This is a genomic window from Shewanella sp. JNE2, assembly GCF_023159115.1.
Taxonomy (GTDB): Bacteria; Pseudomonadota; Gammaproteobacteria; order Enterobacterales; family Shewanellaceae; genus Shewanella; species Shewanella putrefaciens.
In genome coordinates this window covers 807399-922741 of record NZ_CP096169.1, presented here as the reverse complement: position 1 = coordinate 922741, position 115343 = coordinate 807399, and the positions used below count along the sequence as shown (strand labels likewise).

The window sequence follows — 115343 nt, the reverse complement described above, 5'->3', positions numbered from 1 at the left end:
ATTTAACACTTGCGGCGATCTGTGCCAGCAAAGGCCGATGTAAATAATTAAACACCAACACAATATCAAATGCTTCGACAGGCAAAATTGGTGCCGAATGGGCCTCTAAATCCCACTGAAGTTTATGCGCATTAGGATGCTCAACATACAAACGAGACAGATCGCTATCGACAAAAGTAACATCGGCTCCCTGTGCTAAGAACCACAGGCCATTACGGCCAGAACCGCAAGCTAAATCAAGCACATTCAAGCCCACTAAAGATGGCCAAGGGAATTGAGTTATTAATGCCGATGGCTTTAAAAGTGCACAATCTGTTTGGAGCATTAGCCTTTAATCTCTTTTTTAGTTTCAATTTGTCGACGATGCACAATCGAATAATGCCTGAGTCCAGCGGGACCATGGGAAACGATAACAGATAAAAACAAGACGAGTATAAGCAGCTCAGGTTTATAATTTGCGAGTGGTATAAACAAACAAAGCAAACCTAATTTAACCAAGGTTAACACACCCTTAAGCTGAATAAGCCAACGCCAATCCCGTACGACTTCCCAACACATCAATATGCTTCCTGTCGACATTGCAATATACCAGTAATTCAGCCACAGGAGTTTTTCTACGCCGAGTAATATTCCTCCCCCCGCACCGACAACACCAAGTATATGCAACGCCCTTAAGCTTGTTTTACTCAGTCGCTGTATCCAAAAACGTCTCTCTGACACATGATCGCTACGCATAAATTTAACCTTTAAAAATCATACAGCTAACATACTGGCAAAATAAACAATAAATTTCCACCCCAATTACTGGCGAAATATCACTTATTGCATAATACTTAACTCGGTAAATATTTACGTATTTACACTAAACTACAATCAAATAAAAATACAACTAAACATATTTCAAAACTTTCAAAACTTTCAAAACTTTCAAAACTTTCAAAACTAATTCAAATAGCCGAATACTAGCCCGTATAAATATGTTAACTAAAGCAAGTTTCACCCTATCAAATAAGTGATTTATTTCAGTTTGATTTTGTTTTTTTCATCATATTGCACAATTTAGATATGTTATTTTCGATATAACAATAATTATGTGACACAAATACACATATACCTCTTTAGATAGTGCTAACTTTGTTAGCGGAGAATGCTCTAAAGTGCGTGAGCTATGTAAAATACCAATATCACGCCACGATGAATAACCCTTATTAAGTAGATGAATGTACGGCGGAGGAACTATCATGTTCACAAGAAAGATTCAAAAAACAGCACTAGCCATGCTGATCTCAGGCGCAATGGCCGGAACGGCCTATGCAGCGCCGGAAGTGCTAGCCGATTTTCACGGTGAAATGGGTGGCTGCGATAGCTGCCACGTATCAGACAAAGGTGGCGTTACCAACGACAACCTGACCCATGAAAATGCACAATGTGTTAGCTGCCACGGTGATTTAAAAGAATTAGCCGCCGCCGCACCTAAAGATAAAGTATCCCCCCATAAATCTCACTTAATTGGTGAAATTGCTTGTACTAGCTGTCACAAAGGCCATGAAAAATCAGTAACTTACTGTGACGCTTGCCATAGCTTTGGCTTTGATATGCCATACGGTGGTAAATGGGAACGTAAGTTTGTGCCTGTTGATGCAGACAAAGCTGCTCAAGATAAAGCCATTGCCGCTGGCGCAAAAGAAACCACAGATGTGGTTATTATTGGTTCAGGTGGTGCAGGTCTAGCTGCTGCCGTATCTGCCCGTGATGCTGGCGCAAACGTCATTCTACTTGAAAAAGAACCTGTACCAGGTGGTAATACTAAACTGGCTGCGGGCGGTATGAACGCTGCAGAAACGAAGCCACAAGCTAAGTTAGGTATTGAAGATAAGAAACAAATCATGATCGACGACACCATGAAAGGTGGCCGTAATATTAACGATCCTGAATTAGTCAAAACCTTAGCGAACAACTCATCAGACTCTATCGATTGGTTAACCTCTATGGGTGCCGATATGACAGACGTTGGCCGTATGGGTGGCGCAAGTGTTAACCGTAGCCATCGTCCTACTGGCGGTGCAGGTGTAGGTGCCCATGTCGCACAAGTTCTATGGGATAATGCCGTAAAACGCGGTACTGATATTCGCTTAAACAGCCGTGTAGTACGTATTCTTGAAGATGCGAGTGGTAAAATTACTGGCGTATTAGTGAAAGGCGAATACACAGGTTATTACGTGATCAAAGCCGATGCAGTTGTTATTGCTGCAGGTGGTTTTGCTAAAAACAATGATCGCGTAGCGAAGTACGATCCTAAGTTAAAAGGCTTTAAAGCAACTAACCACCCAGGTGCCACAGGTGACGGCTTAGACGTAGCATTGCAAGCTGGTGCGGCAACTCGCGACTTAGAATTTATTCAAGCTCACCCAACCTACTCTCCTGCAGGCGGTGTGATGATCACTGAAGCGGTACGTGGTAACGGGGCTATCGTGGTTAACCGTGAAGGTAACCGCTTTATGAACGAAATCACCACCCGTGACAAAGCGTCTGCGGCGATTCTGCAACAAAAAGGCGAAAGTGCTTATTTGGTATTTGATGATTCAATCCGTAAGAGCTTAAAAGCCATCGAAGGCTATGTTCACCTGAACATTGTTAAAGAAGGCAAAACGATTGAAGATCTGGCTAAACAGTTAGATATTCCAGCCGCAGAACTGGCTAAAACAGTCACAGCTTACAACGGTTTCGTTAAATCAGGTAAAGATGCTCAATTTGAACGTCCTGATTTACCACGTGAATTAGTTGTAGCGCCTTTCTATGCTCTCGAAATCGCGCCAGCGGTTCACCACACTATGGGTGGTGTAGTGATTGATACTAAGGCCGAAGTGAAGAGCGAGAAAACGGGTAAACCTATTGATGGTTTATATGCAGCAGGTGAAGTGACCGGTGGTGTTCACGGCGCTAACCGCTTAGGTGGTAACGCTATCTCTGATATCGTAACTTACGGCCGTATCGCGGGTGCCTCTGCAGCAAAATACGCTAAAGATAAAAAGTAAAATGCAATCATCAGTGCTAAAGGACTAGCCCAAGGCTCACATAGCACGACTATTAATATGAGAGCCGTTGCTTGATCCTCAAGCAAACTCAACAAACCAATAAGCGAGCCGTCAGGGGCTCGCTTTTTTTATGTCCAATTGATGATAAAGGTCACTCTTTTAGCGGGGTAAACCTCAAGGTTAAGGACAAAAAAAGCGAACTCACTTACACTCATTAGCAGATAACAATATCAGGCAACGGGGTAGGTGATTGAAATGAGAATTGGATTTTTTAGCGCAAAACAATATGACATAGAATATTTTAACCGTACCAATGTCGCCTTTGGTGCGCAAATAGAGTATTTCGATTATCGTCTATGCATGCAAACGGTGAAACTTGCCGAAGGTTTTGACATCATCTGCGCCTTTGTTAACGATTCACTCTGCGAAGAAGTACTCGTAGAACTCGCCAAGGGTGGCACAAAAATTATTGCCATGCGCTGTGCGGGCTTTAACAACGTCGATTTAGTCGCTGCTAAACGCTTAGGTATGAAAGTCGTTAACGTGCCCGCCTATTCACCTGAATCTGTGGCCGAGCACACTGTCGCACTGATGTTGACCTTAAATCGTAAAATCCATAAAGCATATCAACGTACCCGCGATGCTAATTTTTCACTCGAAGGTTTAGTCGGTTTTAATATGTTCGGCAAAACCGTTGGCGTGATTGGTACTGGTAAAATCGGCGTGGCAACCATCAAGGTATTACTCGGTTTTGGCTGTAAAGTCATTGCGTTTGATCCTTTTATTAACCCAGCCGTGTTAGCCCTTAATGTGGAATATCAAGATCTCGATTCGCTTTATGCCAACAGCGATATCATCAGCTTACATTGCCCGTTAACGGCAGATAACCATCACTTACTCAATAAAGAAAGCTTCGCTAAGATGAAACCCGGGGTGATGGTGATTAACACTAGCCGCGGTGGCTTACTCAATGCCTTTGATGCAATGGAAGCCTTAAAGCTGGGCCAAATTGGTTCATTGGGGCTTGATGTGTACGAAAATGAAAAGGGGTTATTCTTTGAGGATAAATCGAATGAAATCATCCAAGACGATGTATTCCGCCGTTTATCTGCTTGCCACAATGTGATTTTCACTGGGCACCAAGCCTTCCTCACCGAAGAAGCCTTAAGTGCTATCGCTAAAACAACCTTGAGCAATCTAAAAGCACTCAGTGCGGGCGAATTGTCAGGTAACGAATTGTTTTAACTGACAGATAAAATCCTGACTGCTAAAGTGAGGCTTCAGCGTTTGAAGCCTCATAGCGGAATATAAATATGTTAGTAACTCAGCAAACTCAAGATATCTCAACGCCATCCGGCCCGATGCGCACCTATATCTACCACCCTGATGCACAAGGCCAGTTCCCTTGTATCATCTTCTATTCCGAAATATTTCAGCAAACCGCCCCCATCGCTCGCGCCGCCACGATTCTTGCAGGCCATGGTTTTGCCGTATTAGTGCCTGAAGTATTCCATGAACTCAACCCCATAGGCACAGTACTCGCCTATGATGAATCGGGTAAAGACAAAGGCAACGCCGATAAATTTGCCAAACCTTTAGAGCACCACGATAGCGACACCCAAGCCCTAGTCGATTTTGCCACTCAACAAGCTTACTGCAATGGCAAAGTAGGCAGCATGGGCGTGTGTATTGGCGGCCACTTAGCCTATCGCGCCGCACTCAACCCCGCTATTTTAGGTGCATTTTGCCTCTATCCAACCGACATTCACTCCAACACTCTACCCTGCGCTTACGGCAATGACTCACTGAGCCGCAGCGGTGATATTCAAGGGGAATTAGTGTTAGTGTTCGGCAAGCAAGATCCCCATGTATCACCAGAGGGGCGAGTGTTAATCCACCAGCAATTAATGGCGCTGAACCGTAACTTCACTTGGCTTGAAGTCAACGCCCAACACGCCTTTATGCGTGATGAAGGCGAACGCTATGATCCCGCACTCGCACTGCAAATGTACCTGCAAGCGGTCGCTTTTTTTCAAAGAGTGCTTCACTAGGTCATAAATTAAACATACTAGATATTAACTACTTAAGGAAAGAGTAGAAAAATGAAACCCTATAAAAATTTATCCTCAAAAAACTTAGCGTTACTGTTAATGATTACCCGAGTAACAACCGTTGTTTCGTTGCTAGCCGTCGCGCTTTCATTAATTGGCCTAGCGAGTCAGTTTTGGATGACACGTGGATTTGGTCTTAACTTTTGGTCGACTGTGGGCATAGCAACACTTATCCCCTCTCTACAAGTACTTTTTGGCTCCGGTATCATAGCGGCTATCATTGCATTTGAAGAATCCTACCGCCAAAAGTCAGAAGCCTTTATCGCCTCGTTAAAATAGCGTTTAGGGCTGCCCACAATACACCTAACGATCTAACTTTTTAAAATCAAATGAATCACCAAAACCTTAACTAATATTATGATTTTAGTGATTCATCCTTTCATATATTAAACTGCTAGTCATACATTCAGATAATCACTATTCGGAATATATTTCATCGATAACGCCATCTAAAACACCTATCTGTAAAAGGGGAAAACCTTCACCCCAAGAAATATCATATCCAATCGAAATGGCATTCGTACCAAGCTTACCAATACCAAGGCTGTATTCATTATTTGCATGAACTTCGATCAAGCATGGCAACAAAAATGCCCAAACATTGGATGAGGAGAGCTCAATATCTGCAGGAACAATGTCAGAAGAGGTAAGGAAATGAATAATCCTAGCAGTTGCATCTTTTCTAATCAGCTCTGCATTATTGATGAGTTTATCGAATGCCTCACATTGGGATACTGTTGGCCCCTCTTTTGTCCCCCAAATACGTATGAGAAAACCATCCCCTAAATAAGGTATATCTAACTTCCTTTCCCAGATTTTTGATTGACCTTTTCCTGAAATATCACCAAAAGGAAAAATGGTTATTGACTTTGCAAACATGCGAACTCCAAATAACTAAGGTTGCCAACCATGGCCAGATCTATCAAGTTTGCCCAAAATTATATACACGTATTACTCTGACTGTTCTCAATTACAAAGCAGTCATTATTTCCTTTAATTTTCGTGAATATTTTTTGCTGCCTGATACTCTTATTTTTTTAAGGTAACGTTCTAGTTCATCTTGCTTTTCAATTAAGAGGCAGAACTCAATAATGTATATCACCAAGAAATTTTTATAACAAGGCAGTGTTGCGATAACATCATTATTGCTCTCGTGCTCATCTGGTGCATCAATAAAAGTATCAATCTTTTTATCGAAGAAACGAGTAAATAGTGGCACGTTCAATGACACTATCTTCTCCATCTCTAAAATAGAAAACTCGGCGGCGTTTATTTTTTGTGCATCATAGGCTAATAACACTTTAGGTAGATCACATTCATTTACATTTACTTTGCTATTCTTTTTTGCATAGACGAGTAATGAACTATAAAGTTCAGTATCAATCAATTTGCCAACATCTTCTTCACTGACCATGTATTTTTATCCTTTGTTACTCAGGATCAAACTTCTTTTTGCCTTCGAGTAAAGCCTGACGCTCTGCAAGCGGACTTTGATCTGAGAGCTTTAACACTGCCTTTTGCAGCATGAGGTTATTGGGATACGTGATGGTATCGCCATTGTCGCGATGAATAAGCACGTGAAACAGCGCAATTTCGATAATCACCCCGCTGATATCTTCATCCTTATCAACCACCCGAATACGCTCGCCAATGCGGTAAGGAAATACGAAAAAAATCAGCACGCCTGCCGTTAAGTTACTCAATATTGACCACTGGGCGACCAAGGCGACCCCCATCACCGCAAACGCCGATGAAACAAAGAGTGATACATCCTGATAACCAAGCCCCAGCGAGACCGCCATCAAAGACAGCGTAATAAAAAACATCACATAGGAAATAAACCGAGTCACCAAACTGGTCCGTGCGACACTCACTTGCTTCATTTGCGCGAGTTTTCTCACCCAATGGGTTAACGCACGCTGTAAAAAGAGAAACACTGCAAGATAAATAAAGGCAAGCAGGATTTGATTTGTCATAATAGCCACTCAATTTTTGAAACCGTCTGAATTCTAACTTTTTTGCGTAACCAGTTATACCACCCGCAAACAAGCCAAGCAGCAAACAGAGTAACAACACACTATGGTCGATTCTACCCTCTTACATGAAACCCAAGATTCATTTGGCCCAATTCGCGTGCTCGATTACGATGACTCACGAATACTGTCTTTTGGGGATAATGATGAGCAGAGTAAAATTCTTAAGGCTGCGCCCCATATTCCTCAGCACACTTATGTGCAAGCCATGTTGTTGGTTTTACTGTTTTGTAAGCCCAAGAGCGCTATTGTTTTAGGTTTAGGCGGCGGCTCAATTATTCACTCACTGCGCAATTTCGACGCGGCAATAAAGTTAACAGCGGTGGAATTACGCCCCGCGGTGATTGAGTTAGCTAAGCGCTATTTTCAGCTGCCGATAGGTAAAAAGCTCAATCTTATCAATGATGATGCTATTGCTTTTTTAGCTGCTGGTGATCATAAAAAAGTGGATGTAATTTTTGCCGATATTTATACGGCCAAAGGCGTTGAAACAGGGCAGCTTTCGCCAATATTCCTTGAACAGTGCACTAACCTCATCAAACCCAACGGTTATTTAGTGCTGAACTGCTGGAAAGAACATAGCCAAAATCGCGAGTTGTTAGCCGACTTACAACAACACTTTGCCCATGTGAACGCTTGCCTCACAGGCGGCGGCAATTGGGTGATTTTTGCTAGCCAATCTCCTCAAATATTAGGCACCTCGGCACTCAAAAATCATGCTCAATCTTTATCGCAACAATTGGGTTTTGCCCTTGATCGATCACTGACACGATTTGGGCCTTGGATTTAATATTAATATCAGCAAAATAGCGTAAATTAGTTAACCCTAAGGCTGAGCTTTGTTATTCTTTACATTCTCCTATGATATGAGTTGTCACCATGAAAAATAAGCACAAATTTATGTTAAGCGTTATGGCTCTGGCGTGCCTTAACTCTCTCAATGCTAACGCCGAAACCTTTAGTTTTGACACTCGTAGTTCACTGAATTCAGATACATTAGTGTTATTCCAAAGTGTAGATTCTACTACCTATGGTATCGATTTTTTACCTCAATCGACCCAAGATCAGTTAAATCTCGCCACAGCAGATAACAGTTTTGCTGGCAAACAAGGAGAGATTTTAGAGATTTTAGTCCCGAGTGAAATTGATGCTAAACGGGTATTATTGGTGGGTATTGGCGATGCCACATCCTTAACGCCCGGAGAGATTAATAATATCGGTGGAAATCTAGCGGCAAAGCTAGAAACTGTTCCCCAAGCCAGTGTGCGCGTGCTCACCAAAGGCTTAAGTGCTACACCACTATTTGCCTCTGAGCTTGCCCATGGTATTGAGCTACGTAGTTACCGTTATACCCAGTTCAAGGCTAGCAACCATAGCGAAAAAAACTATCAAATCGCAGTCGATAACTTAAGTGCCAACCAAAAACACCGTAAAAATCTAGAGGCTATTGAAGCTGGTGTGTTTTTAGCGCGCGATCTGACCAATGCCCCTGCTGGAATCATGTACCCCGAAAGTTTCGCCAACGAAGCGCGTAAACTTAAATCTCTCGGCGTAAAGGTGACTGTACTCGAAGCGAAAGATATCGAGCGGTTAAACCTTGGGGCATTAGCGGCGGTAGGCAAAGGCAGTGAACGTCCACCTAGGTTAGTTGTCGCCCACTGGCCCGGTAGTAAAGAAGCCCCCATTGCGCTAGTCGGCAAAGGCATCACCTTCGATTCTGGCGGTTACAATATTAAAGCGACAGGCACTTCCATCGCACGCATGAAGTCTGATATGGCGGGCGCCGCCACTGTACTGGGCACCATTAAGGCGATGGCGGTTCAAAAAGCGCCTGTAAATGTGGTCGCGATTATGCCCATGGCAGAAAACATGATATCTGGCCATGCAATGATCCCAGGCGATGTGATTACAACGGCTCAAGGTTTAACGGTTGAAGTGCTTAATACCGATGGAGAAGGCCGCTTAGTATTAGCGGATGGCTTATGGTATGCCCGCGAAAATTATAAGCCGTCGGTGATTATTGATGTTGCAACACTGACAGGCTCAAAAGTGAGCGCATTAGGTAGCGTTTACGCTGGCCTATTTACAGATTCCGAACCATTGGTGCAGCAACTTACCTATGCAGGTCAACAGGTTGGCGAGAAAGTGTGGCGCCTACCTTTAGATCAAGCCTATGGCGATGAAATAAAATCTACCATTGCCGATTTGAAAAACACAGGTAAAGAAGGCAGCGCGGGCGCATCCTCTGCAGCTATGTTCTTAAAGCATTTCGCTGGTGAACAACCTTGGGCGCATCTCGATATCGCGGGCAACGCCTTAACCGCGACCGATACCGCCGTTGTGCCTGCGGGCGCCACAGGTTACGGCGTGCGCTTACTCAGCACTTGGTTAACGCAACCCAAAGCACTGAACGAAAACCTAGCACCTAGCACCTAGCACCTAGCACCTAGCACCTAGCACCTAGCACCTAGCACCTCAGTATCTTGTTTTAATTGTATTTATATTGAAGGGATATCATTGATATCCCTTTTTATATCCGCAATTTATGACCCACTAAAAGACGATTGGTAAAAGCCAAAAGCACAATAAAATCAAACCCAAGGTACACCAAACCCAAGCCCACCGCGGAAAAACCGATTAAGTTCGCTGCAGAATAATCAATATTCGATTAAATCGATTAGGATGATAGTTTTTATCCGTTATATTAATTCCATATGAGTTGGTACTATGCTCCACATCAACGGGACGCAAGCAAACGTCTTCGTTATGAACTTAAGTAATCATCAACTCAATGGAAGCATAAAATGACTCAATCAATTATCAACAGCACAATCAAACCATTCAAAGCCACTGCTTACCACAATGGTGAGTTCGTTCCAGTAACTGAACAAGATCTGTTAGGTAAATGGTCAGTTGTATTCTTCTATCCAGCAGACTTCACCTTCGTTTGTCCAACTGAATTAGGTGACATGGCGGATCACTACGAAAAACTGCAAGGTATGGGCGTTGAAGTTTACTCAGTATCAACTGACACACACTTCACTCACAAAGCGTGGCATGACACGTCAGACACCATCAAGAAGATCAACTTCCCAATGCTGGCTGACCCAACGGGCACTATCAGCCGTAACTTTGGCGTGATGATCGAAGAAGATGGTTTGGCACTGCGTGGGACTTTCGTGATTAACCCAGAAGGTCAAATCAAAGTGGCTGAAATTCACGATTTAGGTATCGGCCGCAGCGCGCAAGAACTGGTTCGTAAGATCCAAGCTGCTCAATATGTTGCGACTCACGATGGCGAAGTTTGCCCAGCAAAATGGCAACCAGGTGACGAAACTTTAGCACCTTCTTTAGACCTCGTTGGCAAAATCTAATTTAGTCCGCAAAGCGTTAACCTTGCCAATCTAGTCCCGCCCCCCTGCAAGGGTCTAGATTGGCACCTCTCCCGCGTATTCATCTTTTTTAGCGATTTTGGAGTTATCACATGTTAGATGCGAATTTGAAAAATCAACTGCAAACCTATCTGCAAAACCTCAAGAGACCAGTTGAACTTGTCGTGTCTGCAGATGAGAGCAAAAAGTCTCAAGAATTAAAAAGTTTAGCTAATGACATTGTCAGCCTATCTTCTCTGGTGAGCCTGAAAGAAATTCAGGGCGAACGCACCCCGGCGATGACAGTGATAAACCCAGAACTTAATACGCAAATCAGCTTTGCTGGTCTGCCTATGGGTCACGAATTTACCTCACTCGTACTGGCCTTACTGCACACGGGTGGACACCCAATCAAACTGAGCGATGATATCATCGAGCAGATCCGCAATCTGCCGGGCAAATATGCCTTTGAAACTTATGTATCACTGACCTGCCAAAACTGCCCAGACGTAGTTCAGGCACTGAATATGATGGCGGCCATTAACCCGAATATCACCAACGTGATGATTGATGGTGCCCTATTCCAAGAAGAAGTAGCGAGCCGTAATATTATGGCCGTACCTTCTGTCTACTTAAATGGCGAAGTGTTTGCCGCAGGTCGCATCAGCATAGGTGAGATTTTAAATAAACTGGACACCAATGCAGCCAGCCGCAAGGCCGATGAAATTAATGAAAAAGCCCCCTTCGAAGTCTTAGTCGTTGGCGGCGGCCCCGCTGGCGCAGCAGCAGCCATTTATGCAGCACGTAAAGGACTTCGCACTGGTATTGTTGCCGACAAGTTTGGCGGCCAAGTCGCTGAAACCGTGGCTATCGAGAACTTTATTTCGGTCAAAGCGACCGAAGGTCCAAAGCTAGTAGCGAACCTTGAAGCCCATGTGCGTGACTATGAAGTTGATATCATGGATAATCAAAAAGCCGTGTCATTGACGACTGACGGTTTGTTCGAACTTGAACTGGCAAGCGGCGCTAAATTACGTAGCCGTACCGTATTGCTGGCAACAGGCGCTCGCTGGCGCGAAATGAACGTCCCCGGTGAGAAAGAATACCGTGGTAAAGGCGTTGCATACTGCCCACACTGTGACGGCCCATTATTTAAAGGCAAGCGTGTGGCGGTGATCGGCGGCGGTAACTCGGGTATAGAAGCAGCCATCGATTTAGCAAATATAGTAGAACATGTAACAGTACTGGAATTTGATAAAACCCTGCGCGCCGACGATGTGCTGCAACGTAAAGCCGCATCTATGGGTAACATTAAAATCATTACCCAAGCGATGACCACTGAAGTGACGAGCGATGGCACTCGGGTGAATGGCCTAAACTACACCGACCGCGCAACGGGTGAAAGCCACCATATCGCGCTGGCAGGGATCTTCGTGCAGATTGGGCTAGTACCCAATGCGGAATGGTTAAAAGGCACAGTGGAATTAACCCCAAGGGGCGAAATCATCGTCGATGAACGCGGCCAAACCTCAGTCCCAGGTATTTTTGCCGCAGGTGATGTCACTAACTCACCGTTTAAGCAAATTATTATCGCCATGGGCAGCGGCGCGACCGCATCACTGGGGGCATTTGATTACTTAATTCGCCACAGCGATGAAGAGACCGCCGCGACCAAAGCAGCTTAAGGCTTCGTTAACAGACATCAAAGCTAACGCCAACAAAATAGCCAGCATTTGCTGGCTATTTTTTGATGTCAACTAAGGCATTGATAAGGATTTTCTAACCGAATTTGCATTAAGGTTTCTGGTGCATCGACCGCTTTAAATCCAAACTGGGCATAAAGCCCATGGGCATCGCGGGTGGCGAGCATTATGCGTCTTAAGCCTTGCAGCTCAGGATGTTCCATAATTGCTGCCATCATCAACTTGCTTAAACCTAAACCGCGGTGGGATCCGAGTACAAACACATCGGCAAGGTAGGCAAAAGTGGCTTTATCGGTAATTAAGCGGCCAAAGGCCACTTGCTGATTATCCTTATCAAAGACCCCAAAGCATAAACTGTTACTAAGCGCTGTACGCAACAGCGCCTTGGGTATTCCCTGCGCCCAATAGCTCTTACTGATAAAACCATGGATAACCTCAAAATCCATTTCAGATTGCTCTGTACTGACTCGGTATTCCATTTGTCACTCCAATATATCGATAAATGCCGCTTAACCTAGGTCTGTTTTGCACTGATAAATAGCATAAAAGCCATCGCAAATAACACCAATTTAGCTAGCGAATACAAAGCCCCCGCTAACGTACCACCACCATGATAACTAAAGGCTAAGTGACGATTGATTTCAAAATGAAATGATTTAGCTAAATGACGGTAAGCGAGAAAATAAAATAAGGAGGCAACAGGCCAAATCCCGATAAGCAGCACTTGCCCCTGTGCCTTAGAGGTGAGTAAGGTTGATATAAGAGGAATGCTTAGACAAGCTGCATATATCCAAGCAAAACGCTTAAGTAGTTGGCGGATTTTTTTATCAGATAATGATTTCAACTGAACTCCTTGTCATCTGAGGCTTACATAGCTTCGATTTGTTCAACCATCAGTTGCAGCGAAAAATTGCCGCGATACTCATTCACATCGAGTTTATAGACAATTCGAGCATGATTAATTGTCGCATCGGGCCAAGTGTGCAAATCCACATTAAAGGCAATGGCATCGAGCATCACAGTGCCGCATTGGGTTTCGAGCACAAGCTTAAGGTGGCGCTCACCAACAAGGCGCTGCTGCACTATTTTAAAATAACCATCAAAGAGCGGCTCTTCGAAAGCTTGTCCCCAAGGCCCCGCATTACGCAATAGCTGAGCAATTTCAAGATTCAACTCTGTAGGAGTGAGTTCCCCATCGGACCAAAGCTCGCCCGTTAATAACTCAGGTTTAAGCTGTTCACGCACCGCATCATCATAGGCTTTAGCAAATGTCGCAAAACTGCCCGCTTTGAGCGATAAACCCGCCGCCATTGCATGACCGCCAAATTTGATAATCAGTCCTGGATGGCGAGTGTTCACTAACTCGAGCAAGTCGCGCATATGCAAGCCTTTTATCGAACGCGCCGAACCTTTAATTTCACCATTGCCCGCATCGGCAAAGGCAATCACGGGTCTATGATATTTGTCTTTAATGCGCGAGGCCAAAATCCCGATAACGCCTTGATGCCAATCTTCTTGAAATAAGGCGATACCCCAAGGTAATTCAGCTTCGTTGAGCTTTAAATGCTCTAGGCTTTTTAAGGCTTCCTGCTGCATACCAACTTCCAGCTCGCGACGCTCTTGGTTTAACCCATCAAGCTCTGCGGCCATGCGCCGAGCGTACATTATATCTTCGCAGAGTAGCGTTTCGACCCCTAAGGCCATTTCATCGAGACGACCCGCAGCATTAAGCCTAGGCCCCACGGCAAAACCAAAGTCAGATGCGACAATGCGCGCCGGATTTCGCTTAGCCACCTCAAGCAGCGCGGTAATCCCTACACGGCAACGACCCGCTCGCACACGCTGTAAACCCGCTTCGACTAAAATACGATTATTGACATCGAGTGATACCACATCGGCAACAGTGCCTAGGGCGACAACATCGAGCAGTGTGCCTAAATTGGGCTCAGCGATGCCGCGGGATTGATACCAGTTTCGCGTCCGCAATTCTGCCCTTAGTGCTGTCATCAAATAAAAGGCAACGCCAACCCCCGCGATTGATTTACTGGCAAATGGACAGCCCGGTTGGTTAGGGTTCACTATCGCATCGGCAGCCGGTAATTCATGGCCGGGTAAATGATGGTCGGTAATAATCACTTGCATACCAAAGGCTTTAGCCGCTGCAACACCTTCTATTGAGGAAATACCATTATCAACTGTAATTAATAGTTCAGCCTGTTTCGAGGCGGCAACCGCGACAATTTCAGGGCTGAGTCCATAACCATAATCAAAGCGATTGGGGATCAAATAATCCACTTTCAGAGCGCCCATCATCCGTAGCGCTAACATACACACACTCGTTGATGTTGCACCGTCGGCATCAAAGTCACCCACGATTAAAATCGACTTATTCGCCTGCATCGCATCAGCAATAATGGCTGCGGCCTCAATCAAGCCTTTCATCGTTTCTGGGCGTAAAAGCCCTTGAAGCGCAAGCTCGCATTCATGGGGCATGACACCTCGGCGAGCATAAAGCTGTTTTAACAGAGGTGGAAGATGGACGGGTAAATGACTGTCATCAACGGTTGGGCGACGGACTATCTTATGGATCAAGGGACTCAAACTCTCATTAAATCGTGGCAATAAGATAACAAAAAGGTGAGTTTTAAGCTCACCTTTCGTGGGATAAATTTACCCTGATTCGAATTATTGGCGCATATCTAAGGTGCGTAATAAATCTTCAGGTGGTTGATAACCTGGGATCATACTGCCATCGGCTAGGATCATCGCTGGTGTACCATTAACACCAAAACTTGTGCCTAATGCATATTGCTCGGCAATTTTAGCATCACAGGTGGCAGCTGGCACTGTTTGACCCGCTTTGGCATTCGTCATGGCTTTTAATGGATCTTTAGCACACCAGATAGCCTGCATCTCATCTGCATTAGCCGAAGGCACACCCGCGCGCGGAAAAGCTAAATAACGTACTGTAATACCTAGCTTATTATATTCATCCATTTGGCTATGTAACTTACGGCAATAACCACAACTGACATCGGTAAATACGGTAATGACATGTTTTTCATTTTTGGCTTTGTAGACCAACATATGATCTTCAAGCGGTTTCATCATCGCGATACGTGGGCCCGCTAATGCGGCTTCTGTCAGGTTTTTCATGCCTTTATCGATATCATATACATTACCGTGGAATAGCTTTGAGCCATCACGACTAATATAAAGTACGCCACGGTTCGTCATGGCTTGATACAAACCTTCCACCGGAGCATCCTGCATCGAAATCACTTCGACATCTAACATCTCACTGAGTTTTTGCTTAATCGCAGCAGTATCAGGAGAAGTGGTGGTTGTTGCGCTGGCGAGTGGTGCAACAAGGAGTGTAAAAACCAATGATAATGCAGGGGTCAACTTCATGGGACATCCTATAAATTGTGTCACGATAACGAGATATTGGGCCGTTCTAGCTCGAGATACTCAATAGACCCTGTATGGTGGCAAAAAGTTACAGACAAGCCATACAGAATGCAAATTTATACTGTAACTAAATTCAACCTCTTGGATGATGCTGTTGGTGCAACTCCTGTAATCTTGCCCGTGCAACATGGGTATAAATCTGGGTTGTTGATAAATCACTGTGACCCAAAAGCAATTGCACGACTCGCAGATCGGCACCATGGTTGAGTAAATGTGTCGCAAAGGCATGGCGTAATGTGTGGGGTGAAAGCGCAGTTTCAATCCCCGCCCGCAGCGCATAAAGTTTAATGCGGTGCCAAAAGGTTTGCCGCGTCATCATCTGCCCACGGTTAGACGGGAACACCACATCGGATTGTTTATGACCAAGTAATTCCTGCCGCGCAAATTTTAAATAGGCTTCCACCTCTGTAACTGCCAATTCACCTAGTGGCACTAAACGCTCTTTGCCACCTTTGCCCACAATCCTCACTAAACCTTGGCGTAGGCTCATCTGCTCCATCGTCAAACCAACAAGCTCGCTCACCCTCAAGCCCGTTGCATATAACAGTTCGAGCATGGCTTTATCGCGGCATTCAACAGGATCATCGACATTGGGCTCAGACAGCAATCTATCGACCTGAGATTCGCTTAACGAATGGGGTAAATGACGCGTTAACTTGGGCGACTCTATCAAAGCCATAGGATCGGCAGCAATCTGTTTAGTCAGCAGTAAGTAGGTATAAAAACGTCGTAAACTGCTGAGCAATCTTGCACTACTGGTGCGCGCAAAATGTTGTTCTAATCTCAATGCTAAATAGGATCGAACATCTGCCGCGGTAGCCTCAAGCAATGTGGTGCCATGACGCTGTTGATGGCGATCAAAATGGCGTAAATCCGTACGATAGGCAGACAACGTATTGTCACTCAATCCCTTGCTCGACCATAGGTCATCAAGAAAAGCATCAATAAGTGGATCGCTCTGATATGTCTTAGGCACACATACTCCATAAAAAACGGCGTATTCTTATATTAAGGATACGCCGTTGATATTAACTTAATTCACCCGCTACTGGCAGCGTCTTTGTTTATGCCGTAGTGACCGTTTTTGCACCGCCACCACGAATAATTAAACACAACACAATCACCACTAAGGTTGGCAATAACCAAGCCATCCCCTCTTCATACAGAGGTAAAATCGACAATGTGGGTGACATACCACTGACCACATCGATAAAGCTCTGCGCCGCTTCCGTCACGCCTTTACCATCTTCACCCTTTAGACTTTTAGCTGCGATTTTCATCCCATCGAAGATACCAAATAGCAGCGCGACAGAGAGAGTCATACGGTGAGCAAACTGTGGCCGTGGAAAATATTCGGTTAAGAACGTCACCGCAACCAGTGCAATCGCCACAGGATAAACGGCCATCAACACCGGAATACTGATATTAATCAGTTGTGAAAGCCCGACGTTAGCAATCAAGGCACAAATAGCACTTAACACAACCACTAAGAAACGATAAGAAAGCTTTGGCATTAACTCATTGAAAAACTCAGAGCATGCACTCACAAGTCCCACCGCCGTGGTTAAGCAGGCCAGAGACACCACAGCCGACAGCAACAAAGTACCTAGGCTGCCAAACTCGTGGGTAACATAGTTTGTTAATATTTCACCACCGTTTTTAGCGCCTACGGCAATATCACCCGCCGTCGCACCTAAAAAGAACAATGACACATAAACAAAGGCAAGACCGGCGGCAGCGATAAAGGCGGCGCGAATGAGGTGCTTTGTCTGCGCACTCGGCTGTTCAATGCCCTTTTTACGCAAAATATCAATAATCAACATACCAAACATGAGTGAGGCCAAAGTATCCATGGTGTTGTAGCCTTCCAGAATACCTTTCGTCAAAGGATGTTTCTGGTAATCCCCCACGGCCAGCCCTACATCTGATGCAGGTAAAAAAAGTACAGACGCAGCAAGGCTAACGAGTAACAACAGTAGAATAGGGGTCAGAACTTTACCAACACTATCAAGCAACTTGCCAGGAAACAACGCGAGTAACATAGTGACTGTAAAGAAGCACAACGTGTAGATAAGTTGCGACAGGTTAAGCTCAACATTACCGACTAACATTGTTGTGGTCGTGTTATCGATAAAAGGTTTAGCGCCAATCTCATAAGCCACTAAACCTGTTCGTGGCGCCGCAAATGCAGGACCAATAATAATATAAATCGCAATCGCCAATGCCGTTGCTGCAAATACTGGCAACATTGCCATAACCTTACCTTGAGCCTTAGCGACTGCGATGAGTCCCACTAAAGGTAAACCTACGGCGGTAATCAAAAAGCCTAGCATAGCAAGAGGCATATTCTCACCAGCTAACATGCCAGCAAACGGTGGGAATATTAAATTTCCCGCCCCTAAAAAAAACGCAAAGGTCATAAAACCTAAACCTAATGTATCCCCGATACTCATCTGATTGTCTTGCACTGGAAGCCCCATCTTGTCTTATTGTTTTTTTACAAACTTAAGTGATTATGTGTCGATTAGCTATAGCTAAAACAAAGCCCATCCGGAGTGCAAATCTATGTTTACACAATTCCGTGGTAAATATGACTGATATCAGCCGAGTTTATAAACAAAGATGGAATAAAAAATAGCAGCAATAGCCTATTTTTACCTCAAGAAACCCGTTTACCTATCCGTTAACCATAAAAGTGATTAAAAATGGGGGCAGAACTAATACCAGACTTGAAAAACCAATGCAAGTTTACAAGAGGAATTTGCTCAAAAAAGTAAAGTAATGCTAACTAACTGCTAATTTGAGGTTACAAAGCTAATAAATTTAACAGTCAATTAAGTGAAATCGGTAAAAGTTGTCCGAGAAGCATCGCGAATATTCATACAAAATACACAATAACCGCTGTTTAAAAGCGTTAGCCAAAAACGCGAAGTCGGATTTAGAATATACGCCACTCAATCGCACTTTATATCCGAAATCCAACCTAAAACTGATCACCCATGGCATTTACTTTCAAACAGTTTCATATCGATGACCTTAACTGCGGCATGGCAGTCAGTACCGATGCAGTAGTCTTGGGTGCTTGGGCGCCGCTGACCAACGCGAAACAGATCTTAGACATAGGTGCAGGTAGTGGCATATTGGGTTTAATGGCGGCTCAACGCAGCCAAGCCAACATTACTTGTATCGAATTAGACGATACGGCTGCCATCGCTTGCCAACACAATATTGCTCAAAGTCCTTGGGCATCGCGGATACGCTTAGTGCAAGGGAGTATTCAGCAGCTTAGTCAAGCTGAGGAATATCAAGGCTATTTTGATCATATTATCTGTAATCCCCCCTATTTTGAGCATGGCCCTCAGGCACAATTATCCCAAAGAGCGATGGCTCGCCACACCGATCAATTAAGCTTTAACGAATTACTCGCAGCAATTGAGCAATGCCTCTCACCCAATGGGCTCGCTAGCTTGATCCTGCCAATACAAAGCCTACATAATTTTAATCATTTACTAAGCCAATCTAGGCTCGAGTGGGTAGAAAGAGTCGATATCAAAAGTGTTGAAGGCAAAAGGGCCAATCGGGTGTTATGCCTACTGACAGCACAAACTCACCGTACTGTTGAGCCTAAAGTGAGCGAACTCACCCTGCGCGATACCTCTGGGCAATATAGCCAAGCTATGGTGCACTTAACCCAAGATTTTTACCTTAAGCTCTGATCTCGCGATTCACCACTAAGCGCGAAGATAAACACAGGAGAGATAGATAAGTTATTTAAGTTAACCAACATAACCTTTATAATGCTCGGCTATTATCCGTCGAGACGCCGTGCATGCAATTTGAAGATTTCCACCTTGACCCAAGTTTACTCGAGTCATTAAAAGCCATGGGGCATCATTCGCCCACCACAATTCAGCAAGAAACTATCCCCTATGCGCTAGAACAGAGGGATATTCTGGCACGCGCCCCGACTGGCACAGGCAAAACCGCAAGCTTTTTACTGCCTGCACTACAACATTTAATCGATTTCCCCCGTCGATTTTCGGGCCAAGCACGCATATTAATTCTCACCCCCACCCGTGAGTTAGCGAGCCAAATTCATCGCTATGCTTGCCACTTAGCCACGGACCAAGGGCTAGATATTGCCATCATTACTGGTGGTGTTCCCTACGCACCGCAGGAAGAAGCGCTGGCAGGGAACGTAGATATTCTGGTTGCGACGCCTGGCCGCTTGATGGAATACCTAGATAAAGGCAAATTCAGCGCTGAAGAAGTTGACATACTGATCATCGATGAAGCCGATCGTATGCTCGATATGGGATTTTCATCCGTCGTCCAAGCCATCGCACTCGAAGCCCAAGGTCGTAAACAAAATATGCTGTTCTCGGCGACCTTAGAAGGCGGCGGTGTGCAGCGTTTTGCCCGCGAAGTGTTAAAAGATCCAATAGAAATCGATGTTGATGCGCCCCGTAGCGAAAAGGCAAAAATCCACCAATGGATCCATTTAGCCGACGATAAAGAGCATAAGTTTGCCCTACTCTGCCATTTGCTGCGCCAAGAAGATGTCAAACGCACTATTGTGTTTGTAAAAACCCGTGACATAGTCACTAGCTTAGAAGGCCAGTTACTCAAAGCCGGCATTCCCTGCGCCTTCATGCGTGGCGATATGGAACAAAAGAAACGTTTCCAAGCATTGAGTCGCTTTACTAAAGGTGAAGTCAACGTATTGCTCGCAACCGATGTTGCCGCCCGCGGTATCGATATCGACGACATTACTCATGTGATCAACTTTGATATGCCTCGCTCTGCCGATACCTATATTCACCGAATTGGTCGAACTGGCCGCGCTGGCGCCAAAGGTACTGCAATTTCGCTTGCCGAAGCCCACGATATGCGTATCGTCGGTAAAATCGAGCGTTATATTGAGCAACCATTAAAACGCCGAGTGATTGAAGAGTTACGTCCAAAGAATAAAGAAGCGCGCACACCGGGCAAGAAAAAAGCCAAAGTGAAAGCGAAAGAAGCTGCAAAGAAAACAAGCAAAAAAGAAGCGGCCAAGAAAGCGAGTAAAATCGCCCGCAAAAAGAAGTAATACATGACTTAAAATAGTTAAACTAAAGCCGCTGAAATGCGGCTTTTTTATTACTTACATTTAACTCTACTCATTAATTGGGTTGGCTACGCCCTTTAATATCAGAATATAGAGAATGAAATACGGCTGATTTAGCGCTATTGCCCTCAGTAGGTATTATTTATTATTTCAATAGTTTCCAATTATCTAACTGAACCTTCCGACACTTTATCGCTCTAATTTTCGCTCAAATGCTAATACATAATCAGTATATGTGTCCCCACATCAGTTTTAGACACATTTAGTTTACAAAAATAAATTTATTGGTAGGTCAGACTCTGATACTTTAAGCCCATTACGCTATTTAGCATGGATATTGCCATAACATGATGAAAACTCTACTACGGAGACTGTCTCCTTTTTTTATTCTGCTGCTATTTGTTGTTGGCGCAGCCTTGTTGATGAAAACAAAGGAGGCGCCTGAACAAAAGCCTGAAGAAATCCCCATCCCTATCGTTGATGTGATCAAAGTTGAACAGCAAACGGTATCGTTAAACCTGCCTTCCTATGGCGTTGTAACACCTAAGTATAAAACCCAGTTAGTCACTGAGGTTCAAGGCAGAATGCTCACCATTTCGCCTCACTTTGTTGCAGGTGGCATTGTCAAGAAAGGCGATCAATTGGCTCAAATCGAACCCTCTGATTATGAAGCCGATTTAATGCAAGCAGAAGCGACACTGGCACAAGCCACTGCTGCATTGAATGAAGAAATTGCCCGTGGTGAAGTCGCTAAAATTGAGTTCAAGGGCTATGACAAAGGGTTACCGCCCGAGTTAGGTTTACGTATTCCGCAACTCAAAAAAGAACAAGCTAATGTGAAATACGCCCAAGCGGCATTGGCACGTGCACAACGTAATCTTGAACGCACCGTTATCCGAGCTCCCTTTGATGGCATAATCAAAGCCAGAAACGTCGATTTAGGTCAATACGTTAGTCTAGGGACAAACCTAGGTGAACTGTACGACACACGCATTGCCGAAATCCGCTTACCGATTTCTAATGACGATCTTGCCTATTTAGAGTCCGTCGATAATCCAGATACTGAAGTGACCTTAAGTGCCTCACTCGCAGGTAAAGAAAATACTTGGTCAGGGAATATCATTCGTAGTGAAGGCGTGATCGATGCAGAAAATCGTATGGTTTACTTGGTCGCAGAGATTAAAGATCCTTACTTACGTGAGCAGAAAATCGCCGGCAGTTTACCGTTAAAATACGGCAGTTTTGTCAATGCCGTGATTAAAGGTCGCACAGTCGATGGCATAGTCAAACTGCCAAGGCATGTGGTTCGCAACGACCAAGTGGTCCTGATTGATGATAAAAATATCGTTGAAATGCGCCATGTTAATGTCGTCCGCAGCGATTTAGAAAATGTCTATATCAAAGACAGCTTAAAAACCGGTGAACGGGTTGCCACAAGCCACTCAAACACTATGGCTAATGGCCAATTGGTTAAGGTGCTAGGCGAAGCGGCATTACCCGTTAGCGTGCCTAAAGATGATACGCCAGAGTCCAGCCTTGCCGCTACTGGAGTCAAATAATGGAGACTCCAAAAGGGATTATCGCTTGGTTTGCCCGAAACAGTGTGGCAGCTAACCTTTTGATGTGGGCGCTACTGATTGGCGGCCTTTTTAGTACCGTACTGATCAATAAGGAAGTATTTCCTTCATTCAACCTGAATTTACTGAGTATTTCTGTCGCATACCCAGGCGCTGCCCCTCAGGAAATTGAAGAAGGCATCAATATCAAAATTGAAGAAGCCATCCAAGATATCAACGGCATTAAGAAGGTGACTTCGGTTGCCAGTGAAGGTGTAGGATCAATTACCATCGAAGTTGAAGATGGCTACGATGTACAAAACGTCTTAGACGAGGCCAAACTTAGGCTAGATGCTATCTCCACCTTCCCTGTGAATATCGAAAAACCCAATATTTATCAGATCAAACCCGAAAATAACGTTATTTGGGTATCTGTTTATGGCGATATGACACTGCATGATATGAAGGAATTAGCTAAATCGGTTCGTGACGATTTAACTCAATTGCCTGCCGTGACCCGCGCCAAAGTCACTGGAGTTCGAGATTATGAAATCAGTATCGAAGTCTCTGAGGATAAGTTACGTGAATATGGCCTAACCTTCTCACAGGTCGCACTAGCAGTACAAAATTCATCCATCGATTTGCCCGGCGGTTCGATTCGTGCCGAGGATGGCGATATTCTGCTGCGTACTAAAGGCCAAGCCTACACGGGGGATGACTTTGCCAATATAGTGCTGACCACCCGCGCCGATGGCAGTCGAGTGATGTTGCCCCAAGTGGCAACAATCAAAGACGATTTTGAAGAACGCTTGGAATACACCCGCTTTAATGGCAAACCCGCAGCCATTATCGAAGTCATCAGTATTGATGATCAAAACGCCTTAGATATTGCTGCCCAAGTTAAACAATATGTCGAGAACCGACGCGCTACACTGCCAGCGAATGCACAGCTCGACACTTGGGGGGATATGACCCATTACCTCCAAGGCCGTTTAAATATGATGATGTCAAACATGTTCTACGGCGCTTTGCTGGTTTTTCTTATCTTGGCCTTGTTCCTCGATCTGAAACTGGCATTCTGGGTGATGGTGGGACTACCAGTGTGCTTCCTCGGCACTATGCTCATCATGCCGCTAGAACCTTTCTCTATGACCATCAACATGTTGACCCTATTCGCCTTTATCCTTGTACTCGGGATTGTGGTGGATGATGCCATTGTTATTGGAGAGAGCGCATACAGTGAAGTGGAACGCCACGGCCACTCAATCGATCATGTGATCCGTGGTGCCCAAAAAGTCGCTATGCCAGCGACCTTTGGGGTATTAACTACAATCGCAGCCTTTATTCCTATGTTGCTAGTTTCGGGTCCTATGGGGATCATTTGGAAATCTATCGGCATGGTAGTAATCATGTGCCTTGCATTCTCCTTAGTCGAATCTAAATTTATTCTTCCTGCGCATTTAGCACATATGAAGTTTAAAAAACCGGGTGAGCCTAGGGGAGCATTTGGGCGTTTCAAGGCAAAATTTAACAACGGTGTACAACACTTTATTCACCACCATTATCGTCATTTTCTCGAGTTTTGTATCAAGCACCGCTATAACGTCGTCGCCGCCTTTATTGGAGTATTGATTTTATCCATTGCCCTCGTCGCGAGCGGTAAAGTGCGTTGGGTCTTCTTCCCCGATATTCCATCTGATTTTATTCAAGTTCAGCTTGAAATGGACGAAGGTAGCTCCGAGCAAAACACTCTGAAAGTGGTGCAGAGCATTGAAGAAGCGCTGTATCAAATGAATGCCAAGATGGAGAAAGAAAACGGCTATCAAGTTGTCAAACATAGCTTTATCAATATGAGTTCTCGCACTTCAGCATTTATCTTTGCCGAACTCACCAAGGGTGAAGATAGAGAAGTTGATGGTGTTACCATTGCGGCCGCTTGGCGTGAACAGCTCCCTGAACTGCTATCCGTTAAAAAGCTGAATTTTGATGCCAGTACTAATGCTGGTGGCGGTGGGGATATTTCTTTTAGATTAACCTCAACGGATCTCGAAGAGTTATCCGCAGCATCGCGCGATCTCAAACAAAAGCTGGCAACCTATGAAGGTGTATATGATATTGCAGACAACTTCTCATCGGGTAGCCACGAGATTCGCTTAAAAATACGCCCAGAAGCCGAAGCCCTTGGCTTAACACTTTCCGATTTAGCTCGTCAGGTACGTTATGGGTTTTATGGCTATGAGGCACAACGTATTTTACGTAATAAAGAAGAAATTAAAGTCATGGTGCGCTACCCATTAGAGCAGCGTCGAACCGTCGGCTATTTGGAGAATATGCTGATCCGTACTCCACAAGGCGCATCAGTCCCCTTTTCCACTGTGGCACAAATTGAAAAGGGAGACTCCTATGCCTCTATCACCCGTGTAGATGGTAAAAGAGCCATTACTATCACGGCAAATGCCAATAAAAACAAAGTTGAACCTTCCAAGGTGGTACAGGAAATTCAAAAAGATTACCTGCCACAATTGCAGGCCAAGTATCCCAAAATTCAAACGGCATTAGATGGCGGCAGCTTGGATGAGCAAAATGCCATGGTGGGGTTAATACAGGGCTTTTTCTTTGCCCTGTTCACCATTTATGCTTTGATGGCAGTGCCGCTCAAGTCCTACAGCCAACCACTTATCATCATGTCGGTCATCCCCTTTGGGATTATCGGAGCACTCTTTGGTCATTTAGTCCAAGGGCTCGCAATGAGCGTATTAAGCCTTTGTGGCATAGTGGCACTGGCGGGAGTGGTCGTAAACGACTCATTGATTTTGGTCGACTTTGTTAACAGAGCGCGGGAGCAAGGGCTTTCGGTCAGACAGGCGGCAATCGACTCTGGCTGCTATCGCTTTAGGGCAATTATTCTGACATCACTCACGACCTTCGTTGGACTCGTGCCCATTATTCTCGAACGCAGTTTACAGGCACAAATAGTGATCCCAATGGCAACCTCTCTCGCCTTTGGTATCTTATTTTCGACAGTCGTAACACTGATCTTAGTCCCGCTGCTCTATATCATTCTTGATGATGCTAAACGTACCGGTAGTCGATTTTTCCACTGGTGGTGGCGTCCTAAAAAAGCTGAAGATATGCATATAGACACGGCAGGCACTCACACGGTGGAGTTTAAGTCCCTAAACGAAAAGCGATAACAGGAATGTCCTAGAAAAAAGAGAGCCTTAGCTCTCTTTTTTTATGCAAATGCTGTTGAACTTATATCTAACAGTGTTTTATGAAAACTAAAGTTGCGATCTACGTGGCAGTTATCCTAAAGGGCTTTCGTTAAACTCTCCATAAGTTATCGCATCAGCAAATAGAACGTATATTATGCCGAATTCAGTCCCTTCCAAGAGTAAGAACGAGGCTCATATAAAAGCCACCGAGACCCTACCTAATGGTCATGTCACCCAAGAAGTGTGCACAAATGAAACCTGTGCGACTGAAACCTTAGTCTACGATATTCGCAAGAGCCGCTATCTCAATATAACCGGGCGCTGCACCCTACGTTGTGTTTTCTGTCCAAAACATAATGGCAGTAAGCAGATCCATGAATATCAACTCGCTTTAACCCACCAGCCAAAGCCAGAAGAAATTATCCCATTGTTAGGCAATGTCCATGATTTTGAGGAATATGTCTTCTGCGGTTACGGGGAACCCACATTAAATCTACCGACCCTTATTGCCGTAGCCAAAGAGATCAAACAAAGGGGTGGCCGAGTACGAGTCAATACTGATGGCCTAGGTAATCTCGTTCACCGCCGTAATATTTTGCCCGAATTAGCCGAATGTGTAGACAGCTTATCGATTTCGCTTAATGCGGATAATGAGGCTGCCTATAACCAACATTGCCGCCCCAAATTGGCTGATTCCTACCATGCTGTAAATGCTTTTATTGCCCTAGCCCCCCATTATATCGAAACAGTACAAGTGTCTGCGATTGAAGGATTAGAGGGGGTAGATATTGATCTCTGCCGTGAACAGGTACTCGCAAATGGTTGTGATTTCAAACACAGAATCTTAGGCGCGCTTGGATAAATGAATAGCATCAATCGCGTATTCAAGTCGACAAATGAATGGTTATAAACATTCTTATGCTTTAGACCTTGATCTTCTCAGCTATCTGTACTGCGTAACAATTCTTTCGCGTTGACTCTTTCGTGTTAACATAGCCCAATTAATGGCTCATAAACGCATAATCGGCCCATGCTGAAGACAACCTCAAGCATACACACCTTAGCACCACGACTCTCACTAGCCCAAGGGCTGCATTGGTCACATCAACGCTTGCTAGCCATTGCAAGCCAGCTATCTATGTTATTGATTTGCATGCTAATAATAACTAATTTAATCATTACATTAGGGGAGCGCCGTCTTCAAGAAGAATGGGCAACGCAGCGATACAGTGAGCTACAAACCATTGGCACCTTAATTACAGACAAAGTCGCCTTTCAACAATTTAGAACCCAATTATTCGCTAAGGATGAGTTACTTAAGCAATACTTAAAAAATCCAACGACTGCACAACAACAAAAGTTACAGGAAAGTTGGCAAGAGCTAGTTCAACATATCCCAGAATTACTCGGGATTGCGCTGTTTGATCCTCAAGGCAATTATACCTTTTCTACTCCCGCTAACTTCAGCACTGAGGCATTACCCCCTTCGCTACTTAATACTAGCCGTAGCATGGGTGGACGAGAGGTTTATACTTCACCGCTTGAGTTCGTTCCCCTCAACGGGATGTTAGAGCCATATATGTACCAAATGGTCTGGCTTGAAAAGCCAGATCAAAGTTCAATGGGCTACCTTGTTACCTACAATTCCACTGTACAAATGCTCGAGGCAATAAAACCCGCATTTTCGAGTGATAAATCCCCAATGTTAGTACTCGATACCCAAGGGTTACTTTATGCAGGGGTGAGTAATCTCGCTCCACTTGCCAATATGCCAGAAACCTTAGGTGCTAGCCTACGCCAAAGTAATCCAGCGCTGTGGCGAGAAATGTCGATGAATAATTTTGGCCAGTTCCATGGTGATGAAGCGACCTTTGTCTATCTTAAAGTGGAACTAACCGCGCAGCATGAAACTCGGCGTCAATACTTCTTACTTTCCTATATTCGTCATGCCGATATCGCAGCACGCTTTGCACAATGGCAAAACATTGTGATAGTTGCAGCCTTAATACTCACCTTATTAGCAGCATGGGTTATATTGCTAAGTCATATGTATCGTCTTCAACAACGGTCACGCCAATATAGTATCGATGTTGCTAATGGACTCTTTAATAGTGATATAGGTTTTATTCTTGCTAACGAACAAGCGCGGATCATTAGCGCAAATTCAAACGCGTCTGAATGGACCTTAGTGCCACTGGATGAAATGACAGACCGTAGCTTACAAAGAACGCTTTGTTTAGACGATGTCACCCAAGCCCAAATCATGGATCAGGTGTACAGGCAAGGACAGTGGGCAGGAGAAATCTCACTCGAAAGCATTGGTGGCCCAATGCTACGAGCCCAAATACGCCAAGCACCGCGAGTCGGCAGAGGGTTGCCCCATTTATTGGTGACGCTCACAGATATCAGTGAACTGGTTAGCAGTAAAGAACAAGCCTTCTTGAGTGATTTACTCTGTGATAATACGGTTGCCACTGCGCTGACAGATGCCAATGGCAAACTCATTAAGATCAACCCCGTATTCGATAGCCTTATGCAACTTAATGGTGAACTCAACCATGATCTTGCCACACTACTTGCCAATGATATTGGTAACCAGTGGCAACGGATAACGGCACAAATTAGTATGCAAGGCCAGTGGCAAGGGCAAATTCTTTGCTCACCTAATCTGCGTCACTCAAATTGCTTGCAAGCAACGCTTAATGGACATGTTGCTGCCGATGGTGAAATTGACTTTATTATCTGCACCTTAGAGCAAGCGGCTGTTCGTATTCACGGTATCGAGCCACGTAACTATGTTCCCCACCGTAGTACTATTTTACTCAGCCTCTCTGATTTAGAACGCTATTTCACCTCGTTATCTCCCCAAAGCCGCAACCACTCAAGTTTGTTGCTGATGGATATCAATCCGGAAGGGATGTTGAGCCATATGAGCGATATCGATCAACTCGAAACTCGCCAACAGGAAGTCGAAGTGCAACTATTGCTTGAAATACCAGCACACTATCAAATTCTACACTGGCAACTCGGCAAACTTATTGTGATTTTACCGGACACAGATGCAACCCAAGCCCATCATTTTGCGCTTAACACAATGGAAAAGTTAAATAGTAACGGATTAGGTGAAGGGATAACCATAGGTATTGCAGGTTATAAAGAGGGCCAAACATTAGAGCAATACCTCAGCAATGCTGAAGTTGCACTCAAACGTGCAAAGCAAAATAATGATCAAAATATTGGCCAAGCCTTTACTCGTCGTCAGCCTTAATGGTTCCTGAATTGATAGCGTCAGGCAGTTGACTCTGTGTAATTTCAATAATGGCAGAGCGATTCATGGTGATCTTATAACGTGTATATTGTGGCTCCTCGCGTCCCTCTCGCAACACTAAAATTAAGTTAACTTGATAGCGGCGTTCAACCGATTCATGGCTAATTTTACCTTCAACTTCCTTGTAAATTTTTGCTTTTCCCCGTTCTAAGTAACGGGCAAAAGGGACGAAACTAAAATTGACCTGTTCCTGAATGGTCGAATAGCCAGCTTGAAACTCACTGTGGTTAACTTTAGTCGCAATCTTATAATGCAAGATTTCGGCATCGACTTTATTTTGGCTATGTCTGTGCTTTAAGATCTCACTCACTTTATCAGGTAAATCCTGCTGACGCATAAACTCTAACCATACTAACTGCTTAGCTATCACAGCCTGACTTGTTGTATCCCGTAAAATACGGCTCCAGCGGGGGCGTCCACGTTGAATAAATCGCCACATGGCATTACGCACATCATCCTTAAAGATTTCCCTAAAGCCATAAATCACCGCCAACGTCAGAACTAACGCGATAGTAAAACCGCTAAAGGCTCCCTGAGCTTTAATGATGAGCGCCGATACCACTAACATCACTAAGGCAGTTGCTAAGCCAGTGGTAAACTTTTTAAGGCCAATACCCAATGGCTTTAACTCTTCTTTAAGCACGACCCCTTGCTGGATTAAACGACGTAATAACAGCATCTTATTTGAAATACGATTAGGATCCTGTTTAGTTTGCGTCGAGTTATAGTTATTCGCATCACGGTAGGCGCATTCATTGCGACAAAGTGTTAAAACACGTTCTTGGATATCAGAAAAATCGCTCGTTCGAGTGGCATGGGCAAGCACTTTTAGCAGTTGCTGCTCGCAGAACCAAGACAGGTAATTATCGGCGTTTTCAAAGTAAGATTTCCACTTAGGATCTCCAGGCTCATTACGGCGAAACTTCTTCAATAACAAACCAATCTGCTCACATAACTCATCGAGGGCAAGGTAAAAATGCGCCACATCAGTAAGCTGATGGAGTTCTTTCACATCATTTTCAACTGCAACAGCAAATTGATAAGCAAACAGATTAAGGTATAACCTGAACTCTTCCACTGTCCGTCGATTTAAACTCGCGAAACGACCTTGAACTAAAGGCAAATGTAAGCCTTCAGAATAATATGAGCGACGGCCAACGATTGAACTGTAATAGTATTCTTCTTCATCTAAGGTGCGCGAACCTATGCCCATCTCCTTCGGTAGAAAGAAATAGAGATCAAGCTGACGACTATCCCCTTTTTCCATCTGGTGGCTGAACTTAATGGATAGGGATTCTTCTTGTTTAACGCGAATCTTAGACACAAAGACCTTTAATACCCTCACACTGTGGGGCTAAGCAGTTGTAAACCAATGGGGATAAAACATAATCTAAACTGAAATCCAACCAAATACACTGATTAAATTCGGCTATTAACGATTCGACAGCCACAAACAGTATTGCTAGGTTGAAATAACACCACGGCATAATCTTGGCTAGCATCACTGTCGAGTATCTCAATGCTAAGATTATGCCTTCCAGATTCACTAAAATGTAAGCTGCTGATGTATGAAAGATATTTCATGTGTTCTGGCCAATCTTTTTTTGCCACATCCTCTGACTCTGTTTTGGTTTTAACCGACACATTATAGGTCATACTGTTGGGTTTCATACTCTTCACTTCTCCCTGCATTAACAGCATACCTGCGCTCGTGCCATCAAGATGAAAGTAACGGTAATTAATTTGTGCATTGCCCGCAGAAATAAGCACATCGACTAATAAATAAAACTTTCCATCATCTTCTGCATTATCGTGACGATCATAAAGTTCTGAACTGCAATTAAAAATGATGGCCTTATTCGAGACAGATTGCATATAAATCACGCCACAAGCCACAATCAATGCGGATAGGATCGCCAGATTAATCGTCCACTTTAACCATTTAGCCACAGATCCCAACCTCCTGCAGCCACTGAGCATCAATAAACTCTTTAGGTCTTCTGAGATCCGCGATCTTGATATTACGGATAACAGACTGTCCCAGTTTATGCCCTCGTAGGGTTATATAAAACAATTGCTTATCATGGGAAAGCGAGGTATAAACATCGGCCCAATCGCTGCGTTTACAAGCGGTAAGTCCCTGCCCTAAGCGCTCGCCTAACTCGAATAATAACGTATTGTTGGTTTTTGAATTGGCATATAAATACAAACGAATATGTTGACCTGATTCAAGGGGAAGTTCAGTTGACATTAAAGGCTCTGTCGGTATGGTCCGATCAATGTGACTGATATAAAAAAGAGAGAGCGCTAACATTAAACCAAAAAGTAATGACACTCCCCACCAAGAAATGGATTGCAATCCTTTCTGATGAAATTGCCTAGGTAATTGGCCATGGGGACTGTGCAGTAAGTAGCCTTGGCCCTTAACGGTTTCAATCAAACTTTCGTACTGAGGCCCCAAAAAGGAACGGAGCATAAACACGGCCCTTGCAACAGACGTGTCAGTTAACGGCGGGTGAGCACCATCACCCGTTTTCAGCATATGCTTAGAGACCAGTTTCCCTTGATGTTCCACAAGTAAACTTAGCACCTGCAGTTCGGCTCGAGGAAGATGCCATGACTCATCTCTGGACTGCTCGATAAGCAAACCCCGCTCGCGATCAAACCAGCAGCCCCCCAGTTGCATAATATCCTCCCAAGCTCATAAAAATATGGGGTTAAGTCTATGCAAGATATCTAATTATTACTGTGATCTTGCTAACCCAAAGAGTGCAAATAATATAATTTCGTGAAACACCCCTCAGGTCAGACCTAATTAAATAAAAATTTGCTTTGGCTCACAGGGATAAATGTAATTTTAGCGTGTAGAAATAAGCGATAAATGGATTTAAATTCACATAAATACTACAAATACCGTGACACAAACCCTATTTAAATCGATTAAACTCATTATAAAAAATTCATTAGCAGACAAAACAGATTAATATTTCATCCTTCGATTGATATTTTTTTGGTAAATATCCTTCTTTACAAATCACAATATTTATCCCTGCAAGCCCTAAACTCATCCTCACAAATGTTGCTTTACCATTTGATAAATAAAAGTAATTACATAATAAGAGGACATAGAAGATGAGTATGAATCGACGCCAAGCATTAACCCGTATTATCGGTATTAGCACCGCGGCAGCGGGCGCCACGCTGATGGGAACCTCTGTTCTTGCTGCAACCAATGCCGATGGTCAATATCAATTAGCAATAGGTGAAAAACTCAAGTATGTACCACTTGATCCTATGGCAACCGCAAAATTAGCCTACGAAACGGGTGGTGGTTGTATGCACCAAGTGTTTCACGCCGTTGTGACTATGCTAGCCCAATCCAATAGTGCTGATGCCGACAAGTTCAAGACAATACCAACGGCTTTAGCTGCTTATGGTTTTGCGGGTGTTACGGGACAAGGTACGCTCTGCGGCAACCTTAATGCGATAGGTATGCTCGTGAATATTTTAGATGACATAAATGGTCATAATAATGCGGTGATTGCCAACACCTTCCGCTATTACGAAAATACAACATTACCTTTATCCTCAGCGGAATTTGTTGCAGGTATTGGCTCTACCGCAGAAAAAACAGCCCTTGTCGGCAGTTCATCAAAAGCAAAAAGCGTTTTATGCCACTCATCAATCAGTAATTGGTCGAAAGCTTCTGGCTTATCATTCGCGAAGAAAGGTGAACGCTGCTACCGCTTATCCGCCTCGATGGCCTACTACTTAGTCGATGTATTGAACCGCGCCTATCAAGGGGAAAATATCGCCACCCTCAATGGCAGTAAGCCAACACCCGATGCACAGGAATGCCAACAATGCCATGGTAGTACAACCACTTTTGGCTCAGCAGCCAGTGTGAAAACGGATATGGAATGCACCACTTGCCATACTGGGCACTTTAATTAAGGGGGCTGTGATGAAATACCCATTACTCGCAGTGACCTTAGCGACACTGATGCTCGCAGGATGTGGCAGTGACAGCAATAAAGTGGAGGAAGAAACGCCACCAGCACCACCGCCACCACCTCCGGTTGAAAATGCGGTGAATATTGATGATGCCACCCAAATCAATCTTAAACTCGAGCAATTTAACGTTAGCACTGGAACCATTCAGTTTTCACTAACAGATGCACAGCAAGAAGCCATCACAGCGGCAAAAAACTATGATATTTACTATTTTGGTTTTCCCGACAAAACCAAGGAATCCCCTAATCCTAAAGCATGGAAACGCTGGCATGTGACTCAAAGTTATCGTTGCCAAAGCCTTGGTGAATGCAGTGGTAAATTGACTGAGGTTGCCGGCGGAAAATATCAATTTGAAATCGCAGGCTTAGATTGGAAACAGCAGGATCCAAGTCGTTCAGTGGCACACATTAAACTGGCGATCCAGATCTACGGGGCAAAAGCCAATAACGAGCTAAGTTTAATTCAAGTTCAACCACAATAATCTCTCATCAAATCTCCAAACCAAAAGAGGCATCCGATGGATGCCTCTCTTTTCGATTATATTTCAAAAAACTTAAGCGACATTTTTAGAACATCGCGGCATTCATCCACATATGTACCAAGATACTCGCCGCATAACCCAAGGCGATGACTGGCGTCCAACGTAAATGCGCACCAAAAGTATAAATCCCCCTAGCCTGCCCCATAAGGGCCACCCCAGCAGCACTGCCGATGGATAATAAACTGCCCCCAACACCAGCAGTCAAGGTCACTAGCAACCACTGCCCTAAGCTCATATCAGGATTCATCGTCAATACCGCAAACATCACCGGGATATTATCAACAACCGATGATAAAACCCCTATCGCGATATTGGCATAAGTGACATCCCAGTGCTGGTACATGGCTTCAGACACTAAGCTCAAATACCCCATAAAACCTAAGCCGCCCACACATAACACCACACCATAAAAAAACAGCAGCGTATCCCACTCTGCGCGGGCAATACGGTTAAATACATCAAAAGGCACGACACTACCCAGTTGTTGTAAACGCAATTCATCGTGTCTTAATTCTGCTTTAGCACGTTCGCGCGCTACCGAGCGATCGAAGGTCTTACGCAGGTAGAAACCAAAAAACTGCAGAAAACCTAACCCAGTCATCATGCCTAGCACGGGTGGCATACCAAAGAACGAATGAGCACACACCGCGGTAGCAATCGTAAATAGAAATAGGGCAACAATGCGTTTGGCACCGGGCTTAGTGTAAACCTTTACCGTTTCAGCCTCAGGCACATAATGCGGGATAAACACACTCATAATGGCCGCAGGTACCGCAAAATTGACTAAAGAAGGAATAAATAAATGGAAGAATTCCCCAAAGTGTACCGTCCCCTTTTGCCATACCATTAATGTAGTAATATCCCCAAATGGACTGAAAGCGCCTCCCGCATTGGCTGCGACCACAATGTTAATACACGCAAGGGTAATAAATTTACGCTGCCCTGCCCCCACCTTCATCACCACGGCGCACATCAATAATGCAGTCGTCAGGTTATCCGCCACAGGGGAGATGAAAAAAGCCATAAACCCCGTAAGCCAAAATACCGTTCTTAAGCTAAAACCCCGACCAACGAGCCAAGCGCGAATAGCATCAAATAAATTACGTTCCTCCATCGCGTTGATATAGGTCATAGCAACGAGCAAAAACAGTAATAATTCAGAGTATTCCAATAGGTTATGTTTAAATGCTGCCTCAGAAATCTCAGACATCCCATTTTGTGTATACACAAAACCGATCATGCCCCAAATAATACCGGCCGCCACAAGCACTGGTTTTGACTTGCGCAAGTGTAATTTCTCTTCCGCCATCACCAATATATAGCCAACAATAAACACAAAGACGGCAATATAACCTACCGTGGCAGTCGTTAAATTAAGACGCTCAATTCCGTCTGCCATCGCCCAAGCCGCGGGTGAGAAACTGCCCAATACGGCAATACAACATAGGCTGAGAAATGCCATTCCACTGCCCCTAAATAACCGCTGTAATTTCATTAAGTTCATCTCTACGTGGGAATGAGTTTAGAAATTACCATACCGAGTCAGTAAAAAATGTTGATAAGAAGCAAACTTCTGAATGCCAATGACTGGCTAACGGGCTAAAAAGCATTAATTTTTGTCAATCTACCAATAAAAAAGCACCCTGAGGTGCTTCTGAGTTGATGTGACTCACGATTAGAATGCGTATAACAACGTCATATTCGTTTCAGTGTCTGTGCTTTTCTTATTATCAAATGGTTCACTGTTATAGCGCACAATTACCGCAAACTTCATTGCCAACGAGCCGATAATATTGGCCGTTAACGAGGTTTCGGAGCGGGCATCTAACTTATCACCATAGTCTGCAACAAAACGTTGTTGGAACTTAGAAGTATCGGTAATTTCAGTTTCAAAGTTAATCACACCGTGGGCAACGATACTGTCGTTAGAATTCTGCCCCTCTAAAATAGCCTGTTCAGAATCAAGACGTTGATAGATATAACCAGGACCGACTTCAACGTCTAAAAACGTCTTTGTCGCATCATATAATCTATGCCCATAACCCGTTGCACCTGACAGAGTGTATTCGTACCCTGTAAAGGGATCGACTTCGTAGTTGGCATTTGTAAACAAGTAACTACGGTCTGTCATTTTGTAGTTACCTTGTGCAGCGACTAAATACCGTTTCGCAGTGACAGAACCCGTATCTTCTTTGTATAAACCTTCGAGTAGGTACTGATTCTCCCAATCACCAAGCTCATGTTTAAGATTTAAACGTCCCTTGTAGGATGAAGTATCCGTATTACCTGTGGTTAAGGTTGCACCCAGTTCAACTTCACCAGCAAATGTTTTATCGCCTTTGACAAAATCACTCCCAGCATTCGCCATAAAAGGTGCAGCCATTAATATCGCTGCGGTCAGTACTTTCTTCATGTCTACCTCTTCCTATTTCGCTGTACCCACCTTATGGCATATCTGCTCGACCAAATTGGATAAACACATATTGATAGGGTTAGTACGCCTAAAAAATGCGCGCAATACTAACATTTATGAGTAACAATTGAAAACCGACTCTATTTTGAACATAAAAAAACCCGCTTTTTAGCGGGTTTTTCATTAAGCCGAAAACTTACATATTGATCTTAGGATCTAACGCACCAGACTGATAAGCTTTGTACATTGCTTGTAAAGACAAAGGCTTAATCTTAGATGCCTGACCCGCACAACCAAAGGCTTCGTAGCGAATAGTACAAATATCCGCCATCGCTTCCATCGAGGCTTTTAAGAATTTACGAGGGTCGAACTCGCTTGGGTGTTCGGCCAAGTATTTACGTACCGCACCAGTAGACGCTAAACGCAGATCGGTATCGATGTTCACTTTACGCACACCGTGTTTGATACCTTCAACGATTTCTTCTAATGGCACACCGTAAGTTTCAGGAATTTGACCACCGTATTGGTTGATGATCTGTAACCATTCTTGTGGCACAGAAGATGAACCGTGCATCACTAAGTGAGTATTAGGAATGCGGGCATGGATTTCTTTAATACGGTCGATACGCAGTACATCGCCTGTCGGTTTACGGCTGAACTTGTATGCACCGTGGCTAGTACCAATCGCAATCGCCAGCGCGTCAACATGAGTATCAGCAACAAAGCGCGCCGCTTCTTCTGGGCTGGTCAGCAGTTGGTCGTGGCTTAACACGCCTTCTGCACCAACGCCGTCTTCTTCACCGGCAGTACCGGTTTCTAAGCTGCCTAAACAACCGATTTCACCCTCTACAGACACACCACAGGCGTGGGCGAATGCAACGGTTCTGCGAGTCACATCAACGTTGTACTCATAAGACGCTGGGGTTTTACCGTCGGCCATTAATGAGCCGTCCATCATTACTGATGACATACCTAATTGGATAGAACGCTGACAGATATCAGGGTCAGTACCGTGGTCTTGGTGGATACAGACTGGGATATCAGGATACTGCTCAAGGGCCGCTGTCATCAGATATTTTAAGAACTGAGGACGGGCATATTTACGCGCACCCGCAGAGGCTTGCACAATAACAGGGCTGTCGGTAGCTTCTGCGGCCTGCATGATGGCGCGCATCTGTTCTAAGTTGTTTACGTTAAACGCTGGCACACCGTATCCATGTTCTGCCGCGTGATCGAGTAGTTGTCGTAGGGAAATTAACGCCATTTTTTTAACTCCAATAATAGGGTGACTGTCACATTAACGCTTGGTCACCGAGGTCGCTATCGTTTGGATGGATTTTTATGCTTAATCACTTAAGTCAGATTGTGGTATGACAAAAGAGAATAAGCGGTTTTTTATAATTCTTTTACTTTTATAGCCACTTAGTTAGCGGCTTATTGCGGCGTCTTATACGCCGCATTGTTTAAAACCAATCTCTTAAGCGCCGCGTTTTTTCAGCATAGCTACAGCGGGTAATTCCTTACCTTCGAGGAACTCGAGGAAAGCGCCACCACCCGTAGAGATGTAAGACACTTTATCGGCGATACCGTATTTATCGACCGCCGCTAAGGTGTCACCACCGCCAGCGATAGAGAAGGCTTTAGAATCCGCAATCGCTTGGGCGATACGCTTAGTACCTTCGCCAAATTGGTCGAATTCGAATACGCCAACAGGGCCGTTCCATACGATAGTACCAGCAGATTCAATGATTTTGGCTAAGGCTTCGGCGCTGTCTGGGCCGATGTCGAAAATCATATCGCTATCGCTAACATCGCTCACCGATTTTAAGGTCGCCGTTGCCGTTGGGCTAAACTCACCCGCCACAACCACATCGGTTGGTACAGGAATATCGCCGCCGCGGCTTTGGGCGTTCGCCACTAAACGCTTAGCTTCGTCAATTAAATCGGCTTCGTATAAAGATTTACCGACATTGTGACCCGCCGCAGCGATAAAGGTGTTAGCAATACCACCGCCAACCACTAATTGATCCACAATGCCCGATAAGCTTTCTAATACGGTGAGCTTAGTTGACACTTTAGAGCCGCCGACGATCGCCACTAATGGACGCGCTGGATTATCTAACGCCTTACCTAAAGCATCTAACTCTTGGGCCAGTAATGGGCCAGCACAGGCGATAGGCGCGTATAAGCCAACACCGTTGGTTGACGCTTCTGCGCGGTGAGCTGTGCCGAAGGCATCCATCACATAAACGTCGCACAGGGCGGCCATTTTCTTAGATAGCGCTTCGTCGTTTTTCTTCTCGCCTTTATTAAAGCGCACGTTTTCAAACACAACCACTTCACCTACAGCGACTTCAACGCCGTCTAAATAGTCGGTCGCTAAACGGACGGTGCAAGACAGGGCTTTGGCCAAGTAATCGACCACAGGTTGCATTGAAAATTCGCTGTTGTATTCACCTTCGGTTGGACGACCTAAGTGCGACATCACCATTACCGCCGCACCTTTGGCAAGGGCTAACTCGATAGTGGGGAGAGAGGCTCTAAGGCGCGCATCACTGGTGACGACGCCATTGCTGACAGGCACATTGAGATCTTCACGGATAAGCACTCGCTTACCTTGAAGATCCAGATCTGACATATTGATAATTGCCATGGTAACGCTTCCTTTTATAATCAAAAAACAAACTGGTTTTCATCAATCGATTTGAGTAGATAGCAACTCGATATCCCGTCGAATTAACTACAAACTTCTTAACCCATTGGTATAAATTCTTATTTTTCAGCTTTGTTTAGCTGCAATCATCGCCAAACTCGTATCCAACATACGATTAGCAAAACCCCACTCGTTATCGCACCACAGCAACAGTTTAACTAACTGCCCAGCGCTTACCCGAGTTTGAGTGCCATCAACAATACTGGAGCGGGGATCATGGTTGAAATCACATGATACCAAAGGCTCATCAGTATAGCCTAGGATACCGTTAAATCGCCCATTGGCGGCCAATTCTAACACTTGGTTCACGCTGGCAATATCAACGGTTTTCGCTAAGGTGACAGACAAGTCGATCGCGGTTACGTTAATCGTTGGCACGCGCACCGAAATGGCCTCAAACTTGTCCTTCATATGTGGCAAAATCCGCTCAATACCGCGGGCAAGTTTAGTGTCAACGGGGATAATAGATTGGCCTGCAGCTCGGGTGCGACGTAAATCATCATGATAGGCATCAATCACTTGCTGATCGTTCATCGCCGAATGGATGGTGGTAATAGCACCGCTTTTCACCCCAAAGTGTTTATCGAGTACATCAATCACTGGCACGATACAGTTGGTAGTGCATGAGGCATTTGAGACAACGGTATGTTCGGCGCGCAGTAAATCGTGGTTCACACCATAAACAATAGTGCCATCAACATCGGCTGACGATGGATGACTTATCAGCACTTGCTTAGCGCCAGCATGGATATGGGCTTCACAGCTTTGACGATCTAAGATTACGCCCGTGGCCTCATAGACGATATCAATATCCATCTCGCGCCAAGGGAGTTTTGCCGCATCGGGCTCGTGGAGGATTTTTATCGCATCGTCGCCAATCAACATATGATTATCAACAAGCTTCACTTTGTGTTGAAACCGACCATGGGTGGTATCGTATTGGGTAAGATGAATAATGGCTTCAGGCTTAGCCAATTCATTAATCGCGACAATCTGTATTTGCTGACGTTTTCCCGACTCATATAAAGCGCGAAGGATAGAGCGGCCGATACGGCCATAACCATTAATAGCGACTCGGATCATTGAGGTATCAGTTTCCTCTTAATACAAAAACGGCCTGCAAACGATTGCAGGCCGCATTATACAGATTAACAGTTCAAAAGTTTAACCTTTTGTATTTAATCTAATCCTTTGGCTGATTAACCTAGTGATTTTGCTGCATTCAGCACATTTTCAACGGTGAAACCGAAATGCTTCAGCAACACGTTGCCTGGCGCAGACTCACCGAAAGTGGTCATACCCACAACAGTGCCTTCGAAACCAACATACTTGTACCAGAAGTCAGTATGGGCTGCTTCAATGGCGACACGCTTAGTCACAGCACGGGGCAATACTGACTCTTTATAAGCCGCATCTTGCTTATCAAACTCAGTGTTTGATGGCATAGAAACTACGCGAACTTGTTTGCCTTGTTCAGTCAGAGCCGCTGCCGCTTCCATCGCCAATTGCACTTCACTACCGGTTGCGATCAGGATCAGTTCTGGTGTACCTGCACAGTCTTGCAGTACGTACGCACCTTTTGCCACATTGGCTAATTGCTCAGCACTGCGTACTTGAGCCTTCAGGTTTTGACGGCTGAAGATGAGTGATGTTGGTGCCGTACGACGTTCGATAGCCGCCTTCCACGCAACAGCGGTTTCAGCCGCATCACAGGGGCGCCATACAGCCATATTTGGCGTCATACGCAGGTTAGCTAATTGCTCAACGGGTTGGTGCGTTGGGCCGTCTTCACCTTGACCGATAGAGTCATGGGTGTAAACGAAGATGTTTTGAATGCCCATCAGTGCAGACATACGCACAGCATTACGCGCGTATTCCATAAACATCATGAAAGTCGCACCGTAGTTAATAAAGCCACCATGGAGTGACACGCCGTTCATAATGCCACTCATACCGAACTCGCGCACACCGTAGTACACATAGTTACCGGCTGGATCGTCTTGAATCCCTTTAGAACCTGACCATAAGGTCAAGTTAGAACCCGCTAAGTCGGCAGAGCCACCAAGCAGTTCAGGCAACATAGCACCAAAGGCACCGATGGCATTTTGTGACGCTTTACGGCTCGCAATACCTTCGGCTTTATCTTGGCATTCTTGGATAAATGCCTGTGCTTTAGCTTCGAAATCAGCAGGTAATTCGCCTTTCAGTACACGGCGCTCGTACTCTGCAGCCAGTTCTGGGTATGCTTTAGCGTAAGCAGCAAACTTGTCGTTCCACGCGGCTTCCCTTGCAGCACCCGCCTCTTTAGCATCCCAACCGGCGTAAACATCGGCAGGGATTTCGAATGGCGCATGTGGCCAACCTAAGAATTCACGAGCCGCGGCGATTTCAGCATCACCTAATGGTGCGCCATGACAATCGTGGCTGCCAGATTTGTTTGGCGAACCGAAACCGATAATGGTTTTGCAGCAGATCATGGTGGGCTTGTCGGTCACGGCTTTCGCCGCTTCAATAGCGGCACGAATCGCATCGCTATCATGGCCATCAACATTGGCAATCACATGCCAGCCGTAAGCTTCGAAACGTTTTGGCGTGTCATCGGTAAACCAGCCTTCAACATGGCCGTCGATAGAAATACCGTTGTCATCCCAAAATGCAATTAACTTACCTAAACCTAAAGTGCCAGCTAATGAACAAGCTTCGTGGGAAATACCTTCCATCAAGCAACCATCGCCAAGGAAGCAGTAAGTATAGTGATCAACAATCTCGTGGCCGTCGCGGTTAAACTGCGCAGCTAGTGTTCTTTCGGCAATCGCCATACCGACCGCATTACTAATGCCCGCGCCTAATGGACCCGTTGTGGTTTCAACACCTGGGGTATAACCATATTCAGGATGACCTGGGGTTTTTGAATGCAATTGACGGAATTGTTTCAGCTCTTCAATCGGTAGTTCATAACCCGTCAGGTGGAGTAAAGAGTAGATCAGCATAGAGCCGTGACCGTTAGAGAGGATAAAACGATCTCTATCTACCCATTTCGGATTGTTCGGATTGTGCTTAAGGAAATCATTCCACAGCACTTCAGCAATATCTGCCATGCCCATTGGGGCGCCGGGGTGGCCTGAGTTTGCTTTTTGAACTGCATCCATACTTAACGCACGGATTGCGTTGGCGAGTACTTTACGGGAAGACATGCTCTCTCCTGCTTAATTTGTGGGGTCTAGCGGGCAATTTGGATGCATATTTTCCCCTACATAAGAGGATGACGCAAACGAAAATTCATCACAATTTCACCTTCATCGCGTCAATCGTGCTTTATCAAGATAAAAAAGAGATTGAATATGAACTTTTATAGTCCAAACTTCGTAATTAAAATCGGCATACCAAGACACTCATAAAGTTTTTACTTAAGATTGCCTACGGGCCATCTTGGGCATTTTAATTAGATATACCAATGAAAAATAATGGTCCAAAGATATATTTAATGATTTATTTTCAAAAAGTTAATTAACAAAATCGCTTTTTAGTTTGGATTTTAAAGCTGGGATTTACCTCACTAAGTACACAAATATTTGGCTTTGGGGGTGTCATAGTGATGAATTTCCACTAAAATAGCCGTCTAGATGTAGATGCTTCTACACGTTTGAATGCTAACGACGAGATTTTCCTACTATGGCAAAGCACTTGTTTACTTCTGAGTCGGTCTCAGAAGGTCATCCCGATAAAATTGCAGATCAGATTTCTGATGCTGTGCTAGATGCAATTCTGGCCCAAGATCCTAAAGCACGCGTCGCGTGTGAAACCTACGTCAAAACTGGCATGGTATTAGTGGGTGGTGAAGTCACTACTTCTGCTTGGGTAGATATTGAAGAGTTGACCCGTAAAACGGTTCGCGAAATTGGTTATACCCATTCAGACATGGGGTTTGATGCCGATTCCTGCGCCGTATTAAACGCGATTGGTAAACAGTCTCCAGACATCAACCAAGGTGTTGATCGCGCCGATCCAAAAGAACAAGGTGCCGGCGACCAAGGCTTAATGTTTGGTTATGCCAGCAATGAAACCGAGATCCTGATGCCTGCACCTATCACTTATGCCCATGCATTAGTGAAGCGTCAATCAGAAGTACGTAAAAACGGCACTTTGCCATGGCTGCGCCCAGACGCGAAAAGCCAAGTCACCTTCGCCTACGAAAACAACAAGATTGTCGGTATCGATGCGATCGTGCTTTCAACCCAGCACAGCCCTGATATCGCCCAAGCTGATTTGATCGAAGGCGTGATGGAAACCATCATCAAGCCCGTTCTGCCTGCCCAGTGGTTAAGCAAAGACACTAAATACTTTATCAACCCAACTGGCCGTTTCGTTATCGGCGGACCTATGGGTGACTGTGGTTTAACGGGTCGTAAGATCATCGTAGATACCTACGGCGGTATGGCGCGTCATGGCGGTGGTGCATTCTCTGGTAAAGACCCATCAAAAGTTGACCGTAGTGCCGCTTACGCTGCCCGTTATGTAGCAAAAAACATTGTTGCTGCAGGTCTGGCTGATCGCTGCGAATTGCAAGTGTCTTACGCTATCGGTGTGGCAGAGCCAACATCAATCAGTATCGAGACCTTCGGTACGGGTAAAGTGTCTGAAGAGGTGCTGATCAAATTAGTGCGTCAACACTTCGACCTACGCCCATATGGCCTGACTGAAATGCTAAATCTGGCTCGCCCAATTTATCAGGCAACTGCCGCTTACGGTCACTTTGGCCGCAACGAATTCCCATGGGAAGCAACAGATAAAGCCGAAGCACTGCGCGCTGACGCTGGCTTATAATCCCATATTAAGATGCATAAAAAACCGCTACCAAGCGGTTTTTTTATGCATGATGGGGTAGATTAATAATGCTAAGACAAATACAGCAAGATAAAAAGCAGCATATACACTAACCATTAGAGTGCACAGACCCATGACCGATAACGCCACCTTATTACAACAACTTCAAACTTGTGCATGGGCAGCCAATGTAGGTCAGCCAGAGGAAACAGCAAAGACATACGGTACATTAGCGGACATTGCCGCTTTTATTGAATCCGATCCTGAAGCCTTTTTTGAAACACCTTACGAAATCCAATATGAAAGCCTGTGTGTAACAGATCATAACTTGGCTACTTCATTAAAAACAAAGGCAGTAGTAAATGACATGCATGCTTGGATTTCTGACAACGAAGTAGATGAAATATCTAAGTCAGCTTACCTCTCCACTTGGAAAATGATTCCCGTTGCAGAAGTATGCGCACTGACATCCGACGACGCAGATACGCTCGCTACACTACTCCGAGCTGACGTTAAACTTTCAGCCTTTACGAGTGAACGCCTATCTTGGTATCTCAGTGGAAGAATACCTTTTGGTTATATTGGTACTTACCCAAACGGGCAATGGCTCATTCTTTAGGCTGATACGCTAGTGTAAAGCTAGAAAGCGGGTGTCCCGTTTCATTTTTTTGAGGACTCTCATTCTAAGCCATTTTAGCCAAAGCAGATTGTAGGCAAACTGAAAGTGCATTATGTTGTTTTATAATGAGTGGCTGTTTATATGTTTATTAATCCATAGAAATTTTAATGAGAAACTGACGAGTTAGATCAAAGGGTCTATCACATTTATGTCCCATAAGTGAGCTAGTGAATCTGACTTTCCTAGCCTGGTTCATAGTGTAACATCCAGTCATAGATATCAACTAATTACCCTTCAAACGGTATAAAAACCGCTACCGCAAAAAAGCAAATTCCTATAGCATCATTTATACCCATTTACATGGATGTGGCAGCGGCCATATTTGAGATTTAGTAAACAAGCGATTTATGCCTGCAAACAGCGCAGCGCATAAATACTAAGACGTTAGCTTTTTGTAGGGATAACAATGTCAACAACAGCATCATTAAAGTGTAAGTATTGTGAAAAATATAATGAAGTCGATGCGTGTTTTTTTGATGACTTTATGACCAGCAATAAAATTAATCTTTCATTTCATTGCGGAATATGTGGTAAAGATAACATTTATAGCAATCTCACACAGTCAGAACTGGAAGAAATAATTAATCCTTCAAGTGAATTAGAAAGACAGGCGGAATTCTTAGGTATCTCTGCTGCAAAACTTAGTGCATATGTTTATCCTCCGGATGTAATGAAGGAGGCAGATTTAGATAGAAGAAAAATTCGTGGTTTATCTATAAAAGAGTACCTAAAATCATGCCGTCAGAGCTACCCAAAAAAGGAAGGGCAGAATTGGTGGCTCGTTTATCAATTAAAGACATTAGATGCTGTTGTGTTCTTTCGTAGAGATTTTAAGTCATATAGGCTTCTAGATGGGAAAGGTATATCTCTTGAATTTGGAAATATCATAGAATTAGGAGATTACGTACGTGAAAGAATCTAAAAACACTGTGGGGGCGGGCTGTCTAGGAGCTGTTCACCGTGGTTCTAGACAATTGCTATGATATTACTAAGTCATCAGCATCAAGTGGTCAATAATCTGTGGGTATTGACCTGCCCACCAAGAATCTTGCCCAATATGTGTCCCGCATCAATATGCGCCTACAAAGTTGAGGGATGGATATACAAACAAAATTATGCCGAGGATGTTTAATAACCTCCTCGGCATTTATTATTTAAGAGATAGTGGTTTAAAATCAAGAAGGGAACTATCAAACTCCACAGACAACAATTTATCCTTGAAAGCTTCGGATATTATTATATTAAATGCACCACCCCACTCATACAAACGAAAGGCGTCTAAGTTTTCAGGTATTTTGTCCTTATTGACAACTGGTTCAATAAAAAATCGCCCATGCTTTGATTCCCAAACTTCTGGAATGTAGCCCAGAGGCCAGCGTTCAATTCTAGAACATTCCCAATCAACGCAGTCAATGTAATTAAATACATGCATCAACACATACTTTAAATTGTTATGCCTATTTATAAATGGTATTAACTGGACACCACTGACATTAATATAGTCCGCAAAAAAGACATCCTCATTAAACGCCAATAACCTAGATCCAACCGAGACCACCTGAGGTGATTTACCTTCTTTTAATACATTGAAATATAAAACACCTTTGAATCCAGATTGAATCGCAGATAGTTTCACATCACTTAATTCATTTCCTTCGCCATCTATAAAAAATGAACTAGGATTCATATAACCCATCCATTTTTTACTTTCCGAATTTATACCTAATTTATAGTAATTCATTATTTGTTAACCTTCGTCAATATGTCAGTGCCAGCAGTAGTATCATTAAACTAGGATCCTATCTCTAAGCACGGCGCCGTATAGAAGGGAAATATTTATTAGACTCCTTTGTACAGTTTCCCAGCGCTGTTATCAATGTCGCTTTATCCATAAAGAAAGCGAGGAAAGCGAGGACAGGACAGCGAGGACATATATGGTCACCTTGGGGTTAGCAAGGTCAATGTCCTACTTTATTCAAACTAATTTGTGCTAATCGATAAATCACCTTTCACAACGGGGTATCAGTCGTTAATGGTTCGCGGTCTTGCGACAGAGAAAGCGAGGACAGTCACATCTTTTTGTGTTTTTTAGCTTCTTTGACTAGGCTTTACATTATCTTGCTTTTGTCGTTTTGGAGTGTCTCATGACCTCAGCCAGAAGACCGTTAATTGATGCCAACGCGACGCCTTTCTATCATGTGATAAATCGCTGTGTTCGCAGGGCTTTTTTATGTGGTGAGGATAAACTCACTGGTCGAAGCTATGAGCATAGGCGTGGCTGGATTGTTGATAAAATCAAAGTATTGTCATCGATTTTTTGTATTGATATTTGCGCCTATGCGGTGATGAATAACACTATCATTTAGTGCTTAAAATTAATGTTGAGAAAGCTAAATCCTTAAGTCAAAGGGAGATTATCAGTCGTTGGTGTCAAATCACTAAAGGCCATGCGGTTGCTACTAAGTATATGAATGGTGACGTCTTAATCGACGGTGAAGTCATGTTACTTGATGCATTGCTCGCTGAGTGGCATGAACGGCTAAGTAGTGTTAGCTGGTTTATGCGCTGCCTTAATGAAGAAATCGCCCGCAAAGCCAATCGTGAGGATGAGTGTAAAGGTGCCTTTTGGGAAGGGCGGTTTAAGTCGCAAGCACTGTTAGATGAGCAAGCACTGCTCGCCTGTATGATGTACGTGGATTTAAATCCAATCAGGGCGGGGGTTGCAGACTCTTTGCAATCCTCTGATTTTACATCGATTCAAGAAAGAATTAGCTTGCTAAACCTGCAACGTGACGCTTTTACCTCACTTAAAACACAGGTTAAATCCGTAAATAAACTGCCGCAAATTATTCACCAATCCCTCGCCAAATTTGATGGTCCAACACACCAGAGTCAGCAAACGGGCATTCCGTTTTATTTTGTCGATTATCTTGAGTTAATAGATTGGACGGGTCGAGCCATCCGCCTTGATAAAAAAGGTTATATCGATAATCAACGGCCAAAACTCCTTCATGAGTTAGGGATTGCCTCCGATGCATGGCTCACTTCTGCCAAAGAGTTTCGTCGTCAATACAGTGGCATAAGTGGTCGATGGGATAGCATGTGCGAATTCAAAAAGCAGCACAACAGTGGTAAATGGTGTAAAGGCAAAGCCTCTAGCCAAGCTTTGCACCCTTAAGCGGGTAAGCTTCTCCATGATGACTGTTCACGCTCTGCATTACTTTTGTTTAGTCTGAACAAAAGTAAACATTCAAATTCCTAAATTACTATTGTCCCATACCGAGTTCGTGATAACTAAAGGCTCTAAAATCAGAGTATTAATATTAAACCACTTAGCAATGGTCGAAATGGGCATTTTGCATGCAAAGTAAGCCAATTTGATCTTGGGATAACAGTGCGCACTCTACGTTATTTTTTACCTTTACTCGCTCAAAATCATCGGCCGTAACATTTTCTATTGTTACAGAATAAGCATTGGTTCGGCCGCAATTGAGCCAAATATCCCCAATTTGAACCCAATAATAGCGCGATAGATCCGAGTCAGCGGCAAACTCGACTTCAAATCCCCTTGCCTCACACTTATTAAGAGCACACTCAGATAGGATCAATCGCAAATTATCCCAAGCCGATAAATAGACTTCGGCATAGGCGGTTAGGAGTGACTCAACAAATGGATCGTTCACGTATTGCTCTCCTGAATATTCGTCAATAAAGACACTGTTCTCAATTGCGATAATCCGCTATCTGACTTATGTCTTCACCAACATTAAATAGTAGTCCCTTGCTGATACCGTGAAAAAGTCCACAACTTGCATGTTCGCTTTTCCCGAGTGAGCGGCAAATGAACGCTCATTCTCCTCAGCAATAAAGGTCAACATATAACTAAAATGCGGTGAAACAACGGAGCGAATGGCGTTAACTAGGGCCTCAAAAACCCCTGTCCCACGATAGGTTTGATGCACCCAAATAGGTCCATATTGGCAGCTATTATTTTTTGTCAGCTTTGGGCCATCCCAACTTAGCTGAGGCAGACGATTTAATAGCGAGCGATAGATCGGCCAAGCCTCGAAAAACGTCCACCGTCCTGCGATAACATAACCGATAATGGTTGAATCAACCTCGGCAACCATAACCCAGTGATGATTCACTAATTCACTGAGTTCATTACGAGAAAAGGCTTGCCCCTCAAGGCCAATATTTGCTGACGTTAACTCATCATTGAGATACCGTTTCTCAAGCACCACTAATAAATCAATATCTTGCGCTGTCGCTAATCGTATTATCACGGCTATATTCATATATAAAATCGATTTCAAGGGCATGATTATACATTAGCTAAAGGGCAACCCAACCCTGTTGCTCCTCAAGATAAGCACAATTCCATGCGCTCCATCCGTTCATCAACGTCACTTTTCTTCCTGTTGTTTCGCCCATTGAATAAAAAGCACTACCGGATAAGGTGACATCAATACTAATCCTAAACCAATAAGACTTGAGATGAATAACATTCCGCTGATGTCGAGACTCCATTGCGTCAACATATAGACCCCAACTCCACAAACTAACATCAATACGCCTAACCAATGTAAAAACTTCAATAAATTCAGAGTACTTTTAACCGTATCTCTCATAGAAACCTCTTTCGATTTTGAGCTAAACTTGTCACACTATGGGCATAATCATGGGAAAAGGAACAGAAACGATGTTAAAACAAACATTCATAGTAAGTGCATTACTACTCGGATTGACGGCTTGCCAAGGCACCGATCTCACAAAGAATAATTCGACTCCATTAGAGGGAAGCTGGCACATTGAAGCCATTCAAGGCAAACCCGTTATCGATTACAGCCCTGCACACATCACCTTTGAAGCTGAAGGTAAACTCCATGGTAATAACAGCTGCAACAACTTTTTTGGCCAATATATCCAGCAAGGCCAAGAACTTAAATTAACACCAGCGGGGAGCACAATGAAAGCCTGCGTTGATGCTCTGATGCAGCAAGAGCATAAGGTCATGCAGGCTATGCCACTTGTAGCAAAAGCCACATTAGTCGAAGGGCGTCTGACCTTGCTCAGCAGCGATGACAAGCCTGTGCTTATTCTAAGCAAAATGAAATAACCCTAAGGCCATTGCCATAAAAAAACCGCCCTCGGCGGTTTTTTTACCTATCTCCAAGCAGTGTAAACATCCTCGTTTCAGCTTGTTTGGGGATAATGGTTACGCTTTAGCATTCTTCGCAGCGGCGTTTTCAATGGCGGCATTTTGTTCTGCTAAGACTGCACTTTGCACCATATCAGCATTGTAATGCGCTTCATCAAGCTCATCTTCTGATTTAGCGATAATAGTCGTTGCCACTAAGTCGCCCGAGACGTTTACAACGGTACGAGCCATATCCAAAATACGGTCAATCCCCGCGATTAACGCTACCCCTTCCAGTGGAAGACCCACTGTTGATAGCACTAATGTCAACATCACTAATCCAGCCCCAGGTACACCAGCAGTACCAATAGAAGCCAACGTCGCCGTTAAAATAATGGTGAGATAATCTACCCAAGTTAAATCGATACCAAAGGCCTGCGCCACAAATAATGCTGTCACACCTTGGTATAACGCTGTGCCATCCATATTTATCGTGGTGCCAAGCGGTAATACAAAGCTCGAAATCTTTTTATTAACCCCTAAATACTCACTGGCACATTTCATGCTCGCAGGTAAGGTGCCAGCAGAGCTTGATGTTGTAAAAGCCACTGCCATGGCATTGCTAATGCCCTTGAAGAAATGCAATGGATTTAATTTAGCGAACACGCGCAATACTATGCTGTAAAAGCCTAATACATGAATAATACAGCCGAGGTAAACCGCAATAATCACTTTAATAAGTGGCCACAGCATGTCGATACCATACTCACCGGCCACCCAAGCCATTAAGCCAAACACCCCATATGGCGCAAGTTTCATCACCATATCAGTGAGCTTGTACATCGCCTCGGCTAAGCTCTCAAACACTTTAATCGCCGGTTTACCATGATCACCAATCAGCACCAGTGCAATCCCTAGGGCGACAGCAAATACAATCACTTGTAAGATTTGTCCACTGGCTAATGCGGCAATAGGATTGGTCGGTACAATATCGATCAAGGTCTGCATAACCGAAGGGACTTCCTTTGCGGTATGCACAACATCATGCTGCAAAGGCGGTACACCTGCGCCGGGTTGGATAACATAACCCACCAAAAGCCCCAAACTAATGGCAATAGCGGTAGTACAGAGATAAAACGCAAAGGATTTAAAGCCGATACGTCCCATTTTGGCGGTGTCTTCCATCGACGTCACGCCGACAATTAAAGAGCAGAACACTAAAGGTACAATCAACATCTTGATTGTATTCACAAACAACGTACCGATAGGCTTTAAGAAAACCGCCTGCTCACCTAACACCACCCCAACAGTGATACCTAGCACCATACCAATAAAAATTTGCAGCCATAGTGGCACTGACATCCAACGCGACCAAGCACGGCCTAACGCTGACGACCTTTGTTTTGACATGTTTTTAACCTTGATGTTGAAATGATGATATGGCAAAGCCTTATCCATGGCAGGTGCTAACTTAACTCACTAAATTAGCGAACCGCTGAGTCTAGCATAATGAATAAAAATCTAAGGATGATCTATATCACGTTGAGGCCAACCGCTATAAAATCCAACTAATTTTCATATCCACAGTAAAATGATGTGTTACAGGTTCAATGCCGTTTTTCTGTTGCTATCTCGCTCATTTGACTCTACTGCTCCATGCTGAGATACATTTCGTGCTAAAGTAAGCCACACAAATATCCCTTATAAAACAAGAGCGGCCTTGCCAGGCAACCGCCTAGGAGTTGTTGTATGTTAATTCGTAAAGCTAAAGCGCAGGATCTCACAGCCTTAGTTCAATTTAATCAAGCGATGGCCCAAGAGACTGAAGGCTTAGTGTTAGATGAAACCACACTAACTAAAGGTGTCAGTACGCTACTCAATGCACCTGAAAAAGGTTTTTACCTTGTCGCAGAAATAAAGGGAGAGATTGCAGGCTCGCTAATGGTGACATTTGAATGGAGTGATTGGCGTGCTAAGGATTATTACTGGATCCAAAGTGTGTATATTCGTCCACAAAATCGCCGACAAGGTATTTATGGCAAACTCTATAACGAGGTAAAGAACCTCGCCCAAGCCAATGGCGGTGCCGCAAGTTTTAGGCTTTATGTCGAACAGGAAAATACGGCTGCACAACAAACCTACAAGGCACTAGGGATGAAGCAGAGCTACTATTTGATGTACGAAGAAAAGTAAGCCAAATAAAAAGGATCATGTCATTGACAGGATCCTTTTACTTTTTATATATCGGGGTTTAGATCTAAACCCAGTTCCATTCAGGATTAATCCTTAGCGGAAGAAACCAAACAAAATCGCTGTCATCGCCAGTACACCAGCAATCACCACAAAGATATTGCTGATACGGCCACGGTAAGCCTTAAGTGCGGGCACTTTATACACGGCATACATAGGCATTAAATACAAAATCGCCGCAATGATAGGCCCACCCAAGGCTTCAATCATATCTAAAATACTGGGGTTTTTGATTGCAACGCCCCAAATCGTCACAAACATAAACACCAAAATAAAGGTGTTGATCTTTTGCTCTGAAATACTTTTATTGCTCGAACGTAACTGTTTAACGATGATCCCTTTCATACCTTCTGTTGCACCCATATAGTGCCCAAAGAAGGACGATACAATCGCAATAAAGGCGATAAATGGACCAAAGTAGCTTACAAAACCACTGTTATGTACGTTTGCGAGGTAAGACAGAATCGGCAGGTTTTGCGCTTTTGCATCGGCGAGTTGCTCCGGTGATAGAGACAACACACAGGAGAACACAAATAACATCACAAAACCGACTAACATCATGGACGTATTGCGTAAAATCACATCGGCTTTACGCGCGGCATTAACACCATGGTCACGTTTAAGGGATACCGAAAACTGTGAAATAGCAGGTGAATGGTTAAAGGCAAATACCAACACAGGGATCGTTAACCAAACCGTGCCTAAAAAGGCTCCTGCTTCAGGCACAACCTGCAGTGCATCCATTTTCCATTCAGGGATTAAATAAATCGACATAAATGCCAAAATCCCCACCAATGGATAAACCAGTAACTGAGTGACCTTGAGCATAAACTTCTCACCCGCCACCATAACCGCCATCATACCGAAGATCAAAACTCCGGAAAGTAAGAAACGCGGTGGTGAAGCCATACCAAGTTGGTTCACAATAAAGCTATCAACTGTGTTAGTGATCCCCACTCCATAAATTAAAACAATGGGATAAATCGCGAAGAAATACAGCACAGTAATCGCTTTACCTGCACCCACACCAAAATGCTCCTCAACCACTTGAGTCACATCACTGCCAGGAATGCTCGATGAACATACAAAACGAGAGAGTCCACGGTGAGCTAAGTAGGTCATAGGGCCGATAATGGCAGCCATAAGCACTAATGGCCAAAAACCGCCCATACCCGCATTAATAGGTAAAAACAAAATTCCAGCACCGACTGCGGTACCAAATAAACTCAGCATCCAAGTGGTGTCTTGGCGCGTCCAAGATAAACGTCTTGTTGAATCGTGTTCCTGCGTGTTTTGGGGTGTACCAAGAACACTCGTCGCATCTTTTTGCATATAAAGGTTACCTTACGGTGTGGCTAGCATAAAAAATTCGCCGTAAGGATATCTAAAAAAACCTTCTAAAAGTTGATCTGACACCATTAAAAGTAAGGGAATTTCAGATTAACGTGATATTGGGATCTGGATCTATTAAATGATGTAATTAGTTTTCAAAATAGCCCCAAAAAAGTCACAAATTAACAGCATGAATACACAATGCATTCACCATGAGCCCGAGATTGCGACAAACCCGATCTGTAGACAAAAACAGCAAACCCATCAATATTCACAATAATAACAAAAACAAGATCATCATCAGCAAATGACAAGCATAAGCTGAGCAGGATCACACTCCTGTTTGTTAATTTTTAACAACTTATTGCATGCGTTGATGCTTCAAAATAGCGTTGCTCGCGGGATAAAAATGGCTCACCTATTATGTGAGCCATTGGGTGAGCCATTTGAGCAACGACTACATCAGTCAGTTTGGTTTTTGCAGTGTTAATTCCATGGTCGATACTACAGCAGGCGCGATATCAGCCTCTTTAAATAACAAAGGACGGAAACTTTTTGTACTTGAGTACAACACACTTTGATCAGCAAATTCAGGCGTTAAAATATTGCTAGACTCAGAGTAAGTCAGTATTCCACGCGCAACCGGACCTTCATCAGTGAAACTCACCGCCATCATCCAACTCGAACCATAACGGATTTGATATCCCTTCGCCGTTAACCCTGAACCTAAGGCTTTGCCTGTCACCACATCCATCACTGGCGCGTATTTATGCTGCGGGATCAAAGTATCATCGCCAGACAGACTGGTCGAAAACACGTTAAAGCCACCTTCGGCATTATGGCTGCCCGGCCAAGGTAAGCGCGCTCCACTAGGCCTGCCATCGGGTAGCGATTTTTCAACAAACTGAACATCACCTAGTTGTGCATCGAGCGTAAAACCTGCCGCCTCTAAGTTAAGTGATGCGCGAGCTAATGCAACTAAAGCACTGCCGTCGGTCGCTAAAGTGTTTGGCGTGGTCGCTGCATTAGCGGGATCAAATCCCTTCGTCAGCATCGTTGTTTGATTAAATAAATGGGCAAACTCACGCAGCAAAGCACCACCTTTACTGTCGTTATCTTGCTTACCGTTCCACGCCTTTAATGCCGCGCAAGCAGACGTAATATCTTTAGATAGACTTGCTGATACCACAACTGGCGTACTGCCTTGAGCATCACATTGCGCAATTAAGTCTGGCAGCACTAACTCAGCTAAATAACTGCGATTAGACAACACCGCCGCCTCAAGCTCTTCCAAGCTAAACTTACCGTCAGCCCCCGCAGCGTCCTGCATTAAACGAAGCCCCATACGAGTGCGTAACGACAACTGTCCAGCCTCTGCGCCATACATAGGTGAAAAGTAAGTCAATGGCTCATTCAGGTTAGTTGACCAAAATGAGTCATTGGAGTTTTGCACAAAGTCGCTGCGCTCGAGCTTTGGTGCACGCTCATAGGGCGTTGGACCATCAAAACTAAACAGCGAAGTATTGCCGGGTAAAATCGTAAATCCGGCCTGCGCCTTGGCCGCTTTAATATCGGGCGAGGTTTTAAGTAACACTACGGCCGATTCAGATAATCCCGGGACTGTTGAGTCATCAATATAGAAGGCATTTCCTTCTTTATCGGCGTACATAGTGTTGTTGAAAATGACCCCATCGTAATCTTTAAAGGCCTGTTGGAATTCTTGCTTATTCGTCGCACGGTTCATCGCAAGCCAATGATCAACGGGATCCATTGTGCCCATATTGGCATCTTGGATCATAAAGGCACTGCCATCATTCCAGCCAAAAGGGGCTAATGCGGGCGGCGCTTCAACCATGGGGCCTTTTGCTGTGGTATAAATATCCTTCTCAGCCACTAGCATGCCTGCAGGACCTGCATTAACGAGAATCGAGACTGTCTCTTTGTTGATGGGCATAGGTTTACCATCAAACAAATACTGCATGCGATCACCCGAGACTAGCTCTAAGTTATACATCACAAAATGTTCAGCGGTAGAGAAGGTATGGGTCCAAGCTAAATCTTTGTTAAACCCGATATTAATCGGGCCTGGCATACCGACTAACGAACCGCCCATCATATCGATATGCCCGGGGATAGTGATATGTGACTGCCAAAAACGTAGATTACCCGTATGCGGGAAATGCGGATTCCCCAATACCATTCCTTTACCATTTTCGGTTTTGTCTTTACCTAAACCCCACCCGTTTGAACCTAAATCGCGGGGATTCGTCTCTGGCGTTGTAATACGTGCAACGCGGGCAAGTAACCTAGACTGCATATCAACAACAAAGGCCATTTGATCTTGGCTTGGTGCTGGCCCAACAATACGTGGCATATATTCCTCTGCATCCCCCGGATTGGCGTAGAAAATCAAATCAAGAAAGTTAGCTGCGCCGGGTAATAAAGCAATTGAAAATAGATACGTCACCACATCTTCTGGCACTATGGGTTTCACCCAAGGTTGACCGTTACAAAAAGGTTCTGCCGTCTGCTTACCCGCGTCAACATCAACAAGATACTGGTTATAGCCCGCGGTAAAACCTTGGATCAACGCCCGCGAGTTTTCACTAAAATTAGGCCACTTAGCCTCGGCTTGCTCCCTTATTTTTAGCGCTTTATAGGCAAAGTCAGAGATTAAGTTGCCGTTATCTTCTGACGTGGGTAAGCCCGTCGAAAAATCAAGTGACGCATGTGGGCCAAAGTACATAGAACGCTGCGAGTTAGCCTTGATAAAACCATCGGCTAATACGCACAGATTATCCTGTGCCTGCGCATAACCACTACCAAAACCAAGGCTTTCTAAGTTATCAGCTTGGATATGTGGCACGCCGTAGGTCGTACGGCGAATATTGGCTTTAAGTAGACCGTTAGGGGCGAAGGTTTGAAGCTGGCTTTCTGGTACTGGTGCGGTACTATCTTCGTTGTCGTTACAACCTGCGAGCATAATGCCGCAGGCTATACCCATAGCAATGGCGAGTTTGTTGAATTTCATTATTATTATCTCTTAATGTTGATTCCTTCAAGGACATAGCATTACTGCATATTTCAGTCTACGTGCTGAAGGCGCAATAATCATATGTCGCGTCCTGATATCTAAACTCGGCTATTTCGCCCCCCATTCACCCGCATTTTTTACTGAGCTTCTCTGGCGAATATGGCAAAATAGAAAACCCGAGGCTTAAACACCTTTATCCATTTAAGCAATGATCCAAACGAGCGTCCACATCAAAAACCCAAACAAGCAACTTATATGCAACAAAATATTATCAAGATAAAAATAGGTTCGAAAAATCCTGTAAAAATCAATGCGGCTGCGAAAGCCATGGCAACGCTCTTTCCAGATGCTCAAATTGATGCGCAAGGTATGGATGCCCCTTCTGGTGTTGCAGATCAGCCCATGACGGATCTTGAAACCCGCCAAGGTGCCATTAATCGTGTACGCTATTGTCAACAACAAAGCCAGATACAACAGACTGAAGTAGATTACTATTTTGCAATGGAAGGCGGCGTGGATTGCTTTGAGTTTGGCCCAGCCACATTCGCCTATATTGTCATTGGTCATCAAGATCAGCTTGCCATTGGTCGCAGTGCCATTCTGCCTCTGCCAATGCAGGTTTATCGAGCATTAGAAGCCGGTGAAGAACTCGGCGTGGTGATGGATAGGTTGTTTAATACAGTCAATATCAAGCAAAAAGGTGGCGCCATAGGTTTACTCACCCACGGTCATGCTACCCGTGAAAGCAATTATACGCAGGCCATTATTCTTGCAATGGCACAGTTCTTAAACCCCGCCATCTATGTATAAAATTCTTATTGATATATTGCAATAAACGGTAAGCCTCACTAAATTGGTTGTGACTTACAACCAAAATGAACTGACATAGTCTGACTTTATGTCACTCCTATGACTCAAACTGTGGTTTTACTATGGCGAATCTACAACACGAATCCACGCAATTGCGACTAGTACCTTGCGGCTCATCCAGCCAGCTTAGGCATTTATCTCGTTATATGGTGCGACATTTAGGCATGCTCAATGCGGCCTGTGGTGACTTGCCCCTCTCCCCTGTCCAAGCCCATGCCTTACTTGAAATAGGCAACCAACCGCAAACGATTAAGGATCTCGCCAGCAAACTCAGCATAGATAAATCCAATGCGAGTCGAGCAATTAAACACTTAGTTGATAAAAATCTTGCCCAGAGCCAAATTCATCCACGTGATAACCGTTGCTTAGTAGTACAACTCACACCCGCGGGGAAAAAGTTACTCTTTAAACTTGATACTCAGCAAAATCAATTATTTCAAGAGATCTTAGCCCAACTAACTCCGGCACAAACCCAACAAATAGAACAAGCCCTTATGCTATATAATCAAGCGATATGTCACGCCAAACAGCAAAGTGATTGCCTTATCCGCCAAGCCACGGCACAAGATGATGCAGCGATTGCACACGTGATCCGCAATGTTTCGGCAGAATACGGCTTAACCGCAGATAAAGGGTATAGCGTGGCTGATCCCACCTTAGATTGTTTAAGTGAAATCTACTCACAAACGGGCGCCAATTATTGGGTGGTAGAGCAAAATGGCCGCGTTGTAGGTGGTGTTGGCATTGCCCCATTAGCCAATAATGCCAGCATTTGTGAACTGCAAAAAATGTACTTTATGCCCGAAATTCGCGGAAAAGGCTTAGCTAAGCGTATGGCGCTTATGGCGCTCGATTTTGCCCGCGAAACGGGTTATCAAAGCTGCTATTTAGAAACCACCGCCAGCTTAAAGGAAGCGGTAAAACTCTACGAAAAACTTGGCTTTATGCATTTATCGGCTCCGTTGGGTAACACAGGCCACGATGCCTGTGAAATGCCGATGTTATTACCATTACAGTCAGAATAATGCCATCTAGCAGGCCAAGGATGGTCTGTTCCCTGAATGCTCAATTAATTGAAAAGCGCGACCACTTTAGCTTTTTCCGCAATCAAGCGACAAAGGCCGAATTTGAGGACGCTATTTAGGAATATATCAATGAAACCGCCGAAAACATTAACGGGGATTATCGAGGATGATTACCCCGCGCTAACCGAAGTATTAGTCGATGCTGCTTGGACGATTTTGCAGTACTTTAGGGCTTATATTGAGATCGAGACTGCGCTAATAAAGCGCTTTTGGTAACTGGTAAGTCACAGATTAACGTCTCTTTGTTAGGGACGTTAATCATTAAAATAGAGTTTAAATACTCTGTTAGCTAACAAGCCTCCCCTTAACTAAAGAAAAGTGGCTCTTTAAAAGACGCCAGAGCCGATAAAATCTATTCAATGAGGAGATACAACCATATGAAACATCAAGTGCTATTTGGCATAAAATCAACAAGTAAAGATGAAAAAACAATTCATAATAAACTCAAAGAATTTTTAGCATTAATAGATAGAAAAACATCTACAGCTAAGAACCCTACTATGCTTGAGAGTTTTTTACCATTCAGGATAAAACATTACCATTGGAATCTAAATAAAGAGACAGGCACATTCATTAAATTATTTCCCAATGTAGATCTTGATGAAAATATTTTCGCACCATCAAAACCAGAATGCAGCTGGTTATTAAGTATCATTTTCCACCAAGATTTTCCTGGATACGAAAAAGTTAAATCCGAAGATTATATAATTAGTTTGTTAGACTCATTGAACTATGAATATGAAATGATATATGAAACAGATAGTCGTGATTCAATTAAATATGGCGACATTAAGTAGTAAAAGACTATATTTATTCCCTTAACTCGGGAGATAGTAGCCACTATCACCCGCAGAAACTGTATCTTAGTAATCTTTTAAGTACCGTGCTTAATATCAGCATAAGGGCACTTATGTCAGTAGTCAGTTTACTCAAATCACTGTGCAAGTGATGTTTTAACAAGCAGTAACTGGCTACGGATGATTTGACGTATCTGATTATGCAGTTCAAATACTCGAGCGCGATCATTAAGATTTAGCGATAGATTTTCCAGCATCACCAGATCCAAATTAAATTCAGGATAATGCAGTGTCATCGACATATAGCCAAATAAATAGCCCGTATGACTGTATTCGACGAGGCCATCGTCCTTATTGATCCTCACCCCATAGCCATAGCGCATATTCGGCCATAAGAATTGGATCTCGGTATGTGCCGTTGTCATACGTTGATAACTCTTTGCGCTCAGCAACTTGCCAGAATGTAATTGATACTGAAAGGCGGCATAAGCTGGCACAGAAGCAATTAATCCCCCTGCAGGCAACAAAGCTTCTTCAAGCACTAAATCAGAGGGGGTAATCACCTCGCTTTCCTGTAAACCAACGGCGAGTGAAGGCACTTTGGCGTGAATCGCCGCAATACTGCCAAGCTCAGCACTCAAGCCATTAAGCTGGTATCGCGTTGCAAACTGCGCCACTTGCTCGGCAAAGGATTGTTGATTGACCTTCTCAAGCACTTGCCCTAAAAGTGAATAACCAAAGTTGGAGTATTCAAATTGGCTACCTGGCTCAAAGCGATTGGCCTTACCCAGTTTATCGACACCCGATGTATGGGTCAGCAATTGGTGCAACGTAATCCGCTCGTCATAACGACTGGGATTAAGTGCATCCGCACTTGAATTTGTGCCCGCCACAGTGCCTTTTAATGCCTTGTTATCTCCCTTCGCATCACCAAAAAGGTAATGATTAAGCGATAGATTTAAGTCGATTTTCCCCGCATCGACCGCCTGCAATACCAAGGTTGCGGTAATCTGCTTAGAGAACGATGCCATCACAAAGCGTGAATCTTTGCTGATACCTTCGCCCTTTTGTAATTCAAGCTGCGGCTTACCCTGCTCGAGCAGGATAACACTGCCACTAAATGGCTGCGGCGAATCCTCTATCGCGGCTTGGATTAAGGTCTTAATCTCTGCCGCCTTTGAGACAGAGGACGCCGTTTGGCTTTCAACGGCAATCGACTTATTACCTTGCACGCTCTGCGCTTTTTCAGCCCCAGTCTCTAGTAATGCGGCAATACTATTGGCACTTGGGAATAATAACAAACCAGTCAACAGAGTACTGATTACACTTAAACGCATAGGTTATCCTTAACTTAATGAGTAGATACTACCTTATTAGAAAGCGGCCAGCTTATCACAGTGGAATGTTAAGTGATGCTGCTTTGAGATTGGGAATAAAAGTCAGAATTTAGTCTTTAAAGTGAGTGGATTAGATGCCGAGACTCACACACTCTTTACCAAATCAACAACGCTATTTGCCCAGCGGCAACTCCGAGGGGGATTGTGTGCCCCTTGAGCTCTGGTGATATGGGTAAATAATTAGGGCATAACAGTTATGCCTGTTGGCTCTTTCTAAAAGCAACCTAAGACGATTTAGGCATTAAGCAATGATAAATAGTTGACTAAAACAGTCAACAACCATAACATGCACAATATAAGCATGTTTGATAATTACTAGTCCTTAATAGATTAAATAGAGGTAGTTCTGATGAGTTCATTATTTACTAAGTTCACTAAAACTGACGATAAAACCAAAAATGTAGCCCAATTTGTGCCGAGCACGGATGATAGCACTGCGGCGGATATCACAACCACAGAGCAACCTGAACAGACGAATACAGCAGAAAAACCTAAATCCCCTGGTTTTTGTTGTGGTTCATGTTCATAAACCACTTACCCTGGAATTTTAATATCGACTCACATGCATAGCATAGATATAGCTAACGCATTGATAAAAAAATGCTCATTGGTGGCGTTTTTTTATTTGGACAATGGAAATAAGCTGACAATGCTTATCTCACTTCTATCCCATCTAGGCTATTTTATTGTTCTTTATGGTTGATATCGACATGTAAGAGTCAAGTTTTGCTCAGTCGATATCACTCCTCAAATACTTATGATTGGTTTACTAACACATAGGGCTAGAAAACACTCGATTTAATATGCCATGAATATTTGAAATCACGCCTAAACTATATTATTTACCAGCTAAGTTTTACAGTGCATTCAAACTTTCAAAATCAAAGTCTTAAAACAGACACTAGGAAACATAGAGGAAAATATGCGTTCACTATTTATTCGCATGAGGTTTATCCACTGGTTAGGTGCTATTGTACTTTTTATGAATGCAACTTTCTTCACTGAACTATTATTTTCACAGATAATTCAGTACATTATTACAATGTTTTTGATTGTTCATGATATTGATGAAAAAGTCTGGGGAGTTGATTCCTTAAAGAAAGTTACCGAATACATGAAAAACTTTGAAAGAAAAGATCTGTCAATTCCATGCACCATCAATAGCCTATATAACAGTGAAATGGAAAAAGTGCTTAGTGTTGTCAATACATTTAGAGAGAATGTAAAAATTGCACTCATCGATATTCAGCAACAGGCCGTAGCTTCTGATGAAATATCAGATCTTCTAAAAGTAAAAGCACAAAATATTTCGTCACGTATCAAAGAGCAAGATAATCGGGTCAGTATTCTCACCTCACAAATAGAAGCCTTAGACCAAACCTCTCTAGCACTACAAGCTAAAGCGGAAAAAACACGCGAGCAAGTAGAAAACACGCAAATAGGGCTTGTTCGATCAAATGAATCTATGGGGGCTATGGTTAAAGATTTAAGCTCATTTATTGCAAGTAATGATGAGCTTCAGGCAAAATTTCATCAACTTTCTCAACAAACAAAAGCCATTGAGGGAGTGGTATCGGTTATCAACAACCTAGCCGATCAAACCAATCTATTAGCTTTAAATGCTGCCATTGAAGCAGCTAGAGCAGGAGAGCATGGACGAGGCTTTGCCGTTGTTGCCGATGAAGTTAGAAACCTAGCCAAATCAACCCAAAGCAGTTTAGATGAAATTAATCAAATCATATCAGGAATATCTAAAGCGGTTCTTGATGCTGGTAATCAAATGAAATCACAAACATCTGCGATTGTTCTATTATCGGATTACACAACAACCAGCCAATCGGAATTAGATATTGCATGTAAAAACATCAGTGAAATTTTAACTTTGATTGGGCAAGATAGAACAAATAATAATTTAGATATACTCTATGTTAATAGGTTAGTTGGTGATGTCAGTAAGGAAATCGAGGTATTAAAACACCTCTCAAGCTCCAACTCAAATGATTGCATCGAATTAGAGCAGCAGGGCCATAGCTTAACTCAAGTTACTGAAAAAATTGTTCACCAATTAGGGATGTTTAAAACCAAATAGCAACATAATGCACTTTTTTTGCCTCCACCCTGCTCTGGCTAAATCGGTGTAATCTTTAGCATAAAAGTTACGCCGGTTCGATTTTTTCGTGTTTATCAAACTTCGTTTGATTGTTTTTAAAAGCAAAAATATCTCACAATAGGTCAATCATTATAAAACGGCAACAGCAATAATTACCGCCCCTAACATATATAAGCCTGCAGAAAGTGATATCGATTTTAGCGGACTAAACTCCTCAACTTCCAACGTCTGTATATCTTCAATTTTGATAAGCTGTCCCTCCCCCTCGATCTGCTGTTCCGTTGCGCTTTCGACTTTAAATTCCATTTGTTCGCCAGATATTGTGGTGACTTTGACCTTTTCACCTATATAGTTGGATACCGATTGAGGGGCCAAGTTAACTTCATTGAGTGAAGAGCATGCGTTGAGGGAGAAACAGATAAGTGATACTACAGCTAACTTTTTCAAACAAACCTCCTATCCTACAAACTATGACATCCATGATAAGTTATACCTGTAGACACAAGCATTTAGGTATAAGCTACTCAGCTTACGGAATTTCGCCCATAAGTTAAAGAAACCTAGGCTAAACCCACTTAAATTAAATCCTTTGAATGAGGTTAAATAGCTATCAAATGAGCACTGAACTTATCGATGCGGTTAAAGCCAAAGATACACTTGCAGTAAAGCGTATTATTGCCAATAGCGCTGATCTTGAAGGCGTTGACGAGAATGGCATGACGGCACTGTTGCATGCCTGTGAGCTACAGTCTTTTGAACTGCTCAAACTATTAGTGGATGCGGGTGCCGATGTGAATCATCCAAATGCGCTGGGGTATCATCCGCTCGATATAGCCTACTGGCGGGCGAGTTTCGCATGGGGAGCTATACCGCCGAGAGTCAGCGTATGGTGAGCTATTTAAGCCGCCATGGCGGTAAATCATCATTTAGCTAGATATCAAAGCCAGAAACTAAAAGCCCTATAAACAAAAATCGCGTTGGACTCAGCTGTACTAGCTAGGCCTAACGCGATTTTTTTGTTCACTTACACCCTAATCACCAAAATCATCGAGCAGGATATTTTCAGGCTCAACCCCTAGGCTTTCGAGCATCTTAATCACTGAAGAGTTCATGATTGGAGGCCCACACATGTAGTACTCGCAGTCTTCTGGTGCCTTATGATTTTTAAGATAATTCTCATAAATCACATTATGGATAAAGCCGGTATAACCCGTCCAATTATCCTCGGGCAATGGCTCAGATAGCGCCACATGCCAAACGAAGTTGTCATTCTCGGCCGCTAAAGCATCAAAATCTGCTTGGTAAAACACTTCACGGGTTGAGCGTGCGCCGTACCAGAAGCTCATTTTACGTTTGGTTTTCTTGCTTTTAAGTTGATCGAAAATATGTGAGCGCATCGGCGCCATGCCCGCACCGCCGCCGATAAATACCATTTCCGCATCGGTTTCTTTCACAAAGAACTCACCAAATGGGCCTGAAATCGTCACTTTATCGCCGGCTTTAAGATTAAAGATATAAGATGACATCTTACCCGCTGGTACATTGGCCGATGGCGGCGTCGCAATCCGCACGTTCAACATAATGCGGCCCTTTTCATCGGGATAGTTGGCCATAGAGTAGGCACGCAACACATCCTCATTCACGGTAGAAACGATGTCAAACAAACCGTATTTATCCCAATCACCGCGGTATTTTTCAGGAATATCAAAGTCGGCGTATTTCACCACATGGGCAGGCGCTTCAATCTGAATATACCCTCCCGCTTTAAAGTGAACATCTTCACCTTCGGGCAATTTAAGCAGCAATTCTTTGATAAATGTGGCTTTGTTATCGTTAGAAATCACTTCACACTGCCACTTTTTCACCCCAAAGATTTCTTCGTCAAGCTCAAGCTCCATATCAGTTTTCACCGCGACTTGGCAGGCAAGACGACAACCTTCTTTAGCCTCTTTTTTGGTAATGTGCCCCATCTCAGTCGGTAAGATATCACCACCGCCGGATTTGATTTTCACTCGGCACTGACCACAAGTTCCACCGCCGCCACAGGCTGACGGAATAAAAATACTTTGACTCGCTAAGGCGCCCAGTAGCTTGTCGCCTGCTGCAACCTTAATGCTTCTTTCGGCATCATCATTGATGCCGATTGTCACTTCACCACTTGTGACTAATTTCTTTTTGGCGATAAGGATCACTATCACCAACAAACAGACCACTAGCGTGAACATGCCTATGCCAATTGCCATTTCCATCGTATAACCCTTTTCTAGCTCTTTTCTAAAAAGAATGTGGTTTCACTTTCTCAGCTAATGGCTCGCCTACAGTATCTTTAAAGCGAGATCCCTGAGAAAGACATAAACCCAAGTGCCATCAAGCCTGTCGTAATAAAGGTGATGCCAATGCCTTGTAACCCTTCAGGGATTGCATGAAATTTCATTCTTTCACGCAGCCCCGCTAGCATCACAATCGCCAGCGCCCAACCAAGGCCTGAGCCCATGGCAAATACGGCCGATTCGGTAAAGTTGTAATCACGGTTTGCCATAAAAATCACCCCTGCAAAAATCGCACAGTTTACGGTGAGAAGTGGCAAGAAGATCCCGAGCGAGTCATACAGGCTAGGAATGTACTTATCCAAAAACATTTCTAAGATTTGCACTAAAGCGGCGATCACACCGATAAACGTGATTAATTGCAGATAGCTTAAATCAATCGTCGCGAGCCCCGCCCAAGACAGTGCGCCGGGTGCTAGCACTTTGACATAAATAAGTTGATTTAACGGGACGGCCAAGGTCATCACCACAATCACTGCAACGCCTAAACCAAAAGCAGTAGACACCTTTTTAGAAACTGCCAAGAAAGTACACATGCCCAAAAAGAACGACAGCGCCATGTTGTCAATAAAAGCGGCCTGCAAAAATAGATTAATATAGTGTTCCATATCTGCTCCTTAACCCCGTTTCCGCTGAATCACATTAATAGTCCAGATCAGCGCACCGATCAGGAAGAAGGCGCTCGGTGGTAACTTAAACATTTCGTTCGGCAAATACCAACCGCCGTTTTCGATGGTGGTAAACACGCTATGACCAAATAAATTACCCGTGCCAAAGAGTTCACGTACAAAAGCGACACTTAATAAAACCAAGCCATAACCCATTGCATTACCTAAAGCGTCGACAATCGCCAAGTGCGGTGGATACTTCATCGCAAAGGCTTCTGCACGGCCCATAATGATGCAGTTAGTAATGATTAACCCAACAAATACAGATAGTTGTTTAGATAATTCATAGGCTATATCTTGCAAAACCATATCAACAATAATCACTAAAGAAGCAATAACCGTCATCTGGGCGATAATGCGCACACTGTTGGGAATAAAACTACGGATGGTCGAAATAATCAGGTTAGAGAACACCAATACAAAGGTCACCGCCAGTGTCATCACTAGGGCCGTTTGCATTGAGTTACTGACGGCTAAGGCTGAACATACGCCAAGCACTTGCATAGCAACAGGGTTATTGGCAAACACTGGCCCCGTTAACATGTCACGCATGGATAAAGTGTTGCTCATTTGGCACCTCCCAACTCACCTTGCACCGCCGACGTCTTTAACTGGTTGAAGAAGGTTTGAAAACCCTCAACCCCAAACCAAAACTCCATTGCGCGCTGTACACCACGGCCAGTCATGGTCGCGCCACTCACCGCATCCACGCCGTGAACATCGCCTTCTTTGGCACCACCTTTAACGAGGCGTATCGAAAATTTGCCTTTGCCATCAAATAATTGCTTACCCTTCCACTGCGATGACCAACTAGGATCTGTCAAAAAATCACCGATACCAGGCGTTTCACCGTGCTCGTACACCACTAGTCCTTTAATGGTGTTGAAGTCGGGTTCAACCGCCACATAACCGTAAATCATCGACCAAAGTCCTTTGCCGTAGAATGGCACGACCACACTCGATAATTTGCCGCTGTCATCGAACACTTTAAATACTCGGGCATCGTTCGCGCGGGTTTTAATCTTGGCGATATCTTTTTTCGGCGTACTTGAGGTCTCAGGATTGATGGCGGCCATACGCTCGTCAAAATCAAGCACGTTAGCGTCAGAATCCACCTTACCTGTGTCTAGATTGATCAATAACGGTTTAACCGATTTAGCAAAAATCTCTCTAAACTCATTACCTTGGCCTAAGTTAACATCGGCAGCCATCAACACATAACGCTGCACTTCGTCACGTTTTTTCGCTAATTTGCGCTCTTTCAATATGCCTGCGGTGCCGGTGATCATAAAGGAACACAAAAGGCAGAGCGTGATGGTGAAGATCATGGTCCCCACCACTGTATCTTTCTTAAATACCATGACGTTTTAATCTCCGTTTGATGTTGGCGCGGGCCACCAGATAATCGAACAACGGCGCCCAAAGGTTGGCAAACAGAATCGCTAACATCACGCCCTCTGCCATTTTGGGGTTAGCGACACGGATAAGCACAGTCATAAACCCAATCAAGGCACCGTAAATATATTTGCCTGGACGAGTGTAAGAAGTCGTTACGGGGTCAGTCGCCATAAACATCATCGCCAACGCAAAACCACCCGTCACAAGATGCCAAGTCCATGGCATTGCCATCATTTGGTTGCTGTTAGAACTAATCAAATTACACAGGCTTGCGGTGGCTATCATGCCAAGCATTACACCAGCAACAATACGCCAATCGGCTAAACGGCTGATCAGCAGAAATGCCCCACCGATTAAAATCGCTAAGGTGCTGGTTTCACCAATGGCACCCACGGTAAAGCCAAAAAAGTTGTTCCACCAGTTAGGATCGCTAAAGGCGCTAAACCAAGAGTAATCGGCAAAACTCAGTTTGCCCGCTGCGGTTTGCGCCAGCGCCGTTGCGCCGGCAAAACCATCAACGGCCACTAACTGTTTTACGGTAGACACTTCAGATGGATAGGCAAAGTAAATAAAGGCAAGGCCCGCCAGTGCAGGGTTTAGGAAGTTATATCCCATACCACCAAATAGCTCCTTAGCCACAACAACACCGAAGCAAATCCCCATGGCCACCAGCCATAGTGGTGTTGATACGGGTAAGATTAAGGTAAACAATAGCGCTGTCACGAAGAAGCCTTCGTGTAATTCTTGACCACGAACCCGCGCAAACACTACTTCCCAAAATAAACTGGTTAGCAATGCGGTGAGATAGATGGGTAAATAGAAACTTAGGCCATAGAGAAATAAGCCCACCACCCCAGTTTGCTCGCTTAACCCTCCTGAAAGGCTATTAAAGATAATAAGCTTCCAAGTATCAGGTGTGGTTAATCCTGTAGAGAGCGCAATCTGAGCCTGTAAGCCTACGTTATATAAACCAAATAAAATGGCAGGTAGTAAACAAAGGCCGACTAAGGTCATAGTACGTTTTACGTCAATTGCGTCACGTACATGTACTTGCCCCTTAGTGCTGCGACCACTGGCAATAACCAATGAGCGCAAAAAGCCTTTCATCGACTTACCCGTTGCGTAGTACTCTTGTTGTAAATCTGGGGCGTCCTGTAAATCAGGTTTTTTAACTTGCTTGGTCATTAACCTTCCCTCTCAATAACATCTAGACAGGCACGCAATTCTTTACCAAAGTCATATTTGCCGGGACATACAAAGGTACATAACGCCAAATCTTCTTCATCTAACTCTAATGCACCTAATGCCTGCGCCTCATCGGTATCACGCACCACTAAGTCGCGAACCAGTAAAGTAGGCAAAATATCCAGCGGCATCACGCGATCTAATTGACCAAAGGCCATCATCGCACGCTGTGAGCCACCTTGATGGGTCGTAAACTCAAACCGTTTAGAAGCACCAAATAATCGAGAGGTGACAGCCCGAGTGATAGAGAATTTATCCGAACCACCACGAACCCAAGGGAGCACTTGATGCTGTGCATCTTCTGCCAATACTGACACTTGGTTATGGAATCGGCCTAAAAAGTCATGTACACCCGCAGCAGTATGGCCAGATAACACAGAGCCAGATACCACACGGTTATTACCGGGTTTAATCTCATCAGCTACAAGCACGCTTAACTCGGCACCAAGCTGAGTCCGCAGTAAACGTGGATTCAGTACGCTTGGGCCACCTAAGGCGATGATGCGGTCGGTATACAACTCACCGGTTTGGAATAACTTGCCGTAGGCAATCACATCCTGATAGCCGATATGCCATACCTGACGCTCTAAGCTCACAGGTAAAGTGAAGTGGATATGGGTACCCGCTAGCCCCGCTGGATGCACACCTGTAAAACGGCGAATTTCAAGATTGGGTGAAACATCACAGGCAATGGCATCACCCTTATCCTGACATAGATAAACCTTGCCTTCGGTTAAGCGAGTCAACACCTGTAAGCCCGTTTTAAAGGCTTCAAGCTGTTCTGCAATAATCAAACGGGGATCGGCGGCAAGTGGATTAGTATCTATTGCGGTGACAAATATACCTGCAGGCTGGCTATCTAAGGCTGGCACTCTTGAAAAAGGACGTGTGCGAAGCGCTGTCCATAGACCACTGCTCACGAGTTGATCTTGAACGACTTGGCGCGATAACGAGATCACATCAGGGAGAATATCAAAACGGATCTGCTCATTTGCATCTAATCCATCGCAACCAATCACTACGGATTGCAGCACTCGGCGATCCCCGCGATTAATCGCGACAATTTCACCACTGGCGGGGGCGGTAAATAAGACTCCCTTTGTTTTTTTATCTTCAAACAAAGGTTGGCCCTTTTTGACCTTATCGCCGACCTCAACCAACATAGTCGGTTTTAAGCCAACATATTCCTCGCCCAGTATGGCCACTTGGGATGGCTTATTACCGGATTCGATGATCTGCCTAGGCTCGCCCGCTATCGGCAAGTCGAGGCCTTTTTTGATCGTTATTATTTGGTTTGAAAAATCTGCCATCACAAATATCAACCATAAAAAATTTTTAGATACTTTAGGGTACAGGTTTGTTAACAAAGAATCCGATATTGGCGTCACATTCCTCGGCAAATTCGTAAGTTAGATACGTAAATTTACATGATTGCGTGACACAGATTCACATCCAGCCCCAATGCAAGCCCTGAAATGTAGTTTTATAACAACTCGTACATAAATACAGTATTGCTGTTTTAGTCATCACTAAGATTCTCATAAATAAGCAAAAATTGAGATTTCAGCACAATTTAATGACAAAAGGACGAAAACTGACACTCAAAGAACAAACTTCAACCAATGGTATGCATTAACCTAGGTAAACACGGCTCTGCTTGTTGGCTATTTTTAGCGCACTAACATTCCAACCTATGGTTTAACCTTTGCTTTACAGCAAAAGCTTGGTAGCCTCAAACTAAGAGAGTTTCCGTAGGAGAAATAGATGGAATACAGACGCATACCGCATTCTAATCTTGAGGTCAGTAAAATTTGTTTGGGCACTATGACTTGGGGCGAACAAAATACCCAAGCCGAAGCGTTTGCACAGCTGGACTACGCCATAGGCAATGGCATCAACTTTATCGATACGGCGGAAATGTATCCCGTACCACCTAAGCCGGAGACCCAAGGGGAAACCGAGCGTATCCTAGGGCAATATATTAAGGCCCGCGGTAACCGAGACGACTTAGTGATCGCCACTAAAATTGCCGCACCGGGGGGTAAAAGTGATTACATTCGCAAAAATATGGCGCTGGACTGGAACAACATCCACCAAGCGGTCGATGCGTCTTTAGCACGCCTCCAAATAGACACTATCGACCTTTATCAAATCCATTGGCCTGACCGTAATACCAATTTCTTTGGTGAACTGTTTTACAATCAACAAGAGCATGAGCATCAAACGCCGATCCTCGAGACCCTAGAAGCGCTAGCCGAAGTGATCCGCCAAGGTAAAGTGCGCTATATCGGGGTGTCGAACGAAACGCCTTGGGGCTTGATGAAATACCTGCAACTCGCCGAAAAACATGGCTTGCCGCGTATTGTGAGTGTGCAAAATCCCTATAACTTGCTTAATCGCAGTTTCGAAGTCGGCATGAGCGAAATCAGTCACCGCGAAAACTTGCCATTACTGGCCTATTCGCCACTGGCCTTTGGCGCCTTGACGGGAAAATATTGCAACGACCAATGGCCTGAAGGCGCGCGCCTGACCTTGTTTAAGCGTTTCGCCCGCTATACAGGTTCGCAAATGGCTCTGGAGGCTACAAAAGCCTATGTCGATTTGGCCCGCGAGTTCAAACTCACGCCCGCACAAATGGCGTTAGTTTTTGTTAACTCACGTAAGTTTGTCGGCTCCAATATCATAGGCGCCACCGACTTATATCAACTGAAAGAAAACATCGACAGTTTAAAAGTCACCTTATCGCCAGAGCTATTAGTACGATTAAACCAACTGTCCGATCAATTTAGATTACCCTGCCCTTAGTCAGATAAAGTGAGCGGAGTGCTAGAGGAGTAGCATCAGGAAAATGTACCTGATGCTACTGATTGACATTAATGTTCTTGCATTCCCTAACATTACTTTCCTGCACACTATTCCTCTGTTTAGCAAAGTGCCATTGATAACCTTACCTAGGTTACATTCGGATACAGAGTCCTATTCATATCTGAAATATAGTGTCGCCACAGTCACTAGACAGATGTCATAAGGATCTAAAAATGAAAAAACTTTGCTTTGTAATCACAACCATTTTGATGTCAAGCCATGCCCTTGCTGAAGGCAATACCTACATACGCAACGGTAATATTTATAGCCATCAGGATCAGTTTTTTGCGGGTGCAGGAGTTGCAACAGGCAGTAAGTTCTATAAGGGTCAAGATCACCAAACTGGTGCCTACCTCAATGGCGGCTACCACGGTGAAGACTTTAACGCCGATCTGTCCGGCATCAACTACCGTTTTTTAGGCAATAACGATAGTACCGTCAATTTCAGCGTTTTTATGGTCGCGAATCCCGGCTTTGATGCCGATGATGCCGATATTTTAACGGGCATGAAGGATCGCAAATTCAGTGGTGATTTGGGGTTAAACGCCGACATTCATTTAGGAAATGGCACGCTATCATCCAAATTCCAACACGATGTAACGGGTGTCTATAATGGTTTTCAGGCTGATATCACCTATTACCATCCAATCAATCTTGGCTTCGGTGATCTGGTGCCTTATGCGGGTGTGCACTATTTCAGTAAAGATTTTGCAAACTACTACACTGGCGTGACATCATCTGAAGCAACGGCGTTTCGCCCTGCCTATCAAGCCGACGGTACCTTTGCATATAAGCTAGGTTACGCTTTGGTTATCCCAGTCACTAAACATTTAGATATCACTCAAACCACTGGTTACTCGCACATAGGTGCCAATATGGCCGACTCTCCGCTAATAGACAGTAACAACCAGTGGGTTACCACCCTTGGCGTGACCTATAGCTTCTAAACCACTTTATGAGACAAGATCATGATACTCATCAGAAAAATGTTTATATGTACCGGGCTAGCTCTGATGCTTTCAGCTTGTGCCACGTCCTACGATACCGAAAAACACTTTTGGTCTTTCGGTAAAGGGTTTGAAACCGTACAAATTGCATCCGATAGCTGGCAGATTAGCTTTGTCGGCAATACCAACACTGACCGCGCATTGGCTCGTAAATACGTTATGCGTAAATCGGCCGAGTTATGTAAACAGGCGGGTTATGCCTATTTTACATTCACTCGCGAACAAACGGATCGTGATGCAGTGGGTCAGTTCGGTGTGGGAAAAAACAGCCGTGATGATATCATGTGGGGAACGTCGACGATGAATCAAGAAACGTCTGTCATGGTCGAAGTCACAGGTTTACCTAGCAAACCCGAAAATGCGAGTTCCCGCATCTACGAGACAGATTACATACTTAGCCATGTCAATGTGAAAAGTTAATTGCTCGTAGATCTCGGATAACGAATGGATAGCTAAAAAGTGCATCAGTTTACATACTTGCTGATGCACTTTTTTATTAATAATATCATCAACATTTATACATATATTCAGCGAGTCAATTATTCCTCAATGTAAACCTCAATGACATACGAGCACCACCCAAGTCAGGAGAGCAGCCAATACACAATTTGGACCCCATCCAACAACCAATTCTATCGACAATCGCCAAGCCCATACCATGACCGGAATTTCCGCGACTGTGCTGACCACGCACAAAAGGTTTAATCACTTGAGTAGATTCCTGTTCATCTATGCCAGGGCCATCATCGTCAACGTGTAACCACCCAATCCCATCTTCCAATGTCAACATCAGCCGAATGTTGGCACGACCAAAACGCAGCGCATTATTGAGTAAATTGTTCACCTGCATTGATAAATACTTAGGATCTGTCTTGATGTTCAGCGGAGTTGGGCAGGTAATGAGTTCCACTGAAAATCCTGGATATACTTGGCCTTGATACTTTTCTAACAACCAAGTATTAAGCTCAATAGGCTGCCAATCAGGTTGGATATTTGCCTCATCAAGGCGGGCATAACTGAGCAGTGTCATCACCAAGTCTTCCATTGTGTCCAGATCGCGGTTCAATCGTTGGAAATACTTCACCCTAAGCTGTTCGCTTTGGGTTTCTTCTAACGCCGCAATACCAAATCTGAGCCGTGCTATTGGCGTTTTTAAATCATGGGAAACTGCCCGGCTAAGCAATTTATTGTCATCGATCAGTTGTTGAATACGATCGGCCATGCGATTAAATTCACTTTCAATTGCACCTATGTACGATGTTTTACTGACAGGAATTCGCTGCTGTAGCTCCCCCATACCAAATGCTTGAGTCGCTTTACTGAGATTAACCAGTTGGCGGATTAAAGGAGACACCCACACCAACAAAATCACCACCACACCGCCATAAAAAAGCATGGTATACAGCTTATTCGCGTTAAAACTCACATCGGCGGGCGTCACTATCTGGGTATTGATATTCAGCACCTGACTCGTTTTAGGCAATAAATAATGCAAAGAGATGCCATCATCGGACTCCAGCAGTAATGATTCCCCTGAATAAAACTCTGTCTTTAGGGCTGAGGGTAAGACGAAATCCGCCTCATTCACCAAAGACAATTGATCTGCATTTCGCTGATTCCAGTTATCTATAAACGCATTATTGGGCAAGGGATCATTATCTAACGTCTGTGCCAGTGAACCGCCCAGTAGCTTTAATGCCGCAAGGTGAGTTGCTGGACTAGGCGTTTTATTATCAGAATCAACAAGTGTTGCAAACTCACTTATCGACCAACCTAAACTCGCAATGGCGACTAGCACCACCAGCACGAGCGAAGCCATCAACTTCTTCATAACGCTTACTCAACCTCATCGCGGCAAAATAAATATCCCTTGCCACGAATGGTTTTGACTTTATAGGGCTGACTTAACGCATCCTGCAACTTCTTGCGTAAGCGCGATATACGGATATCAATAGAGCGATCCAAACCATCGTATTCAATACCCCGCAGTTGAGCCACCAACTCATTGCGACTCACTATCGTGCCCGCTTTCAATGCGAGCAGCCACAAGACATCAAACTCATTGGCATTCAAATCCAGCGGCTGTTTATCAATAGTGACTGATTTTGCCGTCGCATTTAACACTAAAGAATCAAACACTAATTGCAGCTTTTGCTCCTCATCACCCACGCGGCGTAATAGGGCTTTTATTCGCGCCAACAATACCTGTGGCCGGATCGGTTTCGTCAGGTAATCATCAGCCCCAGCATCTAACCCGCGGATTTCATCGCCGTCCTCAACGCAAGCCGTCATAAATAAAATAGGCCCCGCATAAAATGCCCTAGCCTCTTTACACACATCGAAACCATTTTTAACGGGCATCATCACGTCGAGTAGCACTAAGTCAGGTGTCTCATCGGCTATCATCTCTAAGGCAAAGTCGCCTTGGCTGGCAACCGTCACCTCGTAACCGTGATCCAGTAAATAATCACTGATCCACTCTGCCAGAGAGGTATCGTCCTCTACGACTAAGATGTGCTTGGCAACTGACATGTTAGAATAACCTCCAGCCGGATTGACTCTGTTTAGGGGCCTTATAAACCCATGTCACGACCACTTTGACTTGCGCGAGCGGTTGCACATCATCATTACGAATAAGACTAAAAGTGGCCGTTTTATCCCCCTCAAAACTATATTGGTATTCTTGCAACGCTTTGCCAGTCCAGCAGGTTAACTGGTGTCCATGGTCTGACAAAATCAGACAGTACTCACCACTCGCGGGTGTCTGCCACCGAAACAACACATCTTGATAGCAAGTTTGCCCTTTATGTAGCGCAATGCAGCGTTCTGGGGTCGCAGTAAAAATAACGGCATCATCCTGACTGCAAACACCAAAGGAAGTGCTCAGCATCACTAACGCTAACCATAAATACAATCGGTTCATGCTCACCCCCTAAAACACATAGCTAATAGAGGCATTAAAATAGGAGACATAGCTGGCTTGATTTAGGGGACTGTCTGTAACTTCTTTGGACAACAGGTTCAAGCGATACATAGCTCGAAAGACAACACTCTCACTTAAAGGATAGGCAACCCCCACCTCCATACCGTAACTAAAAGAACTGTTTGGTTGATATTCAGGAAAGCGTTCGGTCGCTTCTTCCTTACTGATCCCAAAAAGATAACGATTTAAGGTGGCGGATGAGTAGCCGACGCTCCCTAATACGTGAAAATTCCAATTACGCACTTGCCAAGACTTGCCTAATCTAGCTGAACTCTGAATCCCTTGGTCATCGTAGTAATCAGACACTAATCTATACTGGAAAACGTAGTTATCGCCCCAATAACGCGTGGCACGAAAACCTGCGCCAATATAAAGAGAATCTTCCGAGAGTAAATAAGCATTGCGGCCAGCTTCATCGAGTGTTCGGGGATCAACATCAGGACGAGACCATGAACTTTGTAAATTAGCCAGCAGCAACTCTAAAGACCAATCCTCTGAGCTCCAAAGATTAAACCCTAGATTAATGCCATCTTGAGATTGGTGGATCATCTCAACAAATAGCCCTTTATACTGGTACATACCACTTATCAACAAAGACAACTGTGCAGCACCATCATCCGTTTGCCGAACATCGACTCGATTTATCCCGTAAACACTCATGCCCAGTTCAAAATCACCGCCGTCAGCAAGACGATTAGTACCTCCGTTAACACTGCTGGCAATATCCGATGCTGCAGCCGCTCCTGAAAGAATGCTCAGCGTTAACACTAGAAACCAAAGAATACGCATGCCCATTGAACTCACATTTTTAGTTGGTATTTAGCACTATATATTACAACAGTTTATTGCCAGTCACTGCACAACCAGTATCATTTTTGCGGCACCTGCGGTAAGGCCACAGGATTCGTCTGCACATCCACAATTTATGCCGTTAAAAAAGTCGACTTTATCTGCCCATGGTGCGTCGCTGATGGCACTGCTGCTAAAAAATTTAATGGCTCATTTATAGATGACTATCCGCTTATTGAAGCAGGCATTGTCATAAAATTATTTTCACCATGTATTTTAGCTAGAGCTAGATAAGAGATAAGCCATTAAAAATAGCGGGCACAATTCATCCCTAATATTGAGCTAACACGCCAAGCACAGGAAATACATCATCACATATCAGTGATGATGTGGATTGGCTCGCTAAAACTTGCATTAAAGTGGCAGATCACAGAAGATCCTTTGGCCTTTTTCATTGCCTTTAATCTTACCTATGACTCAATCAGCATCGCTTACACCAAACTCTGTGACTCATCATCCGACGTCCCATGCTACTCGGGAAGCGACTGTCATACAGTGTTCATTAGAGGCGACACAGCGCAATGCTCAGATTAGGTCGCAATTCCCAGCCTTAAATCAAATGCTTGATGGTTATCCCCTATGTTATCTCGACACCGCAGCCACCAGCCAAAAGCCACAAATGGTACTCGATGCCATGGCACAGTTTTACACCAACGACAATGCCAATGTGCACCGTGCAGCGCATCAGTTATCGGCGCGTTCGACCTTAAGCTATGAAAAAGTGCGCGATCAATTGCAACAGTTTTTAAAGGCAAAACACCGCGAAGAAATCATTTTTACCCACGGCACCACAGAATCCATCAACTTAGCCGCCTTTGGACTCACAGCGCATTTAAGCAAAGGGGATGTGATACTTATCGACACTGCAGCCCACCACGCTAATATTGTGCCTTGGCAGGAACTAGCAAAACGCACGGGGGCTGTCATTAAACCTATCCCTCTGATGCAAGATTGCCGTTTAGATATCAACGCCTATCAAACCTTGCTTAAATTAAAACCTAAAATTGTTGCACTTTGCCATGTTTCCAATGCATTAGGCACAGTTAATCCCGTGGCTCAGTTAGTTAAATTAGCGAAAGCACAAGGGGCGATCACCTTAGTTGACGGCGCTCAAGCCGTGGCACATTTAACGCTGGATATGGCTGAAATCGACTGCGATTTTTATGTATTCTCAGGACATAAAATGTATGGTCCCACTGGCGTTGGCGTGCTTTATGGTCGTTTAGACGTATTAGACACGCTCACACCACTGTTAACTGGCGGTGAGATGATTAAGCGCGTGAGTTTTGAAGCGACCGAGTTTGGCAGCCTGCCAAATCGCTTAGAAGCCGGCACGCCGCCCATTACCGAGGTGATAGGCTTAGGCGCAGCCATTACCTTTTTACAAACCGAGCTTACACCGCAGGTTCAAGCCTATGAAGCTGAACTACTTAGGTATTTACAAACCCAATTGCGCGCCCTAGGTCAAGTGCATTTATACGGCGCCTTTGACAACATTGGCGTGGTTGCCTTTAACCTCGCCGATGAACATCATCAAGATGTAGGCATTTTACTGGATCAACAAGGGATTGCCGTGCGCTGTGGCCATCACTGTGCCATGCCATTAATGCACACTCTCAATCTTAAGGGCTGTTGCCGCGCTTCTATCGGTATTTATACGAATAAAGACGATATTGACCGCTTTATTGCCGCATTAGCCTCGGTCAAAGACTTGCTGTTGTAACGAGCAACATTTAGCTATTTATTCACACATCACTCATTCGATGTTCAAACTGACGTTAAACAGGATTTTAGTCCATGACAGATTCGACCATACCTCTACCAAACGAGGCCGATTTTCACTATTTAGTGCAAGATGCCGATACCTTGTTGGCGCGTTTTACCAAGGCCGCTAATTGGCAAGAAAGATATCGCCAAATCATGCTATTAGGAAAAGAATTGCCTAACATAAGCACTGAATTACGCATCGATATAGCACAAGTAAAAGGCTGCGAAAGTGATGCTTGGCTCTATCACCGAGAAAAACATGGAAGACATTATTACCTTGCCGACAGTGACGCGCGCATTGTAAAAGGACTAATAGGGCTGTTACTTGGTGCTTGTCATGGAAAAACTAGCGATGAGATCCACGCATTTGATCCCCATGCTTACTTCGAACAATTAGGGTTAGCAGGTCAACTGAGCCCATCGCGGACTAATGGCCTGAATGCGCTCGCTAAAGCAATCAAAGACGCTGCACAATAAGATAAATGTTTTCTACACTGAGTGCTGTAATCGCCAAAAAAGGGATTTAATCAAAGACTTCGACCCGCTAAATAGGGTATAAAGAAGTTACATTTGCGTTAATTGATAGGAATCGAGCATGCCCAACCAGGCTGTCAATCACTACCGTCGCACTCTTCTTAAAGGTCTTGGCGCTGCAACCCTGTTAAGTCCCCTCGCCAGCATTCCAAGCTTTGCGGCTGCCCCAAGGCGGTTATATGTTGATGGTTTATCATTTCTCCCCGATGACTTAGCTGATGTTACCGCCTCTAAACTCGATGCCTATCTTTGCGATATTTCAGCCATTGAAACCCTGCAACTGCCCGATGGTACGCAAAACTATAAGCGTACTTATAAAGCCTGTATGGAAAGTATTAAGTTGGCCGCTAAACGGGTAAGCGATCACCCCGATATCCTATTGCAAGGTTTAACTGGGCGAGATATTCAGCTTGCGAGGGAAAGTAAACGCACTGCGGTGTATTTTCAAATTCAAGGAGCTGATTGTGTTGAGGAAGATAGCGATGTCAACCAATGGGCGCGCTTGGATGAATTTCATCAACAAGGACTACGTATCCTGCAACTCACCCACCATTATGGCAATACCTTCGCGGGGGGCGCATTAGATAATGATGCTAATGGCGGACTGAATAAACCACTCACTGCCCATGGTCGAGAGTTAATTGCAAAGCTCAACCACAGCAATATATTGGTTGATCTGAGCCACGCTAGCGCCCAAACTGCTCTTGATGTCGCCAAAATCAGTAAGTCACCCGTCGTCCAAAGCCATGGTGCGGCGCGTGGGATAGTCAATCATGCCCGCTGTTCGCCCGATGAAGTTATCCGCGCCATTGCGAATTCTGGAGGTGTTTTTGGCGTCTTTATGATGAGTTTTTGGTTAACACCAAATCCTGTGCCGACCATAAATGACTACATCCGTCAGTTAGAATACGTTATGCGTGTCGGCGGTGTAGACTGTGTGGCCATCGCTAATGACTTTCCGCTCCGTGGCCAAGAAAACTTACTGGCACTCGGTAACGACAACGCCCAAGGCATAAAAGAATATCAAGAATGGTGGTACAGCCTGCGAGCCAAAAACGTATTAGGATTTGATGCTGAACCAAGACATGTCGTCATTCCCGAACTGAACCATATCGACCGCATGGAACGTATCGACGATGCCCTAGCCAAGGCACGTTTTAAATCTACCGACCGCGACCGTTTTATGGGTGGTAACTGGCAAAGAGTGCTCAATCAAGTCCTGATTTAATCAGAGCCCCTAATCATAAAATACCGCTAGCCACAGGGTTTCTGAACTCGTCGACGTTGAGGCTACACGGTGCTTTTGGTGTGGCTGTATTGTTAAATAATCGCCCGTGGTGAGTGTCACGGTTTCACCTTGTTCAAATTCGAGCGTAGCCTCGCCTTTGAGTAACATCACCCACTCATATTGAGTTTGATCATACCATTGCCCAACTGGGGTTGACTGTCCATGGGAAACAATACGCTCAATCGTCACGCTATCATTGCCCGCCAGTTTTTCAAAAACCTCGGCGGATAAAGCCTCTGGTAAGTGACTAAAAAAATTTTGAATCATTTTTTATCCTTTATTTAACGGCCTTTTACCCGTTGAAACATTGAGCAACCCTATCCAAAACCGCTATCATAGGTCGGCGTAAGACTCATTTTCTATGAGCTTATATCAAATAAATATGTTGTTTTGCATATGGATATGGAGATTTCCCACAATGTCGTTGTTTCGTGCGCTCAAAGCTAAACTCTTTAATTCGTCTGAACATAATCGCGCCGAGCAAAGCACTCTACTACAAGTAACACCCGCAGAACCTCCTATTGAAACCCCATATTTTTGTCGCCACTTTAGTTTAAAAATCCATGCAACAGAAGCCCTTGCGACCTCACTGGAGCAGGATGCCGAGCGGGGGATCACTACCTATCATTATGACTCTCCACAATTAATTGAGCTTCTCGGCTGGGAGTTCGCCAATGAACCTTGCGCTTTCCATACAACTCAATTTGATCGGCTCGAAATCAATAATCAGGCTAATACACTGGAGCAATATTTTTGGTTAAACAAGGAAAAAGTATGCAGTATTACTCCTGTCATTCCCAACCAAGACAAGATGTTATGGCAGGTAGAACTGTACAATATCGATGATTTACTAATCAGCCACTTTACTATAGATGCGCACTTTATCGTTTGTGGTGATATCCAAGATCACGCCAGCCTAACCGGAAAACTGCAGCGTACTTTCCACGAAGTAGAAGACGAGCAAGGCATACGTCGCCTAAGAATTATTACTCAAAACCCTAAATTGACTCAGGTCGTTGAATCTAACTATTTTGGTGAGCGCGATGGTATTTCTCGCCAATTTGACGCCCTTGGCACCTTGTTATTTGAAGGGCATTTTATTCAAGATCAGCAAGTGGGGTTACAAACTTGGTTTCACCATACAGGTAACATTAATTACAGCGAAGATCGTCATCCTAATGGCATGTTTATTACGCGTTACCATGAAAATGGTAAGATAAGTGAAACGGCCGAAATCAATAGCAATGGCTTATATATCAATACATTAACTCGATTTCATGAATCAGGCCATGTCCAACTCACCCGCCCATTAATCAATGATCAAATCCATGGGATTGAATATTTATATTATGACAATGGTGCCCTAGAAGCTGAACGCCACTACGAGCAAGGCTATGAATTCCAAGCATTTTGGTATCACCCCAATGGAGTGTTAAAACAAAAAATGCGCGCCGATAGCACAGGAAAAATCCTTGAAGAATTTTATGAGAGCGGACAATTAGCTTGGCGTGAACAATTTAATCCTACAGGTGAGTTACATGGTGAGCATGTAAAATGGTATCCCAATGGTCAACTTGAAGAAAAAATCTATTTTGAACATGGCAAAGAACAAGGCATGGCCAATTGGTACCATGAAAATGGCCAACTTGCCCTTGAGATTTACTTAGAAAATGGCCTGAGGGAAGGTTTATTTAAAAGCTACTACGAAAGCGGAGTGTTGTCGGCAGAAGGTCAATATAAAAACAATCTTTCGGTCGCTCCCTTTATTGAATACTACGAAAATCAGCAAGTGCAAATGTATTTACCACACACCCAAGGCAACCGTGACGGCACCGCCCGGTGGTTTTATGAGGATGGCACTATACGTACTATTTCAGAATATGAAGTGCGCGATGGCCAAGGCTATCTTAAGGAGTCCAGCTTCTATAATAAACAAGGCATACTCGAATCCTATCAAAGCCATTCCAATACTCGCTGTGGTTATCATCTTGAAAATAATCAACGTGAATATTACCAAGAAGGGATCCCTGATACACGAATCGAATACTACGAGGATGGTGCAATTCGTTGGCTATTAACCTGTATTCAAGACAACTTGTTTAGTGCTAAGTCACTGTCCAGACAAGGCGCAATATTAGAAACAGGCACAATTCAAGTCACAGAAGAACGCTACCTTGATCTTGGTCACTGGCAACGCTTCACCCCTCAAGGACAACTCCTACGAGAAGTGTGGCTAGATGAGCAAGGACAACTTATCGAAAGCCGCCACTACTTTGATATTGATGAAAATACCACCGCACAAGAAGATGACGAAGCAGAGTGGGATAACACCAAAAATGTGAGTAATGGCGATACTGCTGGCCAGCCTGCACAAGATCAAGCCGCCCCAGTGGTTACAACAAGGTCTGCAGAACCCCTAAGGCTCTCTTATCACTTAAAATTTGATGACGAAAGCAAGCTTTATACCTTGAAACGTTACCATTCCAATAGCCATATCGCCGAAGAAGGGAATTTACAAATTCGAGGAGAAGAACAATTTTGGGTTGGCATTCATAATCAATATGATGAACAAGGCCGCATAGCACTGTCAGAAACCTACACCATGAGCGGTGAGCGGATTGAGCAAGCGACCAACACCAGTGCAATCGTGTTGAACTAAGTCATTATCAGCCCGCATTAACAGCCCCAAAATGTGGAGGCCACATTTTGGGGCTGTTAAATGACAGATTAAATCTGCTTCAACCCTCGTACTTGACGATTTTCACCGACCACCATCATTTCGCATTTAGGGCAGTCGAACACCAACTTAAGCACATCGTTACCAATTTCGAGCACCATAGGATCGGCTTTGATCCCCGGCACTTCTTTAGGGCAAAGATTAAAGTTAAAGCGCAAACAATGCTTAGTGATCATTAAGGGCACATCTTCGGTGACACCGTTTTTCTCATAGGTGTCTTGAATTTCAATCACACCATGGCGTTGATAAAAATCTTTCGCCTTTTGATTTGCGACATTACCTAAGTAACTCAAATGCTTAACAGGATAAACTGCATCTTGGTTATATTTCCATGGTTTTGGACGTATATATCCCTGCACGCGAGCCACTTCTAACGCTGCAACCGCATCACGGCGCAAACCATTAAGCACTGACGCTGGTAAGAACCACGCTTGGGCCGTATCGATACTGATACTGCGGGCAACAAAGTCAGTACTACCGAGTTTACCAAGCTGAGTGCGGGTTGTTTGCAGCGTTTTTTCAATATCGGTCGCAGGTGTTTTTTCGGCCACTAAGTTCACGCAGGCGCTTAACCCATAAGTATCAGTTAGGGTCAACGCAAGTCCATCAGTGGTATCGCTCAAGCGCATATCCACGCCAATAATACGTTTAGATGATTCCTTGGCGAGTAAGGTTTCGAAGGCTTGATTATGGTTGCGGTATAACGTCATCCCAACCTTTAAGTCCTTTGGCACCTGTAATATATGCAACTTAAGCCCTTCTGCTCGATTGACCCGTAAGCCTTGGAGTTTATCATCGGACTGTTTGGCCATGGCATAATTGAGGGGGAAAAATGCTAAGCCATCACCATTGTTGAACTCATGGGTCGAACTCACTTGGATAAAGTCTTTGCCTATGCTGACCACTCTACCCACATCTTCGCCTATGTATTTTGGTGAGCGAAAATCTTTGATCCCTTGGCTACGTTCATGGACAAAATAGTCCGTACTGCCGCGGTTAAAGGTTTTTTCAGGATCTGGGGTAAAAGTGTGCTCGCAACGACCATGGGATGAAGCCACAAATTCAGGGCGACGCGCCATAATCGCATCAAGTTTTTGCCGATAGTGGGCAGTGACGTTTTTAACGTAACTTAAATCCTTAAGGCGACCTTCGATCTTAAATGAACGAATACCAACATCAATTAGCGCTTCAAGGTTTTCGGTTTGGTTATTGTCTTTAAGTGACAATAAATGCTCATTCTGCGCTAATACATCTCCTGCACGAGTTTTTAAATTCCCCGGCAAACGGCACATTTGCGAACATTCTCCGCGGTTAGCACTGCGATTACTAAAAGCATGGCTTAAGTTGCATAGCCCACTGTAGGCCACGCAAAGCGCACCGTGAATAAAAAATTCAAGCTGCATATTAGTATGCGCCGCCACTTCACGGATCTGGCTTAGGCCAAGTTCGCGGGCAAGTACAACCTGTGAAAATCCCACTTGCTCTAAAAACGCCACCTTTTCAGGGCTGCGGTTATCCATTTGAGTACTGGCATGCAAGGCAATCGGTGGTAAATTAAGTTGCAATACGCCCATGTCCTGCACAATCAGCGCATCGGCACCGGCTTCATACAATTGCCAAATGAGTTTTTCAGCATCAGCCAGTTCGTTATCCATCAGGATAGTATTAAGCGCGACAAACACTTGAGCATGGTACTTGTGAGCATAGGTACACAGACGCGCGATATCTTCAACACTGTTACCCGCCGTTGCTCTAGCACCAAATGCTGGGCCACCGATATAAACCGCGTCGGCACCATGGCGTATGGCTTCGATACCGTAGTCAGCATTTTTTGCTGGCGCCAATAACTCGAGGCGGTTATGAACGTGAGAAAGATTCTCAGGGGTGTAAATCTCTGGCTGGCTCATGGCTTCACAGGCTCAAAATGATCAAGAACAAAAAAGAGCGTGATTATAGCAATAACTCGAATGTAGCTCTATCAGCAAATCATCAACTAAACACGCTTTCCTTCTATCCAAACTAAATGCTAGCAACCAGTAATCTTAATCCCCACACTTGCACCCTCAAGCTGAGCAGAGTATCTTTGCCGCGCATTGACCAATAGGCACTATGATGACTGATTTTATTTATCAACCACCCACAACACCTTGGCTTGAGATTCTTTATCAAGATAAAGATATTATCGTGATTAACAAACCTTCAGGATTGTTGTCTGTGCCAGGTCGAGATCCAGCCCATTACGATAGTGTTTATGCCCGCGTAAAAGCCGAACACCCCCATTGCCAAATCGTGCATCGTCTCGATATGGCAACCTCGGGCGTGATAGTCCTCGCCCTTATTCGCAGTGCTGAACGAGAACTAAAACGTCAATTCCACGATAGAGAAACCAGTAAAACGTATATTGCACGGGTTGCAGGCCATATAAAGCACGACACAGGTAGTATTGACTATCCACTTATCTGCGATTGGCCAAATAGACCCAAACAAAAAGTCGATCATTTTGTCGGTAAACCTTCGCTCACTCACTATCAAGTTATGAGTCGAGCCAAACGTTCAACACTCGTTAAACTCACCCCAATCACGGGCCGCTCACATCAATTACGGGTGCATATGATGGCAATAGGCCATCCTATTTTAGGAGACGGTTTTTATGCCGATCCACTCGCTAAATCATTAGCCCCCCGCCTATTACTCCATGCGGCAGAGCTCACCATCAAACATCCCTACACAGGTGTTAGCATGACTTTTAGCACTGAAGCCCCGTTTTGTGAGCCTTTGGGTGAACAATGATCACTAAAATCAAATAAGATGGGCAAAATTGGTAGCAATTCTCCATAAAAAAACGTAGCTTTATGACAATTCATTACGTTATAGAGAGTTTATTTATGGATACCGCATTTCAGCGCGATCAACTCGATAATCATATCCTTGAAGCCCTAATGCAAGATGCAAGAACCCCCTTTGCAGAGCTCGCTAAACGCTTTGGCGTCAGTGCTGGTACTATCCATGTTAGGGTAGAAAAGATGAAGCAAGCAGGTATTATCACTGGCGCGCAAATCACCGTAAACCCTAAAGCCCTAGGTTATGACGTTTGTTGTTTTATCGGTATCAATCTTAAAAGTGCTGGCGATTACCCTGCCGCCATAGCGAAACTTAATGCTCTAGAAGAAGTCGTTGAAGCCTATTACACCACTGGCAATTACAGTATTTTTGTAAAAGTCATGTGCCAATCGATTGATGGTTTACAGCACGTTCTTATTAATCGCATTCAATCTATCGATGAAATTCAGTCAACAGAAACCTTGATAAGCTTACAAAACCCAATAGTCAGGGCAGTTAAGCCCTAAGTTGCCCCATCTCGCTTTAAGCACAATTAAAGTTACAAAATATGATATAAGTCTTTTTTCCATTAAAAGTGTTAAACACATAACACTTTTATGTTACAACTTCATTGCTACCGCCAAAAGAGCGAGGCATAACTATAACAATTCAGCTACATACACATGATTTAGTGTGTTGAAAGCATTAATTGACAAGGAAGAAGTTGTGAAGACAAAATTATCGATCGCCATATCCACGGCACTGTTATCTAGTGCTGCTATCGCAAACAGTGAATTTACCTTTAAACCATACTCTCCTGAAATGTCCTCCCATGAGAAATACAGTAAACCTCAGGTTGCTGTATCCAATATTGCAGCTCCACAGCGTTTTATCGTTGAAATGGAATCTCCTGCACTGGCGGCTTATCAGGGTGGGATAGGTTCATTTGCTCCAACAGCATCCACAAAAGAAGGGCAAAAACTAAACGTACAATCCGCTGAAGTTAAAAGCTATGCCAGCCATCTCGCCAAAGAACAAAATAATTTTGCATCAGCTTTAGCAAAGACAATTCCTAATGCAAAAGTTGAGCGTCATTTCCAAACTCTTTTTAATGGTGTAACCGTTGTTGGTCAAGGATTAAGTGCCGAAAAACTGGCTAAAATGCCTGGCGTTAAATCCGTCTACCCAGAGACCATGTATGAAACAAACATGGATGCATCTCACCAAGTGATTAATTCCCAAGCAATGTGGGAAGCCGTTTCAGGGATGGAAAATGCAGGTAAAGGAATTAAAGTCGCAATCATTGATGGCGGTATTCGCCCCGAAAATCCAATGTTTGCAGATGCAGGTTTCACTGCCCCAAGTGGTAACCTACCTTCAGATGATTATTGCTCTACTGTTGATGCCTCTTTTTGTAACAACAAACTCATAGTTGCGCGTTGGTCACAACCGACCTTCCCCGTTTGTGCAAAAGAATACATGAGCCCACTCGGTTATGGTGGGCATGGTACCCACGTTGCGGGAACGGCTGTCGGTAATAAGGTTTCAACAACATTCAAAGATATTCCTGTTGAGTTATCGGGCGTCGCTCCAGCCGCATATCTGATGGTCTATAAAGCACTTTATAGTAATCTCGAGTGTGAAAGAGGCAGCGGCTCAAACATTATGTTAATGGAAGCATTGGAACATGCTGTCAATGATGGTGCTGATGTTATTAACAACTCTTGGGGTGGTGGCGCGGGTGGAGATCCTGCTAGTAGCCCATATAAAACCATGTTTGAAGCGGCAGAAGCTGCTGGCGTTGTTGTAGTCACTGCTGCAGGTAATGATGGTAATGGCGCACAAACAGTGGGATGTCCTGGCTGTATTGAATCAGGGATTACCGTTGCGAACACGACAACTGGTCGCTATTTTGCCAATAGTTTCAATGCTGGTGGTGAAGATTTACTCGCAATACCAAGCTCAGATGCTGTATTGAGCGCAGATATTACAGCACCTATCATTGCAGCTAAAAATCTAAATGCTGAGAATGCCAATGGGTGTGATGCCTTTCCAGCAGATTCATTTAAGGACGGTATCGCATTAATTTCTCGTGGCGTATGTAACTTCTCATTAAAAGCAGCCAATGCTAAAGCAGCAGGCGCCAAAGCCGTCGTTGTATACAATAGTGTTGCGGGCGCTCCGATTACCATGTCTATGCCCGATGATCCATTTCCTGCACTAATGATTACTAAAGATGCTGGTTTAGCCATTATAGAAGCCATGGGAGACACGCCAACAATTGGAACGTTGTCGGCAACAACCAAACGCATTATCGCACCTGAACTTGCTGATAATTTAAATAGCTCAAGTTCACGAGGCCCTAACGGTAATCAAAATATCCTAAAACCAGATATCGCGGCACCGGGCACAGATATTCTATCTGCTTACTCACCAGATGATGGTGGGCAAGGATTAGATTTCAATGCCATTTCAGGTACCAGTATGGCAAGTCCTCATGTTGCGGGAGCAGCTGCTCTTATGAGTCAATTGCATCCAGACTGGAGCCCCAATGATATCAAAACCGCGCTCACCTCTACGGCTAAATATGTCGATATTCTTGATGATGACTCTGTAACAGCGGCTAACCCATTTGACATGGGGGCTGGTCGTATGGATTTAGATGCAGCAGCGAAAGCGGTGCTAACCTTCGACAAACCATCAATCGCCTCTGACTCTTGTGTTGGACCATGTACTTTCACTCGCACTGTTTATAACAAAAGTGACAGTACAACGTCTTGGAGCTTATCAGCTTCATCCGATAGCACAGGTATCACAGTATCACCGTCTACATTAGAACTTGCCGCAGGCGCCTCTGCCACATTTACAGTAACAGTTGACTCAACTTTCGCTAAATATGGTGAGTGGATCTTCGGAAACATATTGATCAATAGCAATGAGGGGCGACAAAATGCTCACTTACCTCTAGCTGTTCTGGCTAAAGAATCAAGTAATGCATCCCTAATTTCAACCAATACGACCAAATCAGATATTAACGCCAGTGATGTCATCCCTATGGTAGCAACACTCACTAATACTCTGTTTGAAAACACAGTTACTTTTACAGCACAAGCACCTAAAGGGACTAAGCTGACCTCCAAAGATGATGTCAATGTCACATTAGCTGGAGCAACCCAAAATGGCTTGCAGGTAAACGAAGATTTAGGCCTAATCACTTGGGTTGGTTCTCTTAATTTACCTAAGATGGCGACCACAAAAGGGGCTCAAAGATTCCCAAGTATCATTGGATTAGGAACCAACCCTATCACTTGTAGAACTGGATGTGATGAGGTGAGCTTCAGTTATAATGTTCCTAGCTTTAAATATAACGGTGTAAGTTACTCCAGAATTACATTATCGGATAACGGTATGGCAATTGTTGGGGGAGGAAATACGAGTGGTTCTTATGCCAATAAGCAGCTACCTGATGGTGCAAATCCCAATAATATTCTAGCGCCATTCTGGTCTGACTTTGATCTATCAGATAAAACGGTTGGCGATACTGGTGGCGGTGATCTTGCTATTGGCGTATTTACCGACAATGCAGGTGTAACATGGCTCGCTTTAGAGTGGAATAAAGGCAAGCTCTATGGTGATACATCAGGTTCGGAATATACTTTCAGTATTTGGATTCGGACGGGTGCTACAGAAGAAGTTGTATTCAACTATATCGATATTCCAAACATGCCATCTGCAGTCACCATTGGTGCAGAAAACATAGGAGGAACGATTGGTACCACATATCACTTTAATGGCACTGGTGGCACTGTCACATCTGGCGATGCTGTAACCTTAAGAAACACAACCGCTGGTAATGTAACGATTAATTACAGTGCTAAAGCAACGTCTCTTAATGTTGGTCAAGCGGATGTAATTGACACTGATGAAGAAACTCTAGTTTCTATTAATGTCCTTGAAAATGACATTAAACCAGATCAAAAGGTAGCCCAAGCCTCTGTCACTGGCGATGGCATGACAGCAAAAGCACTACGTGTTATTGACGTTATGCCCAAGGGGCCTTTAGGTGGCGTAAAAATAGTACAAGCTCCTACCCACGGTACAGCAGTGGTGAGTACTGAAGGTCATATTGACTATACCCCTAGTGTCGATTTCTTTGGTACTGATACGCTGAGCTACACATCCGTTGATGAAGATGGCAATACTGGAGAAGCTGCAATGGTCACTATTAACGTTCACAATGTTAATGATGCGCCAACTGTCGCTCCTGTAGGCTCAACAGGTGTAGAAGGTTCGACAGTAACAGCTACCGCTAATGGTGCAGATATAGACCAAGATACTTTAACCTATAACTGGGTACAAACGAGTGGAACCCCTGTTACCTTCACAAATGGTGGTGGAACGATCAGCTTCACCGCTCCAGCAGGTGCCCAATCGCTGGTATTTACAGTAGTTGCGTCTGATGGTGAGCTAGAAAGTGCTCCAGGCACTGCAACTGTCACAGTAACAGCCAAACCAACACCCGCTAAAAAGAACGGTGGCGGTTCTCTTGGTTGGTTAACAGCTTTACTCTTGCCACTGGCGTTTATTCGTCGTCGTATGAAGTAATATTTTGTTAAAAACAAAAGGGAGCTCTTTAGTAGCTCCCTTTTTATTAGATGTAATGCGAAGAAATATTACGAACGCAGCCCGATCCCGCGTGAGATAAGATAGTAAGCTAACGCCCATAAAGCGATACAAAAACCCACCATAATGGCGATGGATAGCGGCACACTGATATCGGCAAATCCTAAGAATCCATAGCGGAACACGTTAATCATATAAACTACGGGATTTAGTGCTGAAACGCCCTGCCAGAATGAGGGTAAAAGTGTTAAAGAATAAAAGACCCCGCCAAGGTAGGTCAATGGGGTGAGCACGAAAGTCGGTATGATGCTGATATCATCAAAACTCTTTGCAAAAACGGCATTAATTAAGCCTCCTAAGGAGAACAGCACTGAGGTTAAAAAGACCGTCATTATCACCAACCCCGCATGGTGCAAGCTAATGTCGACAAAGCACATCGCGACTAAAGTTACAATCAACCCAACACATAAGCCACGGGCAACACCACCTCCCACATAGCCCGCAATCATTACATAATGGGGCACAGGTGCTACCATTAGCTCCTCTAAATTGCGTTGAAATTTAGCACTATAAAACGAGCTCGCCACATTTGAGTAAGAGTTAGTGATCACCGACATCATGATCAAACCGGGTGCAATAAACTCCATGTAAGATACGCCACCCATATCCCCAATTCGGCTACCGACTAAGTTACCAAAAATCAAAAAATACAAGGTCATGGTAATCGCAGGTGGGACTAACGTCTGAATCCAAATCCTTGTAAAACGATTGATTTCTTTACTTAAAATACTTTTAAAGGCAATAAAGTAGAGCTGATTCATGCTAAAGCTCCCTGGGTTTTATTCACCAATTCAACGAAGAGTTCTTCTAGCCGATTTGACTTGTTACGCATAGACAATACTTCCACATTTGCGGCAGTTAATTGGCGAAATACCTCATTAAGATTGTGATCTTTAGCCACATCCACCTCTAAAGTGTGGGGATCGGTGAGACGACATACCATGCCATCGAGCGTTGGAGCGACATTGATGTCGTGGCGTAGGTCGAGAATAAAGGTTTCCATATTCAGCTTACCGAGCAGCGCCTTCATACTGGTACATTCCACCAGCACACCATTATCGATAATGCCGATATTGCGGCATAGCATTTCTGCTTCTTCCAGATAATGGGTTGTGAGAATAATGGTTACACCCTGCTGATTAATTTGTTTAAGGAACTCCCACATAGAACGGCGCAGTTCAATATCCACCCCAGCGGTCGGCTCATCTAAAATCAGTAGCTTAGGTTCGTGCATCAAAGCACGGGCGATCATTAAACGCCGTTTCATACCCCCAGATAGCTCCCGCGACTGGCTGTGACGTTTTTCCCACAAATCTAGCTGAGTTAAATACTTTTGCGCGCGCTCAAGCGCGATAGACTTGGGTACACCATAGTAACCTGCTTGATTCACTACTATCTGTAATACCGTTTCAAACTGATTAAAATTAAATTCCTGCGGGACTAAACCTATGCATAATTTGGCATGCTCTAATTGTTCATCAATATCATAACCAAAGACTTTAACCGTACCAGAACTCTTCTGAACTAAAGAGCTAATAATCCCGATAGTAGTGGATTTACCCGCACCATTAGGGCCGAGTAAGGCAAAGAAATCCCCTTGATTAACAGTAAGACTAATGCCTTTAACTGCTTCTACGCCGCCTTTATAGGTTTTTTTAAGCCCTTCGAGTACCAGAGCATGGGCAGTATTCACCATAGTTGTACCTGATCCTTAACATAACGAGACTAATAAGATGGTGGCAAAAAAGCCAAATACAATACGTCGACCTTATATAAAACAAAACTCCCGCATGTTGCGGGAGTTTTAACTGTTATAACCGAGCAAGAATGCAATTATTCGAGTGGCACAACTTTCGCGATGTAAGGCAGGTTACGATACTGCTCGGCATAATCAATACCATAGCCCACGATAAACTCATCCGGGATAGTAAAACCGATAAAATCAACCTTCACATCCACTTCTCGGCGCTCTGGTTTATCCAGCAAAGTACACAGAGCAAGACTTTTAGGTTCGCGCAGCAACAACATCTCGCGAACTTTACTTAAGGTATTACCAGAATCAATCAAGTCTTCGACAATCAGCACATCGCGGCCTGCGATATCCGATTGCACATCTTTAAGCACTTTCACATCCCGTGAACTGGTCATTGAATTGCCATAACTGGAAACCGACATAAAATCAATTTCAACATGGCCCTTAATACGGCGACAGAGGTCCGCCATAAAGACCACTGAGCCTTTTAACAATCCCACCATCAACAAGCGTTCGCTGTTGGCATAATGGGCATTGATTAACTCAGCCATTTGATCCAATTTTTGGTTAATCTCTTCGGCGGAGATCATCACTTCGGTGGTGTGTTTCATATCAGTCTCAATTGTCGAGGTCACGGTGGGTCTGCTTGTCATACCCCCAGCGACTCGTTAGTGCATGGTCAACGCCCAAATGATCGAGAATTCGAGCGACCATGAAGTCTACCAGATCTTCCACCGATTTGGGATTGTGATAAAAACCGGGCGCCGCAGGCATAATCGTCACACCGAGGCGAGAAAGGCTCAACATATGTTCGAGATGTATAGCACTAAAAGGGGTTTCTCTGGGCACTAGGATAAGCTGTCCGCGTTCTTTAATCACCACATCTGCGGCTCGTTCAAGCAGATTATTGCTCATTCCTGTCGCAACCGCCGCGAGTGTTCCTGTCGAGCAAGGACAAATGACCATTTGTTTAGGTGCGGCGCTGCCTGATGCGGGGGGAGAAAACCACTCATCCTTACCAAGCACAACCAATTCCCCCACAATAGCCGCATTTTTTTCTGCCAATACAGCAAGCAGTTGTTGTTTCGCTTTTTCGCTATTCGCACTGAGTTGCAAACCGTGCTCTGTCGCTAACACCACTCGCGCCGCACTCGAAATCATCAAAAACACTTGAAAACCAGAAGCCAACAGACATTCGAGTAACTTCAGTCCATAGGGAGCGCCCGAGGCGCCAGTCCAAGCTAAGCTAATTGCCTTAGTCGACTTTGGGTAGACCATCTTAGTTAACCTGCTCTACCGTTGAAGCCTGCTCTAATGCGGCAAGCAGCTTCTTATGTAAACCACCAAACCCACCATTACTCATGACCACTATGGTGTCACCGGGTTTAGCCGTTGCCGCAACCTTAGCAACAACCTCATCAATCTGATGCAACACCATGACAGGAATCACTGAGGCTTCCATCGCCTCTTTCATGTTCCAGTCAATCGTATCTGCTTGATATAAAAACGCTTCGTCAGCTTGCATCATAGAATATGCGAGAGTGTCTTTATGCACGCCACTCTTCATGGTATTTGACCGTGGTTCAAGTACGACAATAATTTTGCTCTGGCCGACCTTAGCGCGCATCCCTTTTAATGTGGTCGCAATAGCGGTGGGATGATGGGCAAAATCATCGTATACGCTGATACCATTCACTGTACCTAACAACTCAAGACGACGTTTTGGCGGTATAAATTGTGCTAAAGCCTCAATCGCAGCACTTGGCTTAACGCCCACATGACGCGCGGCTGCAATCGCCATAATGGCATTTTCGATATTGTGCTGACCAATTAAATCCCACTCAAGTACCCCTTGGGATTCGCCGTCAAAAAACACTTCAAAACAATGGCAATCATCACTTAAGGCTTTGCCATACCAACCAGTAATAGACTCTGCTGTATGATAATGTTCTTGCTCACTCCAGCAGCCCATATCAATAGTCTGTTTTACCGCTTGCGCATCAACGGGCCAAATGATCTTTCCTTCACCTGGCACAGTACGGATCAGGTGGTTAAACTGCTTTTGGATAGCCGCTAGATCGGCAAAAATATCGGCATGGTCAAATTCGAGATTATTAATCACAAGAGTACGTGGATGATAATGCACGAATTTGGAGCGTTTATCGAAAAAAGCGCTATCGTATTCGTCGGCTTCGACGACAAAGAACGCTGATTCCCCCAAACATGCAGACACACCAAAGTTTTGCGGTACACCACCAATTAAAAAACCAGGCTGATAACCACAATCCTCTAAAATCCACGCTAACATACTCGAAGTTGAGGTTTTACCATGGGTGCCTGAAACCGCTAACACCCAACGTTCCGGTAAAATATGCTCGGCCAAAAATTGCGGACCAGAAGTGTAAGGAATACCCATATTCAACACGGCTTCTACACAGGGATTTCCCCGACTCATGGCGTTACCAATCACGACTAAGTCAGGATAATGTCCGGCTTCACCCAATTGGCTAGGATCAAAACCTTGAATAAGCTCAATGCCTTGTTCTTCTAGTTGCGTACTCATTGGAGGGTAAACATTGGCATCCGAACCCGTCACTCTATGCCCTTTTGCCCTAGCCAATAACGCCAGACCACCCATGAAGGTTCCACAAATTCCTAAAATATGTACGTGCATACTGCTCGCTCTGATGTTTTTGAATTCAAGGCTATTCTAATCCATAGAACCGCAGATTGGCAGGTTAGGATCTCGGAAAAGCCACTTACTCGGCAAAGATCCTGACAAAGAAAGGGATTTTTACAATTGACTGAAGTTTATCTAACAGGATTATGTCACAACACTCACTTATCCACGTAAGCTGGCGTAGAGCTTAGCGTGTTGGCTGCGATGGCGATTAAATAAGAACTGACGTAAGGCTTCGCGCTCTTGGATTTCAGCTTCAAATCTCACAATTGCCAATCCTTCTTCATGGCGGATAGGTTCAATCTTTACCCGCATCGTCTCACCATCGGGAAGTTGTAGCTGTAACTCTTGGCTACCAATTAGCTGTTCAAACTGTTGTTGGGATTTAGCACGAATAGCCATGCCAGAACTCGATAAAGACACGACAGACCATTGCTCACCCTGATCATGGTCGAATATCCACACATCCTCAGGCTGAGTCAGGCGCCAACTCCGTTCCGCACCAGTGGTGTCTAAGACTTCTGGAACACCCAATGTCGGTTGTAATTGCCCAAAGTCATCGAGTCTCATTTCAAGGGGGAACCACAGTTTATAAGGGCCAACCTCAGCTAAAAGCGTTAACTTGGCTTTACCTAATAAGGAGGCCAATGCTTGCGGCACTTCGGTTTTAACCGTCAATACATGATTAACCCAAGGCTCAGGATTAGCCTCCTCCATGCCATGAGTTATACGATTAGGAGAAAATAGCTCACTAAAGCAAGCTAATTCCTCCAAGGTTAAATACGGCTCATCAATCATATAGCAACCTACTCAGATGAATCCCTTGTGCAAAAAATTACCACCAAAGTATGGTTTAGTACATTTTTTCAGCGATTAATTTGCAAAAAAAGAAAAGTAGGCTACCAAGGCTAAGGCCACACTCCCATTAGCCATTTACACTATTTTATTAATCATGTTTTTGATGATTGGTCGGTGGTGCAAATAAGATCCTCAGTCTCTGTGGCAGACTCAACCCCTTTGCCGTAACTTCGCTAAACATATCGCACCATTCACTGAAGGTCACTTTTAGTGGATTAAAGCTATTGACTGGTTTAGTGATCCCGTAAATCACAGTTTCGTCCTCAGGTTCAAAGGTGCCAAATAGCTTGTCCCAAATGATAAGCACACCTGCGTAATTTTTATCGATATATTGGGGATTACGGCCGTGATGTACCCTATGATGTGACGGTGTATTGAAAACCCATTCAAGTGGCCCAAGTGATGTAATCGCTTGTGTATGCACAAAAAATTGTAATCCAAGATTGAACAATACGACAAATATTACCCAGTTTGGATCGAAACCTATTACCACCAGCGGTAACCAAAATACCCACATCCCCGCAAAGGGATACATTAAACTCTGACGAAACGCAGTGCTAAAATTCATATTCTCAGAGCTATGGTGTACCACATGAGCCGCCCACATCCAGCGCACTCTGTGGCTCGCCCGATGGAACCAGTAATAACAAAAGTCCTGCGCAACCATCAAGGCAATAAAGCTCAATGGACCCATTTCAATATCGAATAATTTCCAACCAAAAATCGCCAAATACAGCTTAGCGATTAGAAGGCCTGTGAGCAGATCTGCGCCTTGATGCATTGCCGCGAGGCTGAAATTACACAGCACTTCTTGACCACGATAACGTGCACTCAAAGGTAATCTTTGTTTTTTATCGCCAAAGTACCATTCCAGCAAAATACACATGAAAAACAATGGAGCAAGTATAAGCAGTAACACTTCTGGGTGCTGGATAAGCGAGGTGATATCCATATTAAGGTCGTCCTGTACTCTTCTTGTTTTATGATTCTTTTTATCGTTATCGTGTTATCTCAATCCAAACCGAGGTTAATAAACCGCATTCAACACCACAACGCAGGCAACAATGGTCGGTTCCCCATGCTCGGTTACCAACGTGCATAGTGATCTTCAGCGAGACCAAGGACATTACTGAGCAAATAACTGCGTCCTTGATTGTCGATTATCGTGCCGCTGAAATGGCCGATAAATTGGCGAAAGTTACTCTTAAGGAAAAGTAAATTACGCTTTTCACTGCGACAATTGTGCGCCGCAAACTGCAAATCCACTTGACCATTTTGGCTGTAGATCCGCCAGACTTCGGCGCCAAGAGTGGCATAGCGATCAAATTCAAATTGCACGGGCCCAAGTAAATGGCGCTCGCCATTAATCCAAAAGACATTTTCCGTTGCCCCGGTTTCATTAACTCCGGCAGCTAAATTAAGCCCCATTATGCCTTCATGGATCCGCGCATTGATCGACGCCCAGCGCCAACTCGTATCGCGGCGCATATAACCTGCTGAAAAATCATAGCCCGCTAAGGCTTGATTCAACGGCTGAGGCTCGTGACCTACTGTCAAACTACCTTTAACGGTCAAACCATTATGCTTTTGTGTGTAAGTCCAGCCGTTATATCCCGTCGGACTACACATCGCCATAGGTAAACTTAGGGCGAATGGATGCAAACTCACATCGGCTTGAATGTTTTTAGTATCTATCATTAACCGCCAACCGCCCTCAACAATCTCAAAGCTTAACCGCGCCCCTTTACGACCAATTTGGCTTTTACCATTAGCAGGTGATGACGTCATCTGATAGCCAAGTCTTAAAGGTTTTAGCCAATCAAGCTGGGTGAGTGTGTTAGTGTTAATGTCGTATAAATAACAAAAAGCACTGCCGACATAGGCAATATCGGCAAGCGCGACCCCAAGGACATAACGTGGCGTGACCAAAGAAACAAACTGAAACTGCTTATAATCGAAATGCTTGGCCCACGCTGAAGCAGGTTTATCCATAGTGTCATAGTAGGCAAAATCCGCTAAACCTAAGGTTTTAACTATGCCATCGAAATGACCGAAATGAGGTAATCCTTTCGGATTGATTAGGCTATCTGGGGCGATTTGCGTTGCTATCGTTGACATGACTCAGCCTTACACAAAGAACAGGGGAGCATCTATGCTCTCCTCTTATAAACATCGAATTTTTACTCTAACCTGTCCCACATTGCATTAAAAGAGTGCAACACCAAATTGTTGTGAACTTGTTATCCACCAGCATTCTATCTTAGCGAAATGCCTTAGTGATAAAATCAAAAAAGCGCCTAAAGGCGCTTTCATCATTGCTCGCAGGATGTTGAGAAGCGATTAGAATTTGTAGCTAATACCAACATTAATCCCCTGCAACTCTAGTTCTTTCATCGGAATATATTGATATTCTAGATTCAAACCAAACCCCGACTTAAATCGATATTGCCAACCGACAGCACCATAAAAACCGATATCGTCAGAATCCCTATCTTGCTTATCCATCTCATAACTCACTTGGGTGTAAGCTGCGCCTAATTTGGCATACAAGCTATTGCCTGTCGATAACGGATATTCACCGTAAGCGGCTATTCTGCCACCCTGATAACTTAGATCTTTTATCTCGCTAAATGCCTCGACAAGTGCACTTGCCACGCCACCAGAACCCGCTAAATAACCTGCTTCAACGCCAAAATGCTCATTGAGCATATAGCGGTAATATAAATCGACAGTGACGGTATCACCCGCATCATATTTACCATTTTTAGTTTCAAATTCTTGGGCACCGTAACCTAAGCTAGCGCCAACGAGATGATGAGTTGCATCATTTGCAGTTGCATTCGAGCTTAATGTGCCAGCACCCAAGCCTAACAAGACTACCCATACTGATAGGGATAAATTCGTTATATATTTCATTCACGCTCTCATCTGAGTTAATTAAGTCTTTAAAAATTGTCGCGATGGATAATACCAATCATATTAAATATCTGTTCATTCAACGGGAGTTCAACGCGCTTTAGACAAGGCGAAGGATTGAAGGCATAGTATGGTGCTCTGTCAAAAGCCTTAAACGCAGTATAAAGCGTGCTGAAACCCGCCCTTCGGGAGCCTCACAGGCATCCCACTCCCGTGTTGCATTGACTTAAAAGGGAATGACCATTTCTGCGTCAATGCGCCTTGGATTGAGACGCCTGTGAGGCTCTGAACTGATTAGATATTTAATGTGATTGGTATAATATACACCTCGCCTGTACCTCAACTGAATCACGGTGCTCTGTGGCATCAAAAGTGATTTCTGGTATGCTGTAACCACTTTTACTTGCACGAGATCTCCAATGAAACGGCTATTACTGACTTTGACTTTTCCCCTGCTATTCGTTGGCTGCGCTAGCCAAAAGCCAACTCATATGGCTTTTAGCCCGCAAATTCCAGATGTGAAACAACAAATATCAAGAACTATCCCTATTTCACTGGAAACCCTTGATACCCGTAATGTCGAATATGTTGCACGCTTTATTGAAGAGGGCACAAAAACACGCTTAGTCGGCCCAAGTGAACCACCAAAATTACAACTCGACGAAGTATTCCGTAATGGTTTTGCTCAAGCCGGTTATCAAATTGATCCAGGAGCCAGTCATTCGGTACAAATTCAATTAGAAGAATTACAGATGGATGTGACCAAAAAAACCTTTGGTTATGAAGCTAAGCACAGTGTAATGATTGCCGTGCAAGCTCGAAACTCGACTCAAGAACTCGTTAAACGCTATAAAGCCAAAGGGACACTAAAAGGGCCACTAACCCCCGACTTTGCAACCCTAGAATTAGATATGAACAAATTACTTGGCCAGCTGTCAGGGGAAATTCTAAATGATCCCGAGCTAAACCAATTTTTACAACAATAATAATCGCCGATAGTTTATAAGGAAATCAAAATGCTACGCTGGATATCTGCACTCATATTCCTGTGTATTAGTCACAGCAGCTTTGCAATCGACATTCAACCTGACACCTTGTATCCCCAAGTCGAGTTTGATACCAGTTTAGGCAAAATCGTGGTCGAGTTAGACAGAACCCGAGCCCCCATTACTGTCGACAACTTTTTAACCTATGTCGTAAAAGGTGAATATGACAACACCATTTTTCATCGCGTGATTAGCGATTTTGTCGTGCAAGGGGGAGGACTCAACCCTAAATTGGATGAACTGCCTGCGGGAAAACCTATAGTGAATGAGTCTGGCAACGGTCTAACGAACAGTATGGGCACAATTGCCATGGCTCGGGATAACGATCCACACTCGGCTACACGCCAGTTTTACTTTAACGTGACTGATAACACTAAACTCGACCCCTCAAAACGCCGCTGGGGTTATGCCGTTTTTGGTGAAATAATTGAAGGTAAACCTGTACTTGAAGCTATGGCCGTAGTAGAAACAACGACCAACCCTAAACTTAATTGGCCCGATGTCCCCGTCACCCCAATCATATTGAAATCGGCTAAATTACTGCCTAAAAAATAATAAAAAATTCGAGTAAAAGCGCTAATTATGCATCTATACTCAGATAGCAACTGAAAGGAGGCATACGATGACAGCAACTGATTTCATCGATAATAAAGCACCCCAGCTTGCTGTGTATGGAAAAGCCTTTTTGAGTGATGAACTCGAATTCCATGAAGTACAGCTCTATCTTTGGGATACGCTAGAGGAATGGCAATTGCTCAATCCAACAGGCGACGCACAAACGGAAACCGAGAAAGTGTTTTGGCATTTACTCCATAGCTTTAACACTTGGCCAGGCAGCACTCTTCGCGGCAATCAATATCTGCGTAAGCAAATCCATGATTGTTGTAACTTTCTCAGTCTTGGAGGCAGAATGCCTAACGGTTGCATAGGGATAAGACCTTAATAGGTCTAAGACTGCCATATTAGGCAATCAATAGGGTGGTATCACAGCAAAATGGCCCAGCATAACTGGGTCAGTTTTTATGATAAAGTGCCAATAAGCAAATCTGAGTTCCAAAAGGATTGGTATTAGTCCTTGAACCTAATGGCACCTTACCCGTAAGCTAGGCAGATTCAACACTTAGACTCATACCAATGTCCGTAACAGGTTCTATTCAACGCATTCTCGATGCGCTTAGTGTGTACTATCACAAGCGGGTTTTAATCCTCCTCTTCCTCGGTTTTTCCGCAGGGCTGCCCTTGATGCTGGTATTTTCTACTCTATCATTCTGGTTGCGCGAAGCTGGAGTTGATCGGACATCTATCGGTTATTTCAGTTGGATAGCCTTAGCATATGCCTTCAAGTGGGCTTGGTCGCCGTTGGTGGATAGGCTGTCTTTACCCTTATTTACCCGCTTTCTCGGACGACGACGTAGTTGGATGCTGTTTGCCCAACTGCTATTAGTGGCCGCTATTCTTGGCATGTCCTTTAGTGATCCCTTAAAAGATCTCGAACGCTTAGCTATTTTCGCCCTCATGGTCGCCTTTGCTTCAGCCACTCAAGATATTGTCATTGATGCCTTTAGGATTGAATCGGCACCAGAAAAAATGCAAGCCGCGCTCGCAGCGGCTTATCAAGTGGGTTATCGCAGTGCCATGATCGTTGCTACCGCTGGCGCACTCACCATTGCGGCTTGGGTTGAACCAGGCAATACCGAATATAACTTAGTGGCATGGCAAACGTCCTACCTAGTGATGGCAGGATTAATGTCGGTGGGGATCTTAACCACCCTTTTTAGCCGCGAGCCCGAAGTGGACACCCGCGCTGCAGATGCCACTGAGCTCGAATTAAAACAACGTTTAAGCGCAAGTTATCCTCGACCCGTAGCGGCGAGTATTTCCTGGGTTTATACCGCTAGCGTGCTACCTTTTATCGACTTTTTTAAACGCTATGGCCGCAGTGCAATCCTTATTTTGCTGCTGATTTCCTGTTACCGCATCTCAGATATTGTGATGGGAATTATGGCGAATGTTTTCTATGTTGATATGGGATTCACAAAGGAAGAAATTGCCTATCTGAGTAAAATATACGGCCTTATTATGACCTTAGTTGGTGCAGCTTTTGGTGGTGTGCTCTTAGCCCGTTTTGGCACGATGAAAATACTCTTTCTTGGCGCTTTACTGGTGGCGGTCACTAACCTGTTATTCGCTTGGCAGGCTGTCATTGGTTATAACGTGCCCTTTTTAACCTTTGCAATCTCCGTGGATAACTTCAGCGCTGGTATCGCCACCGCAGCCTTTATTGCCTATCTATCGAGCCTCACCAGCAACGGCTACAGTGCAACTCAATATGCCTTGTTGTCTTCGATCATGCTGCTATTCCCTAAGTTTATTGCTGGTTTTTCGGGTGCTTATGTCGATTCTTTTGGCTATGTAAACTTCTTTGTTGCCGCCAGCGTCATTGGTTTTCCAGTGTTATTCTTGATCGCCTTAGTTAACAAATATGCGCCACACCCCAGCACATCATTAATGGATGATGCACAGATCAAAACCAAGCAATCAGACAGCTAACCCTTCATCAAATTAACAACATTACCAAATAAAAAGCCCTCAATGTTGAGCATCGAGGGCTTTTTATATAGAAGCTTTAAATGCACTTAAACAGGCATTAAATTATATTAATCGCGGAAGTTATTGAATTGGAAAGGCTGACCTAATTCAGATTGACGCACTAACGCCATTACCGCTTGTAAGTCATCACGGGCTTTACCTGTTACCCGTACCGTGTCACCTTGGATAGAGGATTGCACTTTCAGCTTACTGTCTTTAATCATCTTAACGACTTTTTTAGCAATATCGGTTTCGATCCCTTGCTTAAAACGCACTTTCAACGAAAATGTTTTACCACTGTGTACCGACTTTTCATCCACATCCATTGCTGAAGGTTCCACATTACGCTTACTTAACTGAGTCCGTAAAATGTCTACAAGCTGCTTACATTGGAAATCGTCTTCAGCAGACAGAGTAACCACATGATCTTTATATTCGATTTCAGCATTCTTTCCACGAAAGTCAAAACGACTGCTAAGTTCACGACGGGAGTTTTCTACAGCGTTACGTAATTCAACTTCGTCCACTTCAGACACGATATCAAATGAAGGCATGGTTGCCGCCCCTTAGGTGATTGTAAATGCCCATAGTTTACCGACTCCACACCACAAGTTGAAGGTTAACTTCATTCTGGGCAAGATAAAACTCGGGTTATGGATGACTTTGGTTGCGCATTTTCCTATTATTGCCCCACGCTAAGATAATAAAACCATACTCGTGATAACCAAAAACACCCTATTTAAACTGGCTTTAGCCGTAGCCTTTGTCGTAATCAGTTATCTGGTGTTTTCCAGACCGACCTATTCACAGAGCATTCCTCATATCGATAAGATTGGCCATCTTGGGAGCTTTTTTTGCCTATCCTATCTGACCTATCTCGCTTTTCGCCCAAAGTGGTATTGGCTATCGCTCGTACTGGCAAGCTATGCCGTAATCATCGAGTTAGTGCAGTCCCGCTTACCCTACCGCAGTGCATCAATAGGAGATGTACTTGCCGATTTTGCAGGTATCGCGCTGTTTTACTTTTGCCTTTGGATCTATGGTAAATACTTTCGCGCTGCACAATTGCAAGAATAAAACTGCCGATGTTGAGCAAATCAAGATAAGTAAGGGAAGTGAGCATGAACTCCGCTAATATTGAAATCGCAATTCTGGGCGCAGGAGCGGTAGGGCAATTGATTTGCCATCAGCTTCATACGGCAGGAAACCCAGTCGGCTTTATTGGAAAAACGACGGATATAGTGCAAGAGCAGCAACTTAGCTTTACCGCCTTAATGCAGCCAGAAACAATGGTCAGCCCTCCCCTTGAAAGTCATTACACAGTGCCAATGTTTGAGCCTAAGCAAGAAGCGCTGTTAGGTATAAAACTTATCATCGTTTGTGTTAAAGCCTATCAAGTACTCGAGGCTATTACGCCTTTACTCGATAAACTTTCAAGCCAGTGTCATATTTTGCTACTGCATAACGGTATGGGGCCACACTTAGCTTTAGCTCCCCTTATCGGTTCTCGCGGCCTTAGTTTGGGAACAACATCCCAAGGTGTGCTTCGCCAGCAGCGTTGGCAGATAAAACAAACAGGGCAAGGGTTAACCCAAATTGGGCATTATTGTGGTCAACAGCTTGATGAGCGTTATCGTCAACTCTTATTGGAAGCCATCCCCAATTGTGAATGGGTTGATAACATCATTCCTTGTCTATGGCAAAAACTGGCGGTTAATGCGGCAATCAATCCCTTAACTGCAATATATCAATGCCCTAATGGAATGCTAGCAGAGCCGCAATTTAATCACATCATTACAGCTATCCTTGATGAGTTAGTTTCAGTTGCTGCACAGGATGGTATAACACTCGATAGGAAATTCTTACAGGACAGAGTCTATCGAGTGATAACGCTTACGGCAGAAAACTTTTCCTCAATGCACCAAGATATTGCACATCAAAGGCGCACTGAAATAGATCAAATCAATGGCTATATCTGTGAGCGTGCTAAAGTGCACGGCTTAAGTGCCGCTATTAATACCGAAATGTGCAAAAAAGTTAAACTGCTAGAAATATCAAAACCTGCTGGGCAGCATGGGCAATAAGTTGCACCGAAATAATGCACCTATATGGAGCATACCAACTTAATTTCGCACCATTTTATATCAAATATGACATTGTTACTGTGTACATCTAAATTAACATGATGATAATGAATGCTTTGTTTTTATGGCCTAATTTCTGCTATAACCGTGCAAATTAACCCTGCTACTTGTTGGAGAATAACGTTGAAACTGGTCACCACAATAATTAAACCGTTCAAATTAGACGATGTACGTGAAGCTCTAACCCAACTGGGTATAAATGGCATGACGGTTACTGAAGTCCGCGGCTTTGGTCGTCAAAAGGGGCATACAGAACCCTATCGTGGTGCCGAATACGCTGTCGATTTTTTACCTAAAATAAAACTTGAAATGGCCATCCATACTGAGCAGGAAGACGCCGTCATTGAAGCCATTATGACAGCCGCGCATACAGGTAAAGTTGGCGATGGAAAAATCTTTGTGACGGATCTTGAGCAAGTAGTACGCATCCGCACCTCAGAAGAAGGTGCCGATGCAATATGATAACTCCAACGCGTTACTTTTAATCACGACTAGGTTAGATCTGCTCGACTAACCAGCGTTTTAACTCCTCAAGTTTCATAGGCTTTGCAAATAAATACCCCTGTAGAAAGTGTACTTGTCTGCTAGTTAAATATTCTGCCTGATCTTGAGTTTCAACCCCTTCCGCAACCACCACATAATGCATTTTATGTGAAAGTTCAATAATAGTATCAAGTACATGGGATGTTACCGACTCTTGTCCTATTGTGTCGATAAAGCACTTATCAATTTTTAGATAATCTAAGGGCATAGTTTGCAGCAAAGAGAGGGTTGTCTGCCCTGTACCAAAGTCATCAATCGCGACGAGAATACCTAACTGCCGTAACCCCTCAATACGCTGGCAGATATCTGGCGTCAAGAGTTGCCGCTCAGTGATCTCAATCAGTGGAGTGACACCGATACGTTGGAGAGAATCCCGTAAATGGATAAATTTCGACTCTATATCCACTTGAGCAAAATGTTCTGGCGCCACGTTAAAACCAATCCTAAAACCAGCCTCAACTTCCATATTGGCAAAGTCTTCTAAGGCTTTTTCAAAAATGTAATTGGTCAAAGGCACAATTAACTGACTATCTTCAGCGATAGGAATAAATAAATCAGGTCGAACTAACCCCATTTGAGGATGTTGCCAACGAACAAGTGCTTCAACCCCTTTGGCTTTTCCATCTTCGGTACAAATTACAGGTTGATAAACCAAGAAAAATTCTTTATTTTCTATACCACTACGGATATCGTCAGCAAGGGAGTGACGACGTTTTTTCCGTGAGAATAATAGACACAATAAAAGGATAAAAATAAAAAAAATCGGTAATGACACACCAAAATAAATCCAGAAGAAATGCTCAAAAAACGCTCTAGGCACTTCTAATAACATCACAAAATCATTATCGATAGCAGGCACCGCAATAACGTCACCCTCACCAAAATTGGGTTCTGTTGGCAATGTTGCCCCGTGTAATCCAAGCACGACATTACTCACTGGGCGCGGAAAAACATCTGGTTGAATAAAATTATCAATAAGATACTGACCTTCTATTAACACAATCGCGCCATGGCGAGTTTTAGCGTCTTTTGAAACAGTCATCACCGCTGGAACACCGGGGCGAGCAAGGGTTTCAGGCACTATGTAATAAGTTGAATCTTTTAATCTATCTTCTGGTAGAAGAAAATTGAGAGGAAGATTGATATCACCGACGATAGATGAACAATAAAAAGCCTTTTCATTAAATAATAATACACCTCGGTTATAAGGCCTAAACCTCATAAACTCACTTAACTTAGCGCAATCACCCTCCCCAAGAGTCATTGCAAACTCACTTATGCTATCTGACTTCTTCAATAAATCTTGAAGACGCTCTAAATTAAAATGTCCAATATCCCGAGCCTTATTATGCACCGTATAGCTTGTCGTGGCATAACTCAGCCCCATTGCAAGCAAGATAGGCAGTAGCAAGATGACCGCCCAATGCTTAGGCGAAAGGTCATAGGCAGATATCAGATTGCGCATTTGAGTTTGTAGTAAATTTAAACGGGTCAGCATCCTAGCAAATCCCTTATATGATTGTTGTAACCATTTGTATACTAAACATGAATGTTGCAAATATTCAAACACATCACCCTAATTACAATAAAAATATTTTCTATTAATCATTACATTAAGGTTGAATAGACTGCATTAAAAAGCCAACATACCAAGCCAATAAAGAAGCCCAAGTGTAACCCCAAACAGCCATCAATACCGCAGCAGATGCTAACCTTGGGTGAAAGGCACTCGCCACAACAGGCGCAGAAGCTGCCCCACCAATATTACACTGGCTTGCAATTGCTAAGTACATAATAGGTAAACGAAAAAAAACAGTAAAAATAAACAAAATAATAATATGTATAAAAAACCAAACAAACCCAATACAAACATAATATGGCGCTGCACTCAATGCACTAATATCAAAATTCAATCCCATCAACATAATCATGATATAAATAAAAAAAAGTGCGAGATGCCGAGTTTCATTGACTAATACATGCCTTGCATTTGTTAATGAAAATAACAAACCTAAGAAAGTGGCAATTAACACTGACCAAAAAAAATCAGAAGTGAGATTATACTTAAATAAAGCAGGAAGATGGTCAGCAATGGTTTTAGCAAGAAAAGAGGATAAATTATTGGTAAGGAACATCACCATCAAAAAGACACTCAGCAATATCAATATCCAATAATAACGAGTTAGCTTAGGCATCACTTTAAGTTTGAGATCATGACAAAATATCGGCCTAAAACTTTTATCAGCCTTCAGTAAATCATCAATTTTATCTTGGCGTTCTGCAATAAAAAGTAATATAACCATCCATAAACCAGAAAAAAGAACATTAATTGCCATCATTACTGCAAAGACTGCATCACCTACATGGTGAATTTCTTTGATCGCTAATTGATTCGCGGTTCCACCAAGCCAGTTGGCCATCAGTGTTGACATACCTTTCCACGCTGCATTATCCCCTTGCCAAAGGAGTTCATCAGGAAAAAATACTGCACCAAACCATAAACTTAATGGACCACCAATGCAGATACTTACCGCACCTAACACATACATACCTAGCAGTTTTCTGCCCACTAAGGTTAAAGCAAAGAAATCGGTACTTAAAATCAATAAAAACAAGCAACTGGGCATAAAATGTGTTTTTGCTATTTCGGTGAGCTGACTATTACTAGCATCAATAATATTTAGTGAACTAAAAATAGCGGGTAAAATGTAACAGATTAACATTAAAGGAAAAATACGATATAAAATGTTAAAAAACTTGATGGAGGATGAATGAGTATAAAAAATACCAACGAGTAAAAGTGCTAAAAAAAATCCTATTTCAAGATCCGATGAAAGCAAAATAGTTCACCTAGTAGAATGATTAGCTAAGATGATTATATGATTGCTTGCTAAAAGCTAAAAAACTCATGCTCAGTGCAGACAATTCTTCACCTTCTCGCTGAATTGACCAATAAGTCCGTTTATAATCCCATCCATGAACAGATAATAAAGTAAGATCCTTCCGAGCTAATTCAGCATCAATAGCTAGCATAGGCAGTACACTCAGCCCTATACCAGTCCCAATGGCTCTCTTAATCGCGCCAATTGTCGACATGCAAATTTCATCACGGACATGAATATTTAAACTTTTTAATAACTGTATTGCCCGAATTCGAGAAAGCGATGCTTCATGGTCGAATATCCATAATTGTTCACTAAGCCATGCCTTTGTATTTACATCACTAGCAGCGGGATGAGCCGCACCACTCACAATACAAAGATTATCTTGCAACCAGTGATCACAAATAAGATTTTTACTCGCTGGTTTGGCATCTATAAAACCTAAATCGAGCTCTCTTTCAGAGACCATCTTCTCAATAACTAAACTATTATCAACAACCAATTTTATTTTTACATCTGGATATTGGCTTTTAAATAAAGGAATTTTCCTAGATAAAACATAATTACCAGCAGTTTTACTACTTCCAATAGTTAAGGTTCCCTTAATCCCGTGCTCAGGAAATGAGAATATATTTTCCAACTCCTTCCCTTTACAGAGCATTTCATTTGCATAAGGTAATATAATTTCTCCATGGGCATTAACAACCAAACCACCCGACACCCGCTCAAATAACCTGCAACCTAAAGAACTTTCTAATTCTTTAAGTGCCATACTGACAGCAGGTGTTGACATATGAAGCACTTTTGCTGCTTTTGAGATCTGCCTCTCAGAATGTATAGCTTTAAAGATCATCAATTGTCTTAATGTTATCCGCATCATATGCTCCACGAGGGGAAATCAGTTTACTTGCAGTATAATAGTTTAAAACATTAGATAATTAACATGATAAATATCTAATTTTAATAAAGCGGCGATTATAGCCGCTTTATCTATAGATAATTAAAACAAATATCTTGTAGATACAAAAATGAGAGTATCATCGAACTCAGTATGCCCTTTGGCATCGGTATAATCACCATCAAAATAGGAAATACCTACACCAAAAGTCAAATCCTTCTGGGCCTTAAAATCAACCCCGAGTGAATATTGACTTGCATCACTCTCTTTTAGTGTTTTTAGATCTGCTCCAGCATTTTTTGTAATTTTACCAAGCCCGGCATCATCTTTTAGATACTGCAGCTTTATATCATATTTATCAATTGGAACACTCATACTTAATAGATAGGAGTTCCCTTTAATATTGTCATACAAACTCGACTCTGAGTGCTGATACATAGCGCCGAATTTTATCGATGCGACGGAAAGTCCGCCTACCAATCTTGTTGCCTCTAGTAAATTCAAACCATCAGCATATGCAATTGAAAAATAATGATTTTTATTTTTAAACGATGCATCCCCTACCGTGAAACTTACCGCGTAATTGTTTTGTTTATCAGATAGTTCTGGATTTTTTTGATTAAAGTCCTTATCAAAAACGTAACTAATCCCCATAGTCACACCAACGACTTTAGCGCTGTTTAATGTTACGGAGTCACCTAATCTATCGTTACCCGCAATGATCATATTCATATCGCTAGAGGTAATATTAAATAAATCCACTTTTCCTTCAGCACTTTTAAAAACAGTATCATTTCGACCAAAAACGGCTGACCCATAGTTAGTTTTAAAACCTAAGTAAGCATTTCTAGGTTTAAAAATATTGGAGTCATCGTTATCAAAACTTTCTATTCCTGCTTCAAATTTATATAACAAGCTAAAGTTATCATATGCAGCATATTCTCCTTTAACACCTAAATATGAAGCATAATTTTCAAGAGAAAAGCCATCAACCTTTTCATTACCAGATAGACCATTACTTGAATTTGCAACACCCAGCCATAAGCGTCCATAAAAATCTAATGGCTCAGCTAATGTTTGAGTTGAACAAATTAAAACTGCACCAAGATAAATATATTTAGCATTCTTCATTGACATCACCTTTTTAGAATATAAAAGCAATGCCATATTAATGTTTTAAATCAATACATCTCCACCTTAGATCACAACTAACCAACAAAATCACATGGTTAAATATAATTTAACCACCATTAAATTATACTTAACAACCGCGATTCATTGCGCGACATCACTATTTAATAATGAGATATCACTATCATTATATAAAACTGATAAAAACACATTTGGAGAAATGCATGAAAATAAAATATTTGAGCATCTTTATATGTTCAATGTTAACGGCTTCGTCATGGGCTGCAGATAATAAAAATGATTTAGCATCATTTCATAAAGATATCAATGGCTGTAAAACATGCCATACAGCACCCAATAAGGTAAGTGACAGTGAAACATTTGAAAATAAACAATGTAAATCCTGCCATGGTGATTATGAAAAACTAGCAAATCCTAAACTTGAAATTGATCCACACTCTTCACATTTAGGCGATATTAATTGTACATCATGTCATAAAGGACATGAACAACCCAAATTATATTGCAACGAATGCCATTCATTTAAAGGGCTCGACATGCCTTTTAATAAAGCAAAATCCAAGAAGCCATGGGACAAAGGTTGGGATAATGAGGCAATAAATAAAGCGATTGCTGCAGGCCCTAAAGAAACAACGGATGTGATTGTTGTTGGGGCGGGTAGCGCTGGATTTAATGCTGCAATTGCTGCTAAAAAGGCGGGGGCTAACGTTATATTACTCGATAAAGCGCCATTTAGTGGTGGCAACTCTATGCTCGCCGCAGGCGGGTATAATGCCGTAGGGACGGCTCAGCAAAAAGACCATAAGGTCGATGATAAAATCGAATGGTATGTCGAAGATACAATGAAAGGCGGTCGATATGCTAACGATCCTAAATTGGTACAAATCTTAGCGGAACAATCTGCTGATGGTATTAAATGGTTAGAATCTTTAGGCGCCAATATGGACGATTTAAAGCGTTCTGGCGGCGCCAGAGTCGATAGAACACATCGTCCATCGGGTGGTTTAAGTGTTGGTCCACATATTATCGATGTACTTAGAAAAGCATCCGATAAAGAAGGTGTTGATACAACACTCAATTCTAAAGTGGTCAAGTTAGTTGTTGATGATGAACAAAGAATTGTGGGTGTTGTCGTCCATGGTAAACATTCAGGCCACTATATGGTTGCAGCTAAGTCGGTGGTTTTAGCCACAGGCGGCTATGGGTTTAACAAAGAGATGATTGCTTTTTATCGTCCTACATTTAAAGGTATGACAAGCTCGAACAATATTACTTCAACAGGAGATGGTATTGAACTGGCTAAAGCAGTCGGTGCAAGTATGACTGACATTGATTGGATCCAAACACATCCAACGGTAGGGAAAGATAGCCGGATATTAATTTCAGAAACGGTCCGAGGTGTCGGTGCCATAATGGTAAATAAAGATGGCAACCGCTTTATCAATGAATTAACAACCCGCGATAAAGCCTCTGATGCCATCTTAAAGCAGCCTGAACAATATGCTTGGTTAGTATTTGATAATGAATTATACAAAAAAGCCAAAATGGTTCAGGGATATGATCATTTAGAAATGCTTGAAAAGGCCAATACCGTTGCAGAGCTTGCAAAAATAACAGGAATGACTTCAAGTGCTTTGGAAAAAACGATCACAAACTACAACCGTTATTTCAAACAGGGGAAAGATGAGGCATTTAATCGTGAACAAATGCCACTTTCAATAGAAAAAGCCCCCTACTATGCCGTAAAAGTTGCGCCCGGCATCCACCATACGATGGGCGGGGTAGCCATTGATACTAAAGCTGAAGTGCTTGATATACAAAGCCAACCGCTTAAAGGTTTATTTGCTGCCGGTGAGGTTACTGGTGGCGTTCATGGGTATAACCGACTAGGTGGTAATGCTGTAGCTGATACCGTGATTTTCGGCAAAATCGCAGGGACAAATGCGGCAAAACACGCACTAACCCAAAAATAGTAGTGAGAATAAAATGGGAGACCCACTTAAGGTCTCTCATTTTATCTATTCAGAGATGCACTTATTTAGCTGGAGTTATTCGAATTCTATCTGAATAACGGCTTACTATCCTTCGTCTTTTTCATCGTAAATATTGGCAATTTATTTCTTGCCCGAGCCATAAAAGCTCCCCTGCTATGCTTGAGAGGTTTATTCAACCTCTCTTTTTTACCCTTACTTACTTGTATCGATTGGCTCGAAGGATTTAACGAGATCATCAATGGCTTTCATTTGCTTCAGATAATTTTCTAACTGGTGCAAAGGTAGCGCACATGGGCCATCACACTTAGCATTATCTGGATCAGGGTGGGCTTCAATAAACAAACCTGCCAAACCAAGTGCCATACCGCTGCGAGCTAATTCAGTCGCTTGGGCACGGCGGCCACCCGCAGAGTCACTACGACCACCAGGGCGTTGCAGTGCATGGGTTGCATCGAAAATCACTGGATAACCCGACTGCTTCATCTCATCCATACCAAGCATATCAACAACTAAGTTGTTGTAACCAAAACATGAGCCACGCTCACAGAGGATGATTTCGTCATTACCCGCTTCATTAAATTTAGTAATGATATGGCGCATCTCGTGAGGTGCTAAAAACTGCGGTTTTTTCACGTTAATGATGGCACCCGTTTTTGCCATTGCCACAACCAAATCGGTTTGACGGGCAAGGAATGCTGGCAACTGAATAATATCAACCACTTCAGCAACGGGTGCGCACTGATAGGTTTCATGTACGTCGGTGATCAATGGCAGATTGAAGGTTTTTTTGATTTCTTCAAAAATCTTTAACCCCTCCTCCATACCTGGACCACGGTAAGAATTGACAGAAGAGCGATTCGCCTTATCAAAGGAGGCCTTAAATACATAGGGGATCCCCAACTTTTGGGTGACTTCGGCATAAGTTTCAGCAATCGACATCGCGAGATCACGAGACTCAAGCACGTTCATGCCACCAAACAACACAAAAGGTTTATCGTTTGCAATTTCGATTGAACCTAGGTTTATGATTTTATTACTCATAGCAATTTCTCTCTAAAATACTGGACCCCTGCCCAGCAATAAACTGAATATCGATCTATGCGGCAACCAACTGTAAAAGTTGACCACAAATCCAAGCCATATAGGTGCCTAACACATACCCAAATACGGCTAATAATACGCCCACTGGCGCTAATGCGGGATGAAATGCCGCCGCAACAACAGGCGCCGATGCTGCGCCCCCAACGTTGGCTTGGCTACCAACAGCCATATAAAACAAGGGAGCCTTAATTAACTTAGCCACTAATAACATAAAGCCCGCATGCACTACCATCCAAATAATACCCACTAGAAAATACAGTGGTGTATCAAGTACTTTACTCACATCCATATGCAGACCAATGGTCGCCACTAAGATATAGAGGAAAGCCGATGCCACTTTCGATGCGCCAGCCGCCTCTAAATGACGCACAGGGCTAAAGGACATCGCTAACCCAATCGTTGTGACTATCACTACTAGCCAGAAGAATTTAGACGTTAAGCTGTAATCCTCGGTCCACGGATAGTTGGCTTCGAAGAATGGCCCCAGAAAATCAGCCGCAATATGGGCGACACCCGTAATACCAAACCCAACGGCGACAATGAGCATCAAATCCCGAAGATTAGGAATTCGTGCATTTTCAGCATGATATTTTTCGACTTTATTTTTTAATGCTTCAATAGCCGACGTATCCGCCCCTGTTTTGGCATCTATCTCTTTAGCTTTTGAGGCCATAAACAGCAATACTGCCATCCAAATATTGGCCACAATCACATCGACTGTCACCATCACTGAAAAAATATTACCGCCCACTTCATAGATTTCTTTCATTGCTGCTTGGTTTGCACCGCCGCCAATCCAGCTCCCCGCAAGCGTTGTCATACCGCGCCATACCGCATCGGGGCCATCGACACCGATTAAAGAAGGTTCAATCACAGATACCATAAGTAAGGCTATCGGTCCGCCGATCACAATGCCAATAGTCCCGGTTAAAAACATGATCACGGCCTTAGGGCCAAGACCTAAAATAGCTTTTAAATCAACACTTAAAATAAGTAATACTAAACAAGCGGGTAGTAAATAACGGGATGCAACAAAGTACAATTGCGATGTGTGCCCATCGATTACCCCAAAGGTATTTAACAGTGATGGCAGGAAGTAGCACAATAATAACGCAGGAATAAAACGGTAAAACTTTTGCCAAAAGGGATGGTGACTACTGCTGGTATAAAAAACAAAACCTAAAATAGTTGCGAGTATCCCGAGTGCCACCGCGTCATTGGTAACTAATGCCGTGCCTGTCATGCTAATTTCTCCCTGTTAATACAGTAATTATTTTATTTATATTAGAGACTTAACCTTTAAGTCCTTGGACAAACTTCCAGTTGCCCAATGTTATTATTTTTTGCTGATTTGATTGAGTCGTACCATTGAATAAATAAGAAGAGCCCCGAGAGGCTCTTCTTTTAGTGATAAATCTCTGCGTGCTCATTAAGTTCTTTAAGCTGCATCTTCACAATTTCGACCACAGGATCGTGTGGACTATTATCAACAAAGTGCTGTAAATCAGCCACCGCCACATTAATGCAGCCTAATTGCTGGGCGATGAAAGCGCGCTCACGATTTAAGTGCACATCATCTGGATGCCATTGCAAAAGCAAGTTACAGCATTCCAATGCTGCCTCAAATTGGTGAGAAACAATACAACCCGCTTTTAGTTCATGCAGCATACGGGTAATAAGTTTTTTCACCGAAGCGGCTTTAAAATAGCTTGGCTTTAACTGCGCCGCATTACCTAACTCACCGCGCACTAATACGTGTAATTGGTGGCGAGTCAGCTCATTCCCTGTTAGCGGATCAAAATAACGCACCTCGCCAGCAATTTTACTACGCAACACGCTATTACCCGGGAGCAACAACAATTCAAGCTCTAAATCGAGTTGTTTTGCGAGTAACATCAATACGGTAGCAAGCGTTGTACTGTTACCCTGCTTGCTAATAAGGCAAGTACCTAAATCTGCAGCTTCAACACTAAAGTAATTGTCGCGGGCACAAAAACCGAGGTCTTGATAAAACCAATGTAATAGCGCATTTAAACGTTGCTGCTGATTAACTAAGTAATGACTTAATACCGCGCCTGCCAATTCAAACCACGCCCACTTAGCCGCTTTAAGGTTCGAAAAGCCAAGGTGAGCACCTACATCCAAAGCCGAGTCAGGCAATGAAATACCATCTTGAAGTGTATATTTACCCATTAACCCAATAATACCGCTTGTTTAAAATGCGCCAATTTGGCGGCATAGACCAACCAACCTATAGCACCGAGGAAGGCAAACACTTTGAAAAGTTTATTCCTATTCGCTTTTATCGCAATCACACCTAGCGCAATATAAGCCACAACGGCACCGATTTTTTCGGTCATCCAAGGATCCACAAAAGGATATTGTTTGATCATAAAGCACAAGGTTAGGCCAGAAAGCAGTAAGAAAGTGTCGATCACATGGGGGGCAATCTTAATGAACTTCTTATCCATCAATGCAGACTGACGTAAATGCAACACAAAACGAACAGTGAAAAACAGCACGCTCAACGCGATAAAGGTAAAATGCAGATGCTTAACCGCAGGATATAGACTGTAAAAAGTTTCCATTTCGATTCTTATGGTCAGTGACAAAGGCGCTAGTTTACCCTAATCCTTTACGGCATACCAATGTCTAACCGTCTTGATTAGCGCGCTTAGTTTGAGTCAAAAATACAGAGAAAATGATTATGAATTTAACGCCAATTGACGATGAATCGGCTGATTTTGCCGAGGCGATAAAACAAAAAATAGTGGAATTTAACCAAGCCCATTGGCAAGGGCTTAGCCGTAAAAATCTGGGATTAAAACTGCAAGCTCCAGAGGGAAAACTGCTAGCAGGCATTAGCGGCAAAACCTTCGGTAATTGGTTTTTAATTGATTATCTTTGGGTTGATGGTTCCCTAAGACATAAAAAAATCGGTTCGCGATTATTATTAGAGGCAGAGGCCAAAGCAAAAGCTCGCGGTTGTCAATTTGCCTTGCTTGATACCCTCGATTTTCAAGCCAAGCCTTTCTACGAGCGCCACGGTTACCATGTGCAATGGGTACAACAAGCCTACCCCGAAATCGGCAGTAAATTCTTTATGGTAAAAGTGTTGTGATGTTGAAGGTCTACGGCCGTAAACTACCCCAATGCTTCAGCTACAATTCCAGATATCTAACCCAGCCATTTCACTGAACTGGAGCAAATACATGCCAGCCAACAAACCTGAGTTATCCATCTAAAACGAAGTAAGCCACCTAAAATAAAGCCATCCTCGCGAATGCGGGGAACCAACTTTTATCTTTACTTGTCTTTTTCTACTGCCACAACGAAACGCCGTCACACCTAACTACGCTATGGTAAAGGCCATTTTAATTGACCAATAACAATCGTTTATCTGTGAACACACAGATCACACCAGAGTTGTTGTACATTACTTCGTAGTTAAAATCACAATATGCACCAGCAACATTGAGTGGTAATT

General features: G+C 43.7%; 108 protein-coding genes and 1 pseudogene (2 of these 109 cut by a window edge). 49 read left to right on the top strand and 60 right to left on the bottom strand.

Annotation, left to right across the window (positions count from 1 at the left end):
* On the bottom strand, nt 1-325 hold the 5' portion of the coding sequence (locus MZ182_RS04210) for a class I SAM-dependent methyltransferase (RefSeq protein ID WP_025008443.1). It extends 206 nt beyond the left edge of the window; the window shows 325 of its 531 coding nt (coding positions 1-325); it begins with the start codon at nt 323-325; its stop codon lies off the left edge, out of view.
* Nucleotides 325-735, bottom strand: a complete 411-nt coding sequence (locus tag MZ182_RS04205) for a hypothetical protein (protein WP_011790528.1) — start codon at nt 733-735, stop codon at nt 325-327. Before MZ182_RS04205 ends, MZ182_RS04210 begins: the two co-directional genes overlap by 1 nt.
* A 506-nt stretch (nt 736-1241) precedes the next feature.
* Between MZ182_RS04205 and fccA the strand changes: the two genes are divergently transcribed.
* From fccA to MZ182_RS04185, 4 genes are all read left to right on the top strand, one after another.
* On the top strand, nt 1242-3035 hold the full coding sequence (fccA, locus tag MZ182_RS04200) for a fumarate reductase flavoprotein subunit FccA (RefSeq protein ID WP_011790529.1): 1794 nt from the start codon (nt 1242-1244) through the stop codon (nt 3033-3035).
* Between the two features lie 255 nt (nt 3036-3290).
* On the top strand, nt 3291-4280 hold the full coding sequence (locus MZ182_RS04195) for a 2-hydroxyacid dehydrogenase (protein ID WP_011790530.1): 990 nt from the start codon (nt 3291-3293) through the stop codon (nt 4278-4280).
* A 68-nt stretch (nt 4281-4348) separates the two neighbouring features.
* Nucleotides 4349-5086, top strand: a complete 738-nt coding sequence (locus MZ182_RS04190; RefSeq protein ID WP_248066352.1) for a dienelactone hydrolase family protein — start codon at nt 4349-4351, stop codon at nt 5084-5086.
* Between the two features lie 51 nt (nt 5087-5137).
* Nucleotides 5138-5425, top strand: coding sequence for a hypothetical protein (locus tag MZ182_RS04185; protein WP_011790532.1), 288 nt, complete (start codon nt 5138-5140; stop codon nt 5423-5425).
* A 138-nt stretch (nt 5426-5563) separates the two neighbouring features.
* Here the strand turns inward: MZ182_RS04185 and MZ182_RS04180 are convergent, their stop codons facing one another.
* The 3 genes from MZ182_RS04180 to MZ182_RS04170 all read right to left on the bottom strand — a co-directional run bounded on the left by MZ182_RS04180 (nt 5564) and on the right by MZ182_RS04170 (nt 7122).
* Nucleotides 5564-6025 carry a hypothetical protein gene (locus MZ182_RS04180; protein ID WP_011918761.1) on the bottom strand — a complete coding sequence of 154 codons (462 nt, stop codon included), beginning with the start codon at nt 6023-6025 and terminating at the stop codon, nt 5564-5566.
* A gap of 91 nt (nt 6026-6116) precedes the next feature.
* Nucleotides 6117-6560, bottom strand: coding sequence for a hypothetical protein (locus MZ182_RS04175; RefSeq protein ID WP_011918760.1), 444 nt, complete (start codon nt 6558-6560; stop codon nt 6117-6119).
* Between the two features lie 16 nt (nt 6561-6576).
* Nucleotides 6577-7122 (bottom strand): mechanosensitive ion channel family protein, encoded by a 546-nt coding sequence (locus MZ182_RS04170; protein ID WP_011790535.1) that lies wholly within the window; start codon nt 7120-7122, stop codon nt 6577-6579.
* A 103-nt stretch (nt 7123-7225) separates the two neighbouring features.
* On the opposite strand from MZ182_RS04170, the gene MZ182_RS04165 reads away from it, so the two are divergent.
* The 4 genes from MZ182_RS04165 to ahpF all read left to right on the top strand — a co-directional run bounded on the left by MZ182_RS04165 (nt 7226) and on the right by ahpF (nt 12235).
* Nucleotides 7226-7969 (top strand): spermidine synthase, encoded by a 744-nt coding sequence (locus MZ182_RS04165; RefSeq protein ID WP_011790536.1) that lies wholly within the window; start codon nt 7226-7228, stop codon nt 7967-7969.
* Between the two features lie 89 nt (nt 7970-8058).
* Nucleotides 8059-9615 (top strand): leucyl aminopeptidase, encoded by a 1557-nt coding sequence (locus MZ182_RS04160; protein WP_011790537.1) that lies wholly within the window; start codon nt 8059-8061, stop codon nt 9613-9615.
* Between the two features lie 368 nt (nt 9616-9983).
* Nucleotides 9984-10553: an alkyl hydroperoxide reductase subunit C gene (gene ahpC / locus MZ182_RS04155; RefSeq protein ID WP_011790538.1), complete on the top strand. Its 570-nt coding sequence runs from the start codon at nt 9984-9986 to the stop codon at nt 10551-10553.
* Between the two features lie 110 nt (nt 10554-10663).
* Nucleotides 10664-12235, top strand: coding sequence for an alkyl hydroperoxide reductase subunit F (ahpF, locus tag MZ182_RS04150; RefSeq protein ID WP_248066349.1), 1572 nt, complete (start codon nt 10664-10666; stop codon nt 12233-12235).
* Nucleotides 12236-12303: 68 nt separating this feature from the next.
* On the opposite strand, the gene MZ182_RS04145 is transcribed toward ahpF, so the two are convergent.
* The 6 genes from MZ182_RS04145 to brnQ all read right to left on the bottom strand — a co-directional run bounded on the left by MZ182_RS04145 (nt 12304) and on the right by brnQ (nt 18204).
* Nucleotides 12304-12732, bottom strand: coding sequence for a GNAT family N-acetyltransferase (locus MZ182_RS04145; RefSeq protein ID WP_011918757.1), 429 nt, complete (start codon nt 12730-12732; stop codon nt 12304-12306).
* 35 nt (nt 12733-12767) lie between these two features.
* Nucleotides 12768-13097: a hypothetical protein gene (locus MZ182_RS04140; RefSeq protein ID WP_011790542.1), complete on the bottom strand. Its 330-nt coding sequence runs from the start codon at nt 13095-13097 to the stop codon at nt 12768-12770.
* Nucleotides 13098-13120: 23 nt separating this feature from the next.
* Nucleotides 13121-14845: a single-stranded-DNA-specific exonuclease RecJ gene (gene recJ / locus MZ182_RS04135; RefSeq protein WP_248066347.1), complete on the bottom strand. Its 1725-nt coding sequence runs from the start codon at nt 14843-14845 to the stop codon at nt 13121-13123.
* 93 nt (nt 14846-14938) lie between these two features.
* Entirely contained in the window at nt 14939-15664 is a 726-nt protein-coding gene (dsbC, locus tag MZ182_RS04130) for a bifunctional protein-disulfide isomerase/oxidoreductase DsbC (protein ID WP_248066344.1), read from the bottom strand.
* Between the two features lie 133 nt (nt 15665-15797).
* Nucleotides 15798-16700 carry a site-specific tyrosine recombinase XerD gene (gene xerD / locus MZ182_RS04125; RefSeq protein ID WP_248066341.1) on the bottom strand — a complete coding sequence of 301 codons (903 nt, stop codon included), beginning with the start codon at nt 16698-16700 and terminating at the stop codon, nt 15798-15800.
* Nucleotides 16701-16788: 88 nt separating this feature from the next.
* A complete protein-coding gene (brnQ, locus tag MZ182_RS04120) occupies nt 16789-18204 on the bottom strand; it encodes a branched-chain amino acid transport system II carrier protein (RefSeq protein ID WP_248066338.1) in 1416 nt (471 codons plus the stop codon).
* 519 nt (nt 18205-18723) lie between these two features.
* Here brnQ and MZ182_RS04115 point away from each other — a divergent pair.
* The 6 genes from MZ182_RS04115 (at nt 18724) to MZ182_RS04090 (ending at nt 28870) form a co-directional block, all read left to right on the top strand.
* Nucleotides 18724-19440 carry a tRNA1(Val) (adenine(37)-N6)-methyltransferase gene (locus MZ182_RS04115; RefSeq protein ID WP_011790547.1) on the top strand — a complete coding sequence of 239 codons (717 nt, stop codon included), beginning with the start codon at nt 18724-18726 and terminating at the stop codon, nt 19438-19440.
* A 113-nt stretch (nt 19441-19553) separates the two neighbouring features.
* Nucleotides 19554-20813, top strand: coding sequence for an ATP-dependent RNA helicase SrmB (gene srmB, locus MZ182_RS04110; RefSeq protein ID WP_011790548.1), 1260 nt, complete (start codon nt 19554-19556; stop codon nt 20811-20813).
* A gap of 365 nt (nt 20814-21178) precedes the next feature.
* A complete protein-coding gene (locus tag MZ182_RS04105) occupies nt 21179-22390 on the top strand; it encodes an efflux RND transporter periplasmic adaptor subunit (protein WP_011790549.1) in 1212 nt (403 codons plus the stop codon).
* Complete coding sequence (locus tag MZ182_RS04100; protein ID WP_248066335.1) at nt 22390-25581, top strand: efflux RND transporter permease subunit; 3192 nt, start codon at nt 22390-22392, stop codon at nt 25579-25581. Before MZ182_RS04105 ends, MZ182_RS04100 begins: the two co-directional genes overlap by 1 nt.
* Nucleotides 25582-25756: 175 nt before the next feature.
* On the top strand, nt 25757-26464 hold the full coding sequence (locus tag MZ182_RS04095; RefSeq protein ID WP_011918753.1) for a TatD family nuclease-associated radical SAM protein: 708 nt from the start codon (nt 25757-25759) through the stop codon (nt 26462-26464).
* Nucleotides 26465-26632: 168 nt separating this feature from the next.
* Nucleotides 26633-28870, top strand: coding sequence for a PAS domain-containing protein (locus MZ182_RS04090; RefSeq protein ID WP_248066332.1), 2238 nt, complete (start codon nt 26633-26635; stop codon nt 28868-28870).
* Here MZ182_RS04090 and MZ182_RS04085 read toward each other — a convergent pair.
* The 3 genes from MZ182_RS04085 to MZ182_RS04075 form a co-directional block, all read right to left on the bottom strand.
* Entirely contained in the window at nt 28851-30254 is a 1404-nt protein-coding gene (locus MZ182_RS04085) for a hypothetical protein (RefSeq protein WP_014609970.1), read from the bottom strand. The genes MZ182_RS04090 and MZ182_RS04085 overlap by 20 nt on opposite strands.
* A gap of 95 nt (nt 30255-30349) precedes the next feature.
* Nucleotides 30350-30880: a hypothetical protein gene (locus tag MZ182_RS04080; protein ID WP_011790554.1), complete on the bottom strand. Its 531-nt coding sequence runs from the start codon at nt 30878-30880 to the stop codon at nt 30350-30352.
* Complete coding sequence (locus tag MZ182_RS04075; RefSeq protein ID WP_011790555.1) at nt 30873-31616, bottom strand: winged helix-turn-helix domain-containing protein; 744 nt, start codon at nt 31614-31616, stop codon at nt 30873-30875. Before MZ182_RS04075 ends, MZ182_RS04080 begins: the two co-directional genes overlap by 8 nt.
* Before the next feature lie 446 nt (nt 31617-32062).
* Between MZ182_RS04075 and MZ182_RS04070 the strand changes: the two genes are divergently transcribed.
* Complete coding sequence (locus MZ182_RS04070) at nt 32063-32884, top strand: cytochrome C (protein ID WP_248066329.1); 822 nt, start codon at nt 32063-32065, stop codon at nt 32882-32884.
* 10 nt (nt 32885-32894) lie between these two features.
* On the top strand, nt 32895-33425 hold the full coding sequence (locus MZ182_RS04065) for a hypothetical protein (protein WP_011790557.1): 531 nt from the start codon (nt 32895-32897) through the stop codon (nt 33423-33425).
* A gap of 85 nt (nt 33426-33510) precedes the next feature.
* Here the strand turns inward: MZ182_RS04065 and nhaD are convergent, their stop codons facing one another.
* The 6 genes from nhaD to tkt all read right to left on the bottom strand — a co-directional run bounded on the left by nhaD (nt 33511) and on the right by tkt (nt 41805).
* Nucleotides 33511-34980, bottom strand: coding sequence for a sodium:proton antiporter NhaD (gene nhaD, locus MZ182_RS04060; RefSeq protein WP_014609968.1), 1470 nt, complete (start codon nt 34978-34980; stop codon nt 33511-33513).
* Between the two features lie 180 nt (nt 34981-35160).
* Complete coding sequence (locus tag MZ182_RS04055) at nt 35161-35898, bottom strand: YdiY family protein (RefSeq protein ID WP_011790559.1); 738 nt, start codon at nt 35896-35898, stop codon at nt 35161-35163.
* A gap of 196 nt (nt 35899-36094) precedes the next feature.
* Nucleotides 36095-37162, bottom strand: coding sequence for a class II fructose-bisphosphate aldolase (gene fba / locus MZ182_RS04050; protein ID WP_011790560.1), 1068 nt, complete (start codon nt 37160-37162; stop codon nt 36095-36097).
* A gap of 213 nt (nt 37163-37375) precedes the next feature.
* Nucleotides 37376-38551 (bottom strand): phosphoglycerate kinase, encoded by a 1176-nt coding sequence (locus MZ182_RS04045; RefSeq protein WP_011790561.1) that lies wholly within the window; start codon nt 38549-38551, stop codon nt 37376-37378.
* 126 nt (nt 38552-38677) lie between these two features.
* Nucleotides 38678-39694 (bottom strand): erythrose-4-phosphate dehydrogenase, encoded by a 1017-nt coding sequence (gene epd / locus MZ182_RS04040; RefSeq protein WP_011790562.1) that lies wholly within the window; start codon nt 39692-39694, stop codon nt 38678-38680.
* Nucleotides 39695-39810: 116 nt separating this feature from the next.
* Nucleotides 39811-41805, bottom strand: coding sequence for a transketolase (gene tkt / locus MZ182_RS04035; protein WP_011918749.1), 1995 nt, complete (start codon nt 41803-41805; stop codon nt 39811-39813).
* A 478-nt stretch (nt 41806-42283) separates the two neighbouring features.
* On the opposite strand from tkt, the gene metK reads away from it, so the two are divergent.
* The 3 genes from metK to MZ182_RS04020 all read left to right on the top strand — a co-directional run bounded on the left by metK (nt 42284) and on the right by MZ182_RS04020 (nt 45036).
* Nucleotides 42284-43435 (top strand): methionine adenosyltransferase, encoded by a 1152-nt coding sequence (metK, locus tag MZ182_RS04030; protein WP_011918748.1) that lies wholly within the window; start codon nt 42284-42286, stop codon nt 43433-43435.
* Between the two features lie 133 nt (nt 43436-43568).
* Nucleotides 43569-44054, top strand: coding sequence for a hypothetical protein (locus tag MZ182_RS04025; RefSeq protein WP_011918747.1), 486 nt, complete (start codon nt 43569-43571; stop codon nt 44052-44054).
* A 466-nt stretch (nt 44055-44520) separates the two neighbouring features.
* Nucleotides 44521-45036: a hypothetical protein gene (locus MZ182_RS04020; protein WP_014609965.1), complete on the top strand. Its 516-nt coding sequence runs from the start codon at nt 44521-44523 to the stop codon at nt 45034-45036.
* A gap of 228 nt (nt 45037-45264) precedes the next feature.
* On the opposite strand, the gene MZ182_RS04015 is transcribed toward MZ182_RS04020, so the two are convergent.
* A complete protein-coding gene (locus MZ182_RS04015) occupies nt 45265-45855 on the bottom strand; it encodes a hypothetical protein (RefSeq protein ID WP_248066327.1) in 591 nt (196 codons plus the stop codon).
* A gap of 403 nt (nt 45856-46258) precedes the next feature.
* Here MZ182_RS04015 and MZ182_RS04010 point away from each other — a divergent pair.
* Nucleotides 46259-47292 (top strand): annotated as a pseudogene (locus MZ182_RS04010) (transposase).
* 154 nt (nt 47293-47446) lie between these two features.
* On the opposite strand, the gene MZ182_RS04005 reads toward MZ182_RS04010, so the two are convergent.
* The 3 genes from MZ182_RS04005 to MZ182_RS03995 all read right to left on the bottom strand — a co-directional run bounded on the left by MZ182_RS04005 (nt 47447) and on the right by MZ182_RS03995 (nt 48745).
* The gene (locus tag MZ182_RS04005; RefSeq protein WP_011790567.1) at nt 47447-47797 is read right to left on the bottom strand and encodes a hypothetical protein; all 351 of its coding nucleotides are present in this window, start codon (nt 47795-47797) and stop codon (nt 47447-47449) included.
* 66 nt (nt 47798-47863) lie between these two features.
* Complete coding sequence (locus tag MZ182_RS04000; protein ID WP_041408457.1) at nt 47864-48400, bottom strand: GNAT family N-acetyltransferase; 537 nt, start codon at nt 48398-48400, stop codon at nt 47864-47866.
* A gap of 120 nt (nt 48401-48520) precedes the next feature.
* The gene (locus tag MZ182_RS03995) at nt 48521-48745 is read right to left on the bottom strand and encodes a hypothetical protein (protein WP_011790569.1); all 225 of its coding nucleotides are present in this window, start codon (nt 48743-48745) and stop codon (nt 48521-48523) included.
* Nucleotides 48746-48816: 71 nt separating this feature from the next.
* Here MZ182_RS03995 and MZ182_RS03990 point away from each other — a divergent pair, with 71 nt between their 5' ends.
* Nucleotides 48817-49233, top strand: coding sequence for an META domain-containing protein (locus tag MZ182_RS03990; RefSeq protein WP_014609961.1), 417 nt, complete (start codon nt 48817-48819; stop codon nt 49231-49233).
* A 99-nt stretch (nt 49234-49332) separates the two neighbouring features.
* Here the strand turns inward: MZ182_RS03990 and MZ182_RS03985 are convergent, their stop codons facing one another.
* Nucleotides 49333-50664, bottom strand: coding sequence for a dicarboxylate/amino acid:cation symporter (locus tag MZ182_RS03985; protein ID WP_011790571.1), 1332 nt, complete (start codon nt 50662-50664; stop codon nt 49333-49335).
* Nucleotides 50665-51003: 339 nt separating this feature from the next.
* Here MZ182_RS03985 and MZ182_RS03980 point away from each other — a divergent pair, with 339 nt between their 5' ends.
* A complete protein-coding gene (locus MZ182_RS03980; RefSeq protein WP_011790572.1) occupies nt 51004-51447 on the top strand; it encodes a GNAT family N-acetyltransferase in 444 nt (147 codons plus the stop codon).
* 93 nt (nt 51448-51540) lie between these two features.
* Here MZ182_RS03980 and MZ182_RS03975 read toward each other — a convergent pair whose 3' ends face one another.
* Together MZ182_RS03975 and MZ182_RS03970 are read right to left on the bottom strand one after the other, a co-directional pair.
* Nucleotides 51541-52836, bottom strand: a complete 1296-nt coding sequence (locus tag MZ182_RS03975) for an HAAAP family serine/threonine permease (protein ID WP_011790573.1) — start codon at nt 52834-52836, stop codon at nt 51541-51543.
* Nucleotides 52837-53302: 466 nt separating this feature from the next.
* Entirely contained in the window at nt 53303-55867 is a 2565-nt protein-coding gene (locus tag MZ182_RS03970) for an acylase (protein WP_248066326.1), read from the bottom strand.
* A 258-nt stretch (nt 55868-56125) separates the two neighbouring features.
* On the opposite strand from MZ182_RS03970, the gene yjjX reads away from it, so the two are divergent.
* The 4 genes from yjjX (at nt 56126) to MZ182_RS03950 (ending at nt 58622) form a co-directional block, all read left to right on the top strand.
* Nucleotides 56126-56680, top strand: a complete 555-nt coding sequence (gene yjjX / locus MZ182_RS03965; RefSeq protein WP_011790575.1) for an inosine/xanthosine triphosphatase — start codon at nt 56126-56128, stop codon at nt 56678-56680.
* A 122-nt stretch (nt 56681-56802) separates the two neighbouring features.
* Nucleotides 56803-57765 carry a bifunctional helix-turn-helix transcriptional regulator/GNAT family N-acetyltransferase gene (locus MZ182_RS03960; RefSeq protein WP_248066324.1) on the top strand — a complete coding sequence of 321 codons (963 nt, stop codon included), beginning with the start codon at nt 56803-56805 and terminating at the stop codon, nt 57763-57765.
* 129 nt (nt 57766-57894) lie between these two features.
* Nucleotides 57895-58041, top strand: coding sequence for a hypothetical protein (locus tag MZ182_RS03955; protein ID WP_248066322.1), 147 nt, complete (start codon nt 57895-57897; stop codon nt 58039-58041).
* A gap of 161 nt (nt 58042-58202) precedes the next feature.
* Entirely contained in the window at nt 58203-58622 is a 420-nt protein-coding gene (locus MZ182_RS03950) for a hypothetical protein (protein WP_049766851.1), read from the top strand.
* Between the two features lie 137 nt (nt 58623-58759).
* Here MZ182_RS03950 and MZ182_RS03945 read toward each other — a convergent pair whose 3' ends face one another.
* Entirely contained in the window at nt 58760-59959 is a 1200-nt protein-coding gene (locus tag MZ182_RS03945) for a serine hydrolase domain-containing protein (protein WP_248066320.1), read from the bottom strand.
* A gap of 409 nt (nt 59960-60368) precedes the next feature.
* Here MZ182_RS03945 and MZ182_RS03940 point away from each other — a divergent pair, with 409 nt between their 5' ends.
* Both MZ182_RS03940 and MZ182_RS21335 read left to right on the top strand, forming a co-directional pair.
* On the top strand, nt 60369-60548 hold the full coding sequence (locus MZ182_RS03940; protein WP_248066318.1) for a CCGSCS motif protein: 180 nt from the start codon (nt 60369-60371) through the stop codon (nt 60546-60548).
* Nucleotides 60549-60941: 393 nt separating this feature from the next.
* Nucleotides 60942-62108 carry a methyl-accepting chemotaxis protein gene (locus MZ182_RS21335; RefSeq protein WP_317246806.1) on the top strand — a complete coding sequence of 389 codons (1167 nt, stop codon included), beginning with the start codon at nt 60942-60944 and terminating at the stop codon, nt 62106-62108.
* A gap of 150 nt (nt 62109-62258) precedes the next feature.
* Here MZ182_RS21335 and MZ182_RS03930 read toward each other — a convergent pair whose 3' ends face one another.
* Nucleotides 62259-62576, bottom strand: a complete 318-nt coding sequence (locus tag MZ182_RS03930; protein ID WP_248066316.1) for a hypothetical protein — start codon at nt 62574-62576, stop codon at nt 62259-62261.
* A gap of 167 nt (nt 62577-62743) precedes the next feature.
* Here MZ182_RS03930 and MZ182_RS03925 point away from each other — a divergent pair, with 167 nt between their 5' ends.
* Nucleotides 62744-63022 (top strand): ankyrin repeat domain-containing protein, encoded by a 279-nt coding sequence (locus tag MZ182_RS03925; RefSeq protein WP_248066313.1) that lies wholly within the window; start codon nt 62744-62746, stop codon nt 63020-63022.
* Nucleotides 63023-63160: 138 nt separating this feature from the next.
* Here the strand turns inward: MZ182_RS03925 and nqrF are convergent, their stop codons facing one another.
* The 6 genes from nqrF to MZ182_RS03895 all read right to left on the bottom strand — a co-directional run bounded on the left by nqrF (nt 63161) and on the right by MZ182_RS03895 (nt 69077).
* On the bottom strand, nt 63161-64378 hold the full coding sequence (nqrF, locus tag MZ182_RS03920; RefSeq protein WP_014609952.1) for an NADH:ubiquinone reductase (Na(+)-transporting) subunit F: 1218 nt from the start codon (nt 64376-64378) through the stop codon (nt 63161-63163).
* A 77-nt stretch (nt 64379-64455) separates the two neighbouring features.
* A complete protein-coding gene (nqrE, locus tag MZ182_RS03915; RefSeq protein ID WP_011790579.1) occupies nt 64456-65064 on the bottom strand; it encodes an NADH:ubiquinone reductase (Na(+)-transporting) subunit E in 609 nt (202 codons plus the stop codon).
* Nucleotides 65065-65073: 9 nt separating this feature from the next.
* A complete protein-coding gene (locus MZ182_RS03910; RefSeq protein WP_011790580.1) occupies nt 65074-65694 on the bottom strand; it encodes an NADH:ubiquinone reductase (Na(+)-transporting) subunit D in 621 nt (206 codons plus the stop codon).
* Nucleotides 65691-66485 (bottom strand): Na(+)-translocating NADH-quinone reductase subunit C, encoded by a 795-nt coding sequence (locus MZ182_RS03905; protein WP_248066310.1) that lies wholly within the window; start codon nt 66483-66485, stop codon nt 65691-65693. Before MZ182_RS03905 ends, MZ182_RS03910 begins: the two co-directional genes overlap by 4 nt.
* Nucleotides 66475-67707 (bottom strand): NADH:ubiquinone reductase (Na(+)-transporting) subunit B, encoded by a 1233-nt coding sequence (locus MZ182_RS03900; protein WP_248066306.1) that lies wholly within the window; start codon nt 67705-67707, stop codon nt 66475-66477. The genes MZ182_RS03905 and MZ182_RS03900 overlap by 11 nt, the downstream gene beginning before the upstream one ends.
* Complete coding sequence (locus MZ182_RS03895; RefSeq protein WP_115016115.1) at nt 67707-69077, bottom strand: Na(+)-translocating NADH-quinone reductase subunit A; 1371 nt, start codon at nt 69075-69077, stop codon at nt 67707-67709. Before MZ182_RS03895 ends, MZ182_RS03900 begins: the two co-directional genes overlap by 1 nt.
* Nucleotides 69078-69531: 454 nt before the next feature.
* Here MZ182_RS03895 and MZ182_RS03890 point away from each other — a divergent pair, with 454 nt between their 5' ends.
* The 3 genes from MZ182_RS03890 to MZ182_RS03880 all read left to right on the top strand — a co-directional run bounded on the left by MZ182_RS03890 (nt 69532) and on the right by MZ182_RS03880 (nt 72059).
* Entirely contained in the window at nt 69532-70572 is a 1041-nt protein-coding gene (locus MZ182_RS03890; protein ID WP_248066303.1) for an NADP(H)-dependent aldo-keto reductase, read from the top strand.
* Nucleotides 70573-70805: 233 nt separating this feature from the next.
* Nucleotides 70806-71579 (top strand): outer membrane protein OmpV, encoded by a 774-nt coding sequence (gene ompV, locus MZ182_RS03885; protein ID WP_248066300.1) that lies wholly within the window; start codon nt 70806-70808, stop codon nt 71577-71579.
* A gap of 21 nt (nt 71580-71600) precedes the next feature.
* Nucleotides 71601-72059: a CC0125/CC1285 family lipoprotein gene (locus MZ182_RS03880; RefSeq protein WP_011918736.1), complete on the top strand. Its 459-nt coding sequence runs from the start codon at nt 71601-71603 to the stop codon at nt 72057-72059.
* Between the two features lie 115 nt (nt 72060-72174).
* On the opposite strand, the gene MZ182_RS03875 is transcribed toward MZ182_RS03880, so the two are convergent.
* From MZ182_RS03875 to MZ182_RS03860, 4 genes are read right to left on the bottom strand one after another with little or no spacing between them, the layout of a single operon-like run.
* Nucleotides 72175-73470 carry an ATP-binding protein gene (locus MZ182_RS03875; protein ID WP_248066297.1) on the bottom strand — a complete coding sequence of 432 codons (1296 nt, stop codon included), beginning with the start codon at nt 73468-73470 and terminating at the stop codon, nt 72175-72177.
* A gap of 5 nt (nt 73471-73475) precedes the next feature.
* On the bottom strand, nt 73476-74171 hold the full coding sequence (locus tag MZ182_RS03870) for a response regulator transcription factor (RefSeq protein WP_011790589.1): 696 nt from the start codon (nt 74169-74171) through the stop codon (nt 73476-73478).
* A 1-nt stretch (nt 74172) separates the two neighbouring features.
* Nucleotides 74173-74562 carry a DUF3019 domain-containing protein gene (locus MZ182_RS03865; protein WP_011790590.1) on the bottom strand — a complete coding sequence of 130 codons (390 nt, stop codon included), beginning with the start codon at nt 74560-74562 and terminating at the stop codon, nt 74173-74175.
* A gap of 9 nt (nt 74563-74571) precedes the next feature.
* Nucleotides 74572-75411: a MipA/OmpV family protein gene (locus MZ182_RS03860; RefSeq protein WP_014609947.1), complete on the bottom strand. Its 840-nt coding sequence runs from the start codon at nt 75409-75411 to the stop codon at nt 74572-74574.
* Between the two features lie 15 nt (nt 75412-75426).
* Here MZ182_RS03860 and MZ182_RS03855 point away from each other — a divergent pair, with 15 nt between their 5' ends.
* The 4 genes from MZ182_RS03855 (at nt 75427) to MZ182_RS03840 (ending at nt 79000) form a co-directional block, all read left to right on the top strand.
* Nucleotides 75427-75705, top strand: coding sequence for a CbrC family protein (locus MZ182_RS03855; RefSeq protein WP_317233123.1), 279 nt, complete (start codon nt 75427-75429; stop codon nt 75703-75705).
* A gap of 178 nt (nt 75706-75883) precedes the next feature.
* The gene (locus MZ182_RS03850; protein ID WP_248066295.1) at nt 75884-77194 is read left to right on the top strand and encodes an aminotransferase class V-fold PLP-dependent enzyme; all 1311 of its coding nucleotides are present in this window, start codon (nt 75884-75886) and stop codon (nt 77192-77194) included.
* A 74-nt stretch (nt 77195-77268) separates the two neighbouring features.
* Complete coding sequence (locus tag MZ182_RS03845; RefSeq protein ID WP_011790593.1) at nt 77269-77715, top strand: SufE family protein; 447 nt, start codon at nt 77269-77271, stop codon at nt 77713-77715.
* Nucleotides 77716-77833: 118 nt separating this feature from the next.
* Nucleotides 77834-79000: a membrane dipeptidase gene (locus tag MZ182_RS03840; protein WP_011790594.1), complete on the top strand. Its 1167-nt coding sequence runs from the start codon at nt 77834-77836 to the stop codon at nt 78998-79000.
* Nucleotides 79001-79009: 9 nt separating this feature from the next.
* On the opposite strand, the gene MZ182_RS03835 is transcribed toward MZ182_RS03840, so the two are convergent.
* Complete coding sequence (locus tag MZ182_RS03835; protein WP_011790595.1) at nt 79010-79327, bottom strand: cupin domain-containing protein; 318 nt, start codon at nt 79325-79327, stop codon at nt 79010-79012.
* Nucleotides 79328-79478: 151 nt separating this feature from the next.
* Here MZ182_RS03835 and MZ182_RS03830 point away from each other — a divergent pair, with 151 nt between their 5' ends.
* Nucleotides 79479-81719, top strand: coding sequence for a toxin-antitoxin system YwqK family antitoxin (locus MZ182_RS03830; RefSeq protein WP_248066292.1), 2241 nt, complete (start codon nt 79479-79481; stop codon nt 81717-81719).
* 68 nt (nt 81720-81787) lie between these two features.
* Here MZ182_RS03830 and MZ182_RS03825 read toward each other — a convergent pair whose 3' ends face one another.
* Nucleotides 81788-83704: a peptidase U32 family protein gene (locus MZ182_RS03825; RefSeq protein ID WP_248066289.1), complete on the bottom strand. Its 1917-nt coding sequence runs from the start codon at nt 83702-83704 to the stop codon at nt 81788-81790.
* Between the two features lie 205 nt (nt 83705-83909).
* Here MZ182_RS03825 and rluA point away from each other — a divergent pair, with 205 nt between their 5' ends.
* The 3 genes from rluA to MZ182_RS03810 all read left to right on the top strand — a co-directional run bounded on the left by rluA (nt 83910) and on the right by MZ182_RS03810 (nt 89222).
* Nucleotides 83910-84587, top strand: a complete 678-nt coding sequence (gene rluA, locus MZ182_RS03820; RefSeq protein ID WP_041420525.1) for a bifunctional tRNA pseudouridine(32) synthase/23S rRNA pseudouridine(746) synthase RluA — start codon at nt 83910-83912, stop codon at nt 84585-84587.
* Nucleotides 84588-84682: 95 nt separating this feature from the next.
* Nucleotides 84683-85144: a transcriptional regulator AsnC gene (gene asnC, locus MZ182_RS03815; RefSeq protein ID WP_014609941.1), complete on the top strand. Its 462-nt coding sequence runs from the start codon at nt 84683-84685 to the stop codon at nt 85142-85144.
* A 199-nt stretch (nt 85145-85343) separates the two neighbouring features.
* Nucleotides 85344-89222, top strand: a complete 3879-nt coding sequence (locus tag MZ182_RS03810) for a S8 family serine peptidase (protein ID WP_011790600.1) — start codon at nt 85344-85346, stop codon at nt 89220-89222.
* A gap of 68 nt (nt 89223-89290) precedes the next feature.
* Here the strand turns inward: MZ182_RS03810 and MZ182_RS03805 are convergent, their stop codons facing one another.
* From MZ182_RS03805 to MZ182_RS03765, 9 genes are all read right to left on the bottom strand, one after another.
* Nucleotides 89291-90061 carry an ABC transporter permease gene (locus MZ182_RS03805; protein WP_011918726.1) on the bottom strand — a complete coding sequence of 257 codons (771 nt, stop codon included), beginning with the start codon at nt 90059-90061 and terminating at the stop codon, nt 89291-89293.
* Nucleotides 90058-90996 (bottom strand): ABC transporter ATP-binding protein, encoded by a 939-nt coding sequence (locus MZ182_RS03800; RefSeq protein ID WP_011790602.1) that lies wholly within the window; start codon nt 90994-90996, stop codon nt 90058-90060. Before MZ182_RS03800 ends, MZ182_RS03805 begins: the two co-directional genes overlap by 4 nt.
* Nucleotides 90997-91133: 137 nt before the next feature.
* Nucleotides 91134-91664 (bottom strand): hypoxanthine phosphoribosyltransferase, encoded by a 531-nt coding sequence (gene hpt, locus MZ182_RS03795; protein WP_011790603.1) that lies wholly within the window; start codon nt 91662-91664, stop codon nt 91134-91136.
* 7 nt (nt 91665-91671) lie between these two features.
* A complete protein-coding gene (locus tag MZ182_RS03790) occupies nt 91672-92331 on the bottom strand; it encodes a flavin prenyltransferase UbiX (RefSeq protein WP_011918725.1) in 660 nt (219 codons plus the stop codon).
* Nucleotide 92332: 1 nt separating this feature from the next.
* Nucleotides 92333-93727: a UDP-N-acetylmuramate:L-alanyl-gamma-D-glutamyl-meso-diaminopimelate ligase gene (gene mpl, locus MZ182_RS03785; protein WP_248066286.1), complete on the bottom strand. Its 1395-nt coding sequence runs from the start codon at nt 93725-93727 to the stop codon at nt 92333-92335.
* A 168-nt stretch (nt 93728-93895) separates the two neighbouring features.
* Complete coding sequence (locus MZ182_RS03780; protein WP_011790606.1) at nt 93896-94531, bottom strand: hypothetical protein; 636 nt, start codon at nt 94529-94531, stop codon at nt 93896-93898.
* Between the two features lie 148 nt (nt 94532-94679).
* Nucleotides 94680-95543 (bottom strand): sterol desaturase family protein, encoded by an 864-nt coding sequence (locus tag MZ182_RS03775; protein WP_248066283.1) that lies wholly within the window; start codon nt 95541-95543, stop codon nt 94680-94682.
* Nucleotides 95544-95677: 134 nt separating this feature from the next.
* Nucleotides 95678-96709: a DUF2804 domain-containing protein gene (locus MZ182_RS03770; RefSeq protein WP_248066281.1), complete on the bottom strand. Its 1032-nt coding sequence runs from the start codon at nt 96707-96709 to the stop codon at nt 95678-95680.
* 222 nt (nt 96710-96931) lie between these two features.
* The gene (locus MZ182_RS03765; RefSeq protein WP_248066382.1) at nt 96932-97498 is read right to left on the bottom strand and encodes a porin family protein; all 567 of its coding nucleotides are present in this window, start codon (nt 97496-97498) and stop codon (nt 96932-96934) included.
* Nucleotides 97499-97926: 428 nt separating this feature from the next.
* On the opposite strand from MZ182_RS03765, the gene MZ182_RS03760 reads away from it, so the two are divergent.
* From MZ182_RS03760 to MZ182_RS03745, 4 genes are all read left to right on the top strand, one after another.
* On the top strand, nt 97927-98493 hold the full coding sequence (locus tag MZ182_RS03760; protein ID WP_011790610.1) for a YajG family lipoprotein: 567 nt from the start codon (nt 97927-97929) through the stop codon (nt 98491-98493).
* Between the two features lie 30 nt (nt 98494-98523).
* The gene (locus MZ182_RS03755; RefSeq protein ID WP_011790611.1) at nt 98524-99108 is read left to right on the top strand and encodes a peptidylprolyl isomerase; all 585 of its coding nucleotides are present in this window, start codon (nt 98524-98526) and stop codon (nt 99106-99108) included.
* 67 nt (nt 99109-99175) lie between these two features.
* Nucleotides 99176-99496: a hypothetical protein gene (locus tag MZ182_RS03750; RefSeq protein WP_011790612.1), complete on the top strand. Its 321-nt coding sequence runs from the start codon at nt 99176-99178 to the stop codon at nt 99494-99496.
* 191 nt (nt 99497-99687) lie between these two features.
* Nucleotides 99688-101103 carry an AmpG family muropeptide MFS transporter gene (locus tag MZ182_RS03745; protein WP_248066280.1) on the top strand — a complete coding sequence of 472 codons (1416 nt, stop codon included), beginning with the start codon at nt 99688-99690 and terminating at the stop codon, nt 101101-101103.
* A 107-nt stretch (nt 101104-101210) separates the two neighbouring features.
* Here MZ182_RS03745 and MZ182_RS03740 read toward each other — a convergent pair whose 3' ends face one another.
* Entirely contained in the window at nt 101211-101696 is a 486-nt protein-coding gene (locus MZ182_RS03740; RefSeq protein ID WP_011790614.1) for a YajQ family cyclic di-GMP-binding protein, read from the bottom strand.
* A 163-nt stretch (nt 101697-101859) separates the two neighbouring features.
* Here MZ182_RS03740 and MZ182_RS03735 point away from each other — a divergent pair, with 163 nt between their 5' ends.
* From MZ182_RS03735 to MZ182_RS03725, 3 genes are all read left to right on the top strand, one after another.
* Nucleotides 101860-102219, top strand: coding sequence for a VanZ family protein (locus tag MZ182_RS03735; RefSeq protein WP_011790615.1), 360 nt, complete (start codon nt 101860-101862; stop codon nt 102217-102219).
* Between the two features lie 44 nt (nt 102220-102263).
* Nucleotides 102264-103226 carry a ketopantoate reductase family protein gene (locus tag MZ182_RS03730; RefSeq protein ID WP_011790616.1) on the top strand — a complete coding sequence of 321 codons (963 nt, stop codon included), beginning with the start codon at nt 102264-102266 and terminating at the stop codon, nt 103224-103226.
* 183 nt (nt 103227-103409) lie between these two features.
* Nucleotides 103410-103748: a P-II family nitrogen regulator gene (locus tag MZ182_RS03725; protein ID WP_248066278.1), complete on the top strand. Its 339-nt coding sequence runs from the start codon at nt 103410-103412 to the stop codon at nt 103746-103748.
* Between the two features lie 34 nt (nt 103749-103782).
* Here MZ182_RS03725 and MZ182_RS03720 read toward each other — a convergent pair whose 3' ends face one another.
* The 4 genes from MZ182_RS03720 to MZ182_RS03705 form a co-directional block, all read right to left on the bottom strand.
* On the bottom strand, nt 103783-105327 hold the full coding sequence (locus MZ182_RS03720; RefSeq protein ID WP_248066277.1) for an EAL domain-containing protein: 1545 nt from the start codon (nt 105325-105327) through the stop codon (nt 103783-103785).
* Between the two features lie 115 nt (nt 105328-105442).
* Nucleotides 105443-106669: a DUF819 domain-containing protein gene (locus MZ182_RS03715; protein ID WP_248066274.1), complete on the bottom strand. Its 1227-nt coding sequence runs from the start codon at nt 106667-106669 to the stop codon at nt 105443-105445.
* Between the two features lie 22 nt (nt 106670-106691).
* A complete protein-coding gene (locus MZ182_RS03710; RefSeq protein WP_248066271.1) occupies nt 106692-107564 on the bottom strand; it encodes a LysR family transcriptional regulator in 873 nt (290 codons plus the stop codon).
* 147 nt (nt 107565-107711) lie between these two features.
* The gene (locus tag MZ182_RS03705; RefSeq protein WP_248066269.1) at nt 107712-108740 is read right to left on the bottom strand and encodes a porin; all 1029 of its coding nucleotides are present in this window, start codon (nt 108738-108740) and stop codon (nt 107712-107714) included.
* 170 nt (nt 108741-108910) lie between these two features.
* Here MZ182_RS03705 and MZ182_RS03700 point away from each other — a divergent pair, with 170 nt between their 5' ends.
* Nucleotides 108911-110734 (top strand): flavocytochrome c, encoded by a 1824-nt coding sequence (locus tag MZ182_RS03700; RefSeq protein ID WP_248066267.1) that lies wholly within the window; start codon nt 108911-108913, stop codon nt 110732-110734.
* Between the two features lie 213 nt (nt 110735-110947).
* On the opposite strand, the gene kdsA is transcribed toward MZ182_RS03700, so the two are convergent.
* The 4 genes from kdsA to MZ182_RS03680 all read right to left on the bottom strand — a co-directional run bounded on the left by kdsA (nt 110948) and on the right by MZ182_RS03680 (nt 114444).
* Complete coding sequence (kdsA, locus tag MZ182_RS03695; RefSeq protein ID WP_011790622.1) at nt 110948-111796, bottom strand: 3-deoxy-8-phosphooctulonate synthase; 849 nt, start codon at nt 111794-111796, stop codon at nt 110948-110950.
* Between the two features lie 55 nt (nt 111797-111851).
* Nucleotides 111852-113099 (bottom strand): DUF819 domain-containing protein, encoded by a 1248-nt coding sequence (locus MZ182_RS03690; RefSeq protein WP_011790623.1) that lies wholly within the window; start codon nt 113097-113099, stop codon nt 111852-111854.
* Between the two features lie 161 nt (nt 113100-113260).
* A complete protein-coding gene (locus tag MZ182_RS03685; protein WP_248066264.1) occupies nt 113261-114049 on the bottom strand; it encodes a tetratricopeptide repeat protein in 789 nt (262 codons plus the stop codon).
* The gene (locus MZ182_RS03680) at nt 114049-114444 is read right to left on the bottom strand and encodes a SirB2 family protein (protein WP_011790625.1); all 396 of its coding nucleotides are present in this window, start codon (nt 114442-114444) and stop codon (nt 114049-114051) included. The genes MZ182_RS03685 and MZ182_RS03680 overlap by 1 nt, the downstream gene beginning before the upstream one ends.
* Before the next feature lie 119 nt (nt 114445-114563).
* On the opposite strand from MZ182_RS03680, the gene MZ182_RS03675 reads away from it, so the two are divergent.
* Nucleotides 114564-114977: a GNAT family N-acetyltransferase gene (locus MZ182_RS03675; RefSeq protein ID WP_248066260.1), complete on the top strand. Its 414-nt coding sequence runs from the start codon at nt 114564-114566 to the stop codon at nt 114975-114977.
* 253 nt (nt 114978-115230) lie between these two features.
* On the opposite strand, the gene MZ182_RS03670 is transcribed toward MZ182_RS03675, so the two are convergent.
* A protein-coding gene (locus MZ182_RS03670; RefSeq protein WP_227498122.1) for a hypothetical protein crosses the window boundary here: on the bottom strand, nt 115231-115343 show its 3' portion. Its footprint extends 169 nt past the window's final position; only the last 113 of its 282 coding nucleotides appear in the window; its start codon lies off the right edge, out of view; the stop codon is at nt 115231-115233.

What these genes read in the sequence shown, in the direction of transcription:
- MZ182_RS04205 (WP_011790528.1), bottom strand. Translation starts at nt 735, where the DNA reads ATGCGTAGCGATCATGTGTCAGAGAGACGTTTTTGGATACAGCGACTG.
- fccA (WP_011790529.1), top strand. Translation starts at nt 1,242, where the DNA reads ATGTTCACAAGAAAGATTCAAAAAACAGCACTAGCCATGCTGATCTCA.
- MZ182_RS04195 (WP_011790530.1), top strand. Translation starts at nt 3,291, where the DNA reads ATGAGAATTGGATTTTTTAGCGCAAAACAATATGACATAGAATATTTT.
- MZ182_RS04190 (WP_248066352.1), top strand. Translation starts at nt 4,349, where the DNA reads ATGTTAGTAACTCAGCAAACTCAAGATATCTCAACGCCATCCGGCCCG.
- MZ182_RS04185 (WP_011790532.1), top strand. Translation starts at nt 5,138, where the DNA reads ATGAAACCCTATAAAAATTTATCCTCAAAAAACTTAGCGTTACTGTTA.
- MZ182_RS04180 (WP_011918761.1), bottom strand. Translation starts at nt 6,025, where the DNA reads ATGTTTGCAAAGTCAATAACCATTTTTCCTTTTGGTGATATTTCAGGA.
- MZ182_RS04175 (WP_011918760.1), bottom strand. Translation starts at nt 6,560, where the DNA reads ATGGTCAGTGAAGAAGATGTTGGCAAATTGATTGATACTGAACTTTAT.
- MZ182_RS04170 (WP_011790535.1), bottom strand. Translation starts at nt 7,122, where the DNA reads ATGACAAATCAAATCCTGCTTGCCTTTATTTATCTTGCAGTGTTTCTC.
- MZ182_RS04165 (WP_011790536.1), top strand. Translation starts at nt 7,226, where the DNA reads ATGGTCGATTCTACCCTCTTACATGAAACCCAAGATTCATTTGGCCCA.
- MZ182_RS04160 (WP_011790537.1), top strand. Translation starts at nt 8,059, where the DNA reads ATGAAAAATAAGCACAAATTTATGTTAAGCGTTATGGCTCTGGCGTGC.
- ahpC (WP_011790538.1), top strand. Translation starts at nt 9,984, where the DNA reads ATGACTCAATCAATTATCAACAGCACAATCAAACCATTCAAAGCCACT.
- ahpF (WP_248066349.1), top strand. Translation starts at nt 10,664, where the DNA reads ATGTTAGATGCGAATTTGAAAAATCAACTGCAAACCTATCTGCAAAAC.
- MZ182_RS04145 (WP_011918757.1), bottom strand. Translation starts at nt 12,732, where the DNA reads ATGGAATACCGAGTCAGTACAGAGCAATCTGAAATGGATTTTGAGGTT.
- dsbC (WP_248066344.1), bottom strand. Translation starts at nt 15,664, where the DNA reads ATGAAGTTGACCCCTGCATTATCATTGGTTTTTACACTCCTTGTTGCA.
- brnQ (WP_248066338.1), bottom strand. Translation starts at nt 18,204, where the DNA reads ATGGGGCTTCCAGTGCAAGACAATCAGATGAGTATCGGGGATACATTA.
- MZ182_RS04115 (WP_011790547.1), top strand. Translation starts at nt 18,724, where the DNA reads ATGGCATTTACTTTCAAACAGTTTCATATCGATGACCTTAACTGCGGC.
- srmB (WP_011790548.1), top strand. Translation starts at nt 19,554, where the DNA reads ATGCAATTTGAAGATTTCCACCTTGACCCAAGTTTACTCGAGTCATTA.
- MZ182_RS04105 (WP_011790549.1), top strand. Translation starts at nt 21,179, where the DNA reads ATGATGAAAACTCTACTACGGAGACTGTCTCCTTTTTTTATTCTGCTG.
- MZ182_RS04100 (WP_248066335.1), top strand. Translation starts at nt 22,390, where the DNA reads ATGGAGACTCCAAAAGGGATTATCGCTTGGTTTGCCCGAAACAGTGTG.
- MZ182_RS04095 (WP_011918753.1), top strand. Translation starts at nt 25,757, where the DNA reads ATGCCGAATTCAGTCCCTTCCAAGAGTAAGAACGAGGCTCATATAAAA.
- MZ182_RS04090 (WP_248066332.1), top strand. Translation starts at nt 26,633, where the DNA reads ATGCTGAAGACAACCTCAAGCATACACACCTTAGCACCACGACTCTCA.
- MZ182_RS04075 (WP_011790555.1), bottom strand. Translation starts at nt 31,616, where the DNA reads ATGCAACTGGGGGGCTGCTGGTTTGATCGCGAGCGGGGTTTGCTTATC.
- MZ182_RS04070 (WP_248066329.1), top strand. Translation starts at nt 32,063, where the DNA reads ATGAGTATGAATCGACGCCAAGCATTAACCCGTATTATCGGTATTAGC.
- MZ182_RS04065 (WP_011790557.1), top strand. Translation starts at nt 32,895, where the DNA reads ATGAAATACCCATTACTCGCAGTGACCTTAGCGACACTGATGCTCGCA.
- nhaD (WP_014609968.1), bottom strand. Translation starts at nt 34,980, where the DNA reads ATGAAATTACAGCGGTTATTTAGGGGCAGTGGAATGGCATTTCTCAGC.
- MZ182_RS04055 (WP_011790559.1), bottom strand. Translation starts at nt 35,898, where the DNA reads ATGAAGAAAGTACTGACCGCAGCGATATTAATGGCTGCACCTTTTATG.
- fba (WP_011790560.1), bottom strand. Translation starts at nt 37,162, where the DNA reads ATGGCGTTAATTTCCCTACGACAACTACTCGATCACGCGGCAGAACAT.
- MZ182_RS04045 (WP_011790561.1), bottom strand. Translation starts at nt 38,551, where the DNA reads ATGGCAATTATCAATATGTCAGATCTGGATCTTCAAGGTAAGCGAGTG.
- epd (WP_011790562.1), bottom strand. Translation starts at nt 39,694, where the DNA reads ATGATCCGAGTCGCTATTAATGGTTATGGCCGTATCGGCCGCTCTATC.
- tkt (WP_011918749.1), bottom strand. Translation starts at nt 41,805, where the DNA reads ATGTCTTCCCGTAAAGTACTCGCCAACGCAATCCGTGCGTTAAGTATG.
- metK (WP_011918748.1), top strand. Translation starts at nt 42,284, where the DNA reads ATGGCAAAGCACTTGTTTACTTCTGAGTCGGTCTCAGAAGGTCATCCC.
- MZ182_RS04025 (WP_011918747.1), top strand. Translation starts at nt 43,569, where the DNA reads ATGACCGATAACGCCACCTTATTACAACAACTTCAAACTTGTGCATGG.
- MZ182_RS04020 (WP_014609965.1), top strand. Translation starts at nt 44,521, where the DNA reads ATGTCAACAACAGCATCATTAAAGTGTAAGTATTGTGAAAAATATAAT.
- MZ182_RS04015 (WP_248066327.1), bottom strand. Translation starts at nt 45,855, where the DNA reads ATGAATTACTATAAATTAGGTATAAATTCGGAAAGTAAAAAATGGATG.
- MZ182_RS03995 (WP_011790569.1), bottom strand. Translation starts at nt 48,745, where the DNA reads ATGAGAGATACGGTTAAAAGTACTCTGAATTTATTGAAGTTTTTACAT.
- MZ182_RS03990 (WP_014609961.1), top strand. Translation starts at nt 48,817, where the DNA reads ATGTTAAAACAAACATTCATAGTAAGTGCATTACTACTCGGATTGACG.
- MZ182_RS03985 (WP_011790571.1), bottom strand. Translation starts at nt 50,664, where the DNA reads ATGTCAAAACAAAGGTCGTCAGCGTTAGGCCGTGCTTGGTCGCGTTGG.
- MZ182_RS03980 (WP_011790572.1), top strand. Translation starts at nt 51,004, where the DNA reads ATGTTAATTCGTAAAGCTAAAGCGCAGGATCTCACAGCCTTAGTTCAA.
- MZ182_RS03975 (WP_011790573.1), bottom strand. Translation starts at nt 52,836, where the DNA reads ATGCAAAAAGATGCGACGAGTGTTCTTGGTACACCCCAAAACACGCAG.
- MZ182_RS03970 (WP_248066326.1), bottom strand. Translation starts at nt 55,867, where the DNA reads ATGAAATTCAACAAACTCGCCATTGCTATGGGTATAGCCTGCGGCATT.
- yjjX (WP_011790575.1), top strand. Translation starts at nt 56,126, where the DNA reads ATGCAACAAAATATTATCAAGATAAAAATAGGTTCGAAAAATCCTGTA.
- MZ182_RS03960 (WP_248066324.1), top strand. Translation starts at nt 56,803, where the DNA reads ATGGCGAATCTACAACACGAATCCACGCAATTGCGACTAGTACCTTGC.
- MZ182_RS03955 (WP_248066322.1), top strand. Translation starts at nt 57,895, where the DNA reads ATGAAACCGCCGAAAACATTAACGGGGATTATCGAGGATGATTACCCC.
- MZ182_RS03950 (WP_049766851.1), top strand. Translation starts at nt 58,203, where the DNA reads ATGAAACATCAAGTGCTATTTGGCATAAAATCAACAAGTAAAGATGAA.
- MZ182_RS03945 (WP_248066320.1), bottom strand. Translation starts at nt 59,959, where the DNA reads ATGCGTTTAAGTGTAATCAGTACTCTGTTGACTGGTTTGTTATTATTC.
- MZ182_RS03940 (WP_248066318.1), top strand. Translation starts at nt 60,369, where the DNA reads ATGAGTTCATTATTTACTAAGTTCACTAAAACTGACGATAAAACCAAA.
- MZ182_RS21335 (WP_317246806.1), top strand. Translation starts at nt 60,942, where the DNA reads ATGCGTTCACTATTTATTCGCATGAGGTTTATCCACTGGTTAGGTGCT.
- MZ182_RS03925 (WP_248066313.1), top strand. Translation starts at nt 62,744, where the DNA reads ATGAGCACTGAACTTATCGATGCGGTTAAAGCCAAAGATACACTTGCA.
- nqrF (WP_014609952.1), bottom strand. Translation starts at nt 64,378, where the DNA reads ATGGAAATGGCAATTGGCATAGGCATGTTCACGCTAGTGGTCTGTTTG.
- nqrE (WP_011790579.1), bottom strand. Translation starts at nt 65,064, where the DNA reads ATGGAACACTATATTAATCTATTTTTGCAGGCCGCTTTTATTGACAAC.
- MZ182_RS03910 (WP_011790580.1), bottom strand. Translation starts at nt 65,694, where the DNA reads ATGAGCAACACTTTATCCATGCGTGACATGTTAACGGGGCCAGTGTTT.
- MZ182_RS03905 (WP_248066310.1), bottom strand. Translation starts at nt 66,485, where the DNA reads ATGGTATTTAAGAAAGATACAGTGGTGGGGACCATGATCTTCACCATC.
- MZ182_RS03900 (WP_248066306.1), bottom strand. Translation starts at nt 67,707, where the DNA reads ATGACCAAGCAAGTTAAAAAACCTGATTTACAGGACGCCCCAGATTTA.
- MZ182_RS03895 (WP_115016115.1), bottom strand. Translation starts at nt 69,077, where the DNA reads ATGGCAGATTTTTCAAACCAAATAATAACGATCAAAAAAGGCCTCGAC.
- MZ182_RS03890 (WP_248066303.1), top strand. Translation starts at nt 69,532, where the DNA reads ATGGAATACAGACGCATACCGCATTCTAATCTTGAGGTCAGTAAAATT.
- ompV (WP_248066300.1), top strand. Translation starts at nt 70,806, where the DNA reads ATGAAAAAACTTTGCTTTGTAATCACAACCATTTTGATGTCAAGCCAT.
- MZ182_RS03880 (WP_011918736.1), top strand. Translation starts at nt 71,601, where the DNA reads ATGATACTCATCAGAAAAATGTTTATATGTACCGGGCTAGCTCTGATG.
- MZ182_RS03875 (WP_248066297.1), bottom strand. Translation starts at nt 73,470, where the DNA reads ATGAAGAAGTTGATGGCTTCGCTCGTGCTGGTGGTGCTAGTCGCCATT.
- MZ182_RS03870 (WP_011790589.1), bottom strand. Translation starts at nt 74,171, where the DNA reads ATGTCAGTTGCCAAGCACATCTTAGTCGTAGAGGACGATACCTCTCTG.
- MZ182_RS03865 (WP_011790590.1), bottom strand. Translation starts at nt 74,562, where the DNA reads ATGAACCGATTGTATTTATGGTTAGCGTTAGTGATGCTGAGCACTTCC.
- MZ182_RS03860 (WP_014609947.1), bottom strand. Translation starts at nt 75,411, where the DNA reads ATGCGTATTCTTTGGTTTCTAGTGTTAACGCTGAGCATTCTTTCAGGA.
- MZ182_RS03850 (WP_248066295.1), top strand. Translation starts at nt 75,884, where the DNA reads ATGACTCAATCAGCATCGCTTACACCAAACTCTGTGACTCATCATCCG.
- MZ182_RS03845 (WP_011790593.1), top strand. Translation starts at nt 77,269, where the DNA reads ATGACAGATTCGACCATACCTCTACCAAACGAGGCCGATTTTCACTAT.
- MZ182_RS03840 (WP_011790594.1), top strand. Translation starts at nt 77,834, where the DNA reads ATGCCCAACCAGGCTGTCAATCACTACCGTCGCACTCTTCTTAAAGGT.
- MZ182_RS03835 (WP_011790595.1), bottom strand. Translation starts at nt 79,327, where the DNA reads ATGATTCAAAATTTTTTTAGTCACTTACCAGAGGCTTTATCCGCCGAG.
- MZ182_RS03830 (WP_248066292.1), top strand. Translation starts at nt 79,479, where the DNA reads ATGTCGTTGTTTCGTGCGCTCAAAGCTAAACTCTTTAATTCGTCTGAA.
- MZ182_RS03825 (WP_248066289.1), bottom strand. Translation starts at nt 83,704, where the DNA reads ATGAGCCAGCCAGAGATTTACACCCCTGAGAATCTTTCTCACGTTCAT.
- rluA (WP_041420525.1), top strand. Translation starts at nt 83,910, where the DNA reads ATGACTGATTTTATTTATCAACCACCCACAACACCTTGGCTTGAGATT.
- asnC (WP_014609941.1), top strand. Translation starts at nt 84,683, where the DNA reads ATGGATACCGCATTTCAGCGCGATCAACTCGATAATCATATCCTTGAA.
- MZ182_RS03805 (WP_011918726.1), bottom strand. Translation starts at nt 90,061, where the DNA reads ATGAATCAGCTCTACTTTATTGCCTTTAAAAGTATTTTAAGTAAAGAA.
- MZ182_RS03800 (WP_011790602.1), bottom strand. Translation starts at nt 90,996, where the DNA reads ATGGTGAATACTGCCCATGCTCTGGTACTCGAAGGGCTTAAAAAAACC.
- hpt (WP_011790603.1), bottom strand. Translation starts at nt 91,664, where the DNA reads ATGAAACACACCACCGAAGTGATGATCTCCGCCGAAGAGATTAACCAA.
- MZ182_RS03790 (WP_011918725.1), bottom strand. Translation starts at nt 92,331, where the DNA reads ATGGTCTACCCAAAGTCGACTAAGGCAATTAGCTTAGCTTGGACTGGC.
- mpl (WP_248066286.1), bottom strand. Translation starts at nt 93,727, where the DNA reads ATGCACGTACATATTTTAGGAATTTGTGGAACCTTCATGGGTGGTCTG.
- MZ182_RS03780 (WP_011790606.1), bottom strand. Translation starts at nt 94,531, where the DNA reads ATGATTGATGAGCCGTATTTAACCTTGGAGGAATTAGCTTGCTTTAGT.
- MZ182_RS03775 (WP_248066283.1), bottom strand. Translation starts at nt 95,543, where the DNA reads ATGGATATCACCTCGCTTATCCAGCACCCAGAAGTGTTACTGCTTATA.
- MZ182_RS03770 (WP_248066281.1), bottom strand. Translation starts at nt 96,709, where the DNA reads ATGTCAACGATAGCAACGCAAATCGCCCCAGATAGCCTAATCAATCCG.
- MZ182_RS03760 (WP_011790610.1), top strand. Translation starts at nt 97,927, where the DNA reads ATGAAACGGCTATTACTGACTTTGACTTTTCCCCTGCTATTCGTTGGC.
- MZ182_RS03755 (WP_011790611.1), top strand. Translation starts at nt 98,524, where the DNA reads ATGCTACGCTGGATATCTGCACTCATATTCCTGTGTATTAGTCACAGC.
- MZ182_RS03750 (WP_011790612.1), top strand. Translation starts at nt 99,176, where the DNA reads ATGACAGCAACTGATTTCATCGATAATAAAGCACCCCAGCTTGCTGTG.
- MZ182_RS03745 (WP_248066280.1), top strand. Translation starts at nt 99,688, where the DNA reads ATGTCCGTAACAGGTTCTATTCAACGCATTCTCGATGCGCTTAGTGTG.
- MZ182_RS03740 (WP_011790614.1), bottom strand. Translation starts at nt 101,696, where the DNA reads ATGCCTTCATTTGATATCGTGTCTGAAGTGGACGAAGTTGAATTACGT.
- MZ182_RS03730 (WP_011790616.1), top strand. Translation starts at nt 102,264, where the DNA reads ATGAACTCCGCTAATATTGAAATCGCAATTCTGGGCGCAGGAGCGGTA.
- MZ182_RS03720 (WP_248066277.1), bottom strand. Translation starts at nt 105,327, where the DNA reads ATGCTGACCCGTTTAAATTTACTACAAACTCAAATGCGCAATCTGATA.
- MZ182_RS03710 (WP_248066271.1), bottom strand. Translation starts at nt 107,564, where the DNA reads ATGATCTTTAAAGCTATACATTCTGAGAGGCAGATCTCAAAAGCAGCA.
- MZ182_RS03705 (WP_248066269.1), bottom strand. Translation starts at nt 108,740, where the DNA reads ATGAAGAATGCTAAATATATTTATCTTGGTGCAGTTTTAATTTGTTCA.
- MZ182_RS03700 (WP_248066267.1), top strand. Translation starts at nt 108,911, where the DNA reads ATGAGATATCACTATCATTATATAAAACTGATAAAAACACATTTGGAG.
- kdsA (WP_011790622.1), bottom strand. Translation starts at nt 111,796, where the DNA reads ATGAGTAATAAAATCATAAACCTAGGTTCAATCGAAATTGCAAACGAT.
- MZ182_RS03690 (WP_011790623.1), bottom strand. Translation starts at nt 113,099, where the DNA reads ATGACAGGCACGGCATTAGTTACCAATGACGCGGTGGCACTCGGGATA.
- MZ182_RS03685 (WP_248066264.1), bottom strand. Translation starts at nt 114,049, where the DNA reads ATGGGTAAATATACACTTCAAGATGGTATTTCATTGCCTGACTCGGCT.
- MZ182_RS03680 (WP_011790625.1), bottom strand. Translation starts at nt 114,444, where the DNA reads ATGGAAACTTTTTACAGTCTATATCCTGCGGTTAAGCATCTGCATTTT.
- MZ182_RS03675 (WP_248066260.1), top strand. Translation starts at nt 114,564, where the DNA reads ATGAATTTAACGCCAATTGACGATGAATCGGCTGATTTTGCCGAGGCG.